Origin of the sequence: Pseudomonas sp. TWP3-1 (assembly GCF_049896625.1) — a bacterium.
GTDB lineage: Bacteria > Pseudomonadota > Gammaproteobacteria > Pseudomonadales > Pseudomonadaceae > Aquipseudomonas.
In genome coordinates this window covers 110,268-225,610 of sequence record NZ_JAFCUQ010000007.1, presented here as the reverse complement: position 1 = coordinate 225,610, position 115,343 = coordinate 110,268, and the positions used below count along the sequence as shown (strand labels likewise).

The 115,343-nt window shown below is 59.0% G+C and carries 93 protein-coding genes and 3 pseudogenes (1 of these 96 only partly in view); 42 read left to right on the top strand and 54 right to left on the bottom strand.

The features are described 5' to 3' along the window. Positions 1-1,470, top strand: the 3' portion of a protein-coding gene (locus ACP7BN_RS12530; RefSeq protein WP_426204445.1) for an ATP-binding protein. It extends 768 nt beyond the left edge of the window; the window shows 1,470 of its 2,238 coding nt (coding positions 769-2,238); the start codon falls outside the window, past its left edge; its stop codon occupies positions 1,468-1,470. An 84-nt stretch (positions 1,471-1,554) separates the two neighbouring features. Here ACP7BN_RS12530 and ACP7BN_RS12525 read toward each other — a convergent pair whose 3' ends face one another. Beyond that, positions 1,555-5,214, bottom strand: a complete 3,660-nt coding sequence (locus tag ACP7BN_RS12525; RefSeq protein WP_426204443.1) for a hypothetical protein — start codon at positions 5,212-5,214, stop codon at positions 1,555-1,557. Between the two features lie 25 nt (positions 5,215-5,239). Beyond that, entirely contained in the window at positions 5,240-8,899 is a 3,660-nt protein-coding gene (locus ACP7BN_RS12520) for a hypothetical protein (protein WP_426204442.1), read from the bottom strand. A 670-nt stretch (positions 8,900-9,569) separates the two neighbouring features. Between ACP7BN_RS12520 and ACP7BN_RS12515 the strand changes: the two genes are divergently transcribed. From ACP7BN_RS12515 to ACP7BN_RS12505, 3 genes and pseudogenes are all read left to right on the top strand, one after another. Further along, complete coding sequence (locus ACP7BN_RS12515) at positions 9,570-9,941, top strand: DUF6124 family protein (protein WP_426204440.1); 372 nt, start codon at positions 9,570-9,572, stop codon at positions 9,939-9,941. A 192-nt stretch (positions 9,942-10,133) separates the two neighbouring features. Continuing rightward, positions 10,134-12,317 carry a cytochrome D1 domain-containing protein gene (locus ACP7BN_RS12510; RefSeq protein WP_426204438.1) on the top strand — a complete coding sequence of 728 codons (2,184 nt, stop codon included), beginning with the start codon at positions 10,134-10,136 and terminating at the stop codon, positions 12,315-12,317. Between the two features lie 50 nt (positions 12,318-12,367). Further along, positions 12,368-12,532, top strand: a pseudogene (locus ACP7BN_RS12505) (DUF6124 family protein); the annotation flags it as partial. 42 nt (positions 12,533-12,574) lie between these two features. On the opposite strand, the pseudogene ACP7BN_RS12500 reads toward ACP7BN_RS12505, so the two are convergent. Both ACP7BN_RS12500 and ACP7BN_RS12495 read right to left on the bottom strand, forming a co-directional pair. Then, positions 12,575-12,706 (bottom strand): annotated as a pseudogene (locus ACP7BN_RS12500) (helix-turn-helix transcriptional regulator); the annotation flags it as partial. A 52-nt stretch (positions 12,707-12,758) separates the two neighbouring features. Further along, positions 12,759-13,262 (bottom strand): VOC family protein, encoded by a 504-nt coding sequence (locus ACP7BN_RS12495; RefSeq protein WP_426204436.1) that lies wholly within the window; start codon positions 13,260-13,262, stop codon positions 12,759-12,761. A 147-nt stretch (positions 13,263-13,409) separates the two neighbouring features. Here ACP7BN_RS12495 and ACP7BN_RS12490 point away from each other — a divergent pair, with 147 nt between their 5' ends. Both ACP7BN_RS12490 and ACP7BN_RS12485 read left to right on the top strand, forming a co-directional pair. Continuing rightward, positions 13,410-14,753 (top strand): XAC2610-related protein, encoded by a 1,344-nt coding sequence (locus ACP7BN_RS12490; RefSeq protein ID WP_426204434.1) that lies wholly within the window; start codon positions 13,410-13,412, stop codon positions 14,751-14,753. Between the two features lie 28 nt (positions 14,754-14,781). Next, the gene (locus ACP7BN_RS12485) at positions 14,782-15,174 is read left to right on the top strand and encodes a GFA family protein (RefSeq protein ID WP_426204432.1); all 393 of its coding nucleotides are present in this window, start codon (positions 14,782-14,784) and stop codon (positions 15,172-15,174) included. 36 nt (positions 15,175-15,210) lie between these two features. Here ACP7BN_RS12485 and ACP7BN_RS12480 read toward each other — a convergent pair whose 3' ends face one another. Beyond that, positions 15,211-16,041, bottom strand: a complete 831-nt coding sequence (locus ACP7BN_RS12480; RefSeq protein ID WP_426204430.1) for an alpha/beta fold hydrolase — start codon at positions 16,039-16,041, stop codon at positions 15,211-15,213. A gap of 209 nt (positions 16,042-16,250) precedes the next feature. Here ACP7BN_RS12480 and ACP7BN_RS12475 point away from each other — a divergent pair, with 209 nt between their 5' ends. The 4 genes from ACP7BN_RS12475 to ACP7BN_RS12460 all read left to right on the top strand — a co-directional run bounded on the left by ACP7BN_RS12475 (position 16,251) and on the right by ACP7BN_RS12460 (position 20,490). Then, positions 16,251-16,706 (top strand): (2Fe-2S)-binding protein, encoded by a 456-nt coding sequence (locus ACP7BN_RS12475; protein WP_426204428.1) that lies wholly within the window; start codon positions 16,251-16,253, stop codon positions 16,704-16,706. A 12-nt stretch (positions 16,707-16,718) separates the two neighbouring features. Next, on the top strand, positions 16,719-18,881 hold the full coding sequence (locus tag ACP7BN_RS12470) for a molybdopterin cofactor-binding domain-containing protein (RefSeq protein ID WP_426204426.1): 2,163 nt from the start codon (positions 16,719-16,721) through the stop codon (positions 18,879-18,881). A 1-nt stretch (position 18,882) separates the two neighbouring features. Beyond that, positions 18,883-19,461, top strand: coding sequence for a hypothetical protein (locus ACP7BN_RS12465; protein WP_426204424.1), 579 nt, complete (start codon positions 18,883-18,885; stop codon positions 19,459-19,461). A gap of 63 nt (positions 19,462-19,524) precedes the next feature. Continuing rightward, positions 19,525-20,490, top strand: coding sequence for a sensor domain-containing diguanylate cyclase (locus tag ACP7BN_RS12460; RefSeq protein WP_426204422.1), 966 nt, complete (start codon positions 19,525-19,527; stop codon positions 20,488-20,490). A 463-nt stretch (positions 20,491-20,953) separates the two neighbouring features. Here the strand turns inward: ACP7BN_RS12460 and fabI are convergent, their stop codons facing one another. The 8 genes from fabI to gloB form a co-directional block, all read right to left on the bottom strand. Next, positions 20,954-21,748 carry an enoyl-ACP reductase FabI gene (gene fabI, locus ACP7BN_RS12455; protein ID WP_150802880.1) on the bottom strand — a complete coding sequence of 265 codons (795 nt, stop codon included), beginning with the start codon at positions 21,746-21,748 and terminating at the stop codon, positions 20,954-20,956. A gap of 19 nt (positions 21,749-21,767) precedes the next feature. After that, entirely contained in the window at positions 21,768-23,378 is a 1,611-nt protein-coding gene (locus ACP7BN_RS12450) for an ABC transporter ATP-binding protein (RefSeq protein ID WP_426204421.1), read from the bottom strand. Between the two features lies 1 nt (position 23,379). Next, the gene (locus ACP7BN_RS12445) at positions 23,380-24,399 is read right to left on the bottom strand and encodes an ABC transporter permease (RefSeq protein WP_420649415.1); all 1,020 of its coding nucleotides are present in this window, start codon (positions 24,397-24,399) and stop codon (positions 23,380-23,382) included. 1 nt (position 24,400) lies between these two features. Next, positions 24,401-25,474, bottom strand: a complete 1,074-nt coding sequence (locus tag ACP7BN_RS12440; protein WP_426204418.1) for a microcin C ABC transporter permease YejB — start codon at positions 25,472-25,474, stop codon at positions 24,401-24,403. Positions 25,475-25,478: 4 nt separating this feature from the next. Further along, positions 25,479-27,320, bottom strand: coding sequence for an extracellular solute-binding protein (locus ACP7BN_RS12435; RefSeq protein WP_426204416.1), 1,842 nt, complete (start codon positions 27,318-27,320; stop codon positions 25,479-25,481). After that, on the bottom strand, positions 27,317-29,149 hold the full coding sequence (locus ACP7BN_RS12430) for an extracellular solute-binding protein (protein WP_426204415.1): 1,833 nt from the start codon (positions 29,147-29,149) through the stop codon (positions 27,317-27,319). The genes ACP7BN_RS12435 and ACP7BN_RS12430 overlap by 4 nt, the downstream gene beginning before the upstream one ends. A gap of 350 nt (positions 29,150-29,499) precedes the next feature. Then, positions 29,500-30,975, bottom strand: a complete 1,476-nt coding sequence (locus ACP7BN_RS12425; protein WP_426204413.1) for a transglycosylase SLT domain-containing protein — start codon at positions 30,973-30,975, stop codon at positions 29,500-29,502. A 99-nt stretch (positions 30,976-31,074) separates the two neighbouring features. Further along, entirely contained in the window at positions 31,075-31,842 is a 768-nt protein-coding gene (gene gloB, locus ACP7BN_RS12420) for a hydroxyacylglutathione hydrolase (protein WP_426204411.1), read from the bottom strand. Positions 31,843-31,907: 65 nt separating this feature from the next. On the opposite strand from gloB, the gene ACP7BN_RS12415 reads away from it, so the two are divergent. Further along, a complete protein-coding gene (locus tag ACP7BN_RS12415) occupies positions 31,908-32,666 on the top strand; it encodes a methyltransferase domain-containing protein (protein WP_420649409.1) in 759 nt (252 codons plus the stop codon). 90 nt (positions 32,667-32,756) lie between these two features. Beyond that, complete coding sequence (gene rnhA / locus ACP7BN_RS12410) at positions 32,757-33,227, top strand: ribonuclease HI (protein ID WP_426204409.1); 471 nt, start codon at positions 32,757-32,759, stop codon at positions 33,225-33,227. 168 nt (positions 33,228-33,395) lie between these two features. Here rnhA and copD read toward each other — a convergent pair whose 3' ends face one another. Next, on the bottom strand, positions 33,396-34,253 hold the full coding sequence (copD, locus tag ACP7BN_RS12405; protein ID WP_426204407.1) for a copper homeostasis membrane protein CopD: 858 nt from the start codon (positions 34,251-34,253) through the stop codon (positions 33,396-33,398). A 3-nt stretch (positions 34,254-34,256) separates the two neighbouring features. Further along, positions 34,257-34,619 carry a copper homeostasis periplasmic binding protein CopC gene (copC, locus tag ACP7BN_RS12400; RefSeq protein WP_426204405.1) on the bottom strand — a complete coding sequence of 121 codons (363 nt, stop codon included), beginning with the start codon at positions 34,617-34,619 and terminating at the stop codon, positions 34,257-34,259. A 99-nt stretch (positions 34,620-34,718) separates the two neighbouring features. Between copC and ACP7BN_RS12395 the strand changes: the two genes are divergently transcribed. Beyond that, complete coding sequence (locus ACP7BN_RS12395) at positions 34,719-35,339, top strand: TetR/AcrR family transcriptional regulator (protein ID WP_064587091.1); 621 nt, start codon at positions 34,719-34,721, stop codon at positions 35,337-35,339. A gap of 228 nt (positions 35,340-35,567) precedes the next feature. On the opposite strand, the gene preA is transcribed toward ACP7BN_RS12395, so the two are convergent. The 3 genes from preA to hydA all read right to left on the bottom strand — a co-directional run bounded on the left by preA (position 35,568) and on the right by hydA (position 39,844). After that, entirely contained in the window at positions 35,568-36,842 is a 1,275-nt protein-coding gene (preA, locus tag ACP7BN_RS12390) for an NAD-dependent dihydropyrimidine dehydrogenase subunit PreA (protein ID WP_426204402.1), read from the bottom strand. Beyond that, positions 36,843-38,210, bottom strand: coding sequence for an NAD(P)-dependent oxidoreductase (locus tag ACP7BN_RS12385; protein ID WP_426204401.1), 1,368 nt, complete (start codon positions 38,208-38,210; stop codon positions 36,843-36,845). It abuts the gene before it with no gap. A gap of 191 nt (positions 38,211-38,401) precedes the next feature. After that, a complete protein-coding gene (gene hydA, locus ACP7BN_RS12380; RefSeq protein WP_426204399.1) occupies positions 38,402-39,844 on the bottom strand; it encodes a dihydropyrimidinase in 1,443 nt (480 codons plus the stop codon). A gap of 631 nt (positions 39,845-40,475) precedes the next feature. Between hydA and ACP7BN_RS12375 the strand changes: the two genes are divergently transcribed. From ACP7BN_RS12375 to ACP7BN_RS12360, 4 genes are all read left to right on the top strand, one after another. Next, positions 40,476-41,960, top strand: a complete 1,485-nt coding sequence (locus ACP7BN_RS12375; RefSeq protein ID WP_426204398.1) for an NCS1 family nucleobase:cation symporter-1 — start codon at positions 40,476-40,478, stop codon at positions 41,958-41,960. A 156-nt stretch (positions 41,961-42,116) separates the two neighbouring features. Further along, on the top strand, positions 42,117-43,397 hold the full coding sequence (locus ACP7BN_RS12370) for a Zn-dependent hydrolase (RefSeq protein ID WP_426204396.1): 1,281 nt from the start codon (positions 42,117-42,119) through the stop codon (positions 43,395-43,397). Positions 43,398-43,510: 113 nt separating this feature from the next. Then, a complete protein-coding gene (locus tag ACP7BN_RS12365) occupies positions 43,511-44,425 on the top strand; it encodes a DHH family phosphoesterase (RefSeq protein ID WP_426204394.1) in 915 nt (304 codons plus the stop codon). A 273-nt stretch (positions 44,426-44,698) separates the two neighbouring features. Continuing rightward, positions 44,699-50,551, top strand: coding sequence for a DUF3320 domain-containing protein (locus tag ACP7BN_RS12360; RefSeq protein WP_426204392.1), 5,853 nt, complete (start codon positions 44,699-44,701; stop codon positions 50,549-50,551). 201 nt (positions 50,552-50,752) lie between these two features. Here the strand turns inward: ACP7BN_RS12360 and ACP7BN_RS12355 are convergent, their stop codons facing one another. The 9 genes from ACP7BN_RS12355 to ACP7BN_RS12315 form a co-directional block, all read right to left on the bottom strand. Continuing rightward, positions 50,753-50,962 carry a hypothetical protein gene (locus tag ACP7BN_RS12355; RefSeq protein WP_420649592.1) on the bottom strand — a complete coding sequence of 70 codons (210 nt, stop codon included), beginning with the start codon at positions 50,960-50,962 and terminating at the stop codon, positions 50,753-50,755. A 125-nt stretch (positions 50,963-51,087) separates the two neighbouring features. Continuing rightward, entirely contained in the window at positions 51,088-52,476 is a 1,389-nt protein-coding gene (locus ACP7BN_RS12350; RefSeq protein ID WP_426204390.1) for an amidohydrolase family protein, read from the bottom strand. 12 nt (positions 52,477-52,488) lie between these two features. Next, entirely contained in the window at positions 52,489-53,856 is a 1,368-nt protein-coding gene (locus tag ACP7BN_RS12345) for a nucleobase:cation symporter-2 family protein (RefSeq protein ID WP_426204388.1), read from the bottom strand. A gap of 247 nt (positions 53,857-54,103) precedes the next feature. After that, entirely contained in the window at positions 54,104-55,150 is a 1,047-nt protein-coding gene (locus tag ACP7BN_RS12340) for a CobW family GTP-binding protein (protein WP_426204386.1), read from the bottom strand. 110 nt (positions 55,151-55,260) lie between these two features. Beyond that, a complete protein-coding gene (locus ACP7BN_RS12335; protein ID WP_426204523.1) occupies positions 55,261-55,884 on the bottom strand; it encodes a UbiX family flavin prenyltransferase in 624 nt (207 codons plus the stop codon). A gap of 11 nt (positions 55,885-55,895) precedes the next feature. Beyond that, positions 55,896-57,281 carry a UbiD family decarboxylase gene (locus tag ACP7BN_RS12330; RefSeq protein ID WP_426204384.1) on the bottom strand — a complete coding sequence of 462 codons (1,386 nt, stop codon included), beginning with the start codon at positions 57,279-57,281 and terminating at the stop codon, positions 55,896-55,898. Between the two features lie 81 nt (positions 57,282-57,362). Continuing rightward, a complete protein-coding gene (locus ACP7BN_RS12325; protein WP_134418495.1) occupies positions 57,363-58,268 on the bottom strand; it encodes an amidohydrolase family protein in 906 nt (301 codons plus the stop codon). Positions 58,269-58,272: 4 nt separating this feature from the next. Continuing rightward, entirely contained in the window at positions 58,273-59,202 is a 930-nt protein-coding gene (locus ACP7BN_RS12320) for an amidohydrolase family protein (RefSeq protein WP_420649597.1), read from the bottom strand. A gap of 250 nt (positions 59,203-59,452) precedes the next feature. Further along, positions 59,453-60,343, bottom strand: a complete 891-nt coding sequence (locus ACP7BN_RS12315) for an MBL fold metallo-hydrolase (protein WP_426204382.1) — start codon at positions 60,341-60,343, stop codon at positions 59,453-59,455. A 154-nt stretch (positions 60,344-60,497) separates the two neighbouring features. On the opposite strand from ACP7BN_RS12315, the gene ACP7BN_RS12310 reads away from it, so the two are divergent. Beyond that, positions 60,498-61,484 carry a GlxA family transcriptional regulator gene (locus ACP7BN_RS12310; protein ID WP_426204381.1) on the top strand — a complete coding sequence of 329 codons (987 nt, stop codon included), beginning with the start codon at positions 60,498-60,500 and terminating at the stop codon, positions 61,482-61,484. A 65-nt stretch (positions 61,485-61,549) separates the two neighbouring features. Here the strand turns inward: ACP7BN_RS12310 and ACP7BN_RS12305 are convergent, their stop codons facing one another. Further along, the gene (locus ACP7BN_RS12305; protein ID WP_426204380.1) at positions 61,550-62,461 is read right to left on the bottom strand and encodes a LysR substrate-binding domain-containing protein; all 912 of its coding nucleotides are present in this window, start codon (positions 62,459-62,461) and stop codon (positions 61,550-61,552) included. Positions 62,462-62,579: 118 nt separating this feature from the next. On the opposite strand from ACP7BN_RS12305, the gene ACP7BN_RS12300 reads away from it, so the two are divergent. The 6 genes from ACP7BN_RS12300 (at position 62,580) to ACP7BN_RS12275 (ending at position 69,735) form a co-directional block, all read left to right on the top strand. Next, complete coding sequence (locus ACP7BN_RS12300; RefSeq protein ID WP_426204378.1) at positions 62,580-63,044, top strand: (2Fe-2S)-binding protein; 465 nt, start codon at positions 62,580-62,582, stop codon at positions 63,042-63,044. Beyond that, positions 63,044-65,257 carry a molybdopterin cofactor-binding domain-containing protein gene (locus ACP7BN_RS12295; protein WP_426204377.1) on the top strand — a complete coding sequence of 738 codons (2,214 nt, stop codon included), beginning with the start codon at positions 63,044-63,046 and terminating at the stop codon, positions 65,255-65,257. Before ACP7BN_RS12300 ends, ACP7BN_RS12295 begins: the two co-directional genes overlap by 1 nt. Positions 65,258-65,263: 6 nt before the next feature. Continuing rightward, positions 65,264-66,157 carry a LysR substrate-binding domain-containing protein gene (locus tag ACP7BN_RS12290; RefSeq protein WP_426204374.1) on the top strand — a complete coding sequence of 298 codons (894 nt, stop codon included), beginning with the start codon at positions 65,264-65,266 and terminating at the stop codon, positions 66,155-66,157. Between the two features lie 108 nt (positions 66,158-66,265). Further along, positions 66,266-67,762: a helix-turn-helix transcriptional regulator gene (locus ACP7BN_RS12285; RefSeq protein WP_426204373.1), complete on the top strand. Its 1,497-nt coding sequence runs from the start codon at positions 66,266-66,268 to the stop codon at positions 67,760-67,762. A 192-nt stretch (positions 67,763-67,954) separates the two neighbouring features. After that, the gene (locus ACP7BN_RS12280) at positions 67,955-68,206 is read left to right on the top strand and encodes a DUF1652 domain-containing protein (RefSeq protein ID WP_426204371.1); all 252 of its coding nucleotides are present in this window, start codon (positions 67,955-67,957) and stop codon (positions 68,204-68,206) included. An 875-nt stretch (positions 68,207-69,081) separates the two neighbouring features. After that, a complete protein-coding gene (locus ACP7BN_RS12275; RefSeq protein WP_426204369.1) occupies positions 69,082-69,735 on the top strand; it encodes a trimeric intracellular cation channel family protein in 654 nt (217 codons plus the stop codon). Between the two features lie 118 nt (positions 69,736-69,853). Here the strand turns inward: ACP7BN_RS12275 and ACP7BN_RS12270 are convergent, their stop codons facing one another. The 5 genes and pseudogenes from ACP7BN_RS12270 to ACP7BN_RS12250 form a co-directional block, all read right to left on the bottom strand. Then, positions 69,854-70,621 carry an SDR family oxidoreductase gene (locus ACP7BN_RS12270; RefSeq protein ID WP_426204367.1) on the bottom strand — a complete coding sequence of 256 codons (768 nt, stop codon included), beginning with the start codon at positions 70,619-70,621 and terminating at the stop codon, positions 69,854-69,856. A gap of 38 nt (positions 70,622-70,659) precedes the next feature. Then, complete coding sequence (locus ACP7BN_RS12265) at positions 70,660-71,727, bottom strand: phosphotransferase family protein (protein WP_426204365.1); 1,068 nt, start codon at positions 71,725-71,727, stop codon at positions 70,660-70,662. A 174-nt stretch (positions 71,728-71,901) separates the two neighbouring features. Continuing rightward, entirely contained in the window at positions 71,902-72,870 is a 969-nt protein-coding gene (locus tag ACP7BN_RS12260) for a 2-hydroxyacid dehydrogenase (protein WP_420651257.1), read from the bottom strand. Between the two features lie 139 nt (positions 72,871-73,009). Continuing rightward, positions 73,010-73,534 (bottom strand): cysteine hydrolase family protein, encoded by a 525-nt coding sequence (locus tag ACP7BN_RS12255; RefSeq protein ID WP_426204363.1) that lies wholly within the window; start codon positions 73,532-73,534, stop codon positions 73,010-73,012. 223 nt (positions 73,535-73,757) lie between these two features. After that, positions 73,758-73,844: pseudogene (locus ACP7BN_RS12250) on the bottom strand (tautomerase family protein); the annotation flags it as partial. Positions 73,845-74,087: 243 nt separating this feature from the next. On the opposite strand from ACP7BN_RS12250, the gene ACP7BN_RS12245 reads away from it, so the two are divergent. Both ACP7BN_RS12245 and ACP7BN_RS12240 read left to right on the top strand, forming a co-directional pair. Next, positions 74,088-74,282 carry a hypothetical protein gene (locus ACP7BN_RS12245; RefSeq protein ID WP_426204361.1) on the top strand — a complete coding sequence of 65 codons (195 nt, stop codon included), beginning with the start codon at positions 74,088-74,090 and terminating at the stop codon, positions 74,280-74,282. Positions 74,283-74,760: 478 nt separating this feature from the next. Further along, positions 74,761-76,041: an HAAAP family serine/threonine permease gene (locus ACP7BN_RS12240; protein WP_426204359.1), complete on the top strand. Its 1,281-nt coding sequence runs from the start codon at positions 74,761-74,763 to the stop codon at positions 76,039-76,041. A gap of 610 nt (positions 76,042-76,651) precedes the next feature. On the opposite strand, the gene acnB is transcribed toward ACP7BN_RS12240, so the two are convergent. Beyond that, positions 76,652-79,261 (bottom strand): bifunctional aconitate hydratase 2/2-methylisocitrate dehydratase, encoded by a 2,610-nt coding sequence (gene acnB / locus ACP7BN_RS12235; protein ID WP_426204521.1) that lies wholly within the window; start codon positions 79,259-79,261, stop codon positions 76,652-76,654. Positions 79,262-79,729: 468 nt separating this feature from the next. On the opposite strand from acnB, the gene ACP7BN_RS12230 reads away from it, so the two are divergent. Beyond that, positions 79,730-80,200: a DUF1289 domain-containing protein gene (locus ACP7BN_RS12230; RefSeq protein WP_420649614.1), complete on the top strand. Its 471-nt coding sequence runs from the start codon at positions 79,730-79,732 to the stop codon at positions 80,198-80,200. Between the two features lie 124 nt (positions 80,201-80,324). Here ACP7BN_RS12230 and ACP7BN_RS12225 read toward each other — a convergent pair whose 3' ends face one another. Beyond that, positions 80,325-81,188, bottom strand: coding sequence for a universal stress protein (locus ACP7BN_RS12225; RefSeq protein WP_420649615.1), 864 nt, complete (start codon positions 81,186-81,188; stop codon positions 80,325-80,327). 159 nt (positions 81,189-81,347) lie between these two features. Here ACP7BN_RS12225 and ACP7BN_RS12220 point away from each other — a divergent pair, with 159 nt between their 5' ends. The 3 genes from ACP7BN_RS12220 to ACP7BN_RS12210 all read left to right on the top strand — a co-directional run bounded on the left by ACP7BN_RS12220 (position 81,348) and on the right by ACP7BN_RS12210 (position 84,086). Next, complete coding sequence (locus tag ACP7BN_RS12220; RefSeq protein WP_426204357.1) at positions 81,348-81,950, top strand: tRNA-(ms[2]io[6]A)-hydroxylase; 603 nt, start codon at positions 81,348-81,350, stop codon at positions 81,948-81,950. Between the two features lie 141 nt (positions 81,951-82,091). Continuing rightward, positions 82,092-82,799: a response regulator gene (locus ACP7BN_RS12215; RefSeq protein ID WP_420649616.1), complete on the top strand. Its 708-nt coding sequence runs from the start codon at positions 82,092-82,094 to the stop codon at positions 82,797-82,799. Further along, a complete protein-coding gene (locus tag ACP7BN_RS12210) occupies positions 82,800-84,086 on the top strand; it encodes an ATP-binding protein (RefSeq protein WP_426204355.1) in 1,287 nt (428 codons plus the stop codon). A gap of 34 nt (positions 84,087-84,120) precedes the next feature. On the opposite strand, the gene ACP7BN_RS12205 is transcribed toward ACP7BN_RS12210, so the two are convergent. Further along, the gene (locus tag ACP7BN_RS12205) at positions 84,121-84,972 is read right to left on the bottom strand and encodes a CAP domain-containing protein (protein ID WP_426204352.1); all 852 of its coding nucleotides are present in this window, start codon (positions 84,970-84,972) and stop codon (positions 84,121-84,123) included. Between the two features lie 202 nt (positions 84,973-85,174). On the opposite strand from ACP7BN_RS12205, the gene ACP7BN_RS12200 reads away from it, so the two are divergent. Beyond that, entirely contained in the window at positions 85,175-85,795 is a 621-nt protein-coding gene (locus ACP7BN_RS12200) for a cell wall hydrolase (RefSeq protein WP_426204350.1), read from the top strand. Here ACP7BN_RS12200 and ACP7BN_RS12195 read toward each other — a convergent pair. Then, positions 85,792-86,679 (bottom strand): LysR family transcriptional regulator, encoded by an 888-nt coding sequence (locus ACP7BN_RS12195; protein WP_426204519.1) that lies wholly within the window; start codon positions 86,677-86,679, stop codon positions 85,792-85,794. The two genes, ACP7BN_RS12200 and ACP7BN_RS12195, sit on opposite strands and share 4 nt — an antisense overlap. 103 nt (positions 86,680-86,782) lie before the next feature. Here ACP7BN_RS12195 and ACP7BN_RS12190 point away from each other — a divergent pair, with 103 nt between their 5' ends. After that, on the top strand, positions 86,783-88,177 hold the full coding sequence (locus ACP7BN_RS12190; RefSeq protein WP_426204348.1) for an MFS transporter: 1,395 nt from the start codon (positions 86,783-86,785) through the stop codon (positions 88,175-88,177). Between the two features lie 66 nt (positions 88,178-88,243). Here the strand turns inward: ACP7BN_RS12190 and ACP7BN_RS12185 are convergent, their stop codons facing one another. From ACP7BN_RS12185 to ACP7BN_RS12170, 4 genes are all read right to left on the bottom strand, one after another. Next, on the bottom strand, positions 88,244-89,641 hold the full coding sequence (locus ACP7BN_RS12185; RefSeq protein ID WP_426204346.1) for a heavy metal sensor histidine kinase: 1,398 nt from the start codon (positions 89,639-89,641) through the stop codon (positions 88,244-88,246). After that, a complete protein-coding gene (locus tag ACP7BN_RS12180; protein WP_420649622.1) occupies positions 89,638-90,309 on the bottom strand; it encodes a heavy metal response regulator transcription factor in 672 nt (223 codons plus the stop codon). The genes ACP7BN_RS12185 and ACP7BN_RS12180 overlap by 4 nt, the downstream gene beginning before the upstream one ends. A gap of 11 nt (positions 90,310-90,320) precedes the next feature. Continuing rightward, positions 90,321-90,578, bottom strand: coding sequence for a DUF2790 domain-containing protein (locus tag ACP7BN_RS12175; protein WP_426204344.1), 258 nt, complete (start codon positions 90,576-90,578; stop codon positions 90,321-90,323). Between the two features lie 249 nt (positions 90,579-90,827). Then, positions 90,828-91,541, bottom strand: a complete 714-nt coding sequence (locus ACP7BN_RS12170) for a murein L,D-transpeptidase catalytic domain family protein (protein ID WP_426204342.1) — start codon at positions 91,539-91,541, stop codon at positions 90,828-90,830. Positions 91,542-91,691: 150 nt separating this feature from the next. Here ACP7BN_RS12170 and ACP7BN_RS12165 point away from each other — a divergent pair, with 150 nt between their 5' ends. From ACP7BN_RS12165 to ACP7BN_RS12155, 3 genes are all read left to right on the top strand, one after another. Then, entirely contained in the window at positions 91,692-93,308 is a 1,617-nt protein-coding gene (locus tag ACP7BN_RS12165; RefSeq protein ID WP_426204341.1) for a L,D-transpeptidase family protein, read from the top strand. An 88-nt stretch (positions 93,309-93,396) separates the two neighbouring features. Continuing rightward, positions 93,397-94,305 (top strand): glutaminase B, encoded by a 909-nt coding sequence (gene glsB, locus ACP7BN_RS12160; protein WP_426204339.1) that lies wholly within the window; start codon positions 93,397-93,399, stop codon positions 94,303-94,305. 69 nt (positions 94,306-94,374) lie between these two features. Further along, complete coding sequence (locus tag ACP7BN_RS12155) at positions 94,375-95,877, top strand: aldehyde dehydrogenase family protein (protein ID WP_426204337.1); 1,503 nt, start codon at positions 94,375-94,377, stop codon at positions 95,875-95,877. Positions 95,878-96,008: 131 nt separating this feature from the next. Here the strand turns inward: ACP7BN_RS12155 and ACP7BN_RS12150 are convergent, their stop codons facing one another. Beyond that, positions 96,009-96,668, bottom strand: coding sequence for a carbonic anhydrase (locus tag ACP7BN_RS12150; RefSeq protein ID WP_426204335.1), 660 nt, complete (start codon positions 96,666-96,668; stop codon positions 96,009-96,011). Between the two features lie 53 nt (positions 96,669-96,721). After that, positions 96,722-97,189, bottom strand: a complete 468-nt coding sequence (gene cynS / locus ACP7BN_RS12145) for a cyanase (RefSeq protein WP_426204333.1) — start codon at positions 97,187-97,189, stop codon at positions 96,722-96,724. Between the two features lie 119 nt (positions 97,190-97,308). On the opposite strand from cynS, the gene cynR reads away from it, so the two are divergent. Further along, on the top strand, positions 97,309-98,187 hold the full coding sequence (gene cynR, locus ACP7BN_RS12140) for a transcriptional regulator CynR (RefSeq protein ID WP_426204331.1): 879 nt from the start codon (positions 97,309-97,311) through the stop codon (positions 98,185-98,187). 83 nt (positions 98,188-98,270) lie between these two features. Here the strand turns inward: cynR and ACP7BN_RS12135 are convergent, their stop codons facing one another. Further along, positions 98,271-98,600: a hypothetical protein gene (locus tag ACP7BN_RS12135; protein ID WP_420649631.1), complete on the bottom strand. Its 330-nt coding sequence runs from the start codon at positions 98,598-98,600 to the stop codon at positions 98,271-98,273. Between the two features lie 127 nt (positions 98,601-98,727). On the opposite strand from ACP7BN_RS12135, the gene ACP7BN_RS12130 reads away from it, so the two are divergent. Then, positions 98,728-99,099, top strand: coding sequence for a hypothetical protein (locus ACP7BN_RS12130; RefSeq protein ID WP_426204329.1), 372 nt, complete (start codon positions 98,728-98,730; stop codon positions 99,097-99,099). A 12-nt stretch (positions 99,100-99,111) separates the two neighbouring features. Here ACP7BN_RS12130 and ACP7BN_RS12125 read toward each other — a convergent pair whose 3' ends face one another. Together ACP7BN_RS12125 and ACP7BN_RS12120 are read right to left on the bottom strand one after the other, a co-directional pair. Beyond that, complete coding sequence (locus ACP7BN_RS12125) at positions 99,112-99,615, bottom strand: GNAT family N-acetyltransferase (RefSeq protein ID WP_426204327.1); 504 nt, start codon at positions 99,613-99,615, stop codon at positions 99,112-99,114. Positions 99,616-99,787: 172 nt separating this feature from the next. After that, positions 99,788-101,719 (bottom strand): DNA topoisomerase III, encoded by a 1,932-nt coding sequence (locus ACP7BN_RS12120; protein ID WP_426204325.1) that lies wholly within the window; start codon positions 101,717-101,719, stop codon positions 99,788-99,790. Between the two features lie 285 nt (positions 101,720-102,004). On the opposite strand from ACP7BN_RS12120, the gene ACP7BN_RS12115 reads away from it, so the two are divergent. Both ACP7BN_RS12115 and ACP7BN_RS12110 read left to right on the top strand, forming a co-directional pair. Further along, the gene (locus ACP7BN_RS12115) at positions 102,005-103,411 is read left to right on the top strand and encodes a serralysin family metalloprotease (protein ID WP_426204324.1); all 1,407 of its coding nucleotides are present in this window, start codon (positions 102,005-102,007) and stop codon (positions 103,409-103,411) included. 138 nt (positions 103,412-103,549) lie between these two features. Beyond that, the gene (locus ACP7BN_RS12110; RefSeq protein ID WP_426204321.1) at positions 103,550-103,918 is read left to right on the top strand and encodes a DUF427 domain-containing protein; all 369 of its coding nucleotides are present in this window, start codon (positions 103,550-103,552) and stop codon (positions 103,916-103,918) included. A 49-nt stretch (positions 103,919-103,967) separates the two neighbouring features. Here ACP7BN_RS12110 and ACP7BN_RS12105 read toward each other — a convergent pair whose 3' ends face one another. After that, positions 103,968-105,590 carry an MFS transporter gene (locus ACP7BN_RS12105; RefSeq protein WP_426204319.1) on the bottom strand — a complete coding sequence of 541 codons (1,623 nt, stop codon included), beginning with the start codon at positions 105,588-105,590 and terminating at the stop codon, positions 103,968-103,970. Positions 105,591-105,720: 130 nt separating this feature from the next. Continuing rightward, positions 105,721-107,373 (bottom strand): GMC family oxidoreductase, encoded by a 1,653-nt coding sequence (locus ACP7BN_RS12100; protein ID WP_426204317.1) that lies wholly within the window; start codon positions 107,371-107,373, stop codon positions 105,721-105,723. 133 nt (positions 107,374-107,506) lie between these two features. Here ACP7BN_RS12100 and ACP7BN_RS12095 point away from each other — a divergent pair, with 133 nt between their 5' ends. Continuing rightward, positions 107,507-108,400 (top strand): LysR family transcriptional regulator, encoded by an 894-nt coding sequence (locus tag ACP7BN_RS12095; protein WP_426204315.1) that lies wholly within the window; start codon positions 107,507-107,509, stop codon positions 108,398-108,400. A 52-nt stretch (positions 108,401-108,452) separates the two neighbouring features. Here the strand turns inward: ACP7BN_RS12095 and msrA are convergent, their stop codons facing one another. The 4 genes from msrA to ACP7BN_RS12075 all read right to left on the bottom strand — a co-directional run bounded on the left by msrA (position 108,453) and on the right by ACP7BN_RS12075 (position 111,742). Continuing rightward, positions 108,453-108,959 (bottom strand): peptide-methionine (S)-S-oxide reductase MsrA, encoded by a 507-nt coding sequence (gene msrA, locus ACP7BN_RS12090; protein ID WP_426204313.1) that lies wholly within the window; start codon positions 108,957-108,959, stop codon positions 108,453-108,455. A gap of 101 nt (positions 108,960-109,060) precedes the next feature. Beyond that, on the bottom strand, positions 109,061-110,167 hold the full coding sequence (locus ACP7BN_RS12085) for a DNA alkylation repair protein (protein ID WP_426204311.1): 1,107 nt from the start codon (positions 110,165-110,167) through the stop codon (positions 109,061-109,063). A gap of 2 nt (positions 110,168-110,169) precedes the next feature. Further along, positions 110,170-110,775, bottom strand: a complete 606-nt coding sequence (locus ACP7BN_RS12080; protein ID WP_426204309.1) for a glutathione S-transferase — start codon at positions 110,773-110,775, stop codon at positions 110,170-110,172. Positions 110,776-110,833: 58 nt separating this feature from the next. Next, positions 110,834-111,742 (bottom strand): MurR/RpiR family transcriptional regulator, encoded by a 909-nt coding sequence (locus tag ACP7BN_RS12075; RefSeq protein ID WP_426204307.1) that lies wholly within the window; start codon positions 111,740-111,742, stop codon positions 110,834-110,836. Positions 111,743-112,195: 453 nt separating this feature from the next. Here ACP7BN_RS12075 and ACP7BN_RS12070 point away from each other — a divergent pair, with 453 nt between their 5' ends. Together ACP7BN_RS12070 and ACP7BN_RS12065 are read left to right on the top strand one after the other, a co-directional pair. Then, positions 112,196-112,600, top strand: coding sequence for a TraR/DksA family transcriptional regulator (locus ACP7BN_RS12070; protein ID WP_420649644.1), 405 nt, complete (start codon positions 112,196-112,198; stop codon positions 112,598-112,600). Positions 112,601-112,822: 222 nt separating this feature from the next. After that, positions 112,823-114,427 (top strand): methyl-accepting chemotaxis protein, encoded by a 1,605-nt coding sequence (locus ACP7BN_RS12065; protein ID WP_426204304.1) that lies wholly within the window; start codon positions 112,823-112,825, stop codon positions 114,425-114,427. 72 nt (positions 114,428-114,499) lie between these two features. Here the strand turns inward: ACP7BN_RS12065 and ACP7BN_RS12060 are convergent, their stop codons facing one another. Further along, a complete protein-coding gene (locus ACP7BN_RS12060) occupies positions 114,500-114,736 on the bottom strand; it encodes a DUF2789 family protein (protein ID WP_426204302.1) in 237 nt (78 codons plus the stop codon). Between the two features lie 47 nt (positions 114,737-114,783). Then, positions 114,784-114,999: a hypothetical protein gene (locus tag ACP7BN_RS12055; RefSeq protein WP_420649774.1), complete on the bottom strand. Its 216-nt coding sequence runs from the start codon at positions 114,997-114,999 to the stop codon at positions 114,784-114,786. Between the last annotated feature and the right edge of the window lie 344 nt (positions 115,000-115,343).

Genomic DNA, 115,343 nt, shown 5'->3' with positions numbered 1-115,343 from the left:
TGCCAGTACATGAAAAACATGGGCGTGCTGTCGTCGATGAGTATTTCGCTGCTCAAGGGTGATCGGTTGTGGGGGCTGATCAGCTGCGGCAACCGCGAGCCGCTGCACGTTCCGCATGAATTGCGCACTGCCTGCCAGACCATCGGCCAGGTGTTGTCGCTGCAGATCAGCGCGATGGAAGCGCTGGAAGTCAGCCGTCAGCGCGATGAGAAAGTCGAGAGCCTGGCGCTGCTCAATCAGGCAATGATCGACTCGCCGTCGAATGTTTTCGACGGTCTGGCGCAGCATCCGCAAATCCTCATGGCGCTGGCGAATGCCGGCGGTATCGCGATCATCGAAGACAAACAGTTGCACCGCTACGGCAACTGCCCGGAACCGGAAGAAATCCGCGCCCTGCACAAATGGCTGCAAGACAGCGGCGAGCCGGTTTTCGCAAGTCACCACCTGTCCAGCGTTTACCCGCCGGCCGCGCAGTTTCAGCAGGTGGCCAGCGGCGTGCTCGCGCTGAGCCTGCCGAAACCGGTGGACAACGGCGTGCTGTGGTTTCGCCCGGAAGTCAAAGAGAACATCAACTGGAGCGGCAACCCGGAAAAGCCGCTGGACCTGGAAAACTCTGACGCTGGCCTGCGCTTGCGCCCGCGCACTTCGTTCGAAATCTGGAAGGTCGAGATGGCCGGGATTTCCACCAAATGGAGCCACGGTGATCTGTTCGCCGCCAACGACCTGCGCCGCTCGGCACTGGAAAATGATCTGGCGCGCCAGGTGCGTCGCGAACAGGAAGCGGTGCGCGCGCGTGATGAGCTGGTCGCCGTGGTGTCCCACGATTTGCGCAACCCGATGACCGTGATTTCCATGCTCTGCGGCATGATGCAGAAGGCCTTCAGTTCGGATGGCCCGCACACCTCGCGGCGCATCTCCACGGCGATCGACACCATGCAGCAGGCCGCCGGGCGCATGAACACGCTGCTCGAAGACTTGCTCGACACCTCGAAAATCGACGCCGGGCGCTACAGCATCACTCCGCAAAAACTCGATGTCAGCCAGATGTTCGAAGAGGCGCAGGCGCTGCTCGCACCGTTGGCGCTGGACAAGGACATCAGCATCTCGTTCGAGGCCGATCCTGACCTGAGCATTCATGCCGACCCTGAGCGACTGTTTCAGGTGCTGTCGAATCTGGTGGGCAACGCAATCAAATTCACTCCGCGTCTGGGCACGGTCGACGTGCACGCCAAATCAGTCGGCGACGAGATCGTCTTCACCGTGCGCGACAGCGGCGAAGGCATTCCCAAGGATCACCTGCCGCATGTGTTCGATCGATACTGGACAGTGAAGGAAGGCAATCCGAACGGCACCGGTCTGGGCCTGTACATCACGCAAGGCATCGTCGAAGCGCATGGCGGGCGGATCGTCGCCGAGAGTGAACCGGGGCAGGGCAGCGAGTTTCGTTTCACGGTGCCGCGTCTGGCTTGATCGCACAAGGCAGCTCCGGTCATAGAAGACCCGTACGCCGCTTAGCGGTGTACGGGTCTTTGTCATCCATTCAAATGGCGAACATCAGAAAATGCCGTTGAGTTCCCTGAAAACGTGGGGTGGCATGGCTTTGAACTGGTTGCGCCGCAATTGACTGATCGCGTACAGGGCGCTGGCAGTGCGGCCATTGCCGTCGCCAAAACCCTGGAAGCCCACCACTGCCGCGAGCACGTGTTTATCAAAGTGCTCATGACTTGCGTTCAGCGCCTGCAAATGTTCTTCGAGTAGCGCGAAACCGGTGGGGCTGCTGCCATATTTGGTCGGCGCACCCGCATCGCGCACTCGGCCCACAGCTTGCGGCACAAGATGGCGATGGATATCGCGAATAACCGCTGGATCGGTCAAAGACGCCTTGTTGGCCGTGTACTCGCGTAAAACGTTCACGACATTATCGAAGTTGTTTCCGTTGGACGTTGAGCCGTTGAGCATCCAGGCGGCTGCTCTCTCGGAGTGATCGGTGTAGCCCATTGGATTGAAGAGTGAATCCGGCATCACGTCGTTGTAGGGCGGCCTGCCCAGATCAAATGTCAGAACGTCCTTCTGGTAACCCTTCATATATCGGGCCTTTTTGCTTTCGAGTTCGTACAGCACCGCCAGGGTTTCGGTGTAACTCTGGGCAGTGCTGCGTGCATCGTTGAGCTGAACAGGGTGGCCTTTTACGAACGCCTCCGTAAGCTCTTCCAGCGCCTGGCGACCGATCAAGGATTGCAGGTCACCTGCCTGTTTCGATTGGTACGCGGTTTCCTTGACCGCGTTATTGGCCAGATGGCCTAACTCTGTTTCGGTCACCCCTTTGGGCAACTTGAAGTTCTTTTCGCTCAAGTGCGTGACGATTTGTTGGGCGGTTTCAATTGCATCGCTTTTCAGCAACGCACGCCCGTGGGCGACGGTGTCCAACGACATGCGTGCCTGGGCCGCCGAGCCGGTGTGATCAATCGCTTTGAGCAGGTCGTAGCCGTTGGCGCCGCTCAAAAAACGCAGTTGCTGTCTGGCTTGGTTGGCAAGTTCGAGTGCTTGTCCGCTCAGCTTTACCGCGCCGCGCCCGAGGAGTTTGCCAGCGCCCTTGAGCAGTTGTGGCAATCCGGAAATCGGGTTGAACAGGCTGATGGCCGTGCTCGCCAATATGCGTGACGCCGCAAGGAGTTTGCCCGCGATGGTTGCTGCTTTGGTGGCGGCCGCAGCGATTGCAACGGGTGCGGCGACGAAGGTCAGCGCCAACACGGCTGCGTCGACAATACAGTCAAAAATCGCACCGCCGTGTTTTTTCGGGTCACCGGAAGTCAGTCCTTCCACGCAGCTCTTGAAGGGAATGATCAGGTTTAGAACGATATTGAAGATGGCGTCGGTTTTCGCAATGGCTTTTTCCCGTTCCGTCTGTTGCAAACCCAGTTGATGAATTTCGCTCTCGGTGATGTACGGGTTCTTTTCAGAGATCAATCTGGCCAGCTCTTGCGTGCGCGCAGAGCGGAAAAAAGGTGTCGGATCGTACGTTTCTGCAGTGCCAGCGGCGAATGCGCCGATCTTGCGTACATGAATCCTGCGTTTGAAGTCTGGTCCTGGAGCCAGGTTCTGCAAGTAGGCGTTCAGATCAATGGGAACCTCTTGAAGCTGTTTTTGATCGACGAAGTGAGTGTTGAAATTGAAGTAATCACCGAAAACCAGAGGTGCGAAGAACGCTTCCAGTTGCGGGTTGTGGCGACATTCCATGCGCAGCGGAAACAACTCAAAGCACTTGATACCGTCGAGGTACTGCGCGCACAGAATGATGCCGTAACGACCTGTTTCTCCCGGAGTATAGGTAGCAGGACTGATGCCGCCTCGTCCGTTGGATTTTTCGGGTTTGATTTTGATTTTTTGCACGCAGTAAACGCCGACCGCGCCGTGTTGCAGGAATATCGCATCTTCTTCAGCCAGTAGTGAAATGGCGATCTGAATGTTACGCAGCAGCCCACCCACGATGATATTGAAGTGACTGGAAGTCGCCGTTGCATACAACTCGGCAACAGGAAACAGTTCGCTCAGGCGCGGGAAAGATTGGTAGATGCTGCTGCCTTTGATGCGGTCCCAATCCTCTGTGTGAAGTTCATCACCCATATAAAGGTCGAGCACCGAAACTGTCCTGCCGGCACCTCCTCCGGTACCGCGATGTTTGACCAGTAGCTCATGCGGATTGCACTCCGCTGCCTCGGACTTCAACTCCTGCAGTGCAAGTTGTTGACGATCCGGCAGAGGTGTGGAAAACCTGGCGGCAGCTTCAATCATTATGTCGATGTAGCGTTCGTATTCGCGTGCGGCGCGAATTACATCATCCGGGCTCAGACTGCCGTTTGCGTCGCGGGTGACATACCCGTTCATCCACGCCCAGGTGACCACCGGGTCTACGGACCCGACGGCATGCAGCGCTGCCAATGACCCCATGGCTTTTATGGATTGGGTGAAACCCATCAAATGTTGATAATTCATCTTGCGGCTGGCGCCTGGCACCAGAACTTCGACCAGGTGCACGGCCTGTGTGGCAACCACCCAGGCGGGTGTGCCCATTCGCATGCTCTGCGGCCAGTCGGTAAACAGATATTCCGGCGCCATGCCGGCGAGGACCATATGTGCCACCAGCGGCGCGAACAGACTGTCGAGTTTGACGCTGTCGATCAGGTGTTTTTCAAATTGCGCCCGTACATCGTCGGGGTGGCGTCTGAAGAAGCTTTTCGAATAAAGATCGAACCCGGCGAAGTGGGTGTTGGCCGCATCCAGGTTCGGGTCGAGATCGAGCAGCAGTGCTGCAATCAAAAGCTGCTCTATCAATTCGGGAGACGCTGGTTTCGCGGTCTCCCCGGCAAACCAACCCAATGCGTCGAGGTATTCTTTTGCTTGCCTGGAGTTGATTACGGCGCCATCAATCAAGCGCTGCAGGCGAAAGTCCTCGCTGTTGGAAAAACCGTCTGCCGAAGTGCTTGCCAGCATTAAATGCCGGCCGTGGATATGCACCAGTAGGTCGTCTTGCCACGAGTAGCGATGGTTCACATCACGAATGATTGAGCGTGCGTTGTCGTCCAGTTTGAACGGCGAAGCGTCGGGTGCATCCAGCACTTCCCAGCAGTTTCCGTATTTCGGTTGCTCGGGCAATGTCGAGAAGTTCAGCAGGTCCAGCAGGCCCCGGGTGTCTTGTTCATTGTCCGGGATGTCCAGTCCGTGGAAGCGCAGCCATTGGCCGACAGTGATGTCATCGCCGGTGATGATCCAGCCGCCACTTAATGCGGCGACTTTGGCCAATAGCTGGAGGCCGTCATCGAAATCCGCCAGACCTGCAACATCGGCGGTGATGTCTTGAAGAGACACAAACGCGATGGCGGGCCGGTCATTGCTGGAAACCATGTTTCGATAGCTGTGAAACAGCCGGCCATGCTCGTTCACCAGGAAAATTGCATCATCCGAAATCTTGCGTCGAGCGCGGACGAAGTGAAATTCATCACTGCGCAGAAGTATGGATAGAGGAACTTTGCCACTGCGATGGATTCGGTCAAATGCACTGTCTTCGATGCACGGGACAAGGATCTCGTTCCAGGCCCAGCCAAGGCGTTCAATAACGGACTTGTCTTCAATAAAGTTGCTGATTGTCTGGATTGTATTTTTTTTCTGAAGTGTATTGGTGGGCGTGTATGTCTGGTTGTCTGTTGAAGTAATCATTGAAAATCCATTTTCCGATGGTGTATCAGAATATTCCGTTGAGTGATGCAAATACGTGGGGTGGCAGGGCATTGAACCCGTTCCGCCGCAGTTGAATGATCGAATACAACGCACTTGCCGTACGTCCATTGCCGTCGCCAAATCCCTGAAAACCGACCACGGCCGCGAGCAGGTGTTTATCAAAGTGCGGATGGCTCGCGTCCAGCGTTTTCAGGTGCTGTTCCAGCAAGGAGAAACCGGTGGGACTGCTGCCGTACTTGGTTGGGGAGCCCGCATCGCGCACCCGTCCGACAGCCTCCGGTACCAGTCTGCGGTGGATCTCCCGGATAACAGTCGGATCGGCCAAAGGCGCGTTGTTGCTGGTGAACTCGCGCAAAACCCCGAGAATATTTTCAAAGTCATTACCGTCGGAGGTCGAGCCTTTCAACATCCACGCCGCTGCTCTTTGCGATTGATCGGTGTAGCCCAGCGGATTGAAAGCAGCCTCTGGCATTACGTCGCTATAAGGCGCTTTGCCCAGATCCTGTTTCAGGACGCCTTGCTGATAGTCCGTCATGTATCGGGCTTTTTTGGCTTCGAGGCCGTAGAGGTCGGCCAGGGTTTCTGCGTAACTCTGCGCGGTATTGCGCACGTCGTTGAACTGCAGGGGATGACCTTTTATAAACGCGTCGGTCAACTCGTCCAGCGCCGGGCGACCGATCAGCGATTCCAGATCGTTGGCCTGTTTGTATTGGTAAGCGGTTTCTTTAACGGCGTTGTTGGCGAGGTGGCGCAGTTCCGTATCTGGAATCCCCTTTGGCAACGTGAAGTGCTTTTCACTGAGACGCGCCACAACCTGTTGCGCGGTTTCGATGGCATCACTTTTCAACAGCGCGCGCGCATGTGCCACTGTGTCCAGCGACATGCGGGCTTGCGAAGCCGCACCGGTATGTTCGATTGCCTTGATCAGGTCATAACTGTTGGCACCGGTCAGAAAACGCAGTTGCTGGCGTGCCTGACGTGCGACGGAAAGTGTATGCCCGCTCAACTTGGCCACGCCACGCCCGAGCAATTTGCCGCCGCCCTTGAGCAACTGCGGCAGTCCCGACAACGGGTTGAACAGGCTCAGTGCCAGGCTTGCCAACACCCGCGAGGCCGACAGCAGCTTGCCGGCAACGGTCACGGCTTTGCTGGTGGCGGCGGCAATGGCAACTGGTGCGGCCACAAACGTCAGTGCCAGCACTGCGGCGTCGACAATGCAGTCGAAAATGGCGGCGCCGTGTTTTTTTGGATCACCTGAAGTCAATCCTTCCACGCACCCCTTGAAGGGAATGATCAGGTTGAGGATAACGTTGAAGATGGCCTCGGTCTTTTCAATCGCCTTTTCCCGCGTGGTCTGCTGAAGACCCAGTTGGTGGATCTCTTTTTGGGTGATGTACGGATTTGCTGCGGCAATTAGCCGGGCCAGCGATGCGATGCGCTCAGAGCGGAAGTAGGGTGCCGGACTGTAGTCATCTGCGGTATCTGCTGGCAGTGTCGCGATTCTGCGAACCTGAACCCGCGATTGCTGATTATTCTTCGGCGCAACGTTTTTCAGGTAGGCCTGCAAGTCAAGCGGGATTGTTCCTTCGAACTCTTTCTTTTCGACGAAGCGGGTGTCGAGGTCAAAGTAGCTCCCGGACACGAGCGGGCTGAAAATATCCTCAAGGCTGGAGCTATATCGACACTCCATTCGCAGTGGAAACAACTCAAAACATTTGATGGCGTAACTATCCTGCACGCAGATCACAACGCCGTAACGGCCCGTTTCGCCAGCAGCCCAAAACCCCCCGGCTACCCCTCCACCTTGCGTGGCTCTCTGAGGTCGATAATCGAGTTTCTGTACGCAGTAGACACCCACAGCCCCCAGTTCGATCGATGCCGCATCTTCCGGGTCAAGTTGGGAAATGGCGATCTGGATATTCCGCGTCAGGCCCTCAAGAATCGCCTCGAAGTGCGTACCTGTGGCATCTTCATATAGTTCGGGAACCGGTGTCAGGTTCACCAGATCGGGGAAGGCCTCGTAAATACTCGGGCCTTTTTTGCGGTTCCAATCCTGGGTGTGCAGTTCGTCGCCCATATACAGATCGAGTACCGAAACCTGGCGCCCGGCACCGCCACCGCTGCCACGCACTTTGACCAGCAACTCGTCGGGATCGCAGTTCTGTTCCTGCACCTTGAGTTCTTGCAGGGCAAGTTGTCTGCGATCTGGCAACGGTCTGGAAAACCTTTCGGCGGCTTCCAGCATCATGGTGATGTAATGGTCGTATTCGCGAGTGGCGAGTGCGACCAGTTCCGGGCTCAGATTGCTTTCTGCATCGCGCACGACCAGTCCGTTCATCAATGCCCAGCTGACCACCGGATCGACCGCGCCTTCAGCCTGCAATGCGGCAAGCGGTGCCATGGCTTTGGCCGAATGGCTGAAGCCCATCAGATGTTGATAGGTCATCTTGCGGCTGGCGCCAGGAATCAGCGCTTCGACCAGATGCACAGCCTGAGTGGCCACCACCCACGCCGGCGTGCCCATTTGCAGGCTGGACGGCCAGTCGGCAAACAGATACTCCGGCGCCATACCGCCGAGGACCATTTCCGCCACCAGCGGGGCGAACAGAAAGTCCACGTCCAGGTTACCGATCAGATGCTTTTCCAGTCGCGCCTTTACATGGGATGGATGGCGCTTGAAATACTCTCGCGAATACAGATCGAAGCCAGCGAAGTGAGTATTCGCAGCGTCTAAGTCTGGATCGAAATCCAGTAGAAGCGCCGCAATGATCAGTTGCTCGATAAATTCCGGTGACGGTTTCGATGCGCCTTCTTGAGTAAACCAACCCAATGCCTGCAAGTAGTCCTGAGCCTGCCCGGACGCCCAGACTGTGGTTTCGATCAAGCGTTGCAGGCGATAGTCGGTGCTGTTGGAGAAGCCGTCCGCCGAGGCGCTTTCAAGTTTCAAGTGGGCGCCAAAGACCTCCACCAGCCGCGCATCACCGCCGGTGAGATCGTTTGTCACCTGTTTGATAATTGCCCGGCGCTGTTCATTCAGTTGGAAAACAGAATCGTCAGGAGCGTCCAGCAATTCCCAATAGTTTGCGTACTTGGGACGCTCGGGCAATGTCGAAAAGTTCAGTAGATCAAGCAGGCCGCGCGTGTCTTGCTCATTATCCGGTACTTGCAGTTTCTGGAAGCGCAGCCACTGGGCGACAATGATCTCGTCTCCGCTGGTCACCCAGCCGCCACTCAGCTTGGCCATTTTGGCCAACAGCCTGAGTTCCTCTGCAAAATCCGTCAGCCCGGCGACTTCGGTAGTGATGTCCCGGGGCGAAACGTATTCCGCGCTCGGATGATCCTTGCTGGAGATCAGATTCCTGTAAGAGAAATACAAACGGCCATTGTCATCTACCAGGAAAATCGCGTTCTGCGGCATGTTGCGCCGCTCACGCAGCGCCTTGAACTCGGGACGCCGCACGAGTATCGCCAACGAGATTTTGCCAAGACGATGCGTCTGATCGAATGCACTGTCTTCTACACCGCGAACAAGAATCTGGTTCCATGCCCAGCCGAGACTTTCGATGGCGTATTGATTGGCAATGAAGTCGGTGATTGTTTGAGCAACGGATTTCTTTTGAAGTGTGTCGGCGGAATACGCGGCTTTATTGTCGTTGGATAGCATTAGTTAAAATCCATTTTCTGATGGCTCGTTTATATATAAAAAATAAACATTCGTTAGTTGGCTGTCTGGCTTCAGGCGGCTGGCGTTTGGAGAGTAAAGCGCGGTGGGGAAAGTGGTGGGTTGTTTGATATACCAACTGTTTCAGGATTGTCTTTCAATCGTAAGGAAGTCGCTGGTTTGCGGGGTTGGCGGGGTGATTGGCTATATCTGTCTGATTGTGTAGTTGTGGGGCGGGTCGGGATAGTTGTTACTTGATACATCAATAAATAACTGTGCTGCTGGAGTTGGCGCATCTAATGAGCGCATGCTGTTTTGGCAAGTTGGTTTAAAGATGTTTAAGGTTATTTCCAGAAAGCTACAGCGCCTTGCGCTTTTGCCTACACGTACGCCAGAATCGGCCGGCTTGTGCGCCTTGGTGGCGGGGCTTATCGTTTCCGGGTCGTTGACGAATCAGCGATCGGATTTGACCGTCCGACTCAATCAAGGCGCGCCAGTGCCCCAAGACCGGTTTCAGATTTCTTTCTGAACCATCGTGTCGCGGTGGCTGTGCGTGGGACACCTTCGGGTGTGCCGGATCCCTTGATTTCCGGTCGGTCAACCCGCGCACAGCTGCCACCTTCATTCGTTTGACCGCGAACGGTTGCAGCTCCATCAATCAAGGAGCTTCACCATGATCAAACCAACACCAAACCCACCCGAAACCGACACAACCACACCCTACGAATCCCTCGATTCAAAGAAATTCCACGAAGCCGCCGAACGCGCTCTCGATCATTACCTCAACCCGTTCCTGCCACGCAAACCCGCGCTCAAGCCCAACACCATCTACAAAATTGCCCCCGGCATCGACAGCGAAGAACTGCTGGCCAACGCCTGCGAAACCCTGACCTCGGCCAAAGTCATGGCCAATGATTTCGCCGGCATGCTTGATGCGTCGCAGCGGCATGTGCTGTTGGGGATTGCGCAGTTGATCATGCTGGGGGAACTGGCGGTGAATCGGGTGCTGGATAATCTGGAGTTGAAGGCTGACGAGAGCCTGTAAGCCTGTGCAACTGAAACGGCCCTTCACGGGCCGTTTTTTGTTTCTGCGGGAAAGGCACGCGCATTCGATTCATGACCGCTGGTCGTAAAACCACGCTCACCTGTCAGATCTGACAGGTGACGAATTGCTCTTTTCGCGGTGTGATGAGGCCTGTCCCGAAATCGCTCATGCGCGGCACCTGAGGAGCAAACAATGAATTCCATTCTCATGACAGCGCAGATTACGGCAGGATTGCTGGCGTCGCCCATGTTCATTCCGGGATGGAGGACGCCGCTACTCCCTGCAGGGTTGTTCCACGGGGGCATTCCGCTGGCGATATATTCGCTATCCACGGGCCTGTACATGGTGATTGATCCACCTGCAACGCTGTCCACCACAATGGCAGCCGGTGACTGGGTAGAATTGTGGGTTAACGGTCAACCGACCGGTGTGATCGTTATTATCAAAGTGGGTGAGGAAAACGACCGCATCGCAATCACTCTGCCGTGGGGATGGCTGGTCAATGGTGCAAACACGCTGTTTTATCGGTTGAATCGATTCAGCGGGAATTTCGTGGATTCCAAGCCGGTGCTTGACCTGCTGTTCAATAACCCTGCGCCAACCATCACGATTACCCATCCGGCGAGCATCGGTCCGGGACAGCTGGCAGTCATCACCATCACCATTGGTTACGCGCGGCCGCACGACACGATCACCGTAACCATTGGCACCTGGACCATCACGTTCACCAACCCCGATCCCACCAAGCCGATCATTCACAACCTGACTGCCGCCGACCTTTTGCAGATCGGCGACGGCACCCATTCGGTTTCCGGGATCGCGCGTGATCAATTGGCTAACACTGGTCTGTCGGCGACTACCTCGATCACGATCACCGCCAACCAACAGCTCATTGTTCCCACGCTGACCAACGTGTTGGACCAGAACAACAACGAAGTGCCTCCGAACGCCACCACGCCCAGCACGACACTTACCCTCAAAGGCAAGGCGCATCCACTCCAGCAAGTGGAGATTTATGATGGAAGTGGTCCGAGCGCGGTGCCCAAAGGCATCGAAACCGCCACCTTGAACGGGGATTGGCTGCGTACGATCACCGTACCGGTGGGCCCGCGGCGTTTGTATGCCAAGTCGCGGTACCACCCCACTAACATTTATTCCAATGTGCGTCTGTTGACAGTGGAAGTTGATGTCGTGGTGGCGTTTCTCAATGCTCCTTACTCCGCAACTGCCGGCGCGCAAGTGACGGGTATTGAACTGGTTGTCACGGAAGCGGGAAAGCCGGCTGCGGGGAAAATTGTCACCGTGACGTTGCCGCAGGGATCGACGTTTCCAGGCGATTCAAATGAGGGCATTTTTACGACGGATGCGAATGGAAAGATCGCTTTGACTGGAGTGACGGCGGGTAGCGGGGTGGGAGCATTTTCTATCGAGGCAGTCAGTGGAGGATCGACTGCAAGTGCCGCGTTGACCATTGTGGCGCAGATACCGGTAGGGACGATTTTCCTGAATGACAATCCATACGGCATCGCGATTCGCCCGGATGGTAAGAGCGCATGCGTACTTTGCAGTTATTCCCTGTATGAGATCGATGTTGCGAGCGCAACCGTGCGTCGAAGCAAGACTCAGATAAAGCAGGGCCTTGGAGAGGTCGCTTACAGTCCGGATGGCACATGTATCTACCTCTGCCAGTCCCAGGCGGTTTCGGTTGTAGATGCGCGGACGTTGTTGACGATCGCCGAAATACCAATAATTGGGACGCCGCTCGGGATCGTGCTGAACGAGGATGGAAGCCAAGCGTATGTCACTACTTGGGATGGCGACTCGGTCCAAGTGCTGGACCTCGTCAATCAGGTAGTCGTCAGCACTATACTTGTGGGTCGTTATCCCCGAGGCATTGCCTTGTCCCCAGATGGAGCACTACTGTATGTTTGCAACTACGGAATTGTCACTCCAGGCTCTGTTTCAATAATTAATATCAACACGTTGGCTGTTATTAGGACAATTACTACGAATATCGGCGCCTATGACGTTGCGGTGAGTCCCGGGGGAGATAGCATTTTTGTCTGCGGTTCAAATAACACTCAAAGTTTTGTTCTGCAGTTTGATGGGCTTACGTGGACGCAGACTCGAACTATTTCGGTGACACCAGGAGTGAAGTGTCTCGCGTTGAACCATTCAGGCACGGAAGTCTATTGCACTGGATTAACTACAGATATTGTAACCACTATCGCTACTCAATCGGGACAGGTTATTGGTACGACTGCGGTTGGATCCGAACCTATAATGGTTGCGATCACTGGGGATGACACTCGCGGCCTCGTTATTTGTCGCGTTAGCAAAACGGTAGAGGTCATTGCGCTGTTGCCGTCAGCCTGAAACGCTTGTTGCGAACAGCCACGGCAGAAAAGGGGACGCATTTATTAACCGAAACCCTGACCTCGGCCAAGGTCATGGCCAACGACTTCGCCGGCATGCTCGATGCGTCGCAGCGGCATGTGCTGTTGGGGATTGCGCAGTTGATCATGCTGGGGGAACTGGCGGTGAATCGGGTGCTGGATAATCTGGAGTTGAAGGCTGACGAGAGCCTGTAAGCCTGTGCAACTGAAACGGCCCTTCACGGGCCGTTTTTGTTTTCAGCCGCGATACTGGCCCGGCGTAGTCGCCAAATGCTGTTTGAACGCCCCCTGAAAATGCGCCGCCGCGCAAATGTCCTCGAGACTGAGTAACTCGGTGCAGTGCTCGCGGATGAAATCAGCAGCGCGCTCGCTGCGGCGTGTTTCATTGTTGTTGTTCCCGACAGACCAGGGTCCGAATGTATTAGCTGTGCCCGGCAAACGCCCGTTCGAGTTCGGCGATGTCGAGTTTTTTCATCTGCAACATGGCCTGCATCGCTCGTTGGGATTTTGCCGTGTCGGCGTCGGTCATCATGTGCATGAACGCCACCGGTACGATCTGCCACGACACGCCGAACTTGTCCTTGAGCCAGCCGCATTGCTGCGCCTCGACCGGTCCGCCGGCCGACAGGTTGCCCCAGAAGTGATCGACTTCTTCCTGGTTGTCGCAGTTGACCTGAAACGACACCGCTTCGTTGAACTGGAACACCGGACCACCATTGAGGCCGGTAAAGCCATGGCCATCGAGTTCGAAACTGACGGTCATCACCGAGCCTTCCGGGCGGCCGTGGAATTCCTGGCCGACCTTGCTGTAGTGGGTGAGGGCGGTGATTTTCGAGTGGTCGAAGATCAAGCAGTAGAACTTCGCTGCCGCTTCGGCCTGATCATCGAACCAAAGGCATGGCGTGAGTTTTTGGAAGCGTTGCATGGCAGTCATCCTCGGCAGGTAGACACGCAGGATTAACAGCGTAGTCAGTCTGTAGTCGGCTGGCGCTGCCGTAGATCGACAAGTGCGGGCCACGCCGATTGTCGTTAGACTTGCCGCCCCGATTTTGCCGCAAGGACGCTCTGCATCATGGTTGCCCCTCGTTTGGTTTTTTTAGCCTGCCTGTGTGCTACGGCTTCGGCGACGGCCGCGCCGTTGACCTGCCAGCTCTCCGATCCTGCCCAGAAATACCTCGTCGATGTATTGGTCGCGCAACCGCCAGCGCAGAGCTTCGACCGGGCCCCCGCGCAAATCACCGTGCGGGACAAGGCCAGTCGCGAGGTCTTGCAGCGCATCGATTCTGCCGACGTTTCCGAGCTGTTGCCGGTGGGTGAGCCGGTGCAGGCATTGCGTTGTGATGAGCAGAAACTGGTGGTGTTCGCAGACTTCAACTTCGACGGGCAACAAGACTTGGCCGTGCGCAACGGCAATGACGGCGGGTATGCCGCTGCGTCCTATGACATCTATCTGTCCGATGAATCGAGTCCGGTGCTGGTTCTGAACAAGGGACTTTCGGCGCTGACCCGTGAGCCGCAATTAGGCTTGCTCGAGGTAGATTCGACCGCTAAACAGTTACTCACCCGGTCGAAAAGCGGTTGCTGCTGGCGTCAGAAGGCCGCATGGCAGATGCAGGGAGATACGCCACAGAAAGTGGCCGAGACCATTGAGGTGGCGCAGGCGCCGTCCGAGGCTCACCAGCTGATGCCGGTGGGTTACACAGACATCACGGATCGAGTCTTGCAGGACGGCAAGTGGGTTGAGCAGCGTCGCCTGGAAGGGCCGGTGGGGCTTGCGCCGGTGATGTTGCGCGGCAAGCTCGACGACAAGATTGCTTTTGAATTGTGGTGGCAGGTGCAGGGCGGGGTCTACGTCGGTGAGGTGCGCTACACCCGGGGCGGCAACGGCAAGCCGATTCGGCTGTTCGGTGAAACCTACGAGGATGGCGGCGTAACGCTGCATGAGTTCGACGATCAAGGGCGCCCGACCGGCGATTGGTTTGTGGCAGGCGAGCCTGATGAGCATGGCTTCCAGAGTGGAACATGGAAGAATGGCGAAAAGAGTCGGACCATCTATGCGCGGCCGACGGCGTTCAGGATTGCGCCGCAGAAATTTGCAGCGGCGCAGGGCAGCCAGCGCGAAGGTCGATATGTGTTGGCGACGACGGACGAGCGTTCAGCCTGGCTGACGTTGAAGATCAGCCCGGCGACCGACCAGAACGGGGGCGAAGTCGCGTCTGTTCAGATGGTGATGACGCAACCCGGCAAACCCGCCATTGAAGTTAACGACCAGTGGCCATTGCAGGCGGGTAATCTGATCATCGGTCAGAAAAAACTCGCTGATCCGCTCTATCGTTTGCGCTTGTTCGACGGAGCAGTGAGCGTGGAGGCGGTTGAAAACTATTCGTTGAGCGGAACCTATCTGAAGCAACCCTGAGCGGATATCTATTGAGCGGAGGTGGCGCATGGATCGATTCACTGGCGGTTGCCTGTGCGGCGATGTACGAATCGAGGCTTCAGGGCGACCCTATCGGGTCGGACTGTGCCATTGCCTCGATTGCCGCAAGCACACGGGCGCATTGTTTCATGCGTCGGCGATTTTCCCCGAGACTGCAGTGGTGATTACTGGCGAAACGCGGGACTACGCCGGACGGTTTTTCTGTCCGCGCTGTGGGTCGTCGGTGTTCGGCCGCAGCGGCGATGAAGTGGAAGTGAGTCTTGGCGCGCTGGATGCGCCGGATCAATTGCAACCGAGCTATGAACTGTGGACGTTGCGACGCGAGGCGTGGTTGCCGGCGTTTGCGCTCGCCAGACACTTCGAGCGTGATCGCAATAGGGACGGGCGGCAGGAAGAATAGGGAGTCAGCGTGCTGGCCAGCCTGCTCCCGTTCTTCTTAACCTTTGATAAACGCCAGCAGATCAGCGTTGATCGTTGCCGCCTCGGTAGTCGGCATGCCGTGAGGGAAGCCTTTGTAGATTTTCAGCGTGCCGTTTTGCAGTAACTCCGCTGACAACAGCGCCGAATTTTCGTACGGCACAATCTGGTCATCGTCCCCATGCATCACCAGCACCGGAATCGTGATGCGTTTCAGGTCTTCAGTGAAGTCGGTCTGCGAGAACGCGACGATCCCGTCGTAGTGCGCCTTGGCGCCGCCCATCATGCCCTGACGCCACCAGTTCGCAATGTTCCCTTCTGACGGGGTGGCGCCCGGCCGGTTGTAGCCATAGAACGGCCCGCCGGGAACGTCGCGATAAAACTGCGCGCGATTCGCCGCCAGTTGCGCCTGCAAGTCATCGAACACCGATTTGGGCAAGCCACCGGGATTGCTCTCGGTCTTGACCATCAACGGCGGCACGGCGCTGATGATCGCCGCTTTCAGCACTTTGTCTTCGCCGTGACGCGCAATGTAATGCACCACTTCGCCACCGCCGGTGGAGTGGCCGACATGCACGGCTTTCTGCACACCGAGGTGGCTGACCACTGCAGCAGCGTCATCGGCGTAGTGATCCATGTCGTGGCCGTCCCAGACCTGACTCGAACGCCCGTGCCCGCGCCGATCATGGGCGATCACGCGAAAGCCCTGGGCGAGAAAGAACAGCATCTGCGCGTCCCAGTCGTCCGAACTGAGCGGCCAGCCGTGGTGGAAGTGAATCACTGGCGCGTCTTTCGGCCCCCAGTCCTTATAGAAGATCTCGACGCCATCGTTGGTTGTGACAAATCCCATGTTCGCGACTCCAGGAAAGTGTGGGTGAACAGCCGGTATCAACTGTAGGAGTAATCCGGCAGGCGCACGTCGCGGCATGACCGGTGGTCGCTGCGCCTGGTCAGCAGCGCAAATTGCGCTTAGCTGAAAGGGATAAGCCGAGGCGCGCGCAGGCCTTCCACAGCCGCAGCGACGCCCTTCAGAACACCGTGAGTCTGAGGAAATCCCCGATGCTGACCCTGAACATCAATGGCAAGGATCAGGAGCTCGATGTCCCCGCGGACATGCCGTTGCTCTGGGTTCTGCGCGATGTCGCGCACCTGACTGGCACCAAATTCGGTTGCGGCATGGCCCAGTGCGGCGCCTGCACCGTGCATGTCGATGGCGCGCCGTTGCGCTCGTGTATCACGCCCGCGACCGCCGTCGCCCACGGCCAGAAGATACTGACCATCGAAGGCCTGTCGACCGATGGTTCGCATCCGGTGCAGCAGGCCTGGGCCGAACTTGATGTGGTGCAATGCGGCTACTGCCAGTCCGGGCAGATCATGTCCGCCGCCGCGCTGCTGGCGAAAATTCCCTCGCCCACCGACAGTGACATCGACCAGGCGCTCTCCGGCAATATCTGCCGCTGCGGCACTTACCCAAGAATCCGCGCGGCGGTCAAACGCGCAGCCGAACTCGGTTAAGGGGGATCTGCGATGAACAGTCCTGTATCCCGCAGAGGGTTTCTCAAGGGCAGTGCGCTGTTGGGCAGCGGTCTGGTGATCGCGTTTACGGTGCCCGGCGGCAACCGGTTTGCCATGGCCGCCGAGAATGAGGGCAAGGCGTTTTCGCCAAATGCTTTCTTGCGTATTGCCTCGGATAACAGCGTCACCGTGTTGCTCGGCCACTCGGAAATGGGCCAGGGCATCTGGACTGGCCTGACCATGTTGATCGCCGAAGAACTCGACGCCGACTGGTCGAAAATCCGTGTCGAACACTCGCCAGCCTCGGCCGCTGACTACGGCATGCCGGGGTTTGGCGGAATGCAGATCACCGGCGGCTCGACTTCTACGTGGATGGAGTTCGATCGCTACCGACTGGCCGGCGCCACCGCGCGGCAAATGCTGCTGGAAGCGGCGGCCAAGCGCTTTGGAGTGGCGCCATCGACAATTCGCACCGAGTCCGGCGTGGTGATTGCCGGCGATAAACGCGCGACCTACGGCGAACTGGCGGACGCCGCCGGGCAACTGCCGGTGCCGGATCCGAAATCGATCACTTTCAAGGAAGCCAAGGACTGGAAGATCATCGGCAAACCGACCAAGCGTCTCGACACCCCGGAGAAAATCACCGGCCGTGCCAAATTCGGCATGGACGTGCAGTTTGAAGGCTTGATGACGGCGATGGTCGCCCGCGCACCGGTGTTCGGCGCCACGGTGAAGTCGTTTGATGGCGCCGCCGCGCTGACGATTCCCGGCGTACACAAAGTGCTGCAAGTGCCGAGCGGGGTGGCGGTGATTGCCGATCACTATTGGGCGGCGAAGCTCGGACGCGATGCGCTGAAAGTCGATTGGGATATGGGGCCGCACGCGGATCTGAGCAGTGAAAAAATGCTCGACAGCTTCCGCAAACTGGCGGCGACACCCGGCAGTTCGGCGGCGCAGGCGGGGGACGCCAAAGGCAATTTCGCCAAAGCTGCGAAGAAAATAGACGTCGAGTACAGCGTGCCGTATCTGGCCCATGCGCCGATGGAGCCGCTGAATTGCACGGTGAAGATCAGCGCCGAAAAGTGCGAAATCTGGACCGGCACGCAGTTTCAGACGTTGGATCAAATGGTCGCCGGCAAGATCACCGGGCTGAAACCGGAGCAGGTGGAGATTCACACTGAATTCCTCGGCGGCGGTTTTGGGCGCCGGGCCAATCCGACCTCGGACTTCGTCGCCGAAGCGGTGCAGGTGGCGAAAGCTGCAGGTCTGCCGGTGAAAACCGTGTGGTCGCGTGAAGACGATGTCCGGGGCGGTTATTACCGTTCGATGTTCCTGCATCAGGCGAAGATCGGCCTTGGCGCGGATGGCTTCCCGTCGGCGTGGCAGCATGTGCTGGTCGGGCAGTCGATCATGTCCGGCACGTTCATGGAACAGACCATGGTCAAGAACGGCGTTGACCAGACTTCGGTCGAGGGCGTTTCCGACAGTCCGTACGTCAAGGATCTGGCCCATCATCAGGTCGATCTGCATTCGCCGAAAACCGGGATCGACGTGTTGTGGCTGCGTTCGGTGGGCCACAGCCACACTGCGTTTGTCATGGAATCGCTGATCGATGAAATGGCCACGGCGGCGGGTAAGGATCCGGTCGAGTACCGACGCACTTTGCTAAAGGATCACGCCCGGCATCTCGGTGTGTTGAATCTGGCGGTGGAAAAGGCCAACTGGAAAGCGCCGCTGCCTGACGGCCACGCGCTTGGCGTGGCGGTGCATGAGTCGTTCGGCAGCTACGTTGCGCAGGTCGCGGAGGTGTCGCAGGACAATCTGAAGATCCGCGTGCACCGGGTGGTGTGTGCCGTGGATTGCGGGATTGCGGTCAACCCGCAGAGCATCGCGGCGCAAATGGAGTCGTGCATCACCTTCGGCCTCGGTATGGCGCTGCACAGCAAACTGAGCCTGAAAAACGGCATGGTCGAGCAATCGAATTATCACGACTACCAAGTGCTGCGGCTGAACGAGATGCCAGTGGTCGAGGTGCATATCGTGCCCAGCAGCGACAAGCCCGGCGGTATCGGCGAGGCGGGTGTGCCGCCGACGGCGCCAGCGGTGGCCAACGCAGTGTTTGCCCTGACCGGCCAGCGTCTGCGCGAATTGCCGCTGCAACTGGCGGGGGTGTGAGATGAAACGTCATTTGCTGTTGGGCGCGGTGGTTTTGCTCGGACTGGGCGGGTACGCCTCGGATCTGTTTGCTGACGATCAGCAAGCCTTGAAGGCGTTTGGCACGGTGCAGAAAGTCTTTCAGAGTCCGCGTTGCCAGAACTGTCACATTCCCGGCGATGCGCCGCTGCAATTCGATGCGGGCGTGCCTCACGCCATGAACGTGGTGCGCGGCATGGACGGCAAGGGCGCCGCCGGTCTTCCGTGCGCCACCTGTCACGCCGAGAACAACCCGCCCGCCAGTTATGGCGCGCACACGCCACCGGGGGCGCCACACTGGAGCCTGCCGCCGGCCGCACACAAAATGGCCTGGATCGGCCTGCCGCCAGATCGCTTGTGCGCGATGATCAAGGATCGTGCGAGCAACGGCGACCGCGACTTCGCCGCGCTGCTCAAACATGTCAGTGAAGACAAACTGGTGCTCTGGGGCTGGAATCCCGGGGCAGGGCGCGCGCCGGTGCCAGTGCCGCATGACATCTTTGTCAATCAATTCAAGCTCTGGGCCGATGCTGGCGGGCCGTGCCCGGTGCTCGGCGGTTGAGGTGTGTGAGCCTTGATCGATTTCGGGCTACGCTTAGGCGCATGGACGCAAATGGAGTGTGTGATGCAGGTACCAGGCAAACCCGCGAATGAGGCGGCGAGAATTCAAGTGCTGCATGATCTGAAGCTGCTTGATTCGGCGCCGGAAGAACGCTTCGACAGGCTGACGCGTTTGGCCAAGCGCCTGTTCAATGTGCCGATTGCGCTGGTCACGCTGGTGGACAAGGATCGCCAGTGGTTCAAATCGTGTGTGGGGCTGGACGCCACAGAGACTTCGCGCGATGTGTCGTTCTGCGGCCACGCGATTCTGCAGGATGATTTGCTGCTGGTGCCGGATGCCACGGAGGACGAACGCTTCCACGACAACCCGCTGGTGACCGGAGCGCCGAACATTCGCTTCTACGCCGGTTATCCGCTGACTGTGCCGCATGGCAACAAAATGGGCACGCTGTGCCTGATCGACACTAAACCCCGTGAACTGGACGATGAAGAACGCGCGTTGCTGCACGATTTGGCCGGGATGGCCGAGCAGGAACTGGTCGCGGTGCAGATGGCGAGCATGGACGAGCTGACGCTGCTGTCCAATCGCCGCGGCTTCATGCAATTGGCCCAGCATGCGCTGGATGCTTGTGTGCGTCTGAACCGGCCGGCGACGTTGCTGTTTTTTGACCTGAATGATTTCAAGCAGATCAACGACCTGTACGGCCATGCCGAAGGCGACAGCGCGCTGAAGACCTTCGCCGATGTGCTGCGGATCGCTTTTCGCGAGAGTGATGTGGTCGGGCGTTTGGGCGGGGATGAGTTTGTGGCGTTACTGACCGGGTCCAGCCATATCGAGACCAATCTGGTCATGACGCGGCTCAAGGAAATTCTGGAAGAGCGCAACGCGACGTTGCATCGCGGGTATGCGATTCGTTTCAGCGTGGGGCAGATCGAGTACGACGCGCACAGGCATGAGAGCGTGGATAAATTGCTGGCGGATGCGGATGGGGCGATGTATTTGCACAAGCAGGCGGTCAAGCGCAGTTAGTCTTGGCGATGGTTTTTTTCTGGCTGAGTACATATCCGTTGCTGCGGTAACGGCTTCTTGGGGTTCCGCCCTGACGGCGGGTCACCTTTTCCAAACGCCGAAAAGGTAACCCAAAAGGCTTTACCCTGACGTTCGGCCCACTCGCTTAGGCTCGGGGTTCCTTCGCTCCGGGATTGATCCGGGGGCATCGCCTCCGGTTTGCTGCGCTGCACCTCCTCTCGATGTGTTTGGCTGCGCCAAACGTCGCTGCGCTCCCACCCCCGGATCAATCCCTCCACTCAGCCTGCCGACGGGCGCTTTCGATCAAGAGCTGCACTCGAGCTTGCGCTCATTGTGTTGAGTGGTGAAGGGCGGGTGTACATCAATCCCAATGTAGGAGCTGCCGCAGGCTGCGATCTTTTGATTTTGATCACATAAAAAACCCGCCTGAATTCAGGCGGGTTTTTTATTGGCTAACCGAAGATCACTCTTCGAGGTTGCCCATGGCGGTGGTGTTGAAGCCGCCGTCGACGTACATGATTTCACCGCTGATGCCCGACGCCAGGTCGGAGCACAGGAAGGCGCCGGCGTTGCCGACTTCGTCGATGGTGACGTTGCGACGCAGCGGGGTTTGCGCTTCGTTGGCGGCCAGCATTTTGCGGAAGTTCTTGATGCCCGAAGCTGCCAGAGTACGAATCGGGCCAGCCGATACGCAGTTGACGCGGGTGCCGTCCGGGCCCAGGGAGCCGGCCAGGTAGCGTACGCCTGCTTCCAGCGAAGCCTTGGCCATGCCCATTACGTTGTAGTTCGGCATGGTGCGCTCGGCGCCCAGGTACGACAGGGTCAGCAGGCTGCCGTTGCGGCCTTTCATCATTTCGCGGCCAGCTTTGGCCAGGGCCACGAAGCTGTAGGCGCTGATGTCGTGCGCGATGCGGAAACCTTCACGGGTGGTGGCTTCGGTGAAGTCGCCGTCCAGTTGGTCGCCCGGGGCGAAGCCGACGGAGTGCACGATGCAGTCCAGGCCGTCCCACTTCTTGCTCAGTGCTTCGAAGACCTTGGCGATTTCTTCATCGCTGGCCACGTCGCACGGGAAGCACAGCTCAGGGCTCGAGCCCCAGCCTTGGGCGAATTCTTCAACACGACCTTTCAGCTTGTCGTTCTGATAAGTGAAGGCAAGCTCAGCGCCCTCGCGATGCATGGCGGCAGCGATGCCGGATGCGATGGACAGCTTGCTGGCGACACCGACGATCAGTACGCGCTTACCGGCGAGAAAACCCATGTGTTGCTCCTCTTTCAGGTTATTGCGCAGTGGCTGGTGCCAGAAAAGCGGCTTCCAGCAACTGCTGTGTATACGGATGTTGGGGGGCGGCAAAGATACTTTGCGCGTCTCCCTGTTCGACCACTTGGCCATGCTTGACCACCATCAACTGGTGGCTCAGCGCTTTGACGACAGCCAGGTCATGGCTGATGAACAAATACGTCAGGTTGTACTTGGCTTGCAGCGAGCGCAACAGCTCGACCACTTGCCGCTGCACCGTCCGGTCGAGCGCCGAAGTCGGCTCGTCCAGCAGGATCAGCGCCGGTTTGAGCACCAAGGCTCGAGCAATGGCGATTCGCTGCCGTTGCCCACCGGAAAATTCGTGGGGGTAGCGGTGCCGGGTTTCCGGATCCAGACCTACCTCCTTCAAAGCCGCAATAATCGCCGCTTCCTGTTCTACCGCTGTGCCGATCTTGTGAATCCGCAGACCTTCGCCAACGATATCGCTGACGCACATGCGCGGGCTCAGGCTGCCAAACGGGTCCTGAAACACCACCTGCATCTCGCGCCGCAGCGGTCGAATCTCGTTCTGCGTCAGGCAGTTTAGCTGCTTGCCCTCAAAACGGATGCCACCTTTGCTGCCAATCAAACGCAAAATCGCCAGACCGAGCGTGGATTTACCGGAACCGCTTTCCCCGACAATCCCCAAAGTCTGACCTTGGGGCAGGCTGAAATTGATGCCATCCACCGCTTTGACATGATCAACCGTGCGTTTGAGCAGGCCTTTCTTGATCGGGAACCAGACTTTCAGATCCTCGACCTCAAGCAGCGCTGGCCCGATTTCATTGGTCGCCGGGCCTCCGCTAGGCTCCGCGCCGAGCAATTCCCGAGTGTACGGATGCTGCGGTGAACCGAACAGCTCTGCGCACGATGCCTGTTCGACGATGCAACCGCGCTGCATGACACATACGCGATGCGCAATTCTTCGCACCAGGTTCAAATCGTGGCTGATCAACAGCAGCGACATGCCTAATCGAGCCTGAAGTTCCTTGAGCAAATCGAGGATTTTCAGCTGAACGGTCACGTCCAGCGCGGTGGTCGGCTCGTCGGCGATCAACAGCTCCGGCTCGTTGGCCAGGGCCATGGCGATCATCACCCGCTGACGCTGACCGCCGGACAATTCGTGCGGCAAGGCCTTGAGGCGCCTGTGCGGTTCGGGGATGCCGACCATCTCCAGCAGTTCCAGCGTGCGCCTGGTTGCGATTTTGCCGGTCAGACCTTTATGGATGCCCAGCACCTCGTTGATCTGCTTCTCGATCGAGTGCAGCGGGTTGAGCGAGGTCATAGGCTCCTGAAAGATCATCGCGATCCGGTTGCCACGAATCTGGCGGATGGTTTTTTCTTTCAGCCCCAGCAGGTTTTGCCCGGCGTATTCGATGGTGCCGGACGGATGCCGGGCGAGCGGGTAGGGCAGCAGGCGCAGGATCGAGTGTGCGGTCACCGATTTACCCGAACCGCTCTCGCCGACCAGCGCCAGGGTTTCGCCGCGCTTTATGTCGAAGCTTACGCCCTCTACCACCCGCTGCACGCGCTCGCCGACCACGAATTCAACGGCGAGGTCGCGCACTTCGATCAGATTGTCCTGATTCATTTCACTTCCTCGGGTCGAAGGCATCGCGAGCGGACTCGCCGATAAACACCAGCAAACTCAGCATCAACGCCAACACGGCAAACGCGCTCATGCCCAGCCACGGCGCTTGCAGATTGGATTTGCCCTGCGCCACCAATTCGCCCAGCGACGGACTGCCGGCCGGCAAGCCGAAACCGAGGAAGTCCAGCGCGGTCAGGGTGCCAATGGCGCCGGTCAGGATGAACGGCATGAAGGTCATGGTCGAAACCATGGCGTTGGGCAGAATGTGGCGGAACATGATCGCGCCGTTCTGCATCCCCAGCGCCCGCGCGGCGCGTACGTATTCGAGGTTGCGCCCGCGCAGGAACTCGGCGCGCACCACGTCCACCAGGCTCATCCACGAGAACAGCAGCATGATCCCCAGCAGCCACCAGAAATTCGGCTGGACGAAACTGGCGAGGATGATCAGCAGGTACAACACCGGCAACCCCGACCAGATCTCCAGAAAGCGCTGGCCGGCCAGATCGACCCAGCCGCCATAGAAACCCTGCAAGGCCCCGGCGATCACACCGATGATCGAGCTGCAGACGGTCAAGGTCAGCGCAAACAGCACCGAAATCCTGAATCCGTAAATCACCCGCGCCAACACGTCACGGCCCTGATCGTCGGTGCCCAGCAAGTTGTCCGCCGATGGCGGGGCCGGCGCCGGGACTTTCAGGTCGTAGTTGATGCTTTGGTAGTTGTAGGGGATCGGCGCCCAAAGCACCCATGCGTCTTTGGCCTTGAGCAGTTCGCGGATGTACGGGCTCTTGTAGTTGGCTTCCAGCGGGAATTCGCCGCCGAAGGTGGTTTCGGGGTAGCGCTGAATGGCCGGGAAATACCAGTTGTTGTCGTAATGCACCACCAGCGGTTTGTCGTTGGCGATCAGTTCGGCGCCGAGGCTGGCGCCAAACAGAATCAAGAACAGCCACAGCGACCACCAGCCACGCTTGTTGGCCTTGAACAGTTCGAAACGGCGGCGATTGAGAGGGGACAGGTTCATCTCAATGCTCCCGGCTTTCGAAGTCGATGCGCGGATCGACAAAGGTGTAGGTGAGGTCGCCGATCAGTTTCACCACCAACCCGAGCAGGGTGAAGATGAACAGGGTGCCAAACACCACCGGGTAATCGCGGTTGATCGCCGCTTCGAAGCTCATCAGGCCGAGGCCGTCGAGGGAGAAAATCACCTCGACCAGCAACGAACCGGTGAAGAAAATGCCGATGAACGCCGAAGGAAATCCGGCAATCACCAGCAGCATCGCGTTGCGGAAAACGTGGCCGTAGAGCACGCGATGCCGAGTCAGACCTTTGGCCTTGGCAGTGACCACGTACTGTTTGTTGATTTCATCGAGGAAGCTGTTTTTGGTCAGCAGGGTCATGGTCGCGAAGTTGCCGATCACTAACGCTGTCACTGGCAACGCGAGGTGCCAGAAATAGTCGAGGATCTTGCCGCCCAAACTCAGTTCATCGAAGTTGTTCGAGGTCAGCCCTCTTAATGGAAACCAATCGAGATAACTTCCGCCGGCAAACACCACGATCAGCAGAATCGCAAACAGGAACGCCGGGATCGCGTAGCCGACGATGATCGCCGAGCTGGTCCAGACGTCGAAGTGGCTGCCGTGGCGCGTGGCTTTGGCGATCCCCAGCGGGATCGACACCAGGTACATGATCAGCGTGCTCCACAACCCGAGCGAGATCGATACCGGCATTTTTTCCTTGATCAGGTCGATGACCTTGGCGTCGCGGAAGAAACTGTCACCGAAATCCAGCTGGGCGTAGTTCTTGATCATGATCCACAAACGCTCCGGCGCCGACTTGTCGAAGCCGTACATCTTCTCGATTTCCTTGACCAGCGCCGGGTCCAGACCTTGTGCGCCGCGATAGGCGGAACCTGCCACGGACACTTCGACACCGCCACCGGCGATGCGGCTGGTGGCGCCTTCGAAGCCTTCGAGCTTGGCGATCATCTGCTCTACCGGTCCGCCGGGGGCGGCCTGGATGATCAGAAAGTTGATCAGCAAGATGCCAAACAAGGTCGGGACGATCAGCAGCAGTCGCCGAAAAATGTACGCCAGCATCTGATTACTCCGTGCCCGCAGGGTCGGCTTGCAGTTGGTTTTGGATTTCTACTGCCGGCTTCGCATCGGGTTTGATCCACCAGGTGCTGGTGCCGATGTCGTACTTGGGTGAGATTTGCGGGTGACCGAGGTGGTTCCAATAAGCCACGCGCCAGGTCTTGATGTGCCAATTGGGGATCACGTAATAACCCCACTGCAGCACCCGGTCGAGGGCGCGCGCATGGGCCACCAGGCTCTGGCGCGAATCGGCGTTGATCAGGCGCTCGACCAGTTGATCGACCACCGGATCCTTCAGACCCATGGTATTGCGACTGCTCGGCTTGTCGGCGGCTGCGCTCATCCAGAACTCGCGCTGCTCGTTACCCGGCGAGTTGGATTGCGGGAAGCTGCCGACGATCATGTCGAAGTCCCGCGAGCGCACGCGATTGATGTACTGCGAAACGTCAACGCGACGAATCACCAGCTCGATGCCGAGGTCGCTGAGGTTGCGCTTGAGCGGCAGCAGCACCCGCTCGAAATCGGTCTGCGCCAGCAGGAACTCAATGCTCACCGGTTTGCCGCTGGCGTCGACCATTTTGTCATCGACGATTTTCCAGCCAGCCTCTTGCAGCAGTTGATAGGCCTCGCGCTGCTGGGTGCGGATCATTCCGCTGGCATCGGTTTTCGGGTTCTCGAAGGCTTCGCTGAACACCTGCGCCGGCAGTTGGCTGCGGAACGGATCGAGGATCGCCAGTTGATCGGCGTCGGGCAGGCCGGTGGCAGCCATTTCCGAATTCTCGAAAAAGCTGCGGCTGCGCGCGTAGGCGCCGTTGAACAATTGTTTGTTGGTCCATTCGAAGTCGAACAACAACGTCAGCGCACGCCGCACTCGAATATCCTGAAACACCGGGCGGCGCAGGTTGAACACGAAGCCCTGCATGCCGGTGGGGTTGCCGTTGGGGATCTGTTCCTTGATCAGCCGTCCTTCGGTGACCGCCGGAATGTTGTAGGCGTTGGCCCAGCTCTTGGCGGTCATCTCCAGCCAGTAATCGAACTGCCCGGCCTTCAGCGCCTCAATCGCCACGGTGTTGTCGCGGTAGTAATCGGTGGTCATCACGTCGAAGTTGTAGAAACCGCGATTGACCGGCAAGTCCTTGCCCCAGTAATCCTTGACCCGCTCATAACGCACCGAGCGCCCGGCCTTGACCTGGGTCAGCTGATACGGGCCGCTGCCCAATGGGATTTCCAGGTTGCCCTTGTTGAAATCGCGACTGGCCCACCAGTGTTTCGGCAGCACCGGCAACTGGCCGAGGATCAGCGGCAGTTCGCGGTTGTTGGTGTGCTTGAACTTGAACAGCACTTTGAGCGGGTCTTCGGCGATGACTTCTTCGACATCGTTGTAGTAGCCGCGATACAGCGGGGAGCCGTCCTTGGTCAGCGTCTGGAAGCTGAACACCACGTCTTCGGCGCGTACCGGGTGGCCGTCGTTGAACTTTGCTTCAGGACGCAGGTAGAAACGCACCCAACTGTTGTCCGGGGCTTTTTCGATCTTCCTGGCGATCAGGCCGTATTCGGTAAAAGGTTCGTCGAGGCTGTGCTTGGTCAGGGTGTCGTAGATCTGCCCGATGTCGTCCGCCGGCACACCCTTACTGATGAACGGGTTGAGGCTGTCGAAGCCACCAAAACCGGCCTGACGAAAGATCCCGCCCTTGGGCGCGTCGGGGTTCACGTAATCGAAATGCTTGAAATCGGCGGGGTATTTCGGCGGCTCGTTGTACAGGGTCACGGCGTGTTGCGGGGCGGCACAGGCCAGCCCGGCGAACAACAGGCCGCCGACCTGCACCAGCAGGGCGCGGATAGGCTTCATCGATCTGTCTCCGAAGATTTCAGCCACCATGCGCTCAGACCCAACGTATAGGGCGGCGTAGTGACGAAGGCAAACCGGTTGCGGTAAGCCAGACGGTGATAATTGAGGTACCAGTTGGGAATGATGTAGTGCTGCCACAGCAGCACGCGGTCGAGCGCTTTGCCGGCGGCGACTTGTTCATCGCGGGTGCGCGCGGCGAGCAATTGCTCAAGCAGATGATCGACCACCGGGTTGGCAATGCCCGCGTAATTCTTGCTGCCCTTGACCCCGACCTGGCTGGAGTGGAAGTACTGCCACTGCTCCAGACCCGGGCTGAGGGTCTGGTTGAGGGTCATCAGGATCATGTCGAAATCGAACTGATCAAGGCGCTGTTTGTATTGCGCCCGATCCACCGTGCGCAGCCGCGCCTCGATGCCGATGCTGTTGAGGTTTTCGATGTAGGGCTGAAGCAGACGCTCCAGATTCGGATTGACCAGCAACAGTTCGAAACGCAGCGGCTGGCCAGCGGCGTTTTGCAGGCGTTGGCCGTTTAGCTTCCAGCCCGCTTCGGTCAGCAGCGCGAGGGCTTTGCGCATGGTTTCGCGGGGAATGCCGCGCCCCTCGGTTTTCGGCAGGCTGAACGGCTCGGTGAGTAATCGCGCCGGCAGTTGATCCTTGTACGGCTTGAGCATCAGCCATTCGCGCCCGACCGGCAGGCCGCTGGCGGCGAATTCGCTGTTTGGGTAGTAACTGGTCGTGCGCTTGTAGGCATCGCTGAACAACGCGCGGTTGGTCCACTCGAAATCGAACATCAGCCCCAGCGCTTCACGCGTCTTCACATCGGAGAAGGTCGCGCGGCGGGTGTTCATGAACAGACCCTGACTCTGCGTCGGAATCTGGTGCGGGATCTGCGCCTTGATCACCTCGCCACGCCGCACGGCGGGGAAGTTGTAGCCGTTGGCCCAGTTCTTCGCCTGGTGTTCGATGTAGATATCGAATTCGCCAGCCTTGAACGCTTCGAACGCCACGTCGCTGTCGCGGTAGAACTCGACTTCCATCCTGTCGAAGTTGTACTTGCCGCGATTCACCGGCAAGTCCTTGCCCCAGTAATCCTTGACCCGCTCAAAGATCAACTGCCGGCCCGGCGTCGCCGAAGTGATGCGATACGGGCCGCTGCCCAGTGGTGGCTCGAAGGTTGTGGCCTTGAAGTCGCGATCCTTCCAGTAATGCTGCGGCAGCACCGGCAACTCACCCAGACGCAGAATCAGCAGCGGGTTGCCCGAGCGCTTGAGCACGAAACGAATCCGCTGCTTGTTGAGGATATCCACGCGCAGCACTTCCTGCAGTGCGGTGCGATACAGCGGATGACCTTCCTTGAGCAACAGGCGATAGGAAAACGCCACGTCATACGCGGTGATCGGCGTGCCATCGTGGAAACGCGCCTCGGGGCGCAGATTGAACACCACCCAGCTGCGATCTTCGCTGTACTCCACCGATTGCGCGATCAAGCCATAACTGGAGGCTGGCTCATCACCGGAGGGCGAGTATTGGCCGGTGCCGACCATCAACGGCTCGTTCAGCTCGTTGATGCCGTATTGCAGGAAATTCGCTGTGGTGACCGGGCTGGTGCCCTTGAACGTGTACGGGTTGAGCGTATCAAAGGTGCCGAATGCCATCACCCGCAATGTACCGCCCTTGGGCGCTTGCGGGTTGACCCAGTCGAAGTGGGTGAATCTGGCCGGGTACTTGAGCGTGCCGAACTGCGCATAACCGTGACTTTCGGTAATCGTCGCGCTTGCGGTTGAGCTCAAGGCCAGGCTGATCAGGAGCAGGAGGAGGGGACGCTTCAAGTCAGATCCGATCCAGGCGGCTTGGGCTTAGTGGGCCGTACAGTAACAGCTTGTATGGGCAGGAAAAAGATGGGGGGGTAATGCGCTGTTAACAATACCGCCAAGAGCCCCTCACCCTAACCCTCTCCCGGGGGGAGAGGGGACTGACTGAGGTGTTTGGACCAGTTGCACCGACTTGCAATACCGAGGCGAACTCTAGCTTTGAAAAGCACACAGATCGGCCCCCTTTCCCCCTCGCCCCCTTGGGGGAGAGGGTTGGGGTGAGGGGGACTGGGTTTGCCAGGCACAACACCAATCAAACAAACACCGGACAAAAAAAAGCCCCTGAATTTCAGGGGCTCTCATATCAGTCAATGCGGCTGATAAACCGTCAGCATCTGCCCAGGCTTCAACGCCTTGCCAGCACCCGGATTCCAACGCTGCAGATGTTGCATCTCAACGTTGAAACGCTTGGCCACCACGTACAGGGTGTCGCCGCGTTTGACCTTGTACTGCGTCTGTTGCTTGCTCTCGGCCTTGCCTTTGGTCTTGCTGTTGGCCGCAATCACTGTGTTGACCCGGCCGCTGTTGCGCGCGACGTTGCGAGCAGGGCTGCGCTTGGTAGCGTCCTGCATCACCAGCGTCTGACCAACCTTGAGGTTCTTGCCGCTCAGCTTGTTCCAGCGTTGCAGATCCTTGACTTCAACCTTGTTCGCCTTGGCAATCGAACCGAGGTTATCGCCACGCTTGACCCGATAAGCACGCTTGAGTTGCGCAACTTCGCTCGGATCAGCACCTTCGAATACGGGCTTCAGCGAGCGCGGGCTGATCAACTCGTCCGGGCGCATGGTCTGCAGACTGGCGGTCAGCAGTTGCGCCTTCGAGGTTGGCACCAGCAAATGCTGCGGGCCGTCGATGGTGGTGCGCTGCTTGAATGCCGGGTTGAGCTGGAACAGTTCGTCTTCGTCGATGTTGGCGACAGCAGCGACCTTGGACAGGTCCATGCGCTGGTTGATTTCGACAACCTGGAAATACGGTTCGTTGGCGATCGGGTTGAGGTTGACGCCATAGGCTTCCGGCGTCAGGACCACTTGCGACAGGGCCAGCAGCTTCGGTACATAAGCCTGGGTTTCCGCCGGCAGCGGCAGGTTCCAGTAGTCAGTCGGCAGGCCGAGTCGTTCGTTGCGCTCGATCGCACGACTGACTGTGCCTTCACCGGCGTTGTACGCAGCCAGTGCCAGCAGCCAGTCGCCGTTGAACATGTCGTGCAGGCGGGTCAGGTAGTCCATCGCAGCGGTGGTCGAGGCGGTGATGTCGCGACGGCCATCGTAGAATTGGGTCTGACGCAGGTTGAAATAACGGCCAGTCGAAGGGATGAACTGCCAGAGGCCTACAGCGTTGGCCCGGGAATAGGCCATCGGGTTGTAGGCACTTTCAATCACTGGCAGCAGGGCCAGTTCCAGCGGCATGTTGCGTTCTTCGAGGCGCTCTACGATGTAGTGGATGTAGAGGCTGCCACGCTCGCCGGCGTTTTCCAGAAACGAAGGGTTACTGGCGAACCACAGGCGCTGTTGCTCGATGCGCGGGTTGACGCCCAGACCGTCCTGCAACTGGAAACCGTTGCGCATGCGGCCCCAGATGTCCTGAGGCACTTGCGGCACAGGCTTTTCAGTCAGCCAGATGGGCTTCTGCTTGGCTCGCGCAGCAATGTTCGGCGTATGTGTCGCTTCAGGCTGCGGAGCGTGGCTGGAACAACCCGCCAGTGTGGCGGACACAGCCACCGCGATGGCTTGCGCCAGGCGGGTCAAAGCATCTGAATTGACGGACTTACGTATGGATGACGACATTGGCTGGAAGTAAGTTCCGGGCAAAAATGTCGGGCGATTCTAGAAAGCGCACCCCTCGCGGTCAACCATTCAGAATTTTTGTACCAGCGCACGAGTGCCTTAGAAATTATCTTTCCATGCCCGCAGAGCCGCAAAAACCTCACTCGGCGCCCGGTTTTGAGCGCCATTCCGTTCGTCCACTTTTTGTGTAACTAATGTTTCAGAGGTACGCAAAAACGGATTTGTGAGCTTTTCCAGCGCCAGGGTCGAGGGCAATGTCGTGACGCCGTTTTGCCTCTGCTGAATGACTTTTTGCAGACGAGCGGCAATATCCGGGTTGCCCGGTTCGACCGCTGCTGCGAATTTCAAATTGCTCAGGGTGTATTCATGTGTGCAGTACACCAGCGTATCTTCAGGCAACGCGGCGAGACGGCTCAGGGAGTGATGCATTTGCTCCGGCGTGCCTTCGAACAAGCGACCGCAACCGGCAGCGAACAGCGTGTCGCCGCAGAAGAGCAAGCCGTGATGGTAATAGGCAATGTGGCCCAGTGTGTGGCCGGGCACGGCATACACGTCGAAGTCCCAGCCCAGTACGCGGGCCTGGTCGTTGTCCTTGAGCGCCACATCGCGCGCGGGGATGTTTTCGTTGGCCGGGCCGTAGACGGTGGCGTCTGTAGCCTTTTTCAGCGCTTCGACGCCGCCGACGTGGTCATGGTGATGGTGAGTGATCAGAATATCGCTGAGCACCCAGCCCGGATGGGCGTCGAGCCAGGCCTGTACCGGCGCGGCGTCGCCAGGGTCGACCACCGCGCAGCGCTGGGTCGCATGATCCTGTAACAACCAGATGTAGTTGTCGGTGAAGGCGGGCAGGGCACTGATCTGTATCATCGTCGAATTCGCCAAGCGGTAAACATTGGCGCATCTTAGTGGTTCCTGGCGCTTTGGAGAATGACATGACCGATAAAGCGTTCGCACAGGCTGATCCGGACTGGCTGGCCCTGATCGGTGCGGCCCGTGAATGGCTGTCCGGCCCGCTCGGCCAATTTCTGCTGGACGAAGAGCGACGCATGCTCGAAGACGAGCTCGGCCGGTTCTTTGGTGGCTATCTGGTGCATTACGGCCCGTCTGCCGAGACCCCGCCGTGCGCGCCACAAGTGCAGCGCAATGTGCGCCTCGGGGCGCCATTGCCGGGTGTAGAGATCGTCTGTGAAGAACAGGCCTGGCCCTTGAGCGAGCACGCCGCCGATGTGGTGGTGTTGCAGCATGGTCTGGATTTCTGCCTGTCGCCCCACGGTTTGCTGCGTGAAGCGGCGAGCAGCGTACGGCCCGGCGGGCATCTGCTGATCGTCGGTATCAACCCCTGGAGTACCTGGGGCTTGCGTCATGTTTTCACCAGCGACGCCATGCGCAAGGCGCGCTGCATCTCGCCATCGCGGGTCGCCGACTGGCTGAATCTGCTGGGCTTTGCGCTGGAGAAACGCCGCTTCGGGTGCTATCGTCCGCCGCTCGCGTCAGCCAAGTGGCAGACCCGTCTGGCTGGCTGGGAACGCAAGGCCGGTGACTGGCAACTGTCGGGCGGCGGCTTTTATCTGCTGGTGGCGCGCAAGATCGTCGTCGGTCTGCGACCGCTGCGCCAGGAGCGACGCGAGCCGATGGGCAAGCTGATCCCGCTGCCGATGGCCAAGGTCAACCGCCGCCGCATCGAACCCTGAACCCTCTTTAATTTCCGGCCGGGCTTGCCCCGGCCTCGGCCATCGTCGGTCTACGATTGACGAGGCAGCGTATTTTTCTGGATAGATTGCATGACTGAAAACAGCGAAAGCACCGATAGCGTAGAACTGTTCACCGACGGCGCCTGCAAGGGCAACCCCGGCCCGGGCGGCTGGGGCGCCTTGCTCGTGTGCAAGGGCATCGAAAAGGAGTTGTGGGGCGGCGAAGCCAACACCACCAACAACCGCATGGAGCTGCTCGGCGCAATCCGCGGCCTCGAAGCCCTCAAGCGTCCGTGCGAAGTGCTGCTGGTGACCGACTCGCAATACGTGATGAAAGGCATCAACGAGTGGATGGTCAACTGGAAAAAACGCGGCTGGAAAACCGCCGCCAAAGAACCAGTGAAAAACGCCGACCTGTGGAAAGAGCTGGACGAGCAGGTCAACCGCCACAAGGTCACTTGGAAGTGGGTACGCGGGCACATCGGTCACCACGGCAACGAACGCGCCGACCAGTTGGCCAATCGTGGTGTGGATGAAGTGCGCGGTTACAAACAGAGCTGATTTCTGGCTGATGCACCGAGGTGCCCCAATCGCTAGCAGGCTAGCTCCCACGGGGAATGAATTTCCAATGTGTGAGCCAGCCTGCTGGCGATGGCAGGCTGACAGCCGACCAGTTTCTGCCGGTTGGTACATCCCCTGGAGCTGCCGAAGGCTGCGATCTTTTGATCTTCAGCCTGCAATCATTGGCGGCAAGGTCCCGAGCAGCGACACGGCCGCGACCGCACCAATCCCCAACAGCCATTCGATGATTACACTGCGCTTGAGCGCTTCGATCCGCTGTTCACAATCGTTGATGCGCAAGCGGTTGAATAACGCCAACCCAAGCATGCCCAACACCAGCAAAGCCTTGATCAGCAGTATCAGCGCAAATCCGGAAAACATCGGCGTCGGCCACCACTGTCCTGTCAACACTCGCACGTTGATCAGGCCGGTGATCAGCAGTCCCGCAACCAGCAAATATCCAATCCCGCTAAAGCGCTGCAACACTCGCCGCACTGGCACATCCGCCTGGCGCAGAACCATCAGCAACAGCAACAATCCGCCAAGCCAGGCGCTGACGCATGTCAGGTGAATCACTTGATTGAGGATCAGCATCTGCCCGCTCAGACCATCGAGCATCGCCCCGTGACCGACCGGTGCCAGCGTCGCCAGCAGCAACGCACTCAGCCCCAGTCGCAACGGCATGTTCGAATGCCAAGGCGTGAACAGCAGCGCCAGCAACATCACATTGATCAGCAAATGCCAGCGCCAGACCTGACCGAAAAACGTCTTGTCCAGCACCAGCCCGACGGTATCCGGATCGAACGCCGACGCCGCCGAACCGGCCATGCTCGCGGTAATCAGCAGCGCCCAAGCAATGCCGCTGACCAATGCAACGGCGGCCAACCCACGAGCCAGCCGCGCCAAATGCCGATCCAGTAACGGTGCGTCACCCCTGAGCAGCAGCGGCCGAAACAACCACGCCCCGAACAGCAGCAACACCACGCTGAAATGCACAAACCGGCACAGCACCAGCGCTTCGCTCATGAATTACTGGCCAACCTTGAACTGGTAAGCACCTTCGCTTTTGTGCGTATCGACCGACACGGCGTGCCATTCGACTTTGTACTCGCCAGCCGCCAAGGGAGCGGCGGGGGTGACGATCAGGGTTTTCTTGTCGGCTTCGGTGCTCAGCGCTTTGACTGCAATCGGTGCACCGTCTTTGGTCAGCGTGATCTTGGTGAAACTCGCTTCAACACCTTCGGAAAACACCAGCCGTAAGTCCGCAGGCGCGGTGACGGTGCTGTCGGCGGCCGGGGTCTGGCTTTTCAAATGGGCATGGGCAAAGGCCTGGGAAGTCACGAGGACAGAGGCGAGCAGGGCGCCGGTGGTCAGCAGGTTTTTCAGCTTCATGGGAATCCCTTGGTAGTGAATGGCGGCCGACAGTATAGGGCGTGCGGTTCGCCCTGAGCAGATGCTAGTCTTCAAGCACGTTGTCGTCAGGGAGCCCTTATGGGCAATCACAAGATCGAGATCCGTCGCAGTAACGTCGAAAAAATCCTCCTGGCAGCGGAAAAGGTTTTCGCCGAAAAAGGTTTTGGTGGCACCGCCATGGCCGACATCGCCGCCGAAGTGCAATTGCCGCGCTCCAATCTGCATTACTACTTCAGCACCAAAAGCGAGCTGTACAGCGCGGTGCTGTTCGACTTGCTGGAAGTGTGGAAACAGGACGCGCTGTGCTTCGAGATGTTCGACGATCCGCGCGTGGTGCTCAGCAGCTACATTCGCGCCAAGATGAACCACTCACGCAGCCGGCCGTATGGGTCGAAAGTCTGGGCCAATGAAATCATCCATGGCGCGCCGACCTTGGGCGAGGCGCTGGATGTGAGCCTGTATGACTGGGCGAAGATGAAGGAAGCAAAAATTCGCCAGTGGGTCGAGGACCAGCGGATTTTGCCGGTGGAGCCGTCGAGTCTGCTGTATATGATTTGGGCGTCGACCCAGCACTATGCGGACTTTGATCATCAGGTGAATATCCTGAATGAGCATCAGCCGTTGTCGGACATGCAGTTCGAGCGGGCGGTGCAGACGGTGACCAGTGTGATATTGCGTGGGATCGGGTTGGAGCCTTGAAAGTCAAAGGCTGACCCTCACCCCAGCCCTCTCCCAGAGGGAGAGGGGGCCGACCGAGGTGTCTTGTGTCTCACATCGACCTGGAAGATCGGGGCGATTATGGATTCAAAGCAAGGCTTTCAGGTCGGCGTAGTTCTGCAATATCCCCCAGTCAGTCCCCTCTCCCTGTGGGCGGTCCGACGTTTCGGGAGGGTTAGGGTGAGGGGCCTTTCGGATCAGACCACCAATCTAAACAGCAACGTGATACGGATTCCGCGGATCATGATTCCAATCGAGAAACGGCTTCCCGGTTTCCATCGGCACCATCTCGATGCAATCCGCCACCGGACAGGTGATCTGGCACAAGTTACAGCCCACACATTCATCATCAATCACTTCATATTTATGCGTGCCATCCGCCTCGCGAACACTGCTGATCGCCTGATGTGAAGTGTCCTCGCAGGCAATGTGGCAGCGCCCGCAACCAATACACGCCTCCTGATCAATCTTCGCGATCACCTGATAATTGATATCGAGGTACTTCCAGTCCGTGGTGTTGCCGACCGCACGCCCGGAGAACTCGGCGATGCTCGCGTAACCCTGACTGTCCATCCACCGCGACAAGCCGTCCTTCATCTCCTCGACAATCCGAAACCCGTGCAGCATCGCCGCCGTGCACACCTGCACCGAGCCGCTGCCCAGCGCAATAAATTCCGCCGCATCGCGCCAACTACCAATCCCGCCAATTCCGCAAATCGGCAAACCCTGGGTCTGCGGATCGCGGGCGATTTCCGCGACCATGTTCAGCGCAATCGGCTTGACCGCCGAGCCGCAATAACCGCCGTGCGTGCTTTTGCTGCCGACGGTGGGCAGGGCGACCATGTGCTCAAGGTCGACGCTGGTGATCGAGTTGATGGTGTTGATCAGCGACACCGCATCAGCACCGCCCCGGTAAGCCGCGCGGGCGGCGACGCGGATGTCGGTGATGTTCGGCGTGAGTTTGACGATCACCGGCAGCGAGCAATAGGTCTTGCACCAGCGTGTGACCTGCTCGACATACTCCGGCACCTGACCGACCGCCGCGCCCATGCCGCGTTCGGGCATGCCGTGCGGGCAGCCGAAATTCAGTTCGATACCGTCAGCGCCGGTCGCTTCCACGAGCGGCAGGATGTGTTTCCACGATTCCTCGACGCACGGCACCATCAGCGACACGATCAGCGCGCGATCCGGCCAGTCCTTCTTCACTTGGGTGATTTCGCGCAGATTGATTTCCAGCGAACGGTCGGTGATCAGTTCGATGTTGTTGATGCCCAGCACTTCGCGGTTGGCGCCATAGTGCGCCGAGTAGCGCGACGAGACGTTGACCGCTGCAGGGTCTTCCCCGAGGGTTTTCCAGACCACGCCACCCCAGCCGGCCTCGAAGGCGCGCACCACGTTGTAGGCCTTGTCGGTCGGCGGCGCGGAGGCCAGCCAGAACGGATTAGGGGCTTTGATGCCAGCGAAGACTATCGACAGATCGGCCATTTACGCAGCCTCCACGTTGAGCATCAGTTGAACGTTGATCGCCTCGGCAGCGCGTTTGCCGTGTTGCACCGCTTGCACGGTCAGGTCTTGATCGAGGCTGGTGCAATCGCCGCCTGCATAGACGCCGGGGATGCTGGTGCGCAGGTTTTCATCGACCTGAATGCGTTCGCCCTGACGTTTGAGTTCGCGCGCCATCGGGTCGCAGAGGGCGCTGCCGTCGAAGGCTTGGCCGATGGCTTTGAAGATCGCATCGGCGGCCAGATCGAAGGTTTCGCCAGTCGCTTGCAGGCGACCGTCGGCCATTTGCGTACGAGCGAAACGCATGCCGCGCACCTGGCCTTGATCGTCGAGTAAAACCTCTTCGGGTTGCGCCCAGGTCAACAGACGTACCTGATTGGCTTTGGCGATGTCCTGTTCGTGACCGGTTGCACCCATGTCGGCCAGACCACGTCGATACACCAGGTTCACGTCGCGGGCACCGAGGCGGGCCATTTGCACCGCCATGTCGATCGCGGTGTTGCCGGCGCCGAGGACGATGCAGCGATCGGCCAGCGGCAATTGCGTCAGGTCATCGGCCTGGCGCAGTTCGCGGATGTAGTCGGTGGCGGCGAGCAGGCCCGGCGCGTCTTCGTGGTCCAGACCGAGTTGTTTGCTGGCGTTCAGGCCGAGGCCGAGGAACACCGCGTCGAACTGTTGGTGCAGTTCATTGAGGCTCAGGTTTTCGCCGAGTTTGTGCCCGTGACGGATCTCGATGCCGCCGATTTGCAGGAGGAAATCCAGTTCCCTCTGCGCGTAATCGTCGACCAGTTTGTACTTGGCGATCCCGTATTCGTTGAGGCCGCCAGCCTTGTCTCGCGCTTCGAAAATCACCACGTCGTGGCCGTGCATGGCACTGCGATGGGCACAGGACAAACCCGCCGGCCCGGCGCCGACCACGGCGATGTGTTTGCCCGTGGCAGCGGCACGCTGGAACGGGTGTTCAGTGAAGTGCGCGTTGTCCACCGCGTAGCGCTGCAACAGGCCGATCAACACCGGTGCGCATTCGTGGGCGTTGTTTCTCACGCAGGCTTGCTGGCAGAGGATTTCAGTGGGGCAGACTCGTGCGCAACTGCCACCGAGAATGTTCGCCGAAAGGATTTTCTGCGCCGCGCCGGTCACATTGTCCTGATGGATATTGCGGATGAACGAGGGAATATCGATCTCGCTCGGGCATGCATTGACGCACGGTGCGTCGTAGCAATACAGGCAGCGCGAGGCTTCCAGATGTGCCTGACGGTCGTTGAGCGGTGGCGCCAGATCGCTGAAATGCCCGGCAAGCGCGGCCGCGCTTTCGTGCGGATGCGGGAGATGGTTGAGGGTCTCGATCACGGTTTTTTGCCTCACGGTTATTGAGGTGCTGCCTCTATCGGGCAGTGGATTTTGTGGTGCTTTTGATGGCCTCATCGCTGGCAAGCCAGCTCCCACAGGGATTGAAGTCGCACACAAATATTGTGTTCAGCCAAAAACCTGTGGGAGCTGCGGTGCGACGATTCGACTTGCCAGCGATAGGCCGAAGGCCGCTATCCGCGTTTCACAGCAGTCGGCCTATGCAACTCAGCCCGCTTGCTCAGCAAATCAAACACCGCCGGATACGCCGGCCGCTCGATATACCGCCCGGCCCCACGCTCGGCGCGCAGATCACCGTCGGCCCAGACCACCCGGCCCTGGCTGACGGTATGGCTCGGCACACCGGTCACGGTCTTGCCTTCGAAGATGTTGAAGTCCACCTGCTGATGGTGGGTTTTGGCGGAGATGGTGCGCGTGCCTTGCGGATCCCACAGCACCAGATCGGCATCGGCACCGACGCGAATCGCGCCTTTGCGTGGGTACAGATTGAAAATTTTCGCGGTATTGGTCGAGGTCAGCGCGACGAAATCCTGCATCGACAAGCGTCCGCTATTCACCCCTTCATCCCACAACACGGCCATGCGATCTTCGATACCGGCGGTGCCGTTGGGGATCTTGCTGAAGTCGTCACGCCCGGCAGCTTTTTGCTCGGCGCAGAAGCAGCAATGGTCGGTGGCGGTGGTGTGCAGATTGCCGTTCTGCAAGCCATGCCACAGCGCTTCCTGATGGCCGCGCGGACGGAACGGCGGGCTCATCACATAGCCGGCCGCGGTCTGCCAGTCCGGGTGCTGATACACGCTGTCATCCAGCAGCAAATGCCCGGCCAATACCTCGCCGTACACCGGCTGGCCCTTGCTGCGCGCATAGGTGATTTCGTCGAGGGCTTCTTTGGTCGAGACGTGCACCAGATACAACGGGGTGCCGATGGTTTCGGCGATGCGGATCGCGCGGCTCGCCGCTTCACCTTCGACTTGTGAAGGTCGCGACAGCGGATGTGCTTCCGGCCCGGTGATCCCCTGGGCCATCAACTTGCGCTGCAGGTGATACACCAACTCACCGTTTTCCGCATGCACGGTCGGCACCGCGCCGAGTTCCAGGCAGCGTTCGAAGCTCGCCACCAACGTGTCGTCGGCGGCCATGATTGCGTTCTTGTAGGCCATGAAGTGCTTGAAGCTGTTGATCCCGTGATGGCTGACCAGCTCGGCCATTTCCTCGCGCACCTGCTCGCTCCACCAGGTGATTGCGACGTGGAAGCCGTAGTCCGAGGCGGACTTCTCGGCCCAGCCGCGCCACTGATGAAACGCCTCCATCAATGACTGCTGCGGATTGGGAATCACGAAATCGATGATCGACGTAGTACCGCCCGCCAGACCGGCCGCCGTGCCGCTGAAAAAATCTTCGCTGGCGACGGTGCCCATGAACGGGAGCTGCATGTGAGTGTGCGGGTCGATGCCGCCGGGCATCAGGAATTGGCCGCTGCCATCCAGGATTTCGGCGCCGGCGGGAATATCGAGGTTTTCACCGATGGCTTTGATCACGCCGTCAGCGCAATACACATCGGCGCGGTAACTTTCATCATGGGTAACAACGGTGGCGCCACGGATCAGCAGAGACATTCCGAGTTCCTCGCAGGCATGACCGACTTATGCCGGCTCTAGATGTTTTATATTTTTTGTATGAACCCAGCGCTGAACGGCGTATTCCTGTCAGCGCTGTCAGGAATAGACGCTAGCCGCAGAATTCAAATAGAGCAAGATTATTTTTTATAAGCTTATAAGTGTTTTAACTTGCTGATAAATAACGATAAAAAGCACAAATCACCAAAATGGTGAGGCCCTTCACCATTTTGACGCACTTGACAGGTTGGAAATATGGTCAAGATTTCTTATGTGAAATCAGCCGCTTGAAGTTGAGCTGCAGCTGTTGGATCACGAAGAAAATAAATGCAGTGCACCAGTTTGAGTCCTGTCTGTTCGAACAACTTGTCGGACCTTTAGCCTGAATGCCCAGACAAGTTTCCGAGGACTCAACGGTAAATAATTAAAACTGATAAACATCAGTAAGTTGCACAGTTATAAATGCATGGCCCGATGCGAAAGCGGGGCACCCGGCACGTTTATTGATGCCGCCGCTGACACCTTGGCCGGTGCATGCAGGTTGTCAGTTCCTCCGGCCATCGTCGGCTGCCGCGTGAGTGCGCCAGCCCCTGATGAGCAAAAAAATAATCAGAAGAACAGTGGAGCGGCCATGCAACAGATCAGATCGCAAGTGACCGAGCGCGACGGCTTGTTCGAGCTCGAAGCCGGCAGCGACGTCCTCGACAGTCCCCGTTACAACCACGACATGGCACCGACCAAGGTGCGCGAACGAACCTGGAACAAATGGCACATCACCGCACTGTGGATCGGCATGTCGATCTGCGTGCCGACCTACACCCTCGGCGGCGTGCTGACCGCGTATTTCGGCCTGACCGTCGGCGAAGCACTGCTGGCGATTCTGTTCGCCAACATCATCGTGCTGATCCCGCTCACGCTTAACGCGTTCCCCGGCACCAAGTACGGAATCCCGTTTCCGGTGCTGCTGCGTTCATCGTTCGGGATTCTCGGTTCCAACGTGCCGTGCCTGATCCGCGCGCTGGTGGCGTGCGGCTGGTTCGGCATTCAGACGATGTTCGGCGGGCTGGCGATTCACCTGTTTCTCGGCTCGGTATTCGAGGGCTGGAAGTCGCTTGGCGGCACCGGCGAAGTCATCGGTTTCATGGTGTTCTGGGCGCTGAATCTGTGGGTGGTGATTCGCGGCGCCGAGTCGATCAAGTGGCTGGAAACCCTGTCGGCGCCTTTGCTGGTAGCGGTCGGCATCGGCTTGCTGGTGTGGGCCATGCCCAATGTGTCGATGACCGAATTGCTGGCGATTCCGCCGAAGCGTCCTGAAGGCGCGAGCGTGGTCAGTTACTTCGCCGCCGGGCTGACGGCGATGGTCGGATTCTGGGCCACGCTGTCGCTGAACATTCCCGACTTCAGCCGCTACGCCAAGAGCCAGAAAGACCAGATCCTCGGGCAGATTATCGGCCTGCCGCTGACCATGTTTCTGTTCGCCGCGTTGGGTGTGGTGATGACTGCTGCGTCGGTGAAACTGGTGGGTGTCAGCGTCTCCGATCCGGTGACCTTGATCGGGCATATCCAGAGTCCGGTGTGGGTCGCGGTCGCGATGGCGCTGATCATTATCGCCACGTTGTCGACCAACACCGCCGCCAACATCGTGTCGCCGACCAACGACTTCCAGAACATCGCGCCCAAAGTGATCAACCGCACTAAAGCCGTGCTCCTCACCGGGTTTGTCGGCCTCGTGCTGATGGGCCATGAGCTGCTGAAAAAACTCGGTCTGATCGTCTCCGACGTGAGTCTTGAGACCGTGTATTCCAACTGGTTGCTGGGTTATTCGAGCCTGCTCGGGCCGATTGCCGGGATCATGGTGGTCGACTATTTCCTGATCAAGAAACAGCAGCTGGACCTGGCCGGTTTGTACCGCGATGACGTGTATCCGGCGTGGAACTGGTCTGGTTTCATCGCGTTCGGCGTGCCGGTGGCGCTGACCTTGCTGTCGCTGGGTAGCGATGCGTTCAGCTGGTTTTACAGCTACGGCTGGTTTACCGGCTCGGCGCTGGGCGGGTTGATTTATTACGGGTTGTGCGCGATGCGTGCGCAGCCTTCTGCCGTGAAATCGACGGTGTGAGGGAGGGCCCCATCGCTGGCAAGCCAGCTCCCACAGGTTTTCCGGCGAACACAACATTTGTGTACGACTGCATTCCCTGTGGGAGCTGGCTTGCCAGCGATGGCGGCCTCACAGACAACACAGAAATATCCATAAGAACCGCCTGAGGAGATCCCCATGAACGCAGCCGTAGACGTTCTGCAATCGACCCATCAGCACATCAACCGCGACCGCTTGTGGGCGTCGCTCATGGAGCTGGCCAAACTCGGCGCCACGGTCAAGGGCGGCGTCTGTCGCCTGGCCCTGACCGACCTCGACCGCCAGGCCCGCGACCTGTTCGTGCAGTGGTGCGAGGACGCCGGTTGCAGCGTCACAGTCGATGCAGTCGGCAACATTTTCGCCCGCCGCGCCGGGCGCAATCCGGACTTGCCGCCAGTGATGACCGGCAGCCACATCGACACCCAGCCCACCGGCGGCAAGTTCGACGGCTGCTTCGGTGTGCTCGCAGGCGTCGAAGTGCTGCGCACCCTCAACGACCTCAGTGTGGAAACCGAAGCGCCGCTGGAAGTGGTGGTCTGGACCAACGAAGAAGGCTCGCGCTTCGCCCCGTGCATGATGGGTTCGGGCGTGTTCGCCGAGAAATTCACCCTCGAAGAAACCCTGGCCAAGGTCGACGCCGACGGCGTGACGGTCGGCGAAGCGCTGAACGCGATTGGCTACGCTGGGCCACGCAAGGTCAGCGGACACAAGGTCGGCGCCTATTTCGAAGCGCACATCGAACAAGGCCCGATCCTCGAAGACGAACACAAAACCATCGGCGTGGTGCTCGGCGCACTTGGCCAGAAGTGGTTCGACCTGAAACTGCGCGGCGTCGAAGCCCACGCCGGCCCAACCCCGATGCACCTGCGCAAAGACGCACTGGTCGGCGCCTCGGTGATCGTCGGCGCCGTCAACCGCGCCGCCCTCGGCCATCAACCCCATGCCTGCGGCACGGTCGGCTGCCTGCAAGCCTATCCCGGCTCACGCAACGTCATCCCCGGCGAAGTGCGCATGACCCTCGACTTCCGCCATCTGGAACCGGCACGCCTCGACTCGATGATCGCTGAGGTCAAGCAAGTCATCGAAACCACCTGCGAAGAACACGGCCTCACCTACGAACTGACCCCAACCGCCGACTTCCCGCCGCTGTACTTCGAAAAGGGCTGCGTCGACGCCGTGCGCAACGCTGCCAAAGGCCTCGGCCTGTCGAACATGGACATCGTCAGCGGCGCCGGCCACGACGCCATCTTCCTCGCCGAACTCGGCCCGGCCGGCATGATTTTCGTGCCGTGCGAAGGCGGCATCAGCCACAACGAAATCGAAAACGCCGCACCGGATGACCTGGCGGCGGGGTGTGCGGTGTTGTTGCGGGCGATGTTGGCGGCTTCGGCGGCGGTGGCCGGACAGCGAGCAGCCTGAACAACCAAAACTACAGCCTCATTGCCCTCTGTAGGAGCTGTCGAGTGCAACGAGGCTGCGATCTTTTGATCTTTGTCATCCAGATGTCATAACCCCATGCGAACGTCCCGCGCATGAAAATAATCACCTCCGGCGCCGCCTACCTCGACATCGACGCCTACGCCTGCTGCATCGCCTACGCCGAACTGCTGAACCTGCAAGGCATTCCAGCCGTTGCTGTCAGCAGCGCGCAACCGAATGCCAGCGTCTCGAAAACCGTGCTGAGCTGGGGCGGCGCATTCAGCGCTTATACCCCTGGCTCGGACGATGAGTTCGTGCTGATGGATGTCTCCGACTATCACCATTTCGACCCGCTGGTGCTGCTCGATCAAGTCGTCGAAGTCATCGATCATCACCCAGGCTACGAAGAATACTGGACGGAAAAACTCGGCACTGCCGCCGATATCCGTCCGATAGGCGCGGCTGCGACTCAAGTGTTTGAGCGTTGGGTGGCCGCTGATTTGCTAGCGATGATCAGCGAATCCAGTGCCGCGTTACTGGCCACGGCCATTCTCGACAACACCCTGAACTTCACGGGGCAGATGACAACGCCGGCAGATATCCACGCATATGAAATGCTCGCGCGTCTCGCGAACCTGAGCGCAGATTGGCCCGCACGGTATTTTCAAGAATGCCAAGCCGCTATCGAAGCGGAATTGCGCATTGCGTTGTTGGCAGATTTGAAACGAATGAAACCCGAAACTCGACTGCCCGAAGTCTTCGCGCAAATGACCGTGTGGGATGCCGAAGGATTGATCGCAAGGCACCGCTCAGAGATTAGTCATGCGATGGCGGAGCAGGGCGAAGATTGGTTGCTGAATGTCATCAGCATCCAGGATCGGAAGAGCTGTTTTCTCGCCGATTCCGCGTTCAGCCAAGAAAAACTGAGCCGCTTGCTGGCAATGAATTGGCGCTCTGAAGCGGCCGTTGGAGCGCCAGCCACACTGCGTAAAGAGTTATTGAAACTCGGCCTGTCAGCCCTTGCTTAGGCTCATAGGGGTAAGCCTGCTCGCGAAAGCATGTATTCATTCAACAACGATGTCGACTAAGCCACCGGTTTCTTCAGCCTCCTCAAGCCTATCGGTATGCGCTTGTCGTCGGAGTGACACTGTTCAGCTCCTTCAATAACACCCCAGTCTCCATTGGGGATGCCACTGCATTCACAAAAACCAGTTTCAAAATCCATCCGTGTCGGTGAGTATGCCAACTATTTGTGCGTGTATTTACAAGTAGAACCGCCGAATTCATTACGGAGAAAGGTTATGACCATCAAGATCGAGGGAGTGATCGCCAATAAGATTGGCTTTGCTTCTCACCAGAATGCGGTGCCGGTCGTTCGAGAGCTCGCGGTACACAATGATGGTGATGTGGATTACAACGATCTTGAGCTGGAACTTGTAGCGGACCCTCCCTTTCTTGAGGGCAAGACTTGGCGGCTGGACCGATTAGGCAAAGATTCGACACTGCATATTTCCGAGCGAAATTTGACCCTGAATGCTGGTTATCTTGCAGATCTGGCGGAAAGTCTCACTGCAACATTGACTTTGCGTCTTCGATGCAAAGATCAAACTCTTTACAGCCAGTCATTTCCGATTGAGCTTTTGGCAAAAAATGAATGGGGTGGGATCAACTCCATGCCGGAGCTGCTGCCAGCGTTCGTTATGCCCAACGATCCGGCGGTAGATCGAATACTTAAATCGGCTTCTGATGTTTTACGTCGAGCCGGGAAGCCAGACGGCATCAATGGATATGAAAGCAAGTCGAGGACCAGAACGTGGGAGCTGGCGTCTGCTATCTGGTCAGCAATCTGTGGACTGAGACTAAGCTACGCGTTACCTCCAGCGAGCTTCGAAATTCAAGGACAAAAAGTTCGGACGCCCGGTCTTATTCTGGAAGGTGGTATCGCGACATGCCTCGATACTGCACTGCTTTTTGCTGCAGCGCTGGAACAGGCGGGTCTCAACGCGCTCGTCGTTATGACTAAAGGGCACGCATTTGTCGGAGTCTGGCTTCAGCCGCAAGAGTTTTCTCAGCTTATTACGGAGGACGCTGGTGCGGTAAGAAAACGCATTGATCTCAAGGAGGCGCTCGTATTTGAAACGACTCTGGCAACGCATGTTCCTGTGCCGGGTTTTAGTCAGGCGATAAGCGCAGCCGAACGGCAGATTAATGATGAAGACTTCATCATGGCCATTGATATGCATCGTGCACGGATGCAGCGTATCCGGCCATTGGCGACTTCTATCTCCATGCCTAAGTCGGACACCGGTGAAGCATCAAGCGAAGTCCTGGACGCATTAGAAGCGGCTCCTCCGTTGCCGGTTTTTGACGTCGAAGTGCTGGCCGACGCGGATTCTCCCGCTGGAAAGCTGACTTTGTGGCAACGGAAACTCCTGGATCTGACAACCAGAAATCGCCTCCTGCATCTGCCGGACAGCGCGAAAGGCGTTCGATTGATCTGTCCGGAGCCTGCTGCGCTTGAGGATCAGTTGGCAAGTGGCAAGCGCATTCGAATAGTGTCAGTGCCTGACCTGGAAGCGGGAGGTAGAGATGCGGCCCTCTACGAACAACAAAACCGCGAAAGTCTGCGAGACGAATACGCACGGAGCGCCCTATCTAGGGGGGAAGTACTAGCCACACTCGAAAAAAGCAAACTCGAAGTTGCTCTCATCGATCTCTATCGCAAAGCCAGAAGCGATCTAGATGAAGGCGGGGCGAATACCCTGTTTCTCGCCTTGGGTTTCCTGAAATGGAAAAAGTCGGCAGATGACCCGAAAACCTATTCCGCCCCCTTGATTCTGCTACCCGTCAAACTTGATCGAAAAAGTGCTCTATCGGGTGTGACGATGACCTTGCTCGAGGATGAGCCGCGCTTCAACTTGACGCTTCTTGAGTTATTACGACACGATTTCGAGTTGGTGATTCCAGGTCTAGAAGGGGAGCTTCCTGCCGATGACAACGGGATTGATGTAATCGGAATTTGGAACATCGTCAGGCGGGCTGTCAGGGATGTGCCAGGATTTGAAGTCACTACGGATCTAGTGCTGGGGACGTTCTCTTTCGCAAAATATCTGATGTGGCAGGACTTGGCTGCTCGCTCAGCGCAGCTGTTGAAAAGCCCCATGGTCAAGCACCTGCTGGAAAGAAACGTTGGCGGTGATGGTTACGCTGTTTCGGGTGATTTTCCGAAGCCCGCCGAGCTAGATAGAAAGGTCAGTCCGTCTGATCTATTTACACCGCTACCTGCTGACTCTTCCCAGTTAGCGGCAGTCGTCGCGTCGGCCAGTGGTTGTGATTTTGTACTTGATGGTCCTCCAGGAACTGGTAAGTCGCAAACTATCGCCAACATGATTGCTCACAACCTTGCCCTTGGACGTAGGGTTTTATTTGTTGCCGAGAAAATGGCTGCCTTAGACGTGGTTTACCGGCGACTTGAAGAAAAGGGCTTGGGCGAGTTTTGCCTGGAGCTACATTCCAGCAAAACGTCGAAGGTGGAAGTGCTCAAGCAACTCGAACGAGCGTGGGACGTCCGGGATGCGTTGACTGCGCAAGAATGGACATCAGAAGCGAACAAGTTGCACCTGCTGCGAAACCGGTTGAATGACGTTGTTGAAATACTGCACCGTCGTTCCCCTAACGGTTTGTCCGTGCATCAGGCTATAGGACGCGTAGTTCGAGATGGCAACCCATCATTACCACGTTTGATGTGGGCAGAAGGCACAGTTCACGACACTCAGACCTATGCGCTGTTGCGCGACGTTGCCAGACGTCTTGATCTGAATAGTCAGGCAGCGCGAGAGCTTTCTGCCGACTTTTCGCTTTTGTCTCCCACTGATTGGTCAAACGGATGGCAGGAGGCAATTGTCGCCGCGGCTGGCGAGCTTCCCGGTGTGATTGAGCGACTGAAAGTTGCTAGTACCAGTCTCCTGAAAGCTACGGACCTTCCTCTCGCGGTCGAGAGCGGCGAAGACATAGAACAATTTACTCAGTTCGTCGCCTTATTGGTCGACGCCCATGGAGTTGATCTAGGGTTCGTTTTTACTCTGAATGCCAGCGCGAAGATCAATTCAGCCAAGCGAGCAATTCAGCTAATCGCCGGTTATCGAGAAATCGAACAAACGCTATCTCAGCGATATGCGCCAGAGGCTTGTCGAACGATCAATCTTGATCAGATGAAAGCCGACTGGGAGATCGCCAAATCCAAATTTTGGTTTCTTGCGACGTTGGGCAAGAAAAAAGTGGGAAAAAATCTGGCCGTGGCAGGGGGGGCAACTGGACAGCCAGATGTTGAGGCGGATTTGGTCAAACTCTCTAGCATGCGTGAGTTGCTCGATTCTCTTGAAAGCTTGGTGGTGGACGTCGGTTCCGTGCCGGGCTGGAGCGGGGTGTCCAGCGATGTTTCAGCTATGGCAGCAGCTTGTGAGTTGGGCGAGCGTTTGAGGACGGTGGTTAGCTCAAGGGCAGGCTCTCCTGAAGATTTAATTTCATTACGTGGAGCGACTGAAAATCTGGTCGTTAAGGCCAATGAACTGCTTGGCGGCGGCGGTTTCATTACATCGGCACTGCATCACTTGAAGGAGGCGTTAGCTGACTTCAATTGCGCGAGCAAAAAATTCAATGATCTGAGTAACCTTCCACTTGAATCGAAGTTGACGATCGAGTCGTTGCTCGTAGCTTCTAACTCAGTCGTTCGGCAGGAATCCAAACTTAAGGCTTGGTGCGATTGGTGCAGGGTCAGGGAAGAAGCAATCGCTTGCGGACTTAAACCGTTAAGTGATGCGTTGGCGGCAAAATCACTCCCCGCAGGCGGTGCCGGTGATGCTTTCGAGACTTCCTATGCTCGTTGGTTTGCGACGCAGATTATCGACGCCGAACCGCTATTGCGAAATTTTGTACCAGCAGAACATGCAAGCGATATCGAAGCGTTTATCCGCATTGATGAGGATATGTCCAAGCTCACGGTGCGCTACATACGCGCAAAACTGTGTGGATTGATTCCGTCGAAAAACGAAATCGGTAAGCAAGGCGGCTTTGGTATTTTGAAGCATGAGCTACAAAAATCTCGACGCCACAAACCAGTGCGACAGCTGGCGGTTGAGATGGGTGATGCCATGTCCAAGCTCGCTCCCTGCATGCTGATGAGTCCACTTTCAATTGCGCAGTATCTTCCGACGGATCTTGAGCTGTTTGACTTGGTCATCTTCGACGAGGCTTCTCAAATAGCACCATGGGATGCCATAGGGTCGATCGCAAGAGGCAAACAAGTAGTGATTGCGGGCGACCCGCGTCAGATGCCGCCAACCAATTTTTTCAATCGTGCTGCGTCCGCCGCTGAGGATGATACGGCAGAGGATATGGAGAGCATTCTCGACGAATGTTTAGGTGCAGGCATCCCAAGCCATAGCCTAAGTTGGCATTACCGCAGCCGCCACGAAAGCTTGATCGCATTTTCCAATCATCGTTACTATGACAGTAATTTGATTACTTTCCCTGCGGCTGAAACACGTGCTAGCGCTGTGGAATGGCGTCGTGTTGATGGCGTTTACGCCAAGGGTAAGGGCAGACATAACCAAGCCGAGGCTGAAGCGATCGTCAATGAAACGGTGAAGCGTTTGATGGACCCGGCCTTTGTGGCTGCGGGGCACACTATCGGGATCATTACGCTCAACACTGATCAGCAAAGATTGATCAATGACCTCCTGGACAGGGCCCGGCAGCAGTTTCCCCAGATCGAGCCATTTTTTCAGCATGATATTGCCGAACCTGTCGTAGTGAAGAATCTGGAAACCGTACAAGGTGATGAACGTGATTTGATCATGCTTGGTATCGGATACGGTCCTACCGAACCGGGTGCGCAAGTCATGTCGATGAACTTCGGCCCTTTGAACAAGGAAGGTGGCTGGCGTCGTTTGAATGTCGCTATAACGCGTGCACGCAGGGAGATGTTGGTCTTCTCATCTTTTGATTCGTCGATGGTGGATCTGAACCGAACAAATGCTAGAGCCGTACGCGATCTGAAACACTTTATCGAGTTTGCTCAGCGCGGGCCAAGGGCGCTTGCTGAAGCGGTGCAAGGATCAGTAGGGGGTTATGACTCGCCATTTGAGGAGGCCGTGGCACAAGGCTTAAGACGCAAAGGTTGGCAAGTCGTCCCGCAGATTGGCGTATCACGCTTCCGTATCGACTTGGGTGTCGTGCATCCAGATCGGCCGGGAGACTATCTCGTTGGCGTCGAATGTGATGGTGCTACCTATCACAGTGCGGCCACTGCAAGAGACCGTGACAAAGTGCGCAGTGGAATTCTAAAGGGGTTGGGGTGGAACTTGGTTCGGCTCTGGTCCACCGAGTGGTGGATTGATAAGTCGAGCGCGCTTGATCGCTTGCACGCGTCGTTGGAAGCGTTGCTGGAAGATTCTCGTTCCATCGCTGCTGCCCGTGTGGAGTCTGAGAAAAGTACACTTGCACCTCATTTGTCTCTAGTACATAACGTGCCATTCGCAGTAGTCACAGATCATTCAGAGGATACCGATCTGTCGATGACGGATACGCCCATTGAGCCAATTACCGAACTCAAGATCGCAAAGTCGTTCGTGGGTTGGGTGACTCCCGCAATCAAGGGCGAGTACCGGGTTACGGACTTCACCAATGTGGGCGACAGGATTAATGCAGAAGCCTTCTATTCTCCTGAGTACGACGCGGTTCTCGCAGACTTGATCGCGCATGTATTGGTGCAGGAAGCACCAATCCTCGATTCGCTGCTCGTTCAACGCGTTGCTCGGGCCCATGGATTTCAGCGCACCGGCCGCCTTATCCGAGAGCGAGTTCTAGACTTGACGGAGCAGAAACATCATCTGCGAAACGATCCGGTTTATGGACAATTTGTCTGGCATTCAGCAAATGACGTTGCTGCATGGAACAGCTACCGTGTCCCAGCAACTGTTGATGATGGGCGATCGGTGGAGGAGATTGCCGCTGAGGAGTTGCTAACGGTAGCAGCTTTGATTTCCGCAGGTGACATGCCTTTGGAAATTGCCAAAACTCTCGGTGTAAAGCGTTTGACCAGTGCTGCACGGGAGCGAATAGAGAACGTTATTAAGACTATGTCTGACTTCTAGCCTCTACCAACACATTGAAAGGGAGAGTGTGACATTGGCCTGCTCTCCCTTTTTTTACCCCAATGGTTACGCTCAGCAGCATGGAATTTACAACGATGTAAAGATGCTCTGCTCACATCAGGCGCTTCTTGAGCAAGCACGCGAAAGACTCTCGCTGGTCACGCCAGAATTCAGTCCGCCGTTAACATCCGGGCAAGTCAATCAGTCAGGCTTGACGGTTTTCTTCACCACACTTTGACGTCGTTCTTTACCCTCCGGATTACCCAAATCCACCAACCTCCGTTCCACCAACACAACCTCAAGCGCCTGCCGCTCGACAGGCGCCATCTGATCTTCGCGTTTTTTCAATTCCAGCAGGATAGGCGTGGACCAGGTGCGGTAGGTCCGTTCGATGTTGCTGCGGTGTGTCATCAGTCTCTCCTTGATCAAGAGCCCGATGTAGCTGGCAGGGGCTCAATCCGATGAGGCACTAACTCTAGTCGAGAAAGCCGTGGTGCGCGAATGACCACGCGCCACGGTTTTTGCGGGGGCTTGGGTCAGTCGTCAACGTTCATGAGTTGCTGCACGCCTTCCCATGCTTCGGCGCGCATGCGTTCGATGTCCAGCCCCGGAATCACGCCGTTATCCACCACGATGCGCCCGCCGACCAGGCTGTATTTCACCGTGATCGGCTCACCCGCGACCACTGGCGCGACCGCGCTGTCGTGGAAGCCATAGAAGCGTGGATGATCGAGGCTGTAGACCACCAGATCTGCCGCTTGCCCGACCTCAAGTGTGCCAACAGCGCCCAGCCCCAGCACCTGCGCACCACCCGCCGTGCCCCAGTGAATCACGTCTTCAGCCGTGGTGGCGCCGGCGCCTTGTTCGGCGCGATGAATCAGCCATGCGGTGTTGGCTTCGCCGACCATGCTCCCGGATTCGTTGGAAGCCACGCCGTCGACGCCAAGGGAAATCGGCACACCCGCTTCGTACATCTGCGGGATTGGCGCCACGCCGCTGCCCAGTCGGGCGTTGCTCACCGGGCAGTGCGAGACGCCGGTGCCGGTCTGGGCGAGCATGCGGATCTCGCCCGGTTGCAGGTGCACTGCGTGGGCAAACCACACGTCGGGGCCGAGCCATTCGTGTTCGGCGACGAATTCCACTGGCAGGCAGTTGTACTTTTCGCGGCAGAAATTCACGTAGTTTTGAGTTTCCGACAAATGCGTGTGCAGGCGCAGGCCCATCCCTCTAGCGGTGTGCGCCAATTCGCGCAGCAGCGTTGGTGGCAGGGAGAAGGTTGGCGTGGTCGGCGCTACCACCACGCGGCGCATCGCATCCGGTGTGTCCTGGTGATAGCGCGATTTCAGCCGTTCAATATCGCCGACCATCTGCTCAAGACTTTCCGGTTGCAGCGCGGTTTTCGAGAAGCCCGGATGCGCGCTCGCCGACTCCAGCGCGCCGCCGCGGCACAGCACGAAACGCAAGCCAAATTCGTCCGCCGTATCGAACAGTAAATCCCCGGTCTCGGTGGTGCCACTGGCGTGATAGAGGTAGTGGTGATCGGCGCAAGTGGTGACGCCGGACAGCAGCAACTCGACCATTCCCAGCCGCGCGGCGATCTGCGCCAGTTGCGGGGTGAAGCGGTTCAAACGCGGGTAGGGCACGCTGGCCAGCCAGCCTTGCAGATCCTGATTCAAGCCTTCAGGCACGGCTTTGAGCAGGTTCTGAAACAGGTGATGGTGGGTGTTGATCCAGCCCGGATACACCAGCGAATTGCGCGCATCGATCACCCGCTCACCGGGCTGCGCTTCAAGGTTGGCGGCCATTTCCGCGATGCGCCCGTTGACGATGCGGATGTCCACCGCACCGGCGCGGGCGCGCGGGCCACGCAGGCCGGTCATCACCGCCACGGGGTTTTTGATCAGGATGTTTTGAAGTTGAGTCATGGGCAGCTCCAGTCAGAGGATGTGCGAAGCGGATTTGCTGGGCGTGCTCTCTGGCACGTTTACGCCGTTCAGTGCGGCGTTGAGTAGCACCGACACCAGGCAGGCGATCACTACGCTGCTGTGCAGGAACGGCTGCGACCACTCGGGCAATTGTTTGAACAGGGCCGGCGCGAGCACCGGCACCAGCGCGGCGGCGAGGGTGAAACCGACGATCAACACGTTGTAGCGATTACGCTCGTAATCGACCTTGGCCAGGGTCTGAATCCCCGCCGCCGCGACTACGCCGAACATGGCTATGCCGGCACCGCCCAGCGCTGCGGTGGGCATCGAGGCGATGATCGCCCCGGCTTTCGGCACCAGCGCAATCGAGCACATCAGCAAGCCGCTGACCGCCACCACCCAGCGGCTGCGCACGCCGGTCAGGATCACCAGGCCGACGTTCTCCATGAACGCAATGAACGGGAACGCGGCGAACATCCCGGCGATAGTGCTGGCCAGACCGTTGGCGCGCAGGCCGTTGATCACTTGTTTGTCTTCGACGGGTTTCTCAACGATGTCGCCAATGGCGACGAACAGCCCCATCGACTCGACCATCTGCACGATCATCACCACCACCATGGTCGCAATCGGGATCAGGCTGAAGGTCGGCAGACCGAAGTAGAACGGGTAGGGCACGGTCAGCCACGGTGCATCCTCGACGCTGTGAAAACTGCCCATGCCCAGACCGTAAGCCAGCCCCGCGCCGATCAGCATCCCCACCAGCACCGCCATGTTGCGCAGCAGCGGGCTGCCGTAGCGGTTGACCAACAGGATCGTCAGCAGCACCACAACCGCCACGCCAAGAAACGCCGGAGCACCGAAGTTGCTCGCATTGCGCCCGCCGCCGACCCATTCGTAGGCAATCGGGAACAGCTGCAAGCCGATCACGGTGACGATGCAACCGGTCACCACTGGCGGAAAGAAGCGCCGCAATCGGCCCACGAACGGCGCTATCAGCATGGTGAAGATCCCGGCGCCAATCACCGCTCCGCAGACCCCCGCAAAGCCGACTTCCGGGTTGCTGCCGATGGCGATTACCGGGCCGACACTGCTGAACGCCACGCCTTGCAGAATCGGCAGGCGCACGCCGAATTTCCAGAAGCCGACGGTTTGCAGCAGGGTGGCGATGCCGGAGCAGAACAGCGTGGTGCTGATCAGCACCACCGTGTCGGCGTGGGACATTTTCAAGGCGCTGGCGACAATCAACGGCACGGCGATGGCGCCGATGTACGAAACGGCCATGTGTTGCAGGCCGAGGGTGAGCATCTGGCGCACCGGTAAAACGCGGTCGACCGGGTGCACGGTTGAAGCGGTGCTTGATGGGGTTGTGGCTGACGACATGGGGAAACACCTCTAGCTGTTGTTATTCGGTACAGAGGGGTATTCGTCTGATGCCGCTTAGCTCAAGAGCACAATGGAACCCTGTGGGAGCTGGCTTGCCAGCGATGGCGATTTTGCAGTCACCATCTTTATCAACTGACAGTCCGCTATCGCTGGCAAGCCAGCTCCCACAGGTTTTCAGTGTCTGATCGACGTGCATCAGTCATTCGTGCCCGGAACCGCCATCCACCGGCTCCGATGCCGTTTTTCAGCCTGCCAGGCAGGCGGCGAAGCCTTGATTCAGCGCCGCACGATCCAGGTCGCGGCCGATGAATACGATCTTGCTCGAGCGCGGCTCCGTGCCCCACAAGGTCGAGGCGCGGAACTCGACCAGGCTGTGCACGCCTTGCAGCACGTAGCGCTGGTCTTCGTTTGCCACCGCCAGCACGCCTTTCATCCGGTACAGGTTGTCGGCCTGTACGTTGCGCAATTCGCTGATCCAGCGGTGGAACGCCATCAGATCGACTGCGCCATCCACGGCGATGCCGACCGAGGTCACGCTCGGGTCATGGGTATGGTCCGGTTCGTCATGTTCGTGGTGATGTTCATCGGCGTGATGGTCGTGTTCGGCGCCGATTTCCATCAGTTTCTGGGTGGACTCAAAGGCGCCGATGCCGAGGATTTTCGACAGATCGATTTGCGCGTGGGTCGAGGTCACCAGATCTGCAGTGGCATTCAATCCACGAATCTTGCTGCTTAGTGCCTCGACTTCTTCGGCACTGACCAGATCGATCTTGTTGATCACGATGCGGTCGGCGCAGACGATCTGATCCACCGCCTGATTGTCGACGCCATCCAGCTGCAAATCTTCCAGATGCCGGGCGACGTGTTTGGCATCGACCATGGTCACGATGGCGTCGAGTTCGACTTCATCGGCGATCGGATCGTTGATGAAAAAGCTCTGCGCCACCGGGTACGGATCGGCGAGGCCGCTGGTTTCGATCAGGATGTGATCGAGCCGCACCGGACGCGCCACCAGCTCGCGGACAATGCGCACCAGATCCTCGCGAACTTCGGCGGTGCAGCACACGCAGCCGTTGACCATTTCGTAGATTTCTTCGGTTTCCGAGCTGAGTACCAGATCGCCGTCGATGCCGACCTCGCCAAACTCGTTTTCGATCACGGCAATCTTGCGCCCGTGGTTTTCCTTGAGGATGTAGTTGAGCAGGGTGGTTTTGCCGGCACCGAGAAACCCGGTGAGGATAGTCACGGGGATTTTGGTGTTCGGGGTCGGGGCGTTGAAGGGTGTGTTCATGTGAGGCTCCTTTGATTGACCTTTGTGGCGAGGGGATTTATCCCCGTTGGGTCGCGAAGCGGCCCCAAACCTGCAATCGCGATGAATCAGGCACACCGCGCAAGATGGCTTCACGACTGCTGCGCAGCCGAACGGGGATAAATCCCCTCGCCACAGGGATTTATGTCAGCCGGTGGATCTGCTTGAGGTTCTCGCCAGCGCAGCGCAGTGCCGGCATCGAGGCCGAACAGGTCGAGCACGCGGCCGAGGCTGTGGTCGACCATTTGTGCGAGGTTATCGGGGCGTGCGTAGAACGCCGGAACCGGTGGGGCGATGATTCCGCCCATCTCGGTGACGGCGGTCATGTTGCGCAGGTGCGCCAGGGTCAGCGGCGTTTCGCGCGCCATCAGCACCAGCGTGCGGCGCTCCTTGAGCGTGACGTCGGCAGCGCGGCCGATCAGCCCGGATGAAGTGCCGGTGGCGATCTCCGCCAAGGTGCGCATGGAACAGGGCGCGACGACCATCCCGAGGCAACGAAACGAGCCGCTGGCAATCCCGGCGGCGACGTCATCGGCGCGGTGGTAATGACTGGCCAGCGCCGTGACGTCGGCGAGTTTGTAATCGGTTTCGTGGGCCATGGTCAGCAGCGCGGCGCGGCTGATGATCAGGTGGCTCTCTATATTCAGCTCGGCCAGCAATTCCAGCAGACGCACGCCGTAAATGAACCCGGACGCGCCGCTGATCCCGACCACCATCCGTTGGCGGTTCACGCTGGATAATCCTTGAGCAAAACACGCGCACGTTCGAGCACGTCCTGATCAAGTTGCGCCTTGATCCCGTCAAACCCAGAGCCGCGCGTGGCATCCAGGCCCATGCGCGACGTGGTGCCGTTGACCGAGGATGACGGGTCTAGCGGGCTGCCGGGCAAGCCGTCGATTACGAAAATGTCCAGGTGCGGCTGGAAGTGCGTGGCCAGTGCCCACAGCACCTGGCTGTCGTCAGTGATATCGATATCGCTGTCCACTGCGATCACGCTTTTCAGATACGGATCCCAGCCGAGCAGCGCCAGCATGATCTGTCGCGCTTCGCCGTCACGGCTTTGATCCAGTGCAACGTAGCAATGAAAATGCGTGCCGGAATTCGGGTAATGCACGGCGGTGACGGCGGGGAAACGTGCCTTGAGCTTTTCGCTCATTTCCGCTTCACGCGGCAGCCGGGCGAGGGTCAGATGTTCGGCGTAACACCCGCCGACCACGTCCACCAGCCACGCGTCTTTGCGCCGTAACATCGTGTCGACGCGCAGCACGTTGTTGGTCGAGCGATCCGAGGAGTAACCGCTGAACTCGCCGAACGGGCCTTCTTCTGCATAGGCTGCCGGGTCGATTGCGCCCTCAAGCACGAACTCGGCGTAAGCCGGAACGCCGATGCCGTAGCGCGGGGTCTTGACCAGTTCCAGCGGGGCGCCAAACAAGCCACCGGCCACCGCGCGTTCATCACTGCCGAACGGCAAACGCGCCGCCGCCGCGAGCATGAAGACTGGATGCGCGCCGACCACCATCGCCACGCGCAGCTCTTCGCCGCGTTCGCGGGCAGTCTGCAACATCCGCCACAAGTGTCCGCGCGAGTGCAGGCTGGTGGCGAGGGCTTGGCGGGCGTGGCGCATCGAGCGGTGATAGCTCATGTTGGCGATGCCGGTCTGCGGGTCCTCCGCGATGATGATCGCGTTGGTGATGTACGGTCCGCGATCACTGTCGAAATGCTTGAGCATCGGCAGCAGCGCCAGATCGAGTGCTTCGCCTTCGAACACTTCATCCAGCACCGGGCCGGTTGCTACATAACGCGGCGGGATCGGATGGTTGGCGCGGGTCTGGAAGGTTTCGTGCAACTGCGCCGCAGGCACGCCGAACAACCGGGCGATGCGGGTACGGGAGGCGAACAGGTTGGTCGCCACCGGCACGCCGAGGTTGCCGACTTGCTCGCAGATTAGCAGCGGATCGCGGCCCTGAGCGGCGAGGGCATCGACCAGGGCGGTGACGTCCTGATCGGCGGAAAGTGGTTGGGTGATGGTCAGCACATCGTCCGGGTATTCGCGGCGATAAGCGTCGATGAAAACGTGGAAATCCTGGGTATCGCCAAGCGTCGAAACGGTCATGGTTTCACCTCAAAAATCAGGTTTGAGGAAATCTCTGTGGTGAGGGGGTAACTCCCCTCGCCACAGGGGTACAGCTTTGATTCAGAGGTAAGTGGTGGTCAGACGGATGTCTGCCTCGATCAGGTCTTTGGGCGGCGGGGTCGGTTCGATCCCGCAGAGCCTGGCGATGTTGTTGCCCAGGTAATCTTCGAGATGATCCTCATCGATTCCCAAGCCCTGCGGTGCCGGCGAGCACAACACTTCAAGCTCACGCAGCCACATGCCCGGTTCGTTCGGCGGCGAGTCGGTGCCGAACACGATCTTGTTGCGCGGCAGTTCCTTGGCGAATTCGACGATCCGCGACTGGAAGCACCAGCCGGATTCGCAGTACACGTTCGGCGTGTCCATGGCCATCCAGAACGCTTCGAACGAGTAGTTGCCGCCGGTCTGGATTCCGAAGTGGCCGATGATGAAATTGACCATCGGGAACTCGCGGATGATCGGATAGAACATGGTCGGAATGGTGTACGGGCCGTCGCCGGTGTGAATCAGCACCACGATGTTGTACTTGGCGCAGACCTTCATCGCCGGGCGCAGCCAGTCCAGCGCGCGATCCGGGCGATAGCCGTGCATGTTGGCGTGCAGCTTGAGCATCTTGAAGCCGTATTCCTTGATGTGGAATTCCAGCTCCGCCGCGCCGTTTTCCGGTCCCCAGCGCGGGTTGAAGTTGAAGTTGCCGATGAAGCGGTCCGGGTACTTCATGCACAGTTCGGCGATGTACGACATGTAATCGCGCACGCCCTCACGGCCACGGCGATTGCCGTCGCGATAACCGGTGTTGCCCGGTGGCGGCTGGATGAAGCCCATGTCGATGCGGCGCGGTTTGCCGTTGATCATGTAAGGGCCGTCCATCAGCTTGAGCATGCGCTCGCCAGTGAACGGTTCGCCGGTGTGGCGCCAGGCCTCGTCGACCAGATTGGTGGGGTGCAGATGGGTGTCGATGATCATCGGTTCAGCTCCTGGCCAATTGAGTGGTGACGGGGCGCTTGAGCTGCGCCTCTGCTTCGGAAACGGAACGCGGTGGCGGGGTTGGCTCAAGGCCGATCATCCGCGCGGTGTTGTTGCCCAGGTAATCCTCGAGCGTGTTCTCGTCGAGGTTCAGGCCCTGCGGCGGCTCATGGCAGAGCACTTCGAGCAAACGCAGCCACATGCCCGGTTCGTTCGGCGGAGTGTCGGTGCCGAACAGGATCTTGTGCGTCGGCAGCACCTTGGCGAACTCGACAATCCGCGATTGCAGGCACCAGCCGGATTCGCAGTAGACGTTGGGCAACTCCATCGCCCATTGCATCGGTTCGAACACGTAGACGCCGCCGGTCTGCACGCCGAAGTGCGCCATGATGAAATCGACGTTGGGGAATTCCTTGATCATCGGCACCCATTCCGACGGGATGCTGTACGGCCCATCGCCCGTGTGCAGCTTGACCGGAATGCCCAGCTCGGCGCATTTCTCGAAGCACGGACGCACCCAGTCCAGCGCACGGTCAGGTCGATAGGCATGCATGTTGGCCTGCATCTGCACCATCTTGAAACCGTGTTCGGTGACGTAGCGCTCGATCGCCTCGACGCCGTTTTCCACGCCGCAGCGCGGGTTGTAGACGAAGCAGCCGATGAAACGATCCGGGTAGGTCTGGACCATTTTCAGGGTGTAGGCCATGTAGGCGTCGATGGACTCGCGACCGGTCAGATCGCCGTCGGTCCAGGTGTAAATGGTGTTGCCTTGCGGGGGCTGGATGAAGGCTTTGTCGATGCGGCGAGGTTTGCCGTTGACCATGTACGGGCCATCCATCATCTCCAGCAGACGCTCGCCGGTGAACGGGTCACCGTCATGCCTCCAGGCGAGGTCCACCAGATCGGTGGGATAGCAGCTGATATCGATGATCATTGCAGTCGATCTCCTGATAGCGGGGAAGGCAGCCTTGCGGCTGACAGCATCCACGTCCCGGGTCATCGGCCATTTCTATGCGCAACTGGATTGCACATTCCCTCGCCTGGTCGCATCCGGCCCGGGTGGGTGGTTGCTTGGGGGCGAGTATTGGGAGGAGGGGTTGGGTTCGTACAATATTAATTGGGAGGGGTGGTGATACTTCAGGGATATCGCGAGCCGCCTTCACCAGCGGCTCTTGATGCTTGAATCAAAACTCCAATGAAGCGCCGTCTTCCGGGATGTCTACGCGACTCTCGATACCCTGCTGTTTGACGTAGGTGCGCAATTGCTTGCGGGTCAGGGACATATGGTTGACTGCGTCCATGTGCACGGCGACGATTTTTGCGTTTTTCGCGACCTGTGAAGCGCGCAGAACGTCCTCCTCACCCATGATGATTGCACCCTCGTAGCCGGTCATTTTTGCTTTCCCGGCATTGAGCACGATGACCTCGGGGTGATATTTCTCGATGGCCTGATCGACCTCTTTACGCCAGATAGTGTCGCCGGCGAGGTAGAGCGTCTTGTAGCCTGGCGCTTGAAAAACGACGCCCATTGCTTCGCCCAGAGGTTTCGCCAGAGCGGGTACGGCATACATTTCGTCGGTGCCATGCTGACCACCGGTCTTGCTGATTTTGACGCCGCCGAATTCAGCTTCATCAGTCAATACGCGGACATCCTTGAAACCCTGGGAGCGAATCAGCTGCGCATCTTCTTCATGCTGAGTGAACAGAGGGATGTCTTTGGGCAGCGCTTTTTGTGCGGCATCATCCCAGTGGTCAAGATGCGTATGCGTGACGATGACTGCGTCGATACCGGAGATCACTTCAGCCGGCGACTCTGTCAGATCAACCAACGGATTGCGCAGGTTGCTTCGGTAAGTATTTTCAAATCCTGGATAGGCTCCCTTTTTGGCGAGCATTGGGTCGATCAGGAATGTCGTGCCGCCGTAGGTGATTTTCACCGTGGCGTTACGAATTTGCTGCAAGTCGACTTTATGCGATGCGTCCGGCGACTTGGGGGCGTTTGATCCCGCAAATGCCGGTGCGGTGGCCACAGCGCAAGCAATGCTGAGCGCAAGAGGGAGTGTTCTGAAGTTCATGTGATTAATCCTGTTGATACATCGAGAACACCATTCTTGCCGAATGCTTTGAAGCCCGACAGTGGCCTGAATGACATATTTCGATATAATCGGGCCAATCGACTAACGTGTCCGTACATTTGAGAGGGGCGATTTATCCCTCTGAGGCTGCCTGATGCAATCCATACGTGTGGCTGTTCTGGCTTTCGACGGCGTAAGTCTGTTCCATCTTTCTGTCCCGGGCGTGGTTCTGGGTACGGCTCAATCCGCGCCCGGTGAACCGCAATACGAGGTCAGCTACTGCGCAGAGTCGCCGGGTACGGTGAGTAGCGACCAAGGCATCGGCCTGGAGGTCGCTCATGGCCTGGAACTGATGGAGGCATCTGATGTAATTGTCATTCCCGCGTGGGGCGATCAGTCGGTCGTTGCATCTGCGCAGCTTGTGAAAGCCTTGCAGCTCGCTAATGCCCAGGGAAAGCTCATCGTCGGCTTGTGTCTGGGAGCATTCGTGCTCGGAGATGCCGGGCTGCTTGATGGCAAGGAAGCGACCACCCACTGGGCCGTCAGAGACGAATTTTCCCGACGCTTCCCTGAGGTTCATTTCAGGCCCGAGGTGCTCTATGTCAGTGATGGCAATATCGTGACTTCTGCGGGAACCGTGGCGGCAATCGATTGTTGCCTGCACTTGATACGCCAGCGGCTCGGTGCAGATGTGGCGAATCGCACCGCAAAGATGCTGGTAACGCCGCCGCACAGGCAGGGAGGTCAGGCTCAATACGTTGAGCGCCCTGTGCCGCAGCTATCCAGCGAGACTCATTTGTCTGATGTACTGGCGTGGGCGCGTACGCACCTGTCCAGTGATCTGTCTCTCGATGTCCTGGCAGACATGGCGAAAATGAGCAGGCGCACGTTTACTCGACGCTTTAAGGAGGCGACGGGCAGTACCGTCTCTAAATGGCTGAATGCCGAGCGAGTCGTCAGAGCACAAGAACTGCTTGAAACGACGGATTTACCCATTGAATGCGTTGCCGGAGAGGCAGGTTTCGGAACGCCCTTATCCTTGAGGCAACAATTCGTCGCTCATCTCGGCACGTCGCCTTCTGAATATCGGCGAACGTTTTTTCGCGAAATGAAGCCGGATGGATCTAAACGGAGCAGCTGAGTCCGAAAGGCCTCAGCAGTAAACCTCATCAACAGTCTTCGGTGACTCCGGTGTAAAGCGCGCGGTCATGGCTGGGGGAGGGCAGGATCTTCAAGCGTACCCAAAACCAACTGCCGCACGGCTTCAACCACAGGCGCCACGCGCTCAGCCTGCCCATGCGGCCAAACCGCATAGAGATTGTAATGCGCGGCAATCTGCGCCTCGTTCAACGCCACCAGCCGCCCACTGCGCAACGCATCTGCTGCCAATAATCCGCGCACCAGTCCTGCGCCGACACCGGCCTCGGCGGCGGCAATCAGGTTGGCCGCATTATCAAAAATCACCCGTGCCGGAGGCTCGTTCGGCGGCATGCCGGCGGCATCCAGCCACGGAATCCACGAGCGCCGCGTATACCCCAAAAGCGGCAGTTCCAAAATCTGCGCCGGACTCAGCGGCACCTGTAATTCATGCCGCGCCAGCAGCTCAGGCGAAGCCACTGCCAACACCCGATCCCCACAGATCTGCACCATCTCGCAGTCATCCCAATCGCCATAGCCATAACGCAATGCCAGGTCCACGCGCTCGAACGTGCTGCGATCACTGCGCGGCATCGACAGCAGCGTCACCTCATAATCCGGCAGGCTATCGAGTAACTGCGGCAGGCGCGGATTGAGCCAGCTCTGCGCCAGTTCACTGTCCACATCCAGCGTCAGACGCTGAGCCACGCTACGGTTTTTCACCGAAGACAAGGCGCGATCAATCTGCGCCAGGCCATCCGACAGCACGCTGGCAAACAGCTGCCCGGCATCGGTCAGGTTGCTGCCGCCGCCTTCACGCACGAACAGCGGCTGGCCGATGAAATCTTCGAGTGCGCGGATCTGCTGGCTGATGGCGCTGTGTGTGAGGTCGAGTTTGCGCGCGGCGCTGGAGAAACTGCCGCTGCGCGCTGCGTGAATAAACGCGCTCATGGACTGCACCGACGGGTATCGCTTGTACATGTTGTTAGTCCTGCTTACACCGGTTGGCAGAAATCGTCGCTGGCCGCGATTTGTCGTGGCTCCCAATAATCGGTCACCAGGCCTGCACAAAGACGGGCCGCTCTTTTGGAGCCTGACAATGATTACATTCACGGTAAACGGCGAACGACGCGAGCTGGTCGAGGCGTCCCCCTCCATGCCCTTGTTATGGGTCTTGCGCGATCAATTGAAACTCACCGGCACCAAGTTCGGCTGCGGCATGGGCCTGTGCGGTGCCTGCACTGTGCACCTGAACGGCGTCGCGGTGCGTTCCTGCCAGTTGCCAGTGGCCGCCGTCGCTGGCCACAACATCACCACTATCGAAGGCTTGTCGCCCACCGAGACCCATCCGCTGCAACTGGCCTGGGTCGCCGAAGATGTGCCGCAATGCGGCTACTGTCAATCCGGGCAGATCATGTCTGCCGCTGCGCTGCTCAACACTGGCGCGGCGGTGACTGACGATTCGATCCGCAACGCCATGTCCGGCAATATCTGCCGTTGCGGCACCTACGGGCGCATCAACAAAGCCATCAAACGCGCGGCGAATGCGCCGAAGGAGGCGTGATGAGCCGCCTGGATGACACGCAATTCGAGCTGCCGCGCCGGGAATTTCTCAAGCAAGCGGTAACGGTCGCTTCAGGTTTGGCGATTGCCCTGTATTTGCCCTCCGGCGCGGCCGCGACTGACCCGAAAGCCCCGGCGCCAGCCACCGAATTCGAGCCGAATGCCTGGGTGCGCGTGCTGCCCGACGGTACGGTGAAACTGGTGGTGCACAAGCACGACTCCGGCACCGGCACTCACACGGCTTTGGCTGCGTGCGTGGCCGAGGAACTCGACGTCAATCCGATGACCGTGCAGGTGATTACCCCGGAAGATCCGTTTTTCGAAACCTACATTCATCCGGTGTGGAAGGTGTTTTCTACCGGTGGCAGCACCAGTGTTTCGCTGGAATACGACCGCTTGCGCATGGCTGGGGCGACGGCGCGGGCGCTGTTGATTTCGGCGGCGGCGAAGCAGTGGAAAGTCAGTGCTGATAGCTGCTCTACCGAAGAGGGTCGGGTGGTACATCTGTCGAGCCAACGCAGCCTCGGCTATGGCGAACTGGTGGGTGTGGCGGCGCATCTGCCGGCTCCGGCCAACGTAACGCTGAAAGATCCTGCGCAATTCAAATACATCGGCAAGCTGCGCCATAAACGTGATGCAGCGGCCAAAGTCTGCGGGCGCTTCAAGTACAGCATCGACGTGCAATTGCCCGAGATGTTGGTGGCGGTGATTCAACGCGCGCCGGTGGTTGGGGCGAAAGTCGTGGCGATGAATTCAGCGGCGGCATTGCAAGTGCCCGGTGTGCGCAAAGTCATCGCAATCCCGGGCAGACCCGACGTACTCGGCGGCAACCTTGAGGGCGTGGCGGTTGTTGCCGATACGTACTGGGCCGCGCAAGAGGGACGCAAAGTGCTGGAAATCAAATGGAGCGATTCCGCGCTGGCCCGGTTCGACAGTGTGGAGTTGCACAACGCCCAGGCTTTGGCGATTGGCGACGCGAAAACGCAAACCATCAAAGCCATGACCCACGGTGACGTCGCCGCACAATGGCCGCGCGCAGCCAAGCTGCTCGAAGCCGATTACAGCATGCCCTACAAGGTGCAAAACCCGCTGGAACCGATCTGCATCACCGCGCAGGTCAAGGACAAGGCGATCACCTATTGGGGCGGCGTGCAGGTGCCGTCCTCGGCACTGGAAGCCGCCCGAGTGATCTGCGGATTCGACAAAGACCAAGTCACCATCCATGAACTGGTGTCCGGCGGCAGTTTCGGCGCGCGGGAAGCCAAATATTGGTTGTTCGAAGTCGCCTATCTGGCGCAGCAGACCGGCGTTCCGGTGAAGTTGCTGAATAGTCGTGAAGACGAAATGCACGCGCTGTTCTATCACCCGGCGACCTTACATCGGGTCAAAGGCGCGCTGGATGCAAGCGGCAAACTCAGCGCACTGCAATTGCACGCGGTGTCGCCAGCTTCGCCGGAACAGTGGGAACCGGGGTATTTCGAGCGCCCGGATCATATGGATTACAGCACTACCGAGGCGATCACCGCGTGGGACTTCGCCTATCGTCCGCCGCACCTGGATCTGAACTGGGTCAAACACGAAAGCGGTGTGCCCAGTGGTTGGTATCGCTCGGTGAGTTTCATTCCCAACGTGTTCGCCGTGGAGAGTTTCATGGACGAACTGGCGCATGCGGTTGGCGCAGATCCTTTGGCATTTCGGTTAGCGAATATGCAGGAGCGTCCAAGGCATGTGGCGGTGCTCAAACAAGCTGCCGAACGCGCCGGTTGGGGCCAACCATTGCCGCCGGACACTGCGCTGGGGATCGCGACCAATCAGGGTTACACCAGTTTTATCGCGGTGGTCGCCCGGGTTGTGAACGTCGACGGTCAAGCCAAAGTCGAGAAGCTCACCTGCGTGGTCGATTGCGGTCTGGCGGTGTCGCCCGGTGGCGTCGAAGAACAGATCTACGGCGGCCTGATGTGGGGCCTCGGTCATGCGTTATTTGATCGGCTCGACATCAAACAGGGCCGGGTGGTGCAGAGCAACTTTCACGACTACCGCGTCCCACGTATGTCCGACATGCCAACCGTGGACATCCTCGTGCTCGACGGCCAATCGGACAAACCCGGCGGTGTCGGCGAGCTGGGCAGTCCGTCGGTGGTGCCAGCCATTGCCAACGCGCTGTTCAGCCTGACCGGCGTGCGGCAGCGCTCGACGCCGCTGAACCTCGGGTGAGCCGCCATGGACCTGCGCTTGCTGCGTTACTTCATGGCGCTGGCCGACGAGTTGCATTTCGGTCGTGCGGCGGAGCGGTTGCACATTTGCCAGCCGCCGCTCAGTCAGCAGATTCGTTTGCTGGAAGAAGAACTTGGTACGCCGCTGTTCGCGCGTAGTCATCATCGGGTTGAGCTGACGGCAGCGGGGCAGATGCTCAAGGAGCAGGCGCCGCTGGTGTTCGAGCAGCTTGAGCGGGCGCTGGACCTGACCCGTCAGACCGGGCGCGGGCAGCTCGGTGAGCTGGAAATCGGCATGATCAGTTCGGTGATGGTCGGCGTGCTGCCCAAAGCCCTGCATCTGTTTCGCGAGCGCTATCCGCAGGTCAATTGGCGTCTGCATGAAATGACCCCGGCGGCGCAGGTCAAGGCGTTGAAGGAAAAGCGCATTGACGCCTGTGTGTTTCGCGTTGGCTATGACGACCCGCAGTTGCGCAATGAACTGCTGATCTATGAGCCGATCCGCGTGGTGATGCCGGCAGATCATCCGTTGGCCGGTCGCGAACATCTGGCGCCCGCCGATCTGGCGCAGGAACCGTTCGTGGCGCTGGAATTGAAGCAGTCGCGGTTCGCCGATTTTCTCTTTCAGTGCTGCATCAAGGCCGGGTTCACACCGCAGATTCGCCAGCAAGTGATCGAGGTGCAGACCTTGCTCAGCCTGGTCAGGGCCGGGTTTGGCGTGGCGCTGTTGCCGGCTTCGATCGAGCAACTCGCCCCGGCGGGGCTGGTGTTTCGCCGCCTGACTCCGGCGCTGCCGGAAGTGCCGCTGTACGCCACTTACCGCGCCGACGATGCATCGCCTGTGCTCAGGTTGTTTCTCGATACCTTGCGCGAATTGGTCGAAACCTCAAATTTGCACTGAACCTTGTGGGAGCTAGGGGATTGGTGGATGTCCGGGAAGAATGCTCGGCACGATCCCAACAGCCTGCGGTCGTAACCTTCACATGCTCGCATCACTTGTGGAGAGCCAATGAGCCAGGACGTACTGACCACCGAAACCAATCGCCGCCAGTTGCAGCAGATCATTGCGAGTCTGTCCGACGGGGTGATTCTGCTGGAACTCGATCAGAGCATTCTCTGGGCCAACGAAGCGGCGTTGACCATGCACGGCATCAGTCGCGTCGGTGAGCTCGGGCACAATGCCAAGGAGTACGCTGAACGCTTCAACCTGCGCTATCGCAACAATCACCCATTGACCGCCGATCAATACCCGCTCAGCCGCGTGGCGGCCGGTGAAACCTTCAGCGACGTGCTGGTCGAAGTCACTCCGGCGCATGATGAAGAACGCACCTGGGTGCATACCGTGCGCAGTCTGGTGTTGACTGATCGCAACGGCGATCCCGAATCGCTGGTGCTGATCATGAGCGACGTCACCGACTGGGCCAACGCCGAGCAGCGCTTCGAGAAGACCTTCAATGCCAACCCGGCCCCGGCGGTAATCTGCCGTCTCAGCGACTTGCGCTACATCAAGGTCAATCCGGGGTTTCTGGAGATGACCGGCTACAGCCGCGATCAGGTGATCGGCGCCTCGACCTATGAGCTGGACATCCTCGAAAAGGCCGAGCGCAAAGAGCTGGCGATCCAGCGCCTGCGCGATGTGGCGACCATTCCGCAGATGCAGGCTGAGCTGCGCACGGCCGACGGAGGCAGCAAGCAGGTAGTCGTCGCCGGTCAGACGCTGGTGCTCAACGATGAAGACTGCATGTTGTTTTCCTTCGTTGATATGGAACCGCGACGCAAGGTCGAAGTGGCGTTACGGCAAAGTGAAGAACGCTTCGCCAAGGCCTTTCGTCTGACGCCGGTGCCGATTCTCATCTGCAGCACTGACGAGCAGCGGGTGATCGACGTCAATCAGGCGTTCCTCGATACCCTGGCTTACAGCGGCGATGAGGTGCTGGGCAAGACCGTTTCCGAGCTGGAGTTTGTCGATGATGTCGCGGCGCGCACGCGTCTGTTTGCGGCGCTGGTCAAATCCGGCCGGGTTGATCGCGTGGATTTGCGCGTGCGCAAGAAAGACGCGGATCTGCTCGAGTGCGCGGTCTCGGCCGAGACGATGGTCATCCAGGACACGCCGTGCTATTTGCTGGCGCTGATGGACATCACCGAGCGCAAACGCACCGAGCTGGAATTGGTGGCGGCGATTGAGGAGGTGATGAAAGACGCGTCCTGGTTCAGCCGCACGCTGATTGAAAAACTGGCCAATGTGAAAAAGGTCAATTCGCCGCAACTGCCTAGCGTGTCGTTCACGGAGCTGACGGCGCGTGAGCGTGACGTGCTCGGGCTGATCTGCGAAGGGCTGGCGGACAAGGAAATCGCGGCGCGCCTGAAACTCGCACCGAATACTGTGCGTAATCATGTGGCGACGGTGTACTCCAAGCTTGATGTGCACAGCCGCAGCGAGGCGATTGTCTGGGCGCGGGAGCGTGGACTGTTCTCTGGCGTGTGGGGAAGCAAAGGCCAGCGATAAGGTGCAAATGCACTAGTCGAAGGGGTGCAAATTCGGGTTTTGGCATCAGGCGCAGGTTCTTAGTCTGTTCAGGTGCGATACGGGTCTGCGGATTCTGGTCGCATCCTCTTCGAAGCGGTTTAAGGATCGACCCATGTGTCTGTTGTCTTTCATTGAGTCATTTCTGGTGCGTCGTCACGCGGGAGTATCGGGATGATCAATCTGGCGCAGTTGCGCGTGCAGCTGGAGCGCAGTTTTTCGCCGTTGGCGTGTGAGTGTGTGGTGGATGGGGAGAATTCGCTGACGGTGAAGTTGTATCACCCGGCTTCGGGACGGGTGGATTTGGTGGTGAGTGGGTTGAGTCTGGATGCTTTGCGGTCTGGGGAGGCTGTGGAGGGGTTGGTTGGGGAGTTGCGGTATGAGTTGGAGAGCAATTCCTTGCGGTCTTTTGTGGATCCTGTTTGATTACATATCCGTTGTTGGGTGAAGGCTGCTTACGGTTCCGCCCTTACGGCGGGTCACCTTTTTCAAACGCCAAAAAGGTAACCCAAAAGGCTTTACCCTGACGTTCGGCCCTCGCTGTGGCTCGGGTTCCTTCGCTCCGGGATTGATCCGGGGGCATCGCCTCCGGTTTGCTTCGCTGCACCTCCTCTCGATGTGTTTGGCTGCGCCAAACGTCGCTTCGCTCCCACCCCCGGATCAATCCCTCCACTCAGCCTGCCGATGGGCGCTTGAGATCAAGAGCTTTACTCGAGCTAACGCTCATCGTGTTGAGTGGTGGTGAAGCAGAAGCTGGAGCGGATTTTTGGGTTTTTTTGAATCTGAGTTCACCTCGGTATTTCACGTCAGCGTATTTCTTGTTAGCACCTCGGTCAGTCCCCTCTACCTCTGGGCGGTCCGACGTTTCGGGAGGGCTAGGGTGAGGGCCAGTTCTAAAGTCATGCGCATATTTTCCGACCACACGATCCGCTTCACCATCCCACCCCAAAATCGACAGCCAATTCCCTCTAGTCCCACCATTCCACTGGCACTTGCCGGACTCTGGTCTATAAGGAATGAGTGGTTCGGTTTCCATCGCCGTGCATTGTCCTGCCCGGCCACGGGAGTTTTCTTCCATTCTTCGCGGGTCGTCCTATGAATAATCCTGGGAAACGCGTGTGTTCACCGTTGTCGCTGGCCTTTGGTTTGGTGCTGCTAAGCGGCTGCGCCAGTCCTCCACCTCCGCCGCCTGCCGCGCCGCCTCCACCGCCTGAACGTACTTGCGAAGTCCTCGAAAACACTGAAGTGGTCGGTGATGCGTATGCCGATGGCCAAGTCACTCGACAGATCACGACCACCCGTTGCGTCACGCAATAGCACCGGCGCGGCGTAAGTCCCGGGTTGAGCGGGTTGTGCTGGTGGCCGATCTGGCCGGTACGGCGGTGTTTGCTGTCGAGGGCGCGATTGCGGCGATGCGCAGTCAGCTTGATCTGCTCGGGGTCATGGTGATTGCGTTCATCGTGGCGCTGGGCGGCGGGGTCACACGTGATCTGCTGATTGGCGCTACGCCGGCCAATGCTGTGGCGGATTGGCGCTATCCGGCGTTGGCGTTTGCCATGGGCGGGCTGGCGTTTGTGTTTCACCAGCAGGTGCTGGGTTGGTCCGGGTCGACCTTGATCGTGCTCGATGCCGCCGGGCTGGCGTTGTTTGCGGTGGCCGGGGCGCAGAAGGCGCTTAACTATGGCATCTCGCCGTTTGTGGCGATGCTGATGGGCACGATCACCGGGGTCGGTGGCGGGGTGATGCGCGACATTGTGCTGGCACGGGTGCCGGTGGTGTTGCAGGCGGATTTGTATGCGAGCTCGGCGTTTGTCGGGGCGGCGGTGTTGATCATTGGCCGGCGGCTGGGCGTGTCACCGGTGGCTGCGGCGCTGCTGGCGGGCGCGGCGTGCTTGTCGTTGCGACTGTTGTCGGTGCATTTCGGCTGGCAACTACCAAAAGTCATGGACCTGTAAGCCTCCTGTAGGAGCTGTCGAGTGCAACGAGGCTGCGATCTGTTGATCTTGGTTTTATAAAATCAAAATCAAAAGATCGCAGCCTCGTTTCACTCGTCAGCTCCTATACGGGGCGCAGTCAGGACAGGAAGCCGCCGTCCACATTCAGCGAAACACCGGTGGTGTAGCTCGACGCATCACTCGCCAGGAACAACACCGCGCCGGCCATTTCACTCGGATCAGCCACGCGCTTGAGCGGGATCTGCGCCAGCGCTTGCTTGAGGATTGCGTCGTTTTTCACCAGCGCGGAAGCGAACTTGGTGTCGGTCAAACCCGGCAGCAAAGCGTTGCAGCGGATGCCGAATTGCGCGCATTCCTTGGCGAAGACTTTGGTCATGTTGATCACCGCAGCCTTGGTCACCGAATAGATGCCCTGGAAGATCCCCGGCGAAATACCGTTGATCGAGGCGACGTTGATGATGCTGCCGCCACCGTTCTCGCGCATCAGCTTGCCGGCTTCGACCGACATGAAGAAGTAGCCACGGATGTTCACGTCGACGGTTTTCTGAAAGGCGCTCAGATCGGTGTCGAGCACGTTGCAGAATTGCGGGTTGGTCGCCGCGTTGTTGACCAGAATGTCCAGACGGCCGAACTGTTCCTTGATCCCGGCGAATACCTGGCTGATCTGTTCCATCTCGCCAATGTGGCAAGCGACCGCGGTGGCCTTGCCGCCCGCCGCGATGATCGCGTCGGCCACGTGCTGGCAGCCGTCGAGTTTGCGGCTCGACACGATCACGTGTGCGCCTTGCTGGGCCAGCAGTTTGGCGATGGCTTCACCAATGCCACGGCTGGCGCCGGAGACGAAAGCGATCTTGCCGTCGAGGTCGAACAACTGAGTCTTGGACATGCTATCCCCTTGAAAGAGTCTTGTTATGAGGCGTGCGATCAGAGCGTGGATTTCTGGATGACCTGCAGGCTCATCTGCTCCAGCAGTTTGTTCATGTGAATGAACTGCGCGAAGCGTTTGTCCTGGGTCTGGCCGTGGTAGAAGCGGTAGTAGATCTGCTGCACGATCCCGGCCAGGCGGAACAGGCCGTAGGTGTAGTAGAAGTCGAAATTGTCGATCTGGATCCCGGCGCGTTCGGCGTAGTAATCGACGAACTCGCGGCGGGTGAGCATGCCCGGGGCGTGGCTCGGCTGGCGGCGCATCAGTTGCACCGGCGCCGGGTCGTCGGCCTGGATCCAGTAGGCGAGGGTGTTGCCCAGATCCATCAGCGGATCACCGAGAGTGGTCAGTTCCCAGTCGAGCACGCCGATGATCTGCATCGGGTTGTGCGGGTCGAGGATCACGTTGTCGAAGCGGTAGTCGTTGTGCACGATGCTCGATGTCGGGTGATCGGCCGGCATCTTGTCGTTGAGCCAGGCTTTGACCGCTTGCCACTGTGGCGCGTCGGGGGTCAGGGCTTTCTCGTAGCGTTCGCTCCAGCCTTTGATCTGACGGGCGACGTAGCCTTCGGGCTTGCCCAGATCACCGAGGCCGCAGGCGTTGTAATCGACGCGGTGCAGTTCGACGAACTTGTCGATGAAGCTCTTGCACAGGGCTTCGGTCCTGGCTGAATCAAAGCCCAGTTCCGCCGGCAGTTCCGAGCGCAGGATGATGCCGTTGACGCGTTCCATCACGTAGAACTCGGCGCCGATCACCGATTCATCGGTGCAGTGCACGTAGGCTTTCGGGCAGTAAGGAAAGCCGTCGCGCAATTGATTGAGGATGCGAAATTCGCGGCCCATGTCGTGGGCGGACTTGGCCTTGTGGCCGAACGGCGGACGGCGCAGGACGAACTCCTGTTCCGGGTATTCCAGCAGGTACGTCAGGTTCGACGCGCCGCCGGGAAACTGGCTGATCTGCGGCGTACCGCTGAGGCCCGGAATGTGCGCCTTGAGGTACGGATCAATCAGGCTGGCATCGAGTTCTTCGCCGGAGCGGATACGGGTGGACTGGTCAGTAAGCGCCATGCTTATCCCTTCTGCTTATTTTGGAGGCCAGACATCATTGGCTAATCTAATGGCGCGCCGGGGCGGCCACAAGCGCGCTGCGGTCTTATAGGTTAGCGTGTTGCCGGATAATCAGCGTTTCGAATAGGCTGGGACCAGCGCGGACGGCAGCGTCTGCTGACGCTACCAATGAGGCTAGTGCACGCGTTCTTCGCCAAGCTTCGGCGGTAGTTCCAATGGAGTCAGCACCGCTTCCCCGCTGAAGAACGCCACCAGATTTTTGCCCACCAGTTCCACCGTGCCTTGGGTGGCTTCGGGTGACAGGCCGGCCACATGCGGCGTTAAAAGTACGTTGCTCAGGGCTTTCAGTGAATCCGGTACCTGCGGCTCGTGGTCGAATACATCGAGTGCGGCGCCGGCGATTTTTCGATGTTCCAGTGCCGCGATCAAATCTGCCGTGGCAATCACGCTGGCGCGGGCGATGTTGACGATGAAACCTTCCGGACCGAGCGCGTCGAGCACGGCGCGGTTGACCAGATGTTTGGTTCCCAGTCCGCCTGGTGTGGCAATGATCAGAAAGTCGGCGGTGCGCGCCAGCTCGGTCGGGGTCGAGCAGAATGTGTAAGGCACATCGCTGGCCAATCTGCGGCTGTGGTAGCTGATCTGCATGTCAAACCCCAGGTTGGCGCGTTTGGCGATGGCCATGCCTACCGCGCCGAGCCCGAGAATCCCCAAATGCTTGCCGGCCAGCGACGGGCGCATGATTTTTGGCCACTCGCCACGGCGAACGGCCGCATCGCAACGCGGAATGTCGCGGACCAGCGCCAGCAACATGGCCATCGCGTGATCGGCCACCGAAGATGCGTTGACCCCGGCGCCGTTGGTCACGGTGATCCCTCGGTCGCTGGCAGCTTGCAGGTCGACCTGCTCGTAACCGGCGCCAATCACCGTGATGATTTTCAAGGCCGGCAGCGCGGCGATTTCTTCGGCGTACAAACCCAGCGGACCACGGGTCAGCACCGCATCGATCCGCGCGCCGTGAGTGGCGATAGCCTGGGCACGCTCGGCGGGAGTCGGCGCGAGGATCAGGTGAAAGCCCTGTCGCTCCAGAATCGGCAGGTAGTCATTGATGGTTTCAACCAGTACCAGAACGGTTGCGGGCATTGCGCGGCTCCTGAAATATATGGCGGTTCGGTCGCGTAAGTCATGTCAGAGTGCTGATTGCACAGCGGTTTGGCAATGGTGGCCGCTGACCCGCATCAGGCAGTGTAGGAGCTGATGCGGGGAGCGCCTCGGCGGTTCGTCAGAAGACAACATCGGCGCTGTTGATCAACCGGGCGAAGGCTGCACCGAGGGTAGCATTGTGATGTTCGATGATTGCCCGAGCGGACAGCGCGGGGGTGTCCATGCAAGTGTGGGCATCGGCAACCAGCAACGGCTTGAAGCCCAGGTCAGCGGCGGTGCGGCAGGTGCTGTCGATGCAGAACTGGCTTTTCATGCCGACGATATACAGGTCATCGACCTGCGCTGCTTTGAGTTGCTGTTCGAGTGCTGTGCCGTGAAAGGCATTGGGGCGGAACTTGTCGAAAAGGCTGTCGACTTCAGCGTTCAGATTCAGCTCCGGCAGCAATTGCCATAGCGGGCTGCCAGCGGCAATTGGCGAGTTCTGCGGGCCTGTGTGGCGCACCGCGAAGATCGGCACATTTTTTTCGCGTGCCTGCGCGATCAAGTGCTGGATGTTGGCGAGAACGCGTTCGACCTCGAAAGGCTTTTCCGGCCATTGGAGCAGGCCGATCTGCATATCGATGATCAACAATGCTGCGGACATGGTGTTTCTCCTTGAGTGACGAGCGGGGGAATAGCCACAACTGCCGCACGGACGGGAGAAACAACAAGGCCCCGTCCATTGCTGGCGGGGCCTTGGGTTTGCTGCGCTGGTTTTACCTCAGGCAGCAACACCACGACCCGCCGGTGGCGGTCGTGGTGGTACGGGTGAGGTTCAGCGCGCAAATGTTCATGGGGCCGATCATGCTGGCGGCGTCACGCACGTGTCAACTGGCGTATTGGGTGATGCCGTTGCCGAACGACCAATTCTGTTTCTTCACTTCCACCAGATCGATGAACACATCTCCCAGCCGAATGCCCCGTTGCGTATTCAGGCTGAATTGAAAGGCCGTTTGGTCTGGAATGTTTGTCGGAAGTTTCGCTAGTGGTTGTCCTCGGAGCGTGCTTACACAAAGCACGGATTTTGCCTACGCACGTTGATGGATTTACCCGCTAGTCTTCGGGTGATGAATACGAAATTATTACCGGGTGGAAAGGGCAGTGCGGTCCAGGATGGAATCGCCGGCCGAGCGGTAACTCAAAGCCAAGGAAGGCCAATGCTTCAGGATGATCGTGAAAATCTGGAACTCGAGAGGCTACAAAAAGAAGTGCGGAAAATCGCGGTTGAGACGAAGAAGCTTCTGACGGAAGAAAGAAAGCTGAGATGGGAGACGAATTTATATCCATTCGCGGTAATGGGCGGATGGGTAGTCGCACTTGTCGCTGTAGCAGGACTTGCACTCAAATTTTGAAGCATTCGCAACTCACCACTAGTCAGCCCCATAACCTGAAGAGGAATAATCAAAATGAGTACCTATGACGTTAAAGCTCGTGGAGAGCAAATGGATCGAGAGCTCGAGGAGTATGTCCAGGCAATGCGCCTCGAAGACAAGGAGAACATGTCTAGATTTTGGGTGCTGTTAGGTTTCGGCATGTTTTGCGTTTGCCTTGGCTTCATGTTGGGCCGATCATTCTGATCGCGCCTGATGAGCAAGCGTGGCGCTGCAACGTGTCAGAAAACGACGATATACGTATCCTTGGCCGACATCTAATTCACCAAAAACGACCCCCCTCCGATCTGCACCGCACAACCATTCCTCAGCTAAGTCTTTGCTTCTGCTGATTTATCACGGAGAATCGCGCCCCTGTTTCGGCCGGAGCATGTCTGTCGGTTTTTTCCGACGCGTCCTGACCGAGTGGCAAGTGACCGGAATGCGGAGATCCGACCGGATGAATGATCAGGCCAATAGCGTCGACGAACGCTATGAAGCGGCAGCACCAGCTGAACTGTCGAGCTGGAATCGCCATGACACTACCTGGATGTTGGGACTGTTCGGGACGGCCATCGGCGCCGGCACCCTGTTTTTGCCGATCAATGCGGGTCTTGGAGGCTTTTGGCCGCTGGTGATTCTGGCGCTGTTGGCATTCCCCATGACCTTCTACGCACACCGCGGTCTGACCCGCTTCGTGCTCTCCGGTCGCGAAGGCGCCGACATCACGGAAGTGGTGGAGCAACATTTCGGCATCAAGGCCGGTGCGCTGATCACTTTGCTGTACTTCTTCGCGATCTTCCCGATCCTGCTGATCTATAGCGTCGGCCTGACCAACACGGTCGCCAGTTTCCTCGAACACCAACTGCACATCACGCCGCCACCGCGCGCGTTGCTGTCGTTTGCGCTGATTCTCGGTTTGCTGGCCGTGGTGCGTTGCGGTGAGCAGGTAATCGTCAAGGCCATGAGCCTGATGGTGTATCCGTTTATCGTCGCGCTGCTGTTTCTGGCGGTGTACCTGATTCCGCACTGGAACGGCGGCATCCTCAGCACCGTTTCGCAAGTGCCGGCGCCGTCCGCGCTGCTGCACACGCTGTGGCTGGCGATTCCGGTGATGGTCTTCTCGTTCAACCACTCGCCGATCATCTCGGCGTTTGCGGTTGATCAGAAGCGCCGCTACGGCGTCCACGCCCAAGAGCGCAGCTCGCAGATCCTCTGCCGGGCGCACTTGCTGATGGTCGGAATGGTGCTGTTCTTCGTTTTCAGCTGTGTACTGACCCTGACGCCAGAGCAACTGGCCGAAGCCAAGGCGCAGAACCTGTCGATCCTGTCGTACCTGGCCAACCACTTCAGTAACCCGACCATCGCGTTCGCCGCGCCGTTGATTGCGTTCGTGGCGATCTCCAAGTCGTTCCTCGGTCACTACATCGGTGCCAGCGAAGGCTTGAAAGGCCTGATCGTCAAAAGTGGCAAGCGTCCAAGTGCCAAGGCGCTGGATCGCATTGTGGCGGCGTTCATGCTGGTAGTGTGCTGGATCGTTGCCACGCTCAACCCGAGCATCCTCGGCATGATCGAAACCGTGGGTGGCCCGGTGATCGCGGCGATCCTGTTCCTGATGCCGATGTACGCCATCCGCAAAGTGCCGGCGATGGCCCGCTATCGCGGCCAGGCATCGAACGTGTTTGTCACCGCAGTTGGTCTGGTGGCGATTTCTGCGTTGATTTACTCGCTGACTGCTTAACTGACAGGCGCAAGTTTTGGTCTGATCTGGCGAATCAAGAAAGGCCGATCTGCATCGCAGGTCGGCCTTTTTTACGCCTGTTTTTATCTGTGGTGGCTTCGGTGCGGGCGATGGTTTTTTTCTGGCTGAGTACATATCCATTGCTGCGGTGATGGCTTCTTGGGGTTCCGCCCTGACGGCGGGTCACTTTTTCCAGACGCCGAAAAAGTAACCAAAAAGGCTTTACCCTGACGTTCGGCCCTCGCTGTGGCTCGGGTTCCTTCGCTCCGGGATTGTTCCGGGCGCATCGCCTCCGGTTTGCTGCGCTGCACCTCCTCTCGATGTGTTTGGCTGCGCCAAACGGTCGCTGCGCTCCCACCCCCGGATCAATCCCTCCACTCAGCCTGCCGACGGGCGCTTGTGATCAAGAGCTGCACTCGAGCTAACGCTCATTGTGTTGAGTGGTGAGAAGCGAAGTGCGGTTTTTGGGTGGATCTCCAACCTGTGGGAGCTGCGGTGCGACGATTCGACTTGCCAGCGATGCGGCCGGAGCAGGCGGCGACTTTCCAGCAGGCATAAAAAAAACGCCGCTCATCTCACGATGGGCGGCGTTTTTTATGGCGTTGTAGCGTTAGGCTTGAACGACCGGGATGTTGGCGTTCGCAGCAGCTTCACGGAACTCGGCGATCTGGTCGAAGGACAGGTAGCGGTAAACGTCGGCCGCCATGCTGTCGATCTTGCCAGCGTATTCCATGTACTCCTCGACGGTCGGCAGGCGACCCAGGATCGAAGCCACGGACGCCAGCTCGGCCGAAGCCAGGTAGACGTTCGCGCCGTCGCCCAGACGGTTCGGGAAGTTACGGGTCGAAGTCGACACCACGGTCGCGTTCGGCTCTACGCGTGCCTGGTTACCCATGCACAGCGAGCAGCCCGGCATTTCCATGCGCGCGCCAGCCTTGCCGTAGATGCCGTAGTAGCCTTCTTCGGTCAGTTGGTGAGCGTCCATCTTGGTCGGCGGCGACAGCCACAGACGGGTTGGCAGCTGACCTTTGACCTGTTCCAGCAACTTGCCGGCAGCGCGGAAGTGACCGATGTTGGTCATGCACGAACCGATGAACACTTCGTCGATCTTCTCGCCAGCAACGCTGGACAGCAGACGGGCGTCGTCCGGATCGTTTGGCGCGCAGAGCACAGGCTCGTTGATGTCGGCCAGATCGATTTCGATGACTTCGGCGTATTCGGCGTCGGCATCGGCTTCCATCAGTTCCGGGTTGGCAACCCAGGCTTCCATCGCTTGAGCGCGACGTTCCAGAGTACGCGCATCGCCGTAGCCTTCGCCGATCATCCAGCGCAGCAGGGTGATGTTCGAGTTCAGGTACTCGGTGATCGACTCTTTCGACAGCTTGATGGTGCAACCTGCAGCCGAACGTTCAGCCGACGCGTCGGACAGCTCGAAAGCCTGTTCCAGCGTCAGGCCTTCCAGGCCTTCGATTTCCAGAATGCGGCCGGAGAAGGCGTTTTTCTTGCCTTTCTTCTCGACGGTCAGCAGACCGTTCTGGATGGCGAAGTAAGGAATCGCATGCACCAGGTCACGCAGGGTGATGCCAGGTTTCATCTTGCCTTTGAAACGCACCAGAATCGATTCCGGCATGTCCAGCGGCATAACGCCGGTGGCAGCGGCGAACGCGACCAGACCGGAACCGGCCGGGAACGAGATGCCCATCGGGAAACGGGTGTGCGAGTCACCACCGGTACCGACGGTGTCCGGCAGCAGCATGCGGTTCAGCCACGAGTGGATGATGCCGTCGCCCGGACGCAGGGAAACGCCGCCGCGGGTCATGATGAAGTCAGGCAGGGTGTGGTGGGTGGTCACGTCGATCGGCTTTGGATAAGCCGCGGTGTGGCAGAACGACTGCATCACCAGATCAGCGGAGAAGCCCAGGCACGCCAGGTCTTTCAGTTCGTCACGGGTCATTGGACCGGTGGTGTCCTGAGAACCTACGGTGGTCATCTTCGGTTCGCAGTAGGTGCCAGGACGAACGCCTTTGCCTTCTGCCAGACCGCAAGCCTTGCCGACCATTTTCTGCGCCAGGGTGAAACCCTTGGTGCTTTCAATTGGAGCATCCGGCTTCTTGAACAGGTCGAACGGTGGCAGACCCAGCTCGGCGCGAGCCTTCTCGGTCAGGCCACGGCCGATGATCAGCGGAATACGGCCGCCAGCACGGACTTCGTCCAACAGCACCGGAGTCTTCATTTCGAAGGTGGTCAGGACTTCGTCGGTACCGTGTTTGCAGACTTTGCCAGCATGCGGGTACAGGTCGATCACGTCGCCCATGTGCATGTTGGAAACGTCGAATTCGATTGGCAGTGCGCCGGCATCTTCCATGGTGTTGTAGAAGATTGGAGCGATCTTGCTGCCGAAGCAGAAACCGCCGGCACGCTTGTTCGGAACGAAAGGCACGTCGTCGCCGAAGAACCACAGTACCGAGTTGGTGGCCGATTTACGCGACGAACCAGTACCGACCACGTCACCGACGTAGGCGATCGGGAAGCCTTGACCGCGCATTTCCTCGATCTGCTTCATCGGGCCGATGGCGCCTTGCTGATCAGGCACGATGCCGTCACGAGCCATTTTCAGCATGGCCAGGGCGTGCAGCGGGATGTCAGGACGCGACCAGGCATCCGGCGCCGGCGACAGGTCGTCGGTGTTGGTTTCGCCGGTGACCTTGAATACGCGCAGGCTGATCTTGTCGGCCAGGGTCGGACGGTTCTTGAACCACTCGCCGTCAGCCCAGGACTGCAGCACGCCTTGAGCGTGAGCGTTGCCGTTCTTGGCTTTTTCGGCCACGTCGTGGAACGCGTCGAACATCAGCAGGGTGTGCTTGAGTTGCGCGGCAGCGACTGGTGCCAGTTCGGCATCGTCCAGCAGGTCAACCAGGGTCACGATGTTGTAGCCGCCCTGCATGGTGCCGAGCAGCTCTACAGCGCGCTTTTTGTCCAGCAGAGGGGAGGAGACTTCGCCCTTGGCCAGAGCAGACAGGAAGCCGGCCTTGACGTAGGCCGCTTCGTCCACGCCTGGCGGAATGCGATTGGTGATCAGGTCAACGAGGAAAGCTTCTTCGCCAGCCGGAGGATTCTTCAACAGCTCGACCAGGCCGGCTGTTTGTTCGGCGTTAAGCGGCTGGGGAACAATACCCAGTGCTGCACGCTCTTCGATATGTTTGCGGTAGGCTTCAAGCACAGTTATTACCCTCATCAGTGGTCCCAAATGGGTGTCCGGGACGCTCGTCGCGAAATGCACGTACTCATGCGCCGCGCGGCGTTGTGCGCCGCTTGGCCAGAATTACCGGGCATTCCTTACAGAAGCTGCTTTCAAAGTTTTACGCCTGCAGAACGTGGAGCTGATGAGGGTTGGCGTCGGATTTTTCCCCGCTGGAAAAACCCTTCGCCAACACCGTTCTGAAGGAACGACTGTGCTCGTGACGCTTTGAAAACAGCTTCTAACGGACATTTGCGCCTTAAAAGGCTGGCTGATTCTACGGCAAAAAAAATTTAAAGGTAAGTCGCGCGCTATTGGACTTTGGTGGCGGGCCGCGTCGGCGCGGCAATGTCCGTTTTGTGCGCTAAGCCCTGATGTTTGAGGGGTGATCAATGCCCGACAAAGGGCTAACATGCCGGCCTGTTCCGCGTTGCAGTGTTTTGCCTATTTATGCCCAATCAGACCATCAAGACCCCCTGCGTCGGCCTCTGCTCCACCGTTTACGGTGATCTGGTGTGCCGTGGCTGCAAGCGTTTTCACCACGAAGTGATCAACTGGAATGGTTACAACGAGGAGGAAAAGCGCGCGGTGTGGCTGCGTCTGGAGCAACTGCTGTCACAAGTCATGGAGAGCAAGGTCGAGGTGTTCGACCGCGATCTGCTGCGTCAGCAGCTTGAACAGCGCAAGATCCGCTTCGTGCCGCATCAGTCTGAGTATTGCTGGGCGTATCAGCTGATCGCCCGGGGGGCGCGGGTGATCATTAATCTGGAAGCCTACGGAATGGTGTTGCTGCCGGAGTTTCGCGAGTGGAATCTGCCGGAATTGCGCGATGCCATTGATCGGGAATTTTTCCTGCTGTCGGAAGCGCATTATCAGCGTTACATCGCTCCCGGTTTCCTCAGAGATGCCTTCGGCGCCTGATTGACCGCTATCGCTGGCAAGCCAGCTCCCACAGGGTTCTCGGTGTGTCCTCAACAGAGAGCATCACACAATCACTGTGGGAGCTGGCTTGCCAGCGATGGCGCCCGAATAGACTTCACATCTCTCAATGCTTCACCGCCAATTCCACCAGATGATCCTCAACCTCCTGCGGTTTGAGCACCAGCACATCGCTCTCCAGCGCATCCAGCACGACCTCGGCAGTATTGCCGATCAACGCGCCAGACAAACCGGTGCGCGCCACCGTACCAATCACCGTCACCGCCGCTTGCAGCTTGTGCGCCATGAACGGTATCAACACATCCGCCGGGCCTTCCTCGATGTGCAGGCGTGCATCATCAATATCAAACTCGGCCTGAAACGCCCGACATTGCTCGCGATATCGCGCCTCGATGGTTTCACTCAACTGCAATGCAGGGTCAGCGGCCGAGAGCATCGGGGAAGGATGAGCGGCAATCACATGCAAATGCCCCTTGGCCAGAGCCGCAATGTCAAAGCCATGATCGATGATCCCGGCATGCAAATGGCGGTGTTCGCCATCGGTATTGCCCACATCGACTGCGGCCAGAATTACCTTGTCTTTCCACGAACCAGAAGTTTTCACCAGCAAAACCGGGGTAGGGCAGTGCCGCAACAGCTTCCAGTCCGCCGGGGTCAGCAGGGCTTTTTTCAGCGCGCTGTCGGGGAAATGCTGTTTGATCACCAGCCCGCAACCCTCGGCCTGCTGCACGTCAACGATGGTTTCATGCAGGCTCTCGTTCCACGCCTGCTCGGTGGTCACGCTGTAACCATCCGCCAGCAGCGCCGATTTGAGCACGCCGAGCATGCCGGCATGGTCGTGCTTCTTGTCGCACACCAGCAGGTGCAAATGGGCTGAGGTCACCCCGGCGATCAGCTTGGCGCGCTTGAGCGCCAGGCTCTCGGCGTGTTCGGGTTCGATGACCACCAGAATGCTGCGAATGGCTTGCATGAGCGGAGTCTCCAGCAAAGAAAAAACACGGCGTTGCACAACTATAGTTGCTGCGCCCGTGCCCGCGAGTTGATGCATATCAACGCGGGCGGCTGGTGGTCTGCGGGCAGGCCGGTATAATCGGCGCCCTTCGCTCGAACACCTTTAGCCGTGAGCCCCATGATCTTTCCCGAAATCCACGAATTCCTTGGTTGCCGCACGCCTGATGCCTGGGTGCAAGCCGCACTGGCCGACCAGGAAACCCTGCTGATCGACCACAAGAACTGCGAGTTCAAGGCCGCCAGCACCGCGTTGAGCCTGATCGCCAAGTACCACTCCCACGTCGATCTGATCAACATGATGTCGCGTCTGGCCCGGGAAGAGCTGGTGCACCACGAACAGGTCATGCGCATCATGAAACGGCGCAAGATCGAGCTGCGCCAATTGCACGCCGGCCGTTACGCCTCAAGCCTGCGCAAAGTCGTGCGCAGCCACGAGCCGGTGAAACTGGTCGATACGCTGGTGGTCGGCGCTTTCATCGAAGCACGCAGTTGCGAGCGCTTCGAAGCGCTGGTGCCGCATCTGGATGAAGAACTCGGCAAGTTCTACTTTGGTCTGCTGAAAAGCGAAGCGCGGCATTATCAGGGTTACCTGAAACTCGCTTATCAGTACGGTGACGCCAAGGACATCGGGCAAGTCATCGAACGCGTGCGCGCTGCCGAGCAGGAATTGATCGAATCGCCGGATGTGGAATTCCGTTTCCACAGTGGTGTGCCTGCTTAAGATTGTTAAAAACTCTTAAGAGTATGAAACATCATCGAAAACCGGCCCCTGCGGCCGGTTTTTGCTGTCTGCGCTAAACGTCTTGCCCGCGAATGCCGCCATAATGTCGGCCACTTCAAAAAGCAGTTGGCGGCGGTTGGTATGGATAACCTGGGTTTTGGCAAAGTCCTGCTGGTGGAGGACGACGAGCGCCTCGCGACACTGATTGCGCATTTTCTCGAACAGCACGGCTACGAAGTGCGCACGGTGCATCGCGGCGATCTGGCGGTGGCAGCGTTTGTCGAATTTCAGCCGAAAGTGGTAGTGCTCGACCTGATGCTGCCGGGGCAAAGCGGCCTGCACGTGTGCCGCGAGATTCGCAGCGTGTCGGATACGCCAATCGTCATCCTTACCGCCAAAGAGGACGACCTTGATCACATTCTCGGGCTGGAATCCGGCGCCGACGATTACGTGATCAAACCGATCAAACCACCGGTTTTGCTCGCGCGTTTGCGCGCACTGCAACGGCGCCAGGTGCCGGACAGCGGTGTAGTCAATTCACTGGAATTCGGCCAGTTGAACATCGACCGCAGCTGTCGCGAAGTACGTCTGGTCGGCGAAGTGGTGGAGATGACCACCATGGAATTCGAACTGCTGTGGCTGCTGGCGAGCGCCGCCGGCAAAGTGTTGTCGCGCGACGATATCCTCAACCGCATGCGCGGCATCGCCTTCGATGGCCTGAATCGCAGCGTCGACGTGTACATCAGCAAGTTGCGCAACAAGCTCAAGGACAATCCGCGCGAACCGGTATGCATCAAGACCGTGTGGGGCAAGGGTTATCTGTTCAATCCGTTCGCGTGGGAGTTGTAGATGCTGCGGCTATTTTTCGGGCTGTTTCTGGTGATGACGGTAGGCCTGGTACTGGCGTTACAGACGGTCGAGCACACCTTCAATGCGCTGCTCGACAATCAGATGAAAGCCTACAACCGCGAGGCGGTCCGTGGTCAGGCCTGGTCGCTGATTGAGCACATGCGTGATCGGCAAGGCGCTGCGCGTGAACAGCAACTCGAGGCGCTGCGTGCGCATTATGGGTTGACGCTGAGTCTGGTCGAGGCCGATCAACTGGCGCTGGATGAACAGGAAAAAGCCGAACTGGCCCGAGGGCTGTTGGTCACGCGTGACAATTACACCCAGTTCATCAGCAACATCGACGGCGGGTCGCAAGTGCTGAGCATCAAGCTGCCGCCCGAGCCGAGCCTGATGACGTTCTACATTGTCGGCGCGTATCTGATGCTGGCGGTACTGCTCGGTTTCGTCATGTTCTTCTGGGTGCGCCCGCACTGGCGCGATCTGGAGAAACTGCGGCTGGCCGCCGAGCGTTTTGGCGACAACGACCTGTCGTCGCGCATTCAGCTGTCCAGGCGCTCGAACATCCGCGATCTGGCCGAACACTTCAACTTGATGGCGGCACGCATCGAAAGCCTGATCGCCAATCAGCGCGAACTGACCAACGCCGTGTCCCACGAATTGCGCACGCCGATTGCACGTTTGTCGTTCGAACTCGACCAGCTCAAGCAGCAACCTGATCCAAATCAGAACCGCGAGCTGATCGCCGATATGTACGCCGATCTTGGCGAACTGGAGGAAATGGTTTCCGAACTGTTGACCTACGCCAGCCTTGAGCGCGGTGCTACGGTGATCACCCGCGAGAACATTCAGGCGGCCGATTGGCTCGACAGCGTGGTCGGCAGTGTCGCGCTAGAGGCTGAGGCGGCGGGGGTGCAGTTGCTGATTTGCGACTGCGAGCTTGAGCATGTACGCATCGAACCGCGGTTCATGGCGCGCGCCGTGATCAATCTGCTGCGCAACGCGATCCGTTATGCCGAGCAGCGCGTCGAGGTGTCATTGGTGCGCACTGGCGATTATTACGTGGTGCAGGTCAACGACGACGGGCCGGGAGTGCCGCTGCACGGGCGCGAAAAAATCTTTGAGCCGTTCTCGCGCCTCGACGCCAGTCGCGACCGCCGCACCGGCGGTTTCGGGCTGGGGCTGGCGCTGGTGCGGCGCGTGTCGCAGTCCCATGGCGGACAGGTTGAGGTCGGCGATTCCGCGTGGGGCGGGGCATCGTTCCGCATGACCTGGGCTCATCTGGATTAATCACCGCACACATACCTTGTGAGGGGCTTGCGGGTTATGGCGCGCCGAACATCGCGGTCCAGTAAATCCCCGCGTCGCTCTTCGGATCTGTCGCATACGCCGCGCCCAGTTCGCGATATTGCGGGTTCATCAAATTCGCGCAATGCCCCGGACTGGCGAGCCAGCCGTCGACCACTTTGCGCACGGTGTCTTGCCCGGCAGCGATGTTTTCGCCAACCAGTTGGCCGCTGTAACCGGCCAGTTCCGCACGGTCGCCTGGGGTGCGGCCGTCGCGATCCTTGTGGTCGAAAAAGTTGTTGTTGGCCATCGCCCGGCTGTGGCTTTCGGCGGCGCCACCGAGCACTGCGTTCCACGCCAGTGGTGTGGTTGCGGCGAATGCCTGGCCGCCGCACTGACGCGGCTGACTGCGCGCGACGTTGAGTTGCTCAAGCAATTTCTGCCCCTCACTTTGACCATCGCCGAGACGTGCAGTCAGCAGCGGCCGCGCGAGCACGATGCGCCAGTCGCGATCGTTATGGCTGACGCCGACATCGACGAACTGCGGATCGAGCACGACCTGGCAGAAGCTCTCTTGAATCGCCTTCATCGCCGACGTCGCATCGCGCGGGCCGTTGAGGGTGATGGCTTGCACGTTGACCATCGGGTAACTGGCGCGGGCCATCGCCTGTTGCAAATCGACGGCGCCGCTGGCGGACAGAATCAGCCGTGGGTCGGCCGACAGTGGCGGCAACTCGTTGGAGGCTTGGCTGCCGCACCGCTGCGGTTGGCTGCGGTAGTTGTTGATCGATTCGACCAGTTGCGATTCGTCGCTGGCCATGGCCGAAGCGGCAAACGCCAGGCCCACGGACAACGCGGCAAATCGCAGAACGGATGACATGAAGCGCATGGAAATCTCCCTTGGGCTGAATGCGCCCATGATGCGCGAAAAGCCCCGGTTTGGGGCAATGGATTTTTTGCTTGAAACGTGGAATTTTTGCGCTTGAGGTTGGGTCAGTATTTGCCGTCTACACTCTGCGCAGGCCCCGCAATCCGGGGGTCTCAACCACGTAACAACTTGCCCGGACCGGGCTCTGCCGGAAGAATCGATCATGCGATTGAACGGTTTTCTTGTGTGTCTTGCGTTAACCCTGCTGACCGGCGCTGCCAGCGCCACCGATCAAGCGCCAATCAAAGCCAGGGCCGAAGAAAAGGCCCAGGTGCTGGAAGAAAAAGCCGCTGACAAACCCGACGCCCCGCCTGCAGCAAAATCCGAAGCCATCACCCCGAAAGAGGTGCAAGCCGTCGACCCGGCCGGCACCGCGCCGCTGGACGATCCGATCACCTGCCTGGCGCGCAGCATTTATTGGGAAGCGAAAGGCCGAAACACTCCCGAGATGGAAGCGGTGGCCAGCGTGGTGATGAATCGTCTCGGCCACGACGGCTTTCCCGGCACTGTTTGCGAGGTAGTCAAGCAGGGTTCGGAAACCAGGAGCTGCCAGTTTTCCTGGTGGTGCGACGGCCGCTCGGACCAGGTCAAGGAGGACGCCGAGTACACCCTGGCCAAGAAAATCGCCGGCAAGGCACTGAACCGTCAGCTCAAGGATCGCACTCGCGGCGCGTTATATTTCCACGACCGTAACGTGCATCCGAGCTGGGCCGGGGAATACACCAAAACTGCCGAGACCGGCAAGTTTCTGTTCTACAAACCCAAGAACGGCGACGCGCGTTAGGCGCAGATTTCGCGCACTAGATTGCGCAGCCAGCGGTGCGCCGGATCGGCATCCATGCGCGGGTGCCAGAGCATCGAAACGTTGATGTCCGGCAACAGCGGCGGCAGGTTGAAACTGTGCACGCCGGCGCGCAGGTTGGCGGTGTGACGCTCGGGCACGCTGGCGATCAGATCCGAATCGCGCACCAGTGCCAGTGCGGCGGAAAAACCGCTGACGGTGGTGACGATGTCGCGGGTCAAACCCAGTGCCTGCAATGCCTCGTCTATTGGCCCGCTGTTGCGTCCTCGACGTGACACAAGTACGTGTCCGCCGGCGGCGTAGCGTTTGGCGCTGAGCTTGACCGCACTCAATGCATGACCCTCGCGCACCACGCCGATAAATCGGTCGCGGAACAGGATGCGGCTGTGCAAGCTGTCGTCTGTGTTGTCGCTGATCACGCCGGTTTCCAGATCGACCCGGCCGTCGCGCAGCAGCGTGCTGTCCTTGTCGGTTTTTTGCACGAAGCGCAGGCGTACATTTGGCGCGTCAGATGCGATGCGCGCGAGCAGGGCGGCGGCGAAGGTTTCAACGAAGCCGTCGCTACTGCGCAGGGTAAATGTGCGATGCAACTGTTTGAGATCGAGCACTTCGGCGGGGCGCAAAACTGCTTCGGCTTGTTGCACCAGCAGCGCGACGCGTTCGCGCAATTCCAGCGCGCGCGGGGTTGGCACCAGCCCGCGACCCGCGCGAACCAGTAGCGGGTCACCAGTGGTTTCACGCAGACGGGCGAGGGCGCGGCTCATGGCTGACGGACTCAGGCGCAACTGCTCGGCCGCGCGGGCGACGCTGCCTTCGCGCAACAATACGTCGAGGGTGATCAACAGGTTCAGATCCGGTGCGCTCATGACATGGCGTCCCATGCAGGTATCGAGTGCAAAGCATGCGTCTTCCGCCTGGTGCTGTCGAGTCATAGGCTGCTCTTCATCATTCCTGTGTCGAGAGCACTTTATGTCGCAAACAACTTTGAACAATTCCGCGCGTTGGGCATTGATCAGCCTGTGCCTGTCGATGCTGATGCCGGCGCTCGACACCAGCATCGCCAACGCCGCACTACCGATGCTGGCCGCCGCTTTGGATGCATCGTTCCAACAGGTGCAATGGATTGTGCTCGCGTACTTGTTGGCGGTCACCACGTTGATTGTCAGCGTCGGGCGCTTGGGGGATTTGCTTGGGCGGCGCAGGTTACTGCTGATCGGCATCGGGATTTTCACGCTTGCTTCGTTGTGCTGCGCGGTGGCGCCAAGTCTTTGGTGGTTGATCGGCGCGCGGGCGGTTCAAGGGCTGGGCGCGGCGATCATGCTCGCGTTGACCATGGCGCTGGTGGGCGACGCTGTACCGAAAGCGCGGGCCGGGAGTGCCATGGGGTTGCTCGGCACGATGTCGGCGGTTGGTACCACGCTGGGGCCTTCGTTGGGCGGGTTGTTGATTGCGCAGTTCGGCTGGCCGTGGATTTTTCTGATCAATCTGCCGTTGGGGTTGCTCAATGCTTTTTTGGTTTATCGCTATTTGCCGAAGGATCAAATCAGCGTGGAGGCGATGCGTTTCGATCACCCGGGCACGCTGGTTCTGGTGTTGAGCCTGGCGGCGTATGCGCTGGCTCTGACGCTTGAGGACAGTCTGTGGTTGCTGCTGATCAGCCTGTGCGGGGCCGGGCTGTTCGTTTACATCGAAAGCAACGTTGCGGTGCCATTGATTCGTTTGTCGTTGCTTAAAAATGCGCGGCTCGGCGCGAGTCTGACGATGACTTTGCTGGTGACGACGGTGGTGATGACCACGCTGGTGGTCGGGCCGTTTTACCTGACGCTTGGGCTCGGGCTGGAGGCGACTGTGATGGGTTTGGCGTTATCGGTCGGGCCGCTGGTTGCTGCATTTGGCGGCGTCCCGGCCGGGCGGTTGGTGGATCGCTTTGGTGCACCGCGCATGGTTAAGGTCGGGCTGTTGGGGATGGGTGGCGGTTGTGGGTTGCTGGCATTGCTGCCGATGTCGCTCGGTCTGATCATCTACTTGCTGCCAATTGCTTTGGTCACTGCGAGCTATGCGCTGTTCCAGGCCGCCAATAGCACCGGGTTGATGGCCAATGTCAGCCGCGATGAGCGCGGACTGGTATCGGCACTACTCGGACTGGTGCGCAATCTCGGGCTGATCACCGGCGCTGCCGCCATGGGTGCAGTGTTTGCCTGGGCTACCGACGACCCGACCCAAGCCCCTGCCAGCATGATTGCCAGCGGCTTGCACATCACCTTCGGCGTCGCCACGGCGCTAATCCTCGCAGCCCTCGTCATCGCCAACACCGAGAAAAAACTGTGGGAGCTGGCTTGCCGGCGATGGGGCCTGCAGGGCTGATATTTTTGCTGACAGACCCACCGCCATCGCTGGCAAGCCAGCTCCCACAGGGTTCTTTGGTGGACGTTAAGTTCGGGCGGGGAAGAACAGTTCGAAGCAGGTCACGCCCTCGGCGCTGCTGACGCTGTAACGGCCATGGTGCAATTGCATGATGGTCGCGACTATCGACAGGCCAAGTCCGTTGGACTGGGCGGAGCGTTCGCGGGATTGATCGACGCGGTAGAAACGCTCGAACAATCGCGGGAGGTGTTCGGCGGGAATAGTTGCGCCGTGGTTGCGCACTCGCAGATAACTGCCGTCCGCCTCGGCAATCGCTTCCACTTGCAAGATCGAATCCGCCGCACCGTACTTGATCGCATTGGCGCACAGGTTGGCCAGCGCACGTCTCAACAGCATCGGCTCAGCCCAGATCACGCCGCTGCCGCTGGCCTCGATGCTGATCCCGACATCCGCCGCCAGTCCCTCGAAATAGTCGGCGATGCGCTGCATCTCATCAAAAGCGACCAATTCCTGACGCTGACTCAAGGCACTTGCCGGATCGGTGCGGGCGAGAAAGAGCATGTTGTCGAGCATCCGCGTCAGGCGTTCCAGTTCCTCAACGTTGGAGGCGAGCAACTGCTGATAGGCGTCGATGCTGCGATGTTGTTGCAGTGCAACCTGGGTTTCGCCGAGCAGATTATTGATCGGCGTGCGCAGTTCGTGGGCCATGTCGGTGGAGACCTGACTCAACTGCGCGAAACCCTTGTTCAGCCTATCAAGCATGGCGTTGAACGCTTCGATCATCGGTTGTAACTCACGAGGCGTACCCTGGCTGTCGAGGCGCTCACCGAGGTTGCCGACGCCAATTCCGTGCGCATGCTGCGCAATCCGCCGCAACGGCAGCAGCCCGCGATACACCAGCAAACAACCAATCAACGCCAGAATCAGCGCCGCCAGCGAGGCGAGGCCGTAAACGCTGAGTCGGTAGTTGGCGAGCATCGCCGTGCGTTCGCTCATCAGGCGGCCGGTGAGCACTTGCAGATGGCCCAGCTCGCCAGAATCGATGGTCGCCGCCACCGCGGAAAATGGCACGCCATTAACGCTGGGTAAATGCTGCACATCGCTGAGTCCCATCGGGTGATCGACCGGCACCGCGGGCAGGTTCGGCATCGCCAGATTGCCCGGGTTGACCACCAGCAACGGCGGCTGGCCCGGCGTGCCGATGCTCAGCAGTGCTTCGCGGTTGCCGAGCATGTTCTGGAACAGCGCCGGTTTGGTCTTGATCAGCTCCAGCGTATTGCTGTCATTGAGGAAGGTGCGCAACTGATCGACGCGGCTGACCAGCGCAATGTCATCGCGGCGGATCAATTGTTCTTCCAGTTCGCTGTACAACGCCGCGCCGAGACCGGCCAGCGAGCCGAACGCGAGCAGGGCGAACACCAGCGCCAAGCGCAGCGTCAGGGAATAACTGCCGGCAGCTTTCATGACTGCGTATCGAAGCGGTAACCGATGCCGCGCACGCTGTGAATCAGCTTGAGCGTGAACGGATCGTCGATCTTCGCCCGCAAACGGCGCACCGCGACATCCACAACATTGGTGTCGCTGTCGAAGTTCATGTCCCACACCCGCGAGGCGATCAGCGAGCGCGACAGCACTTGCCCGGTGTGGCTGGCGAACAGTTGCAGCAAGGCGAATTCCTTGTTGGTCAGGGTGATGCGTACCCCGGCGCGGCTGACCCGACGCTTGGGCACGTCGATCTGCAGATCGGCGATTTGCAGCTGTTCGTCTTCATGGATTGGCCCACGCCGGGTCAGGGTGCGCAGACGCGCCACCAGTTCGGCGAAGGAGAACGGTTTGATCAGGTAATCGTCGGCGCCCAGTTCCAGACCCTTGACGCGGTCGGCGATGTCGTCGCGGGCAGTCAGAAACAGCACCGGTGTATCGGCTTCCTTGCGCAGCCGCCGCAGGACTTCCCAACCATCCATTTTCGGCATCATCACGTCGAGCACGATCACGTCGAAGCTGTGCTCCAGCGCCAAGTGCAGTCCATCAGCGCCATCGCGTGCCAGGCTCACGCTGTAGCCCAATTCCTGCAAACCGTTGAGCAGGTAATTGCCGGCCTTGGGTTCATCTTCGACAACGAGGATATTCATGGGCATGGGCCTCAATGGTCATTGGTGCAACCGCTGCCTTGCACCTGGTAGTTCAGCACATGCTCACGGCCCTGATGGTCGAGGTAGTTGAGCTGTGCCGGAATCACGCCGCAGGCCTGGGAAATATCAGTGCTGGAGAGGACTTTGTCGACATCCAGATGCACGAAGAACCCGGTTTTATCTTGAATCACGGCGGTGTCGGGCATGGATGACGCGAACACCGAAGCGCTGGCGAGGAGGGCGGTGAAGGCGAGGATGAGGGTTTTCATGATGAGTCACTCAAGTGTTGAAGTTGACCGGCAAGTGCGCCGGAACAACTTCAGGCTACCGAGCGATCCGCTCGGTAAACCGACAACTCAATGACAAATCTGTAATGAAACCCCGCAGTTCGAAACTGTAGGAGCTGCCGAAGGCTCGGGCCGCGATCGGACGATCTTTTGATTTTGATCTTCAAAAACAAGATCAAAAGATCGCAGCCTCGTTGCACTCGACAGCTCCTACAGGGGCTATGCGTTGTGTCAGCTGCCGTGAGTGCTCAGAATGCTCGCAATCTGCTGTGGCTTGCAGTTGAGGTACGGCGAGGTTTTCAACCAGCGCTGATCGGGATACCACGAGAACATGAACTGGCCGTTCTTCAAACGATCGATCACCTGTTTGGCAATCTGCGGACGCACCGCCGGGCAACCCTGACTGCGGCCGATGCGGCCTTGACGCTTGCTCCAGAGCGGATTCACGTAGTCGGCGGCGTGAATCACAATCGCCCGGTCGCGGGCCATGTCGTTGAAGCCCGGTTCCAGACCGTCCATGCGCAGCGAGTAACCGTGGGCGCCTTCGTAGCTTTCCTGCGTGCGGAACAGGCCGAGGCTCGACTGAAAACTGCCTTCACGATTGGAAAACTGCGTGGCGAAGTTTTCCCCGGAATTCGAGCCGTGAGCGACCAGATCGCGCAGCACCAGTTTTTTCTTTTTCAGGTCGAAGATCCACAGCCGGCGGGCGGTGGACGGTTGCGAATAATCGATGATCGCCAAGTGCTGCGATTGCCGGGCGCCGTTGTTGATTGCGCACTGCATGGCATTCAATGCACCTTTCAGCGCCTGGGGATTGAGTTCCGGCGCGGCGTGGGCGAGGCTGGTGTATAAAACCGGCGATGGGCTGCCGGCGGCAAAAACCGGACTGGTCACCACACCCATGGCGGCGGCAGTCAGCAGAAGTCGGCGCAAAAACGTCAACATGTAAAAAGTATCCTCGCTTGCTACGTGTTTGCCACTTAGGCTCCTGACGTCCAGTCGTCCCCGGCAGGCCCGCGAATCGCGCCTGACTGTTCACCGCACCTGATGTAAGGTTGACCGTCATCGAGACGGCCATGGATTGGAGTAAAGCAGTTGTTCAAAAAGTACGCATCCTACTTGAGCATTTGTTTGCTCGCAGCGCCGTTTGTCGCTTGTGCCGAAGAGGCGCTGGCGCCATTGCCGACGTTGTCGCAGCCAATCCTGCTACAAGCGCCGGTCGAACCGCAGAGTCCGTTGCAGGCGGTTTTGCTCGGTCTGCCGCAGGCGTGTCCGGCGGTGGCTACGCGTCTTGACAGTGCGGCACTCGATCAACTGCGCGCGTTCTATCAACAGCAAGACTGGCTGCCAGTCTGGGCTGACAGTGGGCAATTGGCGGCCCTGCATGCGCAAGTGCAACTGTTGGCCGACGATGGTTTGAACCCGAAACGCTACCCGGTGGCGCTGACCGCACCGCAGGACGGCGAGCTGTGCGCCGACATCGAAATCAGCCGTTATTACCTGCAAGCCTTGCAGGATTTGCACTACGGCAGCTTGCTGCAAAAGCACTTCGAGCCTTTGTGGCATTCCGACGAAACGCCACGGGATCGTCAGACCGAACTGCTGGCAATCGCCGTGCCGGGCCTGCATGACGTTGCAGCGGCCTTTAATCTGGCGCGCCCGCAACTGGCGCAGTATCAGAATTTGCGACAGCTTTACGCCGCCCAACGCTTGCAAGCATTGCCGCACTGGCAGTCAGTCGGTAGTGGGCCGCTGCTGCGCCCGGACATGGAAGACAAACGCGTGCCGGAACTGGCGCAGCGGCTGTACAACGAGGGTTACCTGAGCAGCGTGGTCGGCACGCCGGACAACGCCTATCACGGTGTGCTGGTCGAGGCGGTGAAGAGCTTTCAGCTCAACCATTCGTTGCAGGCTGACGGCGTGGTCGGGCCGGGCACCATTGCTGAAATGAACATCAGCCCGCTGACGCGCCGCGAACAACTGCGGGTCAACCTCGAACGTTTTCGCTGGATGGCCCAGGATCTGGAACCCGATGGCCTGTTGGTCAACGTCGCCGCCGCTGAGCTGACGCTGTACCAGGACGGCCAACCGGTGTGGCAGACCCGCACCCAGGTCGGTCGTGCTGAACGGCAGACGCCGCTGCTCAAATCGCGCGTGACGCGCTTGACGCTTAACCCGACCTGGACTGTGCCGCCGACTATCTGGAAGGAAGACAAGTTGCCGGAAATCCGCAAGGATCAGACCTTCCTCAGCCGGCACAATCTGCAAGTCCTCGACGCCAACGGCTTGCCGCTGGCAGCGGAAGATGTCGACTGGGATCATCCCGGCAATATTCTGCTGCGTCAGGATGCCGGACCGCGCAACCCGCTGGGGCAGATGGTCATTCGCTTCCCCAACCCGTTCTCGGTGTACTTGCACGACACGCCGAGCAAAGCGTTGTTCGACAAGGGACCACGCGCGTTCAGTTCTGGCTGCGTGCGCGTCGAACATCCGTTGAAGCTGCGCGACTTCCTGCTCAGTCCCACGGAAAAGGCGCGCACCGACACCTTGCTCGCCACCGGCACTACGCATGAGTTCCGTCTGAGCAATCCGGTGCCGATCCTGATGACTTACTGGACGGCGCAGGTCGATAGCCAAGGGCGTGTCATTTACGCGCCGGACATCTACAGTCGCGACAGCGCGTTGCTCACCGGGCTGAATCGGGTGCATTGATCCGCTAAAGAGTGTGATTTGAAGTGCGCTTGGCGCGTCTAGCCCCAGTGTCCCCACAATCCCACGGGGCGTGACTGCGGAACCCGGCATGCAAGCGCTGTTGAACGAGATCCTTGACGCTGTCCGGCCCCTGATCGGGCAGGGCAAGGTGGCTGACTACATTCCCGCCCTCGGCACCGTGCCGCCCGAGCAACTGGGCATCGCCGTGTATGGCAATGACGGCGAAATGTACTGCGCCGGCGACGCCGATACGCTGTTCTCGGTGCAGAGTATTTCCAAAGTCTTCAGCCTCGTGCAGGCCATCGAGCATTCTGGCGAAGCGATCTGGCAGCGCCTCGGGCATGAACCGTCCGGCCAGCCATTCAATTCGCTGGTGCAGCTGGAATTCGAACGCGGCCGCCCGCGCAATCCGTTCATCAACGCCGGGGCGCTGGTGATCTGCGACATCAACCAGTCACGCTTCGCCGCGCCAGCATTGTCGATGCGCGACTTCGTTCGGCGCCTGTCGGGCAACCCGCAGGTGATGGTCGACGGCAAGGTCGCCGATTCCGAATACCAGCACCGCGCACGCAACGCCGCGATGGCGTATCTGATGCAATCCTTCGGCAATTTCCACAACGATGTGGAAGCGGTGCTGCGCAGTTATTTCAGCCACTGCGCCTTGCGCATGAGTTGCATCGACCTGGCGCGGGCGTTCTGCTTCCTCGCCAATGACGGCTTCTGCAAACACAGCGGCGAGCAGATTCTGACCCGGCGCCAGACTCAGCAAGTCAACTCGATCATGGCCACCAGCGGCCTGTACGACGAGGCCGGTAACTTCGCTTACCGCGTCGGTTTGCCGGGCAAGAGCGGCGTTGGCGGCGGCATCGTCGCGGTGGTGCCGGGGCAATTCACCGTGTGCGTGTGGTCACCGGAACTCAACGTGGCGGGTAATTCGCTGGCGGGCATGGCGGCGCTGGAAATGCTTAGCTCGCGGATCGGCTGGTCAGTGTTCTGAACCTGTGTTGCGTTGAGAGGGGCCAACCTATACATTTTCCGGCCGCCCTCAATATGGTGAATCCGCTCCATGTCTCTCGCGCTCGAACGTCTCGTCGCTGGCACGCCAATCCCTTTCGCCGGTAACCGCGTCACCGTGGTCAGCCCCGAACTGGCCGAGCGTTTCCGACCCGGCGATCACCTGCTGGTGGAGCAGGTGAGTGGCGAGTTGTTGTTGATTCCGGTGGTGGATCAGCAGGCGGCATCCGTGGCCATCGAGCGTGCGGCAACGGCTTTCACAGCGTTGTCCTCTGTGTCGGATGAAGCGATCAGCCGCTTCTTTGATCTGTTCGCCCAGCGTCTGGAAAGCCCGGACGCGTGGGTGTTGATCGAGGCCGCCAATCTTGCCGACATCGAACGCGCCAAATTGCGCGGTCGCTCCACCACGCGTCTGCTCGCCGATGAACGCATGCGCCGCGACATGATTGCCGGCCTGCGCGCCTGGCGCGATGCGCCGGCCACGCGCGGCAAAGTTATCAGCTGCGTCGAGCACGACGGCTGGAAGGTTGAACAAGTGGTGTCGCCGTTGGGCATCGTCGCCTTCGTGTTCGAAGGCCGGCCGAATGTGTTTGCCGATGCTGCTGGCGTTTTGCGCACCGGCAACACCGCAGTGTTGCGCATCGGCAGCGATGCGTTGGGGACTGCGCAGGCGATCGTCGCTCATGCGCTGAACCCGGCGCTGGCCGATGCCGGTCTGCCGGCGGGTGCGGTGTCGTTGGTAGAGAGCGTCAACCACGCTGCCGGTTGGGCGATGTTCGCCGATCGGCGCCTCTCTCTGGCGGTGGCGCGCGGTTCGGGGCGGGCGGTCAGTCAGTTGGGCAGCATTGCTCAGCAGGCCGGTACCGCCGTCAGCCTGCACGGCACTGGCGGCGCGTGGTTGATTGCTGATCGCGATGCCGACGCTTTGCGCTTTGCGGCGGTTGTGCGCAACTCGCTGGACCGCAAGGTGTGCAACACGCTAAACGTGTGCCTGATTCAGCGTGAGCGTGCGGCTGAGTTGGTGCCGCTGTTTCTCGATGCCTTGCAGCAGGCTGGCAGCGCTCGCGGTCAGGGCTGCAAGTTGCACATCGTCGAGGGCAGTGAAGGTTATCTGCCGCAGGATTGGCGCGACGCGACGGTCGAAGTTTATCGCGCCGAGGGGTATCAGACTGAAGCCCTCGCCGAGCCGTTGCCGGAAGGGCAATTGGGTCGCGAGTGGGAATGGGAAGAGACGCCGGAAGTCAGCCTGATGATCGTCGATGATCTGGATCAGGCGATTGCGTTGTTCAACCGCTACAGCCCGCAGTTCACGGTGTCGTTGATCAGCGAAGATCTGCTCGCCCATGAGCGCTTTTACCACGCGGTGAATGCGCCGTTTGTGGGTAACGGGATCACGCGTTGGGTGGATGGGCAGTACGCGCTGAACAAGCCGGAGCTCGGGCTTTCGAACTGGGAGAGCGGGCGCTTGTTTGCGCGCAGTGCGATTCTTTCGGGGGATGGCGTTTTTACGGTGCGTAGCCGCATGAGCCAAACAGATCTCACGGTAAAACGCTGAAAACACCGATCCTGTGGCGAGGGAGCTTGCTGCCGCTGGGCTGCGTAGCAGACCCAAAAGCGAGGGCCGCTACGCGCCCCAGCGGGACGGTGCGGCGATCCGACAAGCTCCCTCGCCACAAAGTGAGTGTTTCAGGCGGCATTGGTCGTTTGGGCGTACACCGCGCAAGTCGCCGGTTGTTCAGCCAGCGGCACAAAAGTGCGGCGGTCTGAGGACAGCGCAGCAATCGACCCGGTCTCGATGTCGTACACCCAGCCATGCAGATTCAGCAGGCCTTTCTCCTGCGCCAGGCGCACGCTCGGATGGGTCTGAATGTTCGCCAGTTGCGCGATCACATTCTCGCGCACCATCGAACTCAATTTGGCCGCGTCATTCGCATGTGGCCGGGCTTCGTTGACCACTTTCGCCGACTCGGCATGTTGCAGCCAACCGCTGACCGCGGGCAGGTGATCCATGCATTTGCACTGCGCGATGGCGGTCATTGCGCCGCAATCGGAATGTCCGCAGATCACAATGTCAGTCACGCCAAGCACCGCTACTGCATATTCCACCGTCGCTGAAACACCACCCGGATGCGGGCTGTAGGACGGCACGATATTGCCGGCATTGCGAATCACAAACAGCTCGCCGGGTTCTTGTTGGGTCAACAGTTCAGGCACTACACGGCTGTCGGAACAGGTGATGAACAAGGTGCCGGGGTGCTGCGTCGTGGCCAGATGTTTGAACAGCTCGGTGCGCTGCGGGAATACTTGGTTCTGGAATTTCAGGAAACCGTCGATCAGGGCTTTCATGTGCGTGTCCTCTTGGAAAGTAGGCCCGCACAGAAAGTGCGGGCCAGTGCAGATCAGAACGGACGCAGCGGCAGGAACTTGCCGTCGAGGGTGACCACGGCGCGCGAGCCGCCTTCCGGGTCTTCGACTTTCTTGATGTCGAGTTTGAAGTTGATCGCGCTGATGATGCCGTCGCCGAACTGTTCGTGAACCAGCGCTTTGAGGGTGGTGCCGTAGATCTGGATCATCTCGTGGAAGCGGTAGATGGTCGGGTCGGTCGGCACGCCGTCGAGGCTGCCGCGCAGCGGGATGATTTGCAGGGCGGCGACGTCGGCGGCGCTCAGTTCCAGTTTGTCACCGACCACTTCGGCGGCGGCTTGCGGTAGCGGGTGCTGGCCGAGCAGGGCAGCTGTGACGTAAGCCACGCTCAGACCGGTGCCGTCCGCGAGATCCTGCCACGAAAGTTTTTTCTGTGCTTTGGCGTCAACGGCGCGGGTGGTCAGGGCGATGCGGCTGTCGTTGTAGGCTTGGGACTGGTGCATGGTGTCGCTCCTTTCGGGGTTGGCTTGCTGTGTGGGGCTGATCTTCTGCTCAATCATCCATAGCGTCCAAGACCGATATACAATGCCGCGCATAAGTCCTGCCTATAGATGGTGATCACATGCTGCTGCGACATTTGCGTTATCTGCTGGCCGTCGCCGATCACGGCGGCTTCACCCGCGCTGCCGAAGCGTTGCATGTGTCGCAGCCGACCTTGTCGCAACAGATCCGCCAACTGGAAGAAAGCCTCGGCGTGAACCTGTTTGACCGCACCTCCCGCTCGGTCAAACCCACCGACGCCGGTCAGGCCTACATCGAATGCGCGCGCCGGGTGCTGGTGGAACTGGAGGCGGGCAAACGCGCGCTGCATGATGTGAAAGATCTGACCCGCGGCACGCTGCGCCTGGCCATGACGCCGACATTCATGGCGTATCTGGTCGGGCCGTTGGTGCGCGATTACGTGGTGCGCTATCCGGGGATTCATCTGCAGATTTTCGAGTTGTCGATGGACGACATCGAGGCCGGGCTGGCGGATGATTCGCTGGATATCGCCATTGCGTTTACGCCGGTGCGTAACCCGGACGTTGAATGCATTCCGGCGTTTGTCGAGACGTTGGGCGTGATGGTCGGGCGGGAGCATCCGTTGTATGAGCGTGCCGCGGTGCTGACGCCGGATGATATTGCGCAGCTGGATTTCGCCTTGCTGGCGCCGGAGTTCATCACGCGCTTATCGATTGACGAGTATTTCCGGCAGCACGCGATAGCGCCGAAGGTGCAGATCGAGGTGAACTCGGTGAGCACGTTGCTGGAGGTGATTCGGCATGCGCCGCTGGCGACGATGTTGCCGGAGGCGATTGCCACCGAGGATCGCGCGTTGCGTCGGCTCGTGGTGACGGGGGAGGCGCCGCAGCGCGGGGCGGCTTTGTTGCGGCGCGGCGGGAATTATCACAGTGCGGCCGCGTTGGCGTTTGTGGACTTGGTGTTGGAACGAAACCCGTGAGCAACGCTGTTCACGTGCAGCGAAAGTAAAAAAGGGCCTGCTCCATATTGGAAGCAGGCCCTTTCTGTCAGTTAAGTTCTAACTCAGCAAAACCGATCAATCACCCGAACTTCACCCTTGTTCTGCAGCGAGTCCCACGCCTGTTTCAGCGTTTGCAGAACACTCCCGATGAAATCCTTGTCGGCTGCGGCTTTTTTGCCGACATAACCGTGGCCGCGACGGTACATCTTCAGGCGGGCCGCAAGGTTCTGGTGGTTCTGGTCGAACTCGGCCTCGCCGGTGTGCGGCGACAGGCAGTCGATATGCACTTGGCCCGACTTGCTGATCCAGAGAATGTGGCTGTCGTGGCTGTCTTTTTGCGCAGCGAACATACGAGCCAGTTCTTCGATGGTGGGTTGATTGTTCAGATTCATGATTTTGCCCTTTGACCAGTCTGGTGATCTTTCAAAGTTGATTCGCTAATACAGGTAGCCCATCGGTTAGTTGATCCCTGGCACCGAAACCAGGACGTCAGCGCTCGCCCGCTGGAAGTACGGGGTCATGCTTCTGTTGCATGTAGTCGTGTTGAATAACTGCTACGCAATAGCGTCACAACGAGGAGAAGCAGCGAAAACCGGGAGGCTCCTTGACGACATTTACCGTGTCGACCACAAGCGTCTTGAGAATTTTCGCCAGCGCTTCTCGTCCTTGTACTGGACGTTCAGGCCAGGTCAGCTTCTTCAATCTGCCTTGTGGGCAGCGTGTATCCGGAAAAAACAACTCGGCGGTCAGACGAGTTTGCTCAAGCGTGTTACCAGTGCTCCCGATCGGGGAGACGTCTGCATCATGCAAAAGCAAAACGATGCCGTCAACGGTTTTGTAGTGATTATTTTCAAGCACTACATATTGTCGGACAAAGTCATTCTGGAATGAGAAAAGTTGCCCTCAGGCAACAGGAGCGGGGCTTTGCAGGCAGTAGAACGTGCACGGGTAACCGTCGACGGATTTTTCATGCAGAGTGAATTCGCCGCCGCTCAAAGTCGGGATGAGCCCGGCCCAGAAGCGCTGTGCCGGAAGGTTGGCGTCGATATGGAATATTTGCCATTGACCGGGGATTCGGCTCAAGAGGGCAGAGACGACAAACTGCGCGACGCCTTGGCCACGAAAGCGTCGGGTAACGAAAAAGTAGCCGATGTTGTGTTCGGCGCCGTCGAGGTGGATGTCGTTATCCACGGTCACGAATCCGGCAAGTTCGCCGTCAACTTTGATCAGGAAGGGTTGGGTGGCAGGTTGGCGCCAGTAATCGAGTTTCGGCTGGATGCTGAAGGACCCATGTTCGCCAAGTTTCAGCGGCAGCCATTGGCTGAAGTCGTACATGTAGAACTGCATCAGGTTTTCGATAGTGTCCAGTTCGTCGCGCTGGGCGGGGTGCAGTTCGATGTTGGGCATGTTTGTGAACCCCCGGGCTGGCGACGACAGAAACAATAGTGTGAATCGGGCTCCTGTGGCGAGGGGATTTATCCCCGTTGGGTCGCGTAGCGGCCCGTTCTTTGCCTAAAAACTTGGGACTGCTGCGCAGTCCAACGGGGATAAATCCCCTCGCCACAAGGAGCTCCAAGCGCTACTTCGCGGGGCGCTTGGCGGTGGTCGTGGTTTTGCGTCGGGTGGACTTGCCTTTGTTTTTCCACGGCGCGCCAGCCTTGCCGGCCGGTGGCGGGCCGCTGATGGTCAGGCTCAACCCGGAGCAGCGCGCCACCTGCTTGCTCATCCACGCTGCTTGCTTGGTGACGAACTCTTCCAGACTCATCTCGCCGCTCTGCACCATGTCCAGCGCCTGTTCCCAGATGGCTGTGGTGCCGGGGTCAGCAATCGCTCGCGGTACCGCGTCAATCAGGCTGAATGCGGCAGGCGTGGCGGCAAGGGCCTTGCCGTTCTTCAGCAGATAACCGCGATCCAGCAGCCCCTGAATGATCGAGGCGCGGGTGGCTTCGGTGCCGATGCCGGTGGTGTCCTTGAGTTTCTGCTTGAGCAGCGGGTCTTGCACCAGTTTGGCGACATTCTTCATCGCCTTGATCAAGTCGCCTTCAGTGTAGGGCTTGGGTGGCTGGGTCCACAGATCCTTGAGCTTGACCTCAGCCACCGCGCACTCGGCGCCTTCACTCAGGGTCGGCAAGGTTTGCGGTGCCGGCGCCTCACGCCCCTTGGCTGGCGCCAGTGCTTCGGGCAGGGCGCGTTTCCAGCCGGGTTCGACGATCTGCTTGCCGACGGCGCGCAACGCTTCACCGGCGCAATCGAAATCGGCCTGAGTACGATCGTATTCATGATTGGGCAGAAACTGCGCCAGATAACGCGCGCGAATCAGTGTGTAGACCGCGCGGTGCTTGCCGCTCAGGCGCTCGAGGTTTTTCGCGGCAGCGGTGGGGATGATGCCGTGGTGGGCGCTGACCTTGGCGTCGTTCCAGGCGCGGGAGCGGCGCTGTGGCTGCAGATGCTCGTGCAACGCTTGAAGGCTCGGGTCAGCCTGACGCAGGGCCGCGAGAATCCCCGGCGCTTCGCTGTGCTGACTCACCGGCAGATAGCCGCAATCACTGCGCGGGTAGGTGATGACTTTGTAGGTTTCGTACAGTGCTTGGGCGACATCGAGAGTTTCCTGCGCGCCGAGGCCGAGTTTCTTCGAGCAGACTTCCTGCAAGGTGCCGAGGTCGAAGGGCAGGGGCGCGACTTCGCGCATACGTTCGGTGCGCAGTTTGATCACTCGGGCACTGGCGGCGCTGCTCATGGCCGCTGCGGCTTGCTGGGCCAGCGCCTGATTGAGGCAGCGATCCTGATCGTCACAAACATCGTTCGGTGCGCGCCATTGGGCGGTGAACGACGTGCCATCGTGCAAAAGCTGCACGTCGATCGCCCAATACGCCACCGGCACGAAGTCAGCGATGCTGCGGTCACGATCCACCACCAGCCGCAAGGTCGGGGTTTGTACCCGGCCCACCGGCAGCACCCCTTGATAACCGGATTGCCGACCGAGCAGGGTGAACAGCCGACTCATGTTCATCCCGATCAGCCAATCCGCCCGCGAGCGACCCAGCGCCGAGTGATAGAGGCTGAAGGTTTCCGCGCCGGGTTTGAGTGCAGCCAGCGCCTTGCTGATCGACGCTTCGTCCAGCGCTGACAACCACAGCCGGCGAATCGGCCCGCGATACCGGCAATGCTCGACCAGTTCCCGGGCGATCATCTCGCCCTCACGGTCGGCGTCGGTGGCGATGATCAGTTCGCTGGCCTCGCCGAGCAGGCGCTTGACCGCTTTGTACTGACTGGCAGTACGCGGCTTGACGGTCATTTTCCATTTGTCCGGGATGATCGGCAGGTCCGCCAGCACCCAGCGCTTGTAGCGGGCGTCGTAGGCGTCCGGCGGCGCAGTTTCCAGCAGGTGGCCGATGCACCAGGTCACCGTGACGTCCGTTCCCAGCCAACAGCCGTCGCCCCGGCGCTTGGCACCGAGTACGGCCGCAATATCCTTGGCCTGGGAAGGTTTTTCACAGAGGTACAGCCGCATAACCACCATCGTCGATCATTGCCCGCAGAGGCGCACAGAATGGCTGGTGTTGTGTCGATGGGCAACTTTTATCTGTATGGATATACAGATAAAACGTTGCCGATGATGACGGTCGCGTAGTGGCAAAAAGGGACGCAGGGCTGCGCTATCGAGAAATTAGTTAGCGCCATGTTTCCCGCTGTGTCAGGTTCGAACCGCCTGAAAAGGGCGAGTGACAGGACGATCTCGCCAGGAGATCGCCGTGGTCTGTCGGATCCTGACTACTTTGAAACAAGGACGTACACCATGTCTCAACCTTCCTCCCAAGCCACTAGCGCGTTCACCGCAGTCGACACGTTCAGCCACCTGTATGACCGTGGTACCGGCACCGTCAACGGCAAACCGTCATTCACAGCCGATCAGGCCGCCGACGAAATCCTGCGCAAAGGCATGTCGTGGCAAGACAAGAATGGCGACAGCAAAATCGATCTGAGCTACACCTTCCTGACCGAGAAAAATTCCAACTACAACCCTAAACTCGGCAACTTCAGCGAATTCAGCGCTCAGCAAAAGGCTCAAGCCGTGCTGGCCATGCAATCGTGGTCGGACGTGGCCAACGTCACTTTCACTGAGGGCAAGGGCGGCGACGGTCATATGACCTTCGGCAACTATGACGTCAGCACCGGCGGCGCAGCGTTCGCTTATCTGCCACAGGGCAGCGCTTACGACGGTCAGTCCTGGTACCTGATCAACGACAAATATCAAGTCAACAAGACGCCGGACACCAACAACTACGGGCGTCAGACCCTGACCCACGAAATCGGCCACACACTCGGCCTGTCACACCCGGGCGCCTACAACGCCGGTAACGGCAACCCGACCTACGCCGACGCCAAGTACGCCGAAGATACGCGCGGCTACAGCCTGATGAGCTACTGGAGCGAAACCAATACCGACCAGGATTTCAGCAAGGACGGCAGCGGCGCCTACGCTTCGGCGCCTCTGCTGGATGACATCGTCGCGGTGCAGAAACTCTACGGCGCCAACTTCGAAACCCGTGCCGATAACACCGTATACGGCTTCAACTCGAATGCCGACCGCGACTTCTACAGCGCCACTTCGGCATCGTCCAAAGTCGTGTTCTCGGTGTGGGACGGCGGCGGAAACGACACCCTGGATTTCTCCGGTTTCAGCCAGAACCAGAAGATCAACCTCAATGAAGGCTCGTTCTCCGACGTCGGCGGTCTGGTTGGCAACGTTTCGATTGCTCATGGCGTGACCGTGGAAAACGCCATCGGCGGCGCGGGCAATGACTTGCTGATCGGTAACGGCGCGGCCAACGATCTGATTGGCGGCGCGGGCAACGACATCATCTATGGCGCGGGTGGCGGTGATTCGCTGTGGGGCGGCGAGGGTGCAGATACTTTCGTGTTCGGCGCGGCGAGTGATTCGACCATGACTGCACCGGACTGGATCATGGATTTCACCAGTGGTCTGGACAAGATCGACCTGTCGGGCATTGCCGGGTTTGCCAATGGCGCAGCTTCGCTGAACTTCGTCAGCGGCTTCACCGGCCACGCGGGCGACGCGATCCTGACTTACTTCGAACAGACCAACCAGACCAGCCTGATGATAGATCTGACCGGGCAGGGTTCGGTGGACTTTGCGGTGGGTGTGGTGGGGCAGGCGGTGGCGACAGATATCGTCGCGTGATCTGAAACCAAAAAACCGCAGCTTTCACAGGCTGCGGTTTTTTTATGTAGCGAAAAACCGTTCGGCTGTGAACCCGACGAGATAGCCGCGCATGAGTTATACCTGAAGCGCTGCCTTCGCCGCCGTCAGGAGAAACCGATGAAAACTTCCGGTCCCAGTCCCGTCATCACCATCGCCGAACAACCAGGTTGTCTGCTGGTGAAATTCCACGGCATTCAGGTCGCCGCCTCGGCCCGCGCGTTGGTGCTGCTCGAAGCCAACTATCCGCCGGTCTACTACGTACCGCGCGAAGACATCGATGAAAAATACTTCGCGCGCACCGATCACACCAGTTATTGCCCGTACAAGGGCGACGCCAGTTACTTCAGTCTGCAAATTCCGGGGCATGAAGGGGCGAATGCAGTGTGGACTTACGAAAACCCGAAAATCTCCGTCGATCAGATCAAGAACTATGTGGCGTTCTATCCGGATCAAGTGAAGTTTGAGTTGTTAGAGTCTGAAGTCTGACTTTCTCAGCGATGGCGAGGGAATTGCTCCCTCGCCATCTGCTCATGCTTTAGTTCTTGTCGAGATCGATATTCTTCGTCTCGCGCAGAAAGATCATCCCCACCACCAGACTCACGCCGGTAATCAACACCGGGTACCACAGCCCGTAAAAGATGTCTCCGGTGTACACCACCAGCGCAAACGACACGGTCGGCAGGAAACCGCCGAACCAGCCGTTGCCGATGTGGTACGGCAGGGACATCGAGGTGTAGCGGATGCGCGTCGGGAACAGCTCGACCATCAGCGCCGCGAGCGGGCCGTAGCACATCGCCGAGATGATGATCAGCGCCACGATCAACGCGACGATCATCGGTTTGTTGATCTGCTGCAAATCGGCCTGTTGCGGGTAGCCGGCGAGGGTGATTGCGCCGCGCAGGGCGGCCTCGTCGAAGTTGTCGAGTTTGACGTCGCCGACGCTGACTTGCACCGCGCTGCCGGCAGGTGCGGCGACGCTGGTGTAGGGCAGGCCGGCTTTGGTCAGGAAGGTTTTGACCTTGTCGCACGGGCTGTCAAATTTGGCTTTGCCCACCGGGTCGAACTGGAAAGTACAAGTCGCCGGATCCGCCAGCACGGTGATCGGCGCCTGACGGCTGGCCTGATCAATCGCCGGGTTGGCGTAATGCGCCAGAGATTTGAAGATCGGGAAGTACAGCGCAGTCGCTAGCAACAGGCCAATCATCAGCACCGGTTTGCGCCCGACCTTGTCCGACAGCCAGCCGAAAATAATGAAGAACGGTGCGCCGATCACCACGCTGATGATCAGCAAGGTGTTGGCCACCGCCGGGTCCATTTTCAGGAACTGCGTGAGGAAGAACAGCACGTAAAACTGCGCCGCATAAAAGGTCACTGCTTGCCCGGCGTTGATGCTGAACAGCGCGATCAATACGACTTTAAGGTTTTCCCATTTGCCGAAGGATTCGCGGATCGGCGCCTTCGAGGTTTTGCCTTCCTCTTTCATTTTCAGATAGGCCGGCGACTCGTGCAGGCTCAGGCGAATCCAGGTGGAAATGCCCAGCAGCACAATCGACAGCAGGAACGGAATGCGCCAGCCCCAGACCTCGAACTGGTCGCCAGTGAAGTAGCGGCAACCGAGCACTACCAACAACGACAGCAGCAGACCGAGGGTCGCGGTGGACTGAATCCAGCTGGTGTGGAAACCGCGTTTGCCGATCGGCGCGTGTTCCGCCACATAGGTTGCGGCGCCGCCGTATTCACCACCGAGGGCCAGGCCCTGAAGCATGCGCAGCACCACCAGAATGATCGGCGCGGCGATGCCAATGCTGGCGTAGGTCGGCAACAGACCGACGCAGAAGGTTGCGACACCCATCAAAATGATCGTCGCGAGGAACGTGTACTTACGCCCGATCATGTCGCCCAACCGACCGAACACCAGCGCACCGAACGGCCGCACGATGAAGCCTGCGGCGAATGCCATCAGCGCGAAGATGAACGCCGTAGTGTCGTTGACCCCGGCGAAAAACTGCTTGCTGATTACCGCCGCTAACGCGCCGTAGAGAAAGAAGTCATACCACTCGAACACCGTCCCCAGGGACGAGGCGAAGATGACTTTGCGGGTGTCGGGACTGGTTTCGGCGCTGCGCACGCCGTCCAGTGGCTGAACATGTTCTGACATATCGGTATCCCTCACAGTGATTGTTTTTGTTGTTCCACTGGTGTTGCGTGTCCGTGAATCAGATGCGAATCCCTTGTGGGAGCTGGCTTGCCAGCGAGGGCGATTGATCAGCCAACATCAATGTTGAATGTCATACCGCCATCGCGGGCAAGCCCGCTCCCACAGTGACCGAGTTAGCTGTTAAAGGGTTAAGAATCAGCTGCGCCGCCTTCTCGGCAATCATCAGCGTAGGCGAACACGTGTTGCCCGAGGTGATGCGTGGCATGATCGACGCATCGGCGATGCGCAGACCGGGCACGCCATGCACGCGCAACTGCGCATCGACCACGGCGTGCGCGTCATTGCCCATGCGGCAAGTGCCGACCGGATGGAAAATCGTCGTGCCAATGGTTGCCGCGGCTGCATGCAATTGTGCTTCGGTTTGCAGGTCGGCCCCGGGCAGATATTCCACAGGTTTGAACGCTTGCAACGCCGGCGCGCTGACGATCCGCCGGGTCAGACGAATCGCATCGGCGGCCACGCGCAGGTCTTCGGGATGGCTCAAGTAGTTGGGCTGAATCAACGGTGGGTCCTGCGGATTGGCCGAGCGAATCTCCACCCGACCCCGACTCTGCGGACGCAGATCACACACCGAGGCGGTGAACGCCGGGAAGCTGTGCAACGGCTCGCCGAAGCGCTCCAGCGACAGCGGTTGCACGTGGTATTCGAGATTGGCCGAGGTCTGTTCCGGCCCGGAGCGGGCAAACGCACCGAGCTGACTCGGCGCCATCGACAACGGCCCGCTGCGGTCATACAGATAACGCAGGCCCATGCCCATTTTGCCCCACACGCTGCCAGCAATCTGGTTCAGCGTGCGCGCGTTTTCCAGTTTGTAGATCAGGCGCAATTGCAGGTGATCCTGCAGATTGCCGCCGACCCCCGGCAACTCATGCACGACGCCGATTCCGAGTTTTTCCAGCAGTGGGCGTGGCCCGATCCCGGAACGCTGCAAAATGCTCGGCGAACCGACGGAGCCGGCGCACAACACAATCTCCTTGCGCGCTTTGAAGCTCCTGACCGCACCTTGCCAACGGGCGCTGACCGCTGCTGCGCGACCGTCGGCAAACAGCACTCGATCCACTTCAACATCGGTCAACACCGTGAGATTGGCCCGATGCCGAATCGGCTTCAAAAACGCCTTCGCCGCATTCCAGCGGATCCCGGACTTCTGATTGACCTGAAAGTAACCGCAACCCTCGTTGTCGCCCTGATTGAAGTCATCAATGCTGGCGATGCCGCTTTGCTCGGCGGCGCTGCGGAACGCATCAAGAATCGGCCACGACAGGCGCTGACGCTCAACCCGCCATTCACCCTTGTCGCCATGAAATTCAGCGGCTCCGGCGAAGTGGTTTTCACTCTGTTTAAACAGCGGCAGCACGTCATTCCAGGCCCAGCCCGGATTGCCCTCGGCGGCCCAGCCGTCATAGTCCGTGGCCTGACCACGCATGTAGATCATGCCGTTGATCGACGAACAGCCACCCAGCACTTTGCCGCGCGGATAACTCAGCGCGCGGCCGTTCAGGCCCGGTTGTTGTTCAGTCTTGAAGCACCAGTCGGTGCGCGGATTGCCGATGCAGAACAGGTAACCCACGGGGATGTGAATCCACGGGTAGTTATCGCGCCCGCCAGCCTCCAGCAACAAAACGCGCTGCCGCGGATCAGCCGACAGCCGATTGGCCAGCAAACACCCGGCCGGCCCGGCGCCGACCACGATGTAATCGAATTCATCGAGGGAAGTCTGCATTCCCTGACCTCACTTATTGTTTTTGTTGTCGGTCATCCTAGTTGTTAGCTTTCGGCAAAAGAATGTTAGTTTTTGCGCAGCCGCTGTGCGTTTTCAGACAGCGTTCACAGACCATAGCTGACAAGGACAAGCGATGTTCGACTGGAACGACCTGCGGTTTTTTCTCGAGTTGCAACGCAGTGGCCGATTACTGACTGCCGCGCGTCGCTTGAACACCACCCACGCCACCGTCGCCCGGCACATCGAGGCCATCGAAAAAAGTCTCGGCACCGCGCTGTTCGTCCAGCACGCCCAAGGCTATGAAATGACCCCGGCAGGGGAGGCGCTGCTTAAACACGCCGAGGCCATGGAAAACGTCGCGTTGCTGGCTCAGGAAGAAATCACCCAGTCGACCGCGCCGCTGGGCAAGATCCGCGTCGGCGTGACTGAGGGTCTCGGGATCATGTTTCTCGCCAGTCGCATGACCGGATTGTTCGAGCGCTATCCGGGTCTGGAAGTGGAACTGGTGGCGGTGCCGCGCTTCGTCAGCATCCTTAACCGCGAAGCCGAAATCAGCATTCATCTTGAGCGCCCGGCGGCGGACATGCTGGTCACGCGCAAACTCACCGATTACCGACTGGCGCTCTATGCGAGCCGCGCTTACCTCGACAGTGCGCCACCGTTAGTGAGTCGCGAAGACCTCGGGCGTCATGCGTGGATCGGCTATGTCGACGACCTGCTGTTCAGCCAGGAACTGATGTTTCTCAACAGCTTCTGCCGCAACCCGCGCGTGGTGTTTCACAGCACCAGTGTGATTGCCCAACAGCAAGCAGCGCGCTCGGGTCTGGGGATCGCAGTGTTGCCGTGTTACATGGCGGCGGCCGATCCGGAGTTGGTTGCGTTGCTGCCAGATGAGGGCATCGAGCGCAGCTACTGGATCAGCACACGCCGCGAATTGCACAAGTCCGTGCGACTACGGGTAGTTTGGGATTATGTGGTGGGATTGTGTGAGGCAGAGCGGGGGTTGTTGCTGGGGGCAAGCGTTTAAGCTGCCACCCGCGAACGCTGTGGCAGGCTGATCAAATTGCTCGAACAACCACTCAACCCCGCTTCGGCAACTTCCAGTCCGGCCGAATAAAGTGGCACGTATACCCATTCGGAATACGCTCAAGGTAATCCTGATGCTCCGGTTCCGCTTCCCAGAACGGCCCTGCCGGCTCGATCTCGGTAACCACTCGACCTGGCCACAACTTTGAAGCGTCGACGTCGGCAGCGGTGTCCTCGGCGATGTCGCGTTGCTGTTCGTTGAGGTAGTAGATCGCCGAGCGGTAGCTGGCGCCGCGGTCGTTGCCCTGACGGTTGGGGGTGCTCGGGTCGTGGATCTGGAAGAAGAACTCGAGAATCTGTCGGTAGCTGATCACGGCGGGGTCGAAGACGATTTCGATGGCTTCGGCGTGGTTGCCGTGGTTGCGGTAGGTGGCATTCGGCACATCGCCGCCGGTGTAGCCGACGCGCGTTTGCAGCACGCCGGGATAGCGCCGCAGCAGGTCCTGCATGCCCCAGAAGCAGCCGCCGGCAAGAATGGCAGTTTCGGTTTGAGTAGTCATGATGTGTGCTTCTCCCGGGAATGTTCGGTGTAACCACTGTTATGAGGGCGCATTGAGCAATTCCAAGATCGAGCGCCGCAATCAGTCGCCACGTTTGAGCCTTATGCAGTGATGATCTCAACCGCAGTGCTCGCCAAGCGTTCTCCATTCACCATCACATGAATCGCGTGCCGCCCTGCATGGTGCTTACGTGTGGTGAAGTCCTTGATCACCTGACGACGCTGTACGCGGTCCGTCGTGAAGGCCGGCAGAGTCAGAGCCTTGAGCTTGAACACTTTCGCTGAAGTGCTGCCGTTAGCCTTCACATAGTCAATTGCATAATCAATCACCAGTCGCTGATCCACCGGCACCAACGACCGTACCGCGAACGACAACGTAATCGACTCCCCGAGCCGGACCACCGCCGGCGCTACCTGTACATCCAGCAACTCGACCTCAGCCTTCGCCCCCGCGCCCATCACCGTCAAGGCGCGCAAATCCCCCTGCTTGATCAAGCTTCTTAACGCATGCTTGGCAATCCACGCCGTGTGCTTGTTTTCTAGCGACCATCCCTCAACCGTGTCGAGCACCCAGTCGGGGTGAACCTTGGTGACGTCATTCAAATGATTGGCCACCGATTTGCGCACATACAAACTCTCATCCGCCTTCAGCTGGTTGAGAATTCCTGCTGCCAAACTCGGATCTGCCTGCACCGCGTCCAGGCGAAAAGACCATGGCAAACGCGGGCGACTACCCTCACTGGCCAGACGCCGAACGTGGTGATTTTCATCCCGCGCCCAGTCATGCATAAGCTCCAGCGACCGCTCCAGATCGCTGCGCAGAAAATACCGGACAGCAAATTCGGACGATCCAAACGCGGTGAAGTATTTCAACGCTTGCATCGATGTATCGAATGCATGCGCGCCATAGCTCGCCACGTAGTGCGGCAAGCACATGCTGACGAATCCGCTGTTCAGCCGAGGGGCGAGGGCGCGCAGGACCTCGAGGGAACCTTCGTAATCCAGCGGCAGCACCGTGTGCAGGCTTTCGCTGACACGGGCCATGCGTTGCATCACCGAGAGTTCGGCCAGTCCATCACTCGCATGCTTAAGAAATGCCTTGGCGTTGAACGCCGGGTACACAGCGCTGGTTTCCGTGGCGATGTGTTGCAGCCGCTCGACGTTGAAGATTTCTTTCAGGGCCGGGGCTGCGGTTTCCTTTACGCTCATGGTCAGGTCATCGGGGTGCTGATGAATGCTTCTACACCTTCGGCGTAAGCGCTGTATCGGGCGATGCGCGGAAAGCGTTCGGCGTCGATCTGATCCGGGACTACGAGATTGGTGAAACTCCAGGCGACGGCGAGACTGATGCCGTCCTGTTCAAGAGCGCCATCGGTGGGTAACGGCTGTTTTTCCAGTTCATGCTCAAGAGCGGTAAGCGCGGCGGCAAGTTGGCCTTCAACGCGTTCGACCCACGGCTGATATTGAATATCGGCAGGACGCAGGTTGCGTTCGTAATAGAGCTGAACGGCTTTTTCGCAGGCGGCGAGGCTCAGGCCGATCAGGCGTAGGGCTTTTACCCGCTGGTTCAGGTCGCCGGGCAACAGGCTTTTGCCCGACAGGGCTTCCAGATAGTCGAGGATCAGCGTCGAGTCGATCAGCACTTCGCCGTCGTCAAGAATCAGCGTTGGCGCCTTGACCACCGGGTTGATCTGCTGGAAGCGTTCGAAATGGCGGAACACCGACACCGGGTCATGCTCCAGTTCGATGCCGAGACACTTGGCGGATATGGCCACGCGGCGCACGTAGGGCGAGTCGAGCATGCCGATCAGTTTCATGACGCGTTCCTTCAAGTCGAACCGGAAAGACATAACCTAGCCGAGCCTGAGGTAATTGTCAGTCTTCGAAGCCGACCTGCTCGTGAATCTCCTCGACCTTCAAGCCCAACCGATACGCCACCGCAATAAACAGCGCCTGGCACAAACACAACGTGGCGCTCAACGAGCGAAACGCAAACGAACTGCCTTCATTCACCAGCAACACGCTGTTCGCGCCTTTGGCCACGGGTGACAGGTTGCTGTCGGTGATGATCAGCGTGTTGGCTTGTTGCTGTCGGGCGTAGCGCAGGCAGTGTTGGGTCTCCTTGGCGTAGGGCGTGAAGCTGATGGCGATCACCAGATCCTGCGCGCGCACGCTGCGCATTTGCTCGCGATAGCTGCCACCGAGTCCCGAGACGAGGTGCATGCGCTTATTAGTGTGTTGCAGGTTGTAAACGAGGTAGTCGGCGACGGCGAAGGAGCGGCGCACGCCGATCACGTAGATGTTGTCGGCGCCGACGATCAAGTCGATGGCAGTCTCGAACGCTGCGTCGTCGAGTTCCAGTCCCAGCCTTTCAATGCCCGACAGGGTGGCACCGATGCATTCGCGGGCGAGGTCGCCGTCGCTGGCTTTCTGCGTCTGGTTGGCGATCATGCTGCGCACGCGCTGCTGATAGTTCTGCACCGGGGTGGTTTTGTCGGTGTAGGCCTCACGGAACAGTGCCTGCATTTCGCTGAAACCGCTGAAGCCGAAACGCTGGGAGAAACGCACGATGGCCGAGGGGTGCACTTCGCACTCACGGGCGATGTCGCTGATGCGGTCGACCATGATCCGGTCGCTCTGCTGGCTCATGTAGCTGGCGACGCGTTTGAGCTGACGCGGCAGGGCTTCGTATTCCTCGGTGATCTTTTGCAGCAGGCGATGGGCGGTGATCGGGGGGCTGGCGAGGGCGTGCTCGTCGTTGGCCGGCTGATCGGGGCGGGACATGGAAAATCCTTCTGGCTGAATCTGGAAAGCAAGGGGGGTGGCCCTGAGAATAGGCGGGCCGGGCGGAATCGAAAGGCCGTCTGCAGACAAAATGTGTAGCGCCATCCCGGCTGAATCGATGCACCGCACGCGCCGTATGGCCAAAATATTTGCGATAAACCTGCTCGCCGTCAGCCGTTTGTCTTCTATATACAGCCGCTCGACTGAATTTCTTGCTATAAACGCACTCCGATGACCGCTAACAGGCCTGCGTCAGAGCAGTTTCCGGGCTTTGTCGGACAAATTCCCTGTATTTACAGTTGCTGAGGCCTCAATCGGGCCTTAGACTGCCGCCCCTCGTAAATTGAGTGCCGGGTGGCGTTTGCAATAAACGATGCCTTTTCGACGACCGGGCACGGTTCGCCGAAACGCTCCCTATTTCGCCTTAATGCACGTTTTTTTATAGAGATATCAATGACAAAGGACAAGTTGCTGGCCATGCCGGCAGATGACTACATGAATGCTGAGCAACATGCTTTCTTCCGCGAGCTGTTGCAGAACATGAAAGTCGAAACCCACGAGCGCATTGAGCAGAACCGTATCGCCATCGAAAGCCTGGACACCCCGGCTGACCCTGCGGACGCGGCATCGGTTGAAGAAGAGCGCACCTGGCTGGTAAACGCGATTGATCGCGACCAGCGCATGCTGCCGCAGCTCGAGCAAGCCCTTGAGCGTATCAAGGAAGACAGCTTTGGCTGGTGCGATGACAGCGGCGAGGCCATCGGCCTGAAACGCCTGCTGATCAGCCCGACCACCAAGTACTGCATCGAAGCTCAAGAGCGTCACGAGCAGATCGACAAGCACCAGCGTCAGGCCTGATTTCTGCGACGACCCATACACTTGGGTCGTCTGAACAAGATCGCAGCCTTCGGCAGCTCCCACAAAGAGCCGCCGGGGCTGCGATCTTGTTTTTGCTCGTGCGCAAAAAACCACGCTGTTGTATTGACCTGCCACAGACCCACGACTAACGGATCATGGATAATGGCGTTGTAGTGGCGCTTAATGCAGCCACAACAATGAGAACAGCGTGGGGTGACGAAGATGACGAGAGATGGATCTCTGGTTGGGGCTCTGCCTGCACCAGTGCTTTTGCCGAAAAACCGCTGGCTGACGCCGACCCTGCAAAGCATCGCGCTGATGCTGTTGCTGGCCGGGATGACCCTGGGTGGCTGGTCGCTGTATATCGGCATGCCGGTGGCGGTGCTGATTGTCTGGCTGCCGCGCCTGCGCTCCCGTGCGAACCGCGCTGTGCAATCTGCCGATAGCGGTAGTGCGATGTCCGAGCTGACGCGCGATCTTTCCTACACCACCAGTCATAACGCTCTGTCAGCTGCCGGTGTGGCGTTTTCCGTCAAGGAGCTGGCGGGAAAACTGCAATCGCAACTCGATGCCGCTGCGCAAATCGTCAATAACGCTGAAGTGATGATCGCCACCGAGCAGGCGACTTCGCAGCTCAGCCGTGAAGCTTTAAGTGCTGCCAGCGAAGCGCATCACAGCAGTGCGGCAGGGCGAACCGAGTTGGTTGGCTCCATTGCGCTGATGCATCAACTCAGCCAGCGTGCCAGTGCCAGTCGCGAAATGATCGAAGCCTTGAGCCAGCGCAGTGACGACATCCAGCGCGTGACTTTGGTGATTCAGTCGATCGCCAGTCAGACCAATCTGCTGGCCTTGAATGCCGCGATTGAAGCGGCGCGGGCCGGTGAGCATGGTCGCGGGTTTGCGGTGGTGGCGGATGAAGTACGTGGGCTGGCAGCGCGCACGGCGACGGCTACTGGCGAAGTGGGCGAGATGGTTGCCGACATTCAAAAGCGCACCGCGCAAGTGGTCGAGCAGATCCGCCAACTGTCCGATGATCTGCACACCGGTGTCGAGCAGGTCGAACACACCGGCCAGCATCTGGAGAATATCGCGCTACTGGCGGCAGGCGTGGAAGGTCAGGTCAGCGAAATCGCCCGTGGTGCCGAGACCAATCGCGAACAACTCGACAGTCTGTTCATCGCCATCGAGCAGATGCGCAGCGATCTGGCGATCAGCGATCAACAGACCCGACGTCTGGCCGAGGCGGCGGTGCAGATGGAAGGGCAGGCCGAAACCATCAGCGAGCGTCTGGCTGAAGTCGGTCTGGATGACTATCACCAGCGCATTTATGACTTGGCGCTTGAGGGCGCGAGGCAGATCACAGCGCGGTTTGAAGCCGATGTGGATCAGGGGCGAGTCAGCCTCGAGGACTTGTTTGATCGTCAATATCAGCCGATTGCCAACACGCAACCGCCGAAGTTTCAGACTCGCTTCGACCGCTACACCGATCAGGTGTTGCCGGCGATTCAGGAACCATTGCTGCCGCGCCATGAGGGGCTGGTATTCGCCATCGCCTGCACGCAGCAGGGTTATGTGCCGACACACAATCAGCTGTTCAATCAGCCGCTGACCGGCGATGCGCAGGTCGATAGCGTGAACAATCGCACCAAGCGCAAGTTCGCTGACCGCACCGGCATTCGTTGCGGCAGTCATCAGCAACCGGTGCTGCTGCAGACCTACACCCGCGATACCGGCGAACTGATGCACGACCTGTCGGTGCCGATCATGGTCAAGGGCCGGCACTGGGGCGGTTTGCGTCTGGGCTACAAACCGCAAAAGCCGCGTTGAGGCATTGTTGCTTGAACTGCAATCAGTCCGTGCACGGCGGTCGCTGTCGGCGACAGCCTGCACTGATCGCGGTTATGTGCCGTCGTGCAGACGCACGTTCAGCTCATCGACTACGATCGCCTCCTCACCGTCAGCCCGTAACCACTCTTTGAGAAGTTGAGCCTGTTGCGGGGTCCAGAAGTCGGCATCGATCAATTTGGTCTCGGCATCCAGCGGGTGCGATTCGATGAAATCATCAATGGCGGTGCCCTCAGAAGGCAGTCCCAGTTGATCGAACAGGGTCTTCAGATCATAAGTAGGCAATTGCATCATGTGCTCCTTTGGCAGACGCCGGGGTGGCGCGGTCAATCTCTCTTTCATCTGAGGCGGTCACTGGCCAGGAGTTCGATCTGCGATTCAAGCGCGCGGGCGAGAGCGCAAGCCTTGTTGTGATCTTCGCGGAAACCTCTGACACGTCCGGTGGAAATTTCCTTGATATGAAAGAAACCAATTCCGGCTGGAATCACCTGAAACAAGGGCGGTTGACCGCATTGATCCTCCGCGCGCAGCCCTTGCAAACCTTCGATATGCATCGTTAAAGGGGCGCTGGCTTTGGCGTTTGCGGGCAAAAACAGATGGCTCAGAGTGCACATATGAAGTCCTTTTCATGGATTGGCCCGCATTTACAGGCTGTTACGGGTAGTCGCGAACAGCGTCGCTGCTCTAGAATCGCCAACAGCGGTTGACGGCATGGCGTTATCTAAAGCAATTTTTTGCCTGCGATATGTCGGAAACGTGCTTTTCTTACTGAGTTTTTTCCCTAAAGTTTGTAGTCAGTTTCTCTGGCCTGCATGGAAGCGCGGTTCTTCAACATTTGGAGAACGTCTTTGTGGGTTTCGCGAGTGACATTCCAGTAGTCTTGGGAACCTCGCGATGA

Coding starts and splice junctions, on each gene's coding strand:
- ACP7BN_RS12195 (WP_426204519.1), bottom strand. CDS start 86,679: ATGAGCGCACCGGATCTGAACCTGTTGATCACCCTCGACGTATTGTTG.
- ACP7BN_RS12115 (WP_426204324.1), top strand. CDS start 102,005: ATGTCTCAACCTTCCTCCCAAGCCACTAGCGCGTTCACCGCAGTCGAC.
- preA (WP_426204402.1), bottom strand. CDS start 36,842: ATGGCCGATCTGTCGATAGTCTTCGCTGGCATCAAAGCCCCTAATCCG.
- ACP7BN_RS12230 (WP_420649614.1), top strand. CDS start 79,730: ATGCCCAATCAGACCATCAAGACCCCCTGCGTCGGCCTCTGCTCCACC.
- ACP7BN_RS12330 (WP_426204384.1), bottom strand. CDS start 57,281: ATGACCGTTTCGACGCTTGGCGATACCCAGGATTTCCACGTTTTCATC.
- ACP7BN_RS12080 (WP_426204309.1), bottom strand. CDS start 110,775: ATGAAACTGATCGGCATGCTCGACTCGCCCTACGTGCGCCGCGTGGCC.
- ACP7BN_RS12070 (WP_420649644.1), top strand. CDS start 112,196: ATGACAAAGGACAAGTTGCTGGCCATGCCGGCAGATGACTACATGAAT.
- ACP7BN_RS12295 (WP_426204377.1), top strand. CDS start 63,044: ATGAGCCGCCTGGATGACACGCAATTCGAGCTGCCGCGCCGGGAATTT.
- ACP7BN_RS12320 (WP_420649597.1), bottom strand. CDS start 59,202: ATGATCATCGATATCAGCTGCTATCCCACCGATCTGGTGGACCTCGCC.
- ACP7BN_RS12085 (WP_426204311.1), bottom strand. CDS start 110,167: ATGAGCGTAAAGGAAACCGCAGCCCCGGCCCTGAAAGAAATCTTCAAC.
- ACP7BN_RS12345 (WP_426204388.1), bottom strand. CDS start 53,856: ATGTCGTCAGCCACAACCCCATCAAGCACCGCTTCAACCGTGCACCCG.
- ACP7BN_RS12360 (WP_426204392.1), top strand. CDS start 44,699: ATGACCATCAAGATCGAGGGAGTGATCGCCAATAAGATTGGCTTTGCT.
- ACP7BN_RS12065 (WP_426204304.1), top strand. CDS start 112,823: ATGACGAGAGATGGATCTCTGGTTGGGGCTCTGCCTGCACCAGTGCTT.
- copD (WP_426204407.1), bottom strand. CDS start 34,253: ATGAGCGAAGCGCTGGTGCTGTGCCGGTTTGTGCATTTCAGCGTGGTG.
- ACP7BN_RS12425 (WP_426204413.1), bottom strand. CDS start 30,975: ATGTCGTCATCCATACGTAAGTCCGTCAATTCAGATGCTTTGACCCGC.
- ACP7BN_RS12185 (WP_426204346.1), bottom strand. CDS start 89,641: ATGAAAGCTGCCGGCAGTTATTCCCTGACGCTGCGCTTGGCGCTGGTG.
- ACP7BN_RS12305 (WP_426204380.1), bottom strand. CDS start 62,461: ATGTACAAGCGATACCCGTCGGTGCAGTCCATGAGCGCGTTTATTCAC.
- ACP7BN_RS12325 (WP_134418495.1), bottom strand. CDS start 58,268: ATGATCATCGACACCCATCTGCACCCCACCAATCTGGTCGACGAGGCC.
- ACP7BN_RS12120 (WP_426204325.1), bottom strand. CDS start 101,719: ATGCGGCTGTACCTCTGTGAAAAACCTTCCCAGGCCAAGGATATTGCG.
- ACP7BN_RS12350 (WP_426204390.1), bottom strand. CDS start 52,476: ATGACTCAACTTCAAAACATCCTGATCAAAAACCCCGTGGCGGTGATG.
- ACP7BN_RS12095 (WP_426204315.1), top strand. CDS start 107,507: ATGTTCGACTGGAACGACCTGCGGTTTTTTCTCGAGTTGCAACGCAGT.
- ACP7BN_RS12365 (WP_426204394.1), top strand. CDS start 43,511: ATGAAAATAATCACCTCCGGCGCCGCCTACCTCGACATCGACGCCTAC.
- ACP7BN_RS12200 (WP_426204350.1), top strand. CDS start 85,175: ATGCGATTGAACGGTTTTCTTGTGTGTCTTGCGTTAACCCTGCTGACC.
- ACP7BN_RS12445 (WP_420649415.1), bottom strand. CDS start 24,399: ATGAACCTGTCCCCTCTCAATCGCCGCCGTTTCGAACTGTTCAAGGCC.
- cynS (WP_426204333.1), bottom strand. CDS start 97,189: ATGCACCAGTCCCAAGCCTACAACGACAGCCGCATCGCCCTGACCACC.
- ACP7BN_RS12285 (WP_426204373.1), top strand. CDS start 66,266: ATGAGCCAGGACGTACTGACCACCGAAACCAATCGCCGCCAGTTGCAG.
- ACP7BN_RS12205 (WP_426204352.1), bottom strand. CDS start 84,972: ATGCGCTTCATGTCATCCGTTCTGCGATTTGCCGCGTTGTCCGTGGGC.
- rnhA (WP_426204409.1), top strand. CDS start 32,757: ATGACTGAAAACAGCGAAAGCACCGATAGCGTAGAACTGTTCACCGAC.
- ACP7BN_RS12315 (WP_426204382.1), bottom strand. CDS start 60,343: ATGAACTTCAGAACACTCCCTCTTGCGCTCAGCATTGCTTGCGCTGTG.
- ACP7BN_RS12340 (WP_426204386.1), bottom strand. CDS start 55,150: ATGAACACACCCTTCAACGCCCCGACCCCGAACACCAAAATCCCCGTG.
- ACP7BN_RS12170 (WP_426204342.1), bottom strand. CDS start 91,541: ATGTTGACGTTTTTGCGCCGACTTCTGCTGACTGCCGCCGCCATGGGT.
- ACP7BN_RS12450 (WP_426204421.1), bottom strand. CDS start 23,378: ATGAATCAGGACAATCTGATCGAAGTGCGCGACCTCGCCGTTGAATTC.
- ACP7BN_RS12100 (WP_426204317.1), bottom strand. CDS start 107,373: ATGCAGACTTCCCTCGATGAATTCGATTACATCGTGGTCGGCGCCGGG.
- ACP7BN_RS12135 (WP_420649631.1), bottom strand. CDS start 98,600: ATGAATCTGAACAATCAACCCACCATCGAAGAACTGGCTCGTATGTTC.
- ACP7BN_RS12495 (WP_426204436.1), bottom strand. CDS start 13,262: ATGCAACGCTTCCAAAAACTCACGCCATGCCTTTGGTTCGATGATCAG.
- ACP7BN_RS12520 (WP_426204442.1), bottom strand. CDS start 8,899: ATGCTATCCAACGACAATAAAGCCGCGTATTCCGCCGACACACTTCAA.
- ACP7BN_RS12215 (WP_420649616.1), top strand. CDS start 82,092: ATGGATAACCTGGGTTTTGGCAAAGTCCTGCTGGTGGAGGACGACGAG.
- ACP7BN_RS12415 (WP_420649409.1), top strand. CDS start 31,908: ATGACCGATAAAGCGTTCGCACAGGCTGATCCGGACTGGCTGGCCCTG.
- ACP7BN_RS12515 (WP_426204440.1), top strand. CDS start 9,570: ATGATCAAACCAACACCAAACCCACCCGAAACCGACACAACCACACCC.
- ACP7BN_RS12290 (WP_426204374.1), top strand. CDS start 65,264: ATGGACCTGCGCTTGCTGCGTTACTTCATGGCGCTGGCCGACGAGTTG.
- ACP7BN_RS12210 (WP_426204355.1), top strand. CDS start 82,800: ATGCTGCGGCTATTTTTCGGGCTGTTTCTGGTGATGACGGTAGGCCTG.
- ACP7BN_RS12060 (WP_426204302.1), bottom strand. CDS start 114,736: ATGCAATTGCCTACTTATGATCTGAAGACCCTGTTCGATCAACTGGGA.
- ACP7BN_RS12270 (WP_426204367.1), bottom strand. CDS start 70,621: ATGTCCAAGACTCAGTTGTTCGACCTCGACGGCAAGATCGCTTTCGTC.
- ACP7BN_RS12460 (WP_426204422.1), top strand. CDS start 19,525: ATGCAGGTACCAGGCAAACCCGCGAATGAGGCGGCGAGAATTCAAGTG.
- ACP7BN_RS12280 (WP_426204371.1), top strand. CDS start 67,955: ATGATCAATCTGGCGCAGTTGCGCGTGCAGCTGGAGCGCAGTTTTTCG.
- cynR (WP_426204331.1), top strand. CDS start 97,309: ATGCTGCTGCGACATTTGCGTTATCTGCTGGCCGTCGCCGATCACGGC.
- ACP7BN_RS12155 (WP_426204337.1), top strand. CDS start 94,375: ATGTCTCTCGCGCTCGAACGTCTCGTCGCTGGCACGCCAATCCCTTTC.
- fabI (WP_150802880.1), bottom strand. CDS start 21,748: ATGGGTTTTCTCGCCGGTAAGCGCGTACTGATCGTCGGTGTCGCCAGC.
- ACP7BN_RS12375 (WP_426204398.1), top strand. CDS start 40,476: ATGCAACAGATCAGATCGCAAGTGACCGAGCGCGACGGCTTGTTCGAG.
- ACP7BN_RS12180 (WP_420649622.1), bottom strand. CDS start 90,309: ATGAATATCCTCGTTGTCGAAGATGAACCCAAGGCCGGCAATTACCTG.
- ACP7BN_RS12150 (WP_426204335.1), bottom strand. CDS start 96,668: ATGAAAGCCCTGATCGACGGTTTCCTGAAATTCCAGAACCAAGTATTC.
- ACP7BN_RS12075 (WP_426204307.1), bottom strand. CDS start 111,742: ATGTCCCGCCCCGATCAGCCGGCCAACGACGAGCACGCCCTCGCCAGC.
- glsB (WP_426204339.1), top strand. CDS start 93,397: ATGCAAGCGCTGTTGAACGAGATCCTTGACGCTGTCCGGCCCCTGATC.
- ACP7BN_RS12485 (WP_426204432.1), top strand. CDS start 14,782: ATGGATCGATTCACTGGCGGTTGCCTGTGCGGCGATGTACGAATCGAG.
- ACP7BN_RS12175 (WP_426204344.1), bottom strand. CDS start 90,578: ATGAAAACCCTCATCCTCGCCTTCACCGCCCTCCTCGCCAGCGCTTCG.
- ACP7BN_RS12105 (WP_426204319.1), bottom strand. CDS start 105,590: ATGTCAGAACATGTTCAGCCACTGGACGGCGTGCGCAGCGCCGAAACC.
- ACP7BN_RS12260 (WP_420651257.1), bottom strand. CDS start 72,870: ATGCCCGCAACCGTTCTGGTACTGGTTGAAACCATCAATGACTACCTG.
- gloB (WP_426204411.1), bottom strand. CDS start 31,842: ATGATACAGATCAGTGCCCTGCCCGCCTTCACCGACAACTACATCTGG.
- ACP7BN_RS12480 (WP_426204430.1), bottom strand. CDS start 16,041: ATGGGATTTGTCACAACCAACGATGGCGTCGAGATCTTCTATAAGGAC.
- ACP7BN_RS12220 (WP_426204357.1), top strand. CDS start 81,348: ATGATCTTTCCCGAAATCCACGAATTCCTTGGTTGCCGCACGCCTGAT.
- ACP7BN_RS12335 (WP_426204523.1), bottom strand. CDS start 55,884: ATGGTGGTCGGGATCAGCGGCGCGTCCGGGTTCATTTACGGCGTGCGT.
- ACP7BN_RS12470 (WP_426204426.1), top strand. CDS start 16,719: ATGAACAGTCCTGTATCCCGCAGAGGGTTTCTCAAGGGCAGTGCGCTG.
- hydA (WP_426204399.1), bottom strand. CDS start 39,844: ATGTCTCTGCTGATCCGTGGCGCCACCGTTGTTACCCATGATGAAAGT.
- ACP7BN_RS12465 (WP_426204424.1), top strand. CDS start 18,883: ATGAAACGTCATTTGCTGTTGGGCGCGGTGGTTTTGCTCGGACTGGGC.
- ACP7BN_RS12395 (WP_064587091.1), top strand. CDS start 34,719: ATGGGCAATCACAAGATCGAGATCCGTCGCAGTAACGTCGAAAAAATC.
- ACP7BN_RS12300 (WP_426204378.1), top strand. CDS start 62,580: ATGATTACATTCACGGTAAACGGCGAACGACGCGAGCTGGTCGAGGCG.
- ACP7BN_RS12255 (WP_426204363.1), bottom strand. CDS start 73,534: ATGTCCGCAGCATTGTTGATCATCGATATGCAGATCGGCCTGCTCCAA.
- ACP7BN_RS12490 (WP_426204434.1), top strand. CDS start 13,410: ATGGTTGCCCCTCGTTTGGTTTTTTTAGCCTGCCTGTGTGCTACGGCT.
- ACP7BN_RS12245 (WP_426204361.1), top strand. CDS start 74,088: ATGCTTCAGGATGATCGTGAAAATCTGGAACTCGAGAGGCTACAAAAA.
- copC (WP_426204405.1), bottom strand. CDS start 34,619: ATGAAGCTGAAAAACCTGCTGACCACCGGCGCCCTGCTCGCCTCTGTC.
- ACP7BN_RS12370 (WP_426204396.1), top strand. CDS start 42,117: ATGAACGCAGCCGTAGACGTTCTGCAATCGACCCATCAGCACATCAAC.
- ACP7BN_RS12355 (WP_420649592.1), bottom strand. CDS start 50,962: ATGACACACCGCAGCAACATCGAACGGACCTACCGCACCTGGTCCACG.
- ACP7BN_RS12510 (WP_426204438.1), top strand. CDS start 10,134: ATGAATTCCATTCTCATGACAGCGCAGATTACGGCAGGATTGCTGGCG.
- ACP7BN_RS12225 (WP_420649615.1), bottom strand. CDS start 81,188: ATGCAAGCCATTCGCAGCATTCTGGTGGTCATCGAACCCGAACACGCC.
- ACP7BN_RS12055 (WP_420649774.1), bottom strand. CDS start 114,999: ATGCATATCGAAGGTTTGCAAGGGCTGCGCGCGGAGGATCAATGCGGT.
- ACP7BN_RS12265 (WP_426204365.1), bottom strand. CDS start 71,727: ATGGCGCTTACTGACCAGTCCACCCGTATCCGCTCCGGCGAAGAACTC.
- ACP7BN_RS12130 (WP_426204329.1), top strand. CDS start 98,728: ATGCTTCTGTTGCATGTAGTCGTGTTGAATAACTGCTACGCAATAGCG.
- ACP7BN_RS12525 (WP_426204443.1), bottom strand. CDS start 5,214: ATGATTACTTCAACAGACAACCAGACATACACGCCCACCAATACACTT.
- ACP7BN_RS12435 (WP_426204416.1), bottom strand. CDS start 27,320: ATGAAGCCTATCCGCGCCCTGCTGGTGCAGGTCGGCGGCCTGTTGTTC.
- ACP7BN_RS12125 (WP_426204327.1), bottom strand. CDS start 99,615: ATGCCCAACATCGAACTGCACCCCGCCCAGCGCGACGAACTGGACACT.
- ACP7BN_RS12110 (WP_426204321.1), top strand. CDS start 103,550: ATGAAAACTTCCGGTCCCAGTCCCGTCATCACCATCGCCGAACAACCA.
- ACP7BN_RS12240 (WP_426204359.1), top strand. CDS start 74,761: ATGAATGATCAGGCCAATAGCGTCGACGAACGCTATGAAGCGGCAGCA.
- msrA (WP_426204313.1), bottom strand. CDS start 108,959: ATGACTACTCAAACCGAAACTGCCATTCTTGCCGGCGGCTGCTTCTGG.
- ACP7BN_RS12440 (WP_426204418.1), bottom strand. CDS start 25,474: ATGCTGGCGTACATTTTTCGGCGACTGCTGCTGATCGTCCCGACCTTG.
- ACP7BN_RS12475 (WP_426204428.1), top strand. CDS start 16,251: ATGCTGACCCTGAACATCAATGGCAAGGATCAGGAGCTCGATGTCCCC.
- ACP7BN_RS12310 (WP_426204381.1), top strand. CDS start 60,498: ATGCAATCCATACGTGTGGCTGTTCTGGCTTTCGACGGCGTAAGTCTG.
- ACP7BN_RS12190 (WP_426204348.1), top strand. CDS start 86,783: ATGTCGCAAACAACTTTGAACAATTCCGCGCGTTGGGCATTGATCAGC.